116 protein-coding genes, 16 tRNA genes, 1 pseudogene and 1 riboswitch (2 of these 134 running past the window's edge) are annotated in these 115,343 nt (G+C 37.4%); of the genes and pseudogenes, 24 read left to right on the top strand and 109 right to left on the bottom strand.

Annotated elements, in window-relative coordinates; all coding sequences use genetic code 11:
- Nucleotides 1-295, top strand: the final stretch of a protein-coding gene (locus AA0017_RS04555; RefSeq protein ID WP_413379921.1) for a hypothetical protein. Its footprint begins 335 nt before the window's first position; 295 of the gene's 630 nt are visible here — the last part of the coding sequence; its start codon lies off the left edge, out of view; the stop codon is at nucleotides 293-295.
- Nucleotides 296-389: 94 nt separating this feature from the next.
- On the opposite strand, the gene AA0017_RS04550 is transcribed toward AA0017_RS04555, so the two are convergent.
- The 13 genes from AA0017_RS04550 to AA0017_RS04490 all read right to left on the bottom strand — a co-directional run bounded on the left by AA0017_RS04550 (nucleotide 390) and on the right by AA0017_RS04490 (nucleotide 17,912).
- Entirely contained in the window at nucleotides 390-1,427 is a 1,038-nt protein-coding gene (locus AA0017_RS04550; protein WP_413379920.1) for a lactonase family protein, read from the bottom strand.
- 20 nt (nucleotides 1,428-1,447) lie between these two features.
- The gene (locus AA0017_RS04545) at nucleotides 1,448-2,332 is read right to left on the bottom strand and encodes a carbohydrate ABC transporter permease (protein WP_413379919.1); all 885 of its coding nucleotides are present in this window, start codon (nucleotides 2,330-2,332) and stop codon (nucleotides 1,448-1,450) included.
- A gap of 19 nt (nucleotides 2,333-2,351) precedes the next feature.
- Nucleotides 2,352-3,215 carry a carbohydrate ABC transporter permease gene (locus AA0017_RS04540; RefSeq protein WP_413379918.1) on the bottom strand — a complete coding sequence of 288 codons (864 nt, stop codon included), beginning with the start codon at nucleotides 3,213-3,215 and terminating at the stop codon, nucleotides 2,352-2,354.
- 190 nt (nucleotides 3,216-3,405) lie between these two features.
- Nucleotides 3,406-4,545, bottom strand: coding sequence for an ABC transporter substrate-binding protein (locus AA0017_RS04535; RefSeq protein WP_413379917.1), 1,140 nt, complete (start codon nucleotides 4,543-4,545; stop codon nucleotides 3,406-3,408).
- Nucleotides 4,546-5,536: 991 nt separating this feature from the next.
- Nucleotides 5,537-6,667, bottom strand: coding sequence for an acyl-CoA dehydrogenase family protein (locus tag AA0017_RS04530; protein WP_413379916.1), 1,131 nt, complete (start codon nucleotides 6,665-6,667; stop codon nucleotides 5,537-5,539).
- A gap of 36 nt (nucleotides 6,668-6,703) precedes the next feature.
- A complete protein-coding gene (locus tag AA0017_RS04525) occupies nucleotides 6,704-8,065 on the bottom strand; it encodes a xanthine/uracil/vitamin C permease (protein WP_413379915.1) in 1,362 nt (453 codons plus the stop codon).
- Nucleotides 8,066-8,216: 151 nt separating this feature from the next.
- Complete coding sequence (locus tag AA0017_RS04520) at nucleotides 8,217-9,791, bottom strand: class I adenylate-forming enzyme family protein (protein WP_413379914.1); 1,575 nt, start codon at nucleotides 9,789-9,791, stop codon at nucleotides 8,217-8,219.
- A 22-nt stretch (nucleotides 9,792-9,813) separates the two neighbouring features.
- Complete coding sequence (locus AA0017_RS04515; protein ID WP_413379913.1) at nucleotides 9,814-10,989, bottom strand: acetyl-CoA C-acetyltransferase; 1,176 nt, start codon at nucleotides 10,987-10,989, stop codon at nucleotides 9,814-9,816.
- Nucleotides 10,990-11,004: 15 nt separating this feature from the next.
- Nucleotides 11,005-11,787 carry an enoyl-CoA hydratase-related protein gene (locus AA0017_RS04510; protein ID WP_413379912.1) on the bottom strand — a complete coding sequence of 261 codons (783 nt, stop codon included), beginning with the start codon at nucleotides 11,785-11,787 and terminating at the stop codon, nucleotides 11,005-11,007.
- A complete protein-coding gene (locus tag AA0017_RS04505) occupies nucleotides 11,784-12,662 on the bottom strand; it encodes a 3-hydroxyacyl-CoA dehydrogenase family protein (protein ID WP_413379911.1) in 879 nt (292 codons plus the stop codon). The genes AA0017_RS04510 and AA0017_RS04505 overlap by 4 nt, the downstream gene beginning before the upstream one ends.
- 90 nt (nucleotides 12,663-12,752) lie before the next feature.
- Nucleotides 12,753-14,957, bottom strand: a complete 2,205-nt coding sequence (locus AA0017_RS04500; protein WP_413379910.1) for a helix-turn-helix domain-containing protein — start codon at nucleotides 14,955-14,957, stop codon at nucleotides 12,753-12,755.
- Between the two features lie 307 nt (nucleotides 14,958-15,264).
- On the bottom strand, nucleotides 15,265-16,878 hold the full coding sequence (locus AA0017_RS04495) for a gamma-glutamyltransferase family protein (RefSeq protein ID WP_413379909.1): 1,614 nt from the start codon (nucleotides 16,876-16,878) through the stop codon (nucleotides 15,265-15,267).
- Between the two features lie 182 nt (nucleotides 16,879-17,060).
- Nucleotides 17,061-17,912 (bottom strand): GAF domain-containing protein, encoded by an 852-nt coding sequence (locus AA0017_RS04490; RefSeq protein WP_413379908.1) that lies wholly within the window; start codon nucleotides 17,910-17,912, stop codon nucleotides 17,061-17,063.
- A gap of 390 nt (nucleotides 17,913-18,302) precedes the next feature.
- Here AA0017_RS04490 and AA0017_RS04485 point away from each other — a divergent pair, with 390 nt between their 5' ends.
- On the top strand, nucleotides 18,303-18,575 hold the full coding sequence (locus AA0017_RS04485) for a hypothetical protein (RefSeq protein WP_413379907.1): 273 nt from the start codon (nucleotides 18,303-18,305) through the stop codon (nucleotides 18,573-18,575).
- Nucleotides 18,576-18,819: 244 nt separating this feature from the next.
- Here the strand turns inward: AA0017_RS04485 and AA0017_RS04480 are convergent, their stop codons facing one another.
- From AA0017_RS04480 to AA0017_RS04470, 3 genes are all read right to left on the bottom strand, one after another.
- Nucleotides 18,820-19,512 carry a hypothetical protein gene (locus tag AA0017_RS04480; protein WP_413379906.1) on the bottom strand — a complete coding sequence of 231 codons (693 nt, stop codon included), beginning with the start codon at nucleotides 19,510-19,512 and terminating at the stop codon, nucleotides 18,820-18,822.
- 153 nt (nucleotides 19,513-19,665) lie between these two features.
- Nucleotides 19,666-22,041, bottom strand: coding sequence for a penicillin acylase family protein (locus AA0017_RS04475; RefSeq protein ID WP_413379904.1), 2,376 nt, complete (start codon nucleotides 22,039-22,041; stop codon nucleotides 19,666-19,668).
- A gap of 528 nt (nucleotides 22,042-22,569) precedes the next feature.
- A complete protein-coding gene (locus AA0017_RS04470; RefSeq protein WP_413379902.1) occupies nucleotides 22,570-22,866 on the bottom strand; it encodes a TIGR04104 family putative zinc finger protein in 297 nt (98 codons plus the stop codon).
- Nucleotides 22,867-23,048: 182 nt separating this feature from the next.
- Between AA0017_RS04470 and spoIIP (AA0017_RS04465) the strand changes: the two genes are divergently transcribed.
- Together spoIIP (AA0017_RS04465) and AA0017_RS04460 are read left to right on the top strand one after the other, a co-directional pair.
- Nucleotides 23,049-24,179: a stage II sporulation protein P gene (gene spoIIP, locus AA0017_RS04465; protein ID WP_413379900.1), complete on the top strand. Its 1,131-nt coding sequence runs from the start codon at nucleotides 23,049-23,051 to the stop codon at nucleotides 24,177-24,179.
- 146 nt (nucleotides 24,180-24,325) lie between these two features.
- A tRNA-Val gene (locus tag AA0017_RS04460) sits at nucleotides 24,326-24,398 on the top strand.
- 102 nt (nucleotides 24,399-24,500) lie between these two features.
- Here AA0017_RS04460 and spoIIP (AA0017_RS04455) read toward each other — a convergent pair.
- The 4 genes from spoIIP (AA0017_RS04455) to AA0017_RS04440 form a co-directional block, all read right to left on the bottom strand.
- Nucleotides 24,501-25,385, bottom strand: a complete 885-nt coding sequence (spoIIP, locus tag AA0017_RS04455) for a stage II sporulation protein P (protein ID WP_413379898.1) — start codon at nucleotides 25,383-25,385, stop codon at nucleotides 24,501-24,503.
- Nucleotides 25,375-25,929 (bottom strand): RNA polymerase sigma factor, encoded by a 555-nt coding sequence (locus AA0017_RS04450; protein WP_413379896.1) that lies wholly within the window; start codon nucleotides 25,927-25,929, stop codon nucleotides 25,375-25,377. The genes spoIIP (AA0017_RS04455) and AA0017_RS04450 overlap by 11 nt, the downstream gene beginning before the upstream one ends.
- Before the next feature lie 306 nt (nucleotides 25,930-26,235).
- Nucleotides 26,236-26,805 (bottom strand): phosphotransferase-like protein, encoded by a 570-nt coding sequence (locus AA0017_RS04445; protein WP_413379894.1) that lies wholly within the window; start codon nucleotides 26,803-26,805, stop codon nucleotides 26,236-26,238.
- 158 nt (nucleotides 26,806-26,963) lie between these two features.
- Nucleotides 26,964-27,092, bottom strand: coding sequence for a hypothetical protein (locus AA0017_RS04440; protein WP_413379892.1), 129 nt, complete (start codon nucleotides 27,090-27,092; stop codon nucleotides 26,964-26,966).
- 165 nt (nucleotides 27,093-27,257) lie between these two features.
- On the opposite strand from AA0017_RS04440, the gene AA0017_RS04435 reads away from it, so the two are divergent.
- A complete protein-coding gene (locus AA0017_RS04435) occupies nucleotides 27,258-27,437 on the top strand; it encodes a hypothetical protein (RefSeq protein ID WP_413379890.1) in 180 nt (59 codons plus the stop codon).
- An 18-nt stretch (nucleotides 27,438-27,455) separates the two neighbouring features.
- Here the strand turns inward: AA0017_RS04435 and AA0017_RS04430 are convergent, their stop codons facing one another.
- From AA0017_RS04430 to AA0017_RS04375, 12 genes are all read right to left on the bottom strand, one after another.
- Complete coding sequence (locus tag AA0017_RS04430) at nucleotides 27,456-28,070, bottom strand: HAD family hydrolase (protein WP_413379889.1); 615 nt, start codon at nucleotides 28,068-28,070, stop codon at nucleotides 27,456-27,458.
- A gap of 57 nt (nucleotides 28,071-28,127) precedes the next feature.
- Nucleotides 28,128-28,877, bottom strand: a complete 750-nt coding sequence (locus AA0017_RS04425) for a class I SAM-dependent methyltransferase (RefSeq protein WP_413379887.1) — start codon at nucleotides 28,875-28,877, stop codon at nucleotides 28,128-28,130.
- Nucleotides 28,878-28,986: 109 nt separating this feature from the next.
- On the bottom strand, nucleotides 28,987-29,112 hold the full coding sequence (locus tag AA0017_RS04420; RefSeq protein WP_413379886.1) for a hypothetical protein: 126 nt from the start codon (nucleotides 29,110-29,112) through the stop codon (nucleotides 28,987-28,989).
- Between the two features lie 190 nt (nucleotides 29,113-29,302).
- A complete protein-coding gene (locus tag AA0017_RS04415) occupies nucleotides 29,303-29,662 on the bottom strand; it encodes a YybH family protein (RefSeq protein WP_413379884.1) in 360 nt (119 codons plus the stop codon).
- 25 nt (nucleotides 29,663-29,687) lie between these two features.
- Nucleotides 29,688-30,161, bottom strand: a complete 474-nt coding sequence (locus AA0017_RS04410; RefSeq protein WP_413379882.1) for an N-acetyltransferase family protein — start codon at nucleotides 30,159-30,161, stop codon at nucleotides 29,688-29,690.
- A gap of 19 nt (nucleotides 30,162-30,180) precedes the next feature.
- On the bottom strand, nucleotides 30,181-30,750 hold the full coding sequence (locus tag AA0017_RS04405; RefSeq protein ID WP_413379880.1) for a nucleotidyltransferase family protein: 570 nt from the start codon (nucleotides 30,748-30,750) through the stop codon (nucleotides 30,181-30,183).
- 116 nt (nucleotides 30,751-30,866) lie between these two features.
- Complete coding sequence (locus AA0017_RS04400; protein WP_413382384.1) at nucleotides 30,867-32,462, bottom strand: glycoside hydrolase family 13 protein; 1,596 nt, start codon at nucleotides 32,460-32,462, stop codon at nucleotides 30,867-30,869.
- 79 nt (nucleotides 32,463-32,541) lie between these two features.
- Nucleotides 32,542-34,026, bottom strand: a complete 1,485-nt coding sequence (locus AA0017_RS04395; RefSeq protein WP_413379878.1) for a glycoside hydrolase family 32 protein — start codon at nucleotides 34,024-34,026, stop codon at nucleotides 32,542-32,544.
- Nucleotides 34,027-34,047: 21 nt separating this feature from the next.
- The gene (locus tag AA0017_RS04390) at nucleotides 34,048-34,737 is read right to left on the bottom strand and encodes a YesL family protein (RefSeq protein WP_413379876.1); all 690 of its coding nucleotides are present in this window, start codon (nucleotides 34,735-34,737) and stop codon (nucleotides 34,048-34,050) included.
- Between the two features lie 122 nt (nucleotides 34,738-34,859).
- Entirely contained in the window at nucleotides 34,860-35,678 is an 819-nt protein-coding gene (locus AA0017_RS04385) for a carbohydrate ABC transporter permease (protein ID WP_413379874.1), read from the bottom strand.
- On the bottom strand, nucleotides 35,678-36,538 hold the full coding sequence (locus AA0017_RS04380) for a carbohydrate ABC transporter permease (RefSeq protein WP_413379872.1): 861 nt from the start codon (nucleotides 36,536-36,538) through the stop codon (nucleotides 35,678-35,680). The genes AA0017_RS04385 and AA0017_RS04380 overlap by 1 nt, the downstream gene beginning before the upstream one ends.
- A 95-nt stretch (nucleotides 36,539-36,633) precedes the next feature.
- Nucleotides 36,634-37,908 (bottom strand): ABC transporter substrate-binding protein, encoded by a 1,275-nt coding sequence (locus tag AA0017_RS04375; protein WP_413379871.1) that lies wholly within the window; start codon nucleotides 37,906-37,908, stop codon nucleotides 36,634-36,636.
- A gap of 283 nt (nucleotides 37,909-38,191) precedes the next feature.
- On the opposite strand from AA0017_RS04375, the gene AA0017_RS04370 reads away from it, so the two are divergent.
- Both AA0017_RS04370 and AA0017_RS04365 read left to right on the top strand, forming a co-directional pair.
- The gene (locus AA0017_RS04370) at nucleotides 38,192-39,178 is read left to right on the top strand and encodes a LacI family DNA-binding transcriptional regulator (protein ID WP_413379869.1); all 987 of its coding nucleotides are present in this window, start codon (nucleotides 38,192-38,194) and stop codon (nucleotides 39,176-39,178) included.
- A gap of 160 nt (nucleotides 39,179-39,338) precedes the next feature.
- Nucleotides 39,339-39,935 carry an MSMEG_1061 family FMN-dependent PPOX-type flavoprotein gene (locus AA0017_RS04365; protein WP_413379867.1) on the top strand — a complete coding sequence of 199 codons (597 nt, stop codon included), beginning with the start codon at nucleotides 39,339-39,341 and terminating at the stop codon, nucleotides 39,933-39,935.
- Nucleotides 39,936-40,036: 101 nt separating this feature from the next.
- Here the strand turns inward: AA0017_RS04365 and AA0017_RS04360 are convergent, their stop codons facing one another.
- The 3 genes from AA0017_RS04360 to AA0017_RS04350 form a co-directional block, all read right to left on the bottom strand.
- Nucleotides 40,037-40,678 (bottom strand): hypothetical protein, encoded by a 642-nt coding sequence (locus tag AA0017_RS04360; protein WP_413379865.1) that lies wholly within the window; start codon nucleotides 40,676-40,678, stop codon nucleotides 40,037-40,039.
- Between the two features lie 267 nt (nucleotides 40,679-40,945).
- Nucleotides 40,946-41,377 (bottom strand): DUF5391 domain-containing protein, encoded by a 432-nt coding sequence (locus AA0017_RS04355; protein WP_413379863.1) that lies wholly within the window; start codon nucleotides 41,375-41,377, stop codon nucleotides 40,946-40,948.
- A gap of 85 nt (nucleotides 41,378-41,462) precedes the next feature.
- Complete coding sequence (locus tag AA0017_RS04350) at nucleotides 41,463-41,624, bottom strand: hypothetical protein (protein ID WP_413379862.1); 162 nt, start codon at nucleotides 41,622-41,624, stop codon at nucleotides 41,463-41,465.
- 547 nt (nucleotides 41,625-42,171) lie between these two features.
- On the opposite strand from AA0017_RS04350, the gene AA0017_RS04345 reads away from it, so the two are divergent.
- The gene (locus tag AA0017_RS04345) at nucleotides 42,172-42,624 is read left to right on the top strand and encodes a GNAT family N-acetyltransferase (protein ID WP_413379860.1); all 453 of its coding nucleotides are present in this window, start codon (nucleotides 42,172-42,174) and stop codon (nucleotides 42,622-42,624) included.
- A 136-nt stretch (nucleotides 42,625-42,760) separates the two neighbouring features.
- Complete coding sequence (locus AA0017_RS04340; protein WP_413379858.1) at nucleotides 42,761-43,804, top strand: lactonase family protein; 1,044 nt, start codon at nucleotides 42,761-42,763, stop codon at nucleotides 43,802-43,804.
- A 67-nt stretch (nucleotides 43,805-43,871) separates the two neighbouring features.
- On the opposite strand, the gene AA0017_RS04335 is transcribed toward AA0017_RS04340, so the two are convergent.
- From AA0017_RS04335 to AA0017_RS04285, 11 genes are all read right to left on the bottom strand, one after another.
- The gene (locus AA0017_RS04335) at nucleotides 43,872-44,822 is read right to left on the bottom strand and encodes a hypothetical protein (RefSeq protein WP_413379856.1); all 951 of its coding nucleotides are present in this window, start codon (nucleotides 44,820-44,822) and stop codon (nucleotides 43,872-43,874) included.
- A gap of 227 nt (nucleotides 44,823-45,049) precedes the next feature.
- Nucleotides 45,050-45,124 (bottom strand) — tRNA-Arg (locus AA0017_RS04330).
- A gap of 117 nt (nucleotides 45,125-45,241) precedes the next feature.
- Nucleotides 45,242-45,595 (bottom strand): hypothetical protein, encoded by a 354-nt coding sequence (locus AA0017_RS04325; RefSeq protein ID WP_413379854.1) that lies wholly within the window; start codon nucleotides 45,593-45,595, stop codon nucleotides 45,242-45,244.
- A gap of 129 nt (nucleotides 45,596-45,724) precedes the next feature.
- On the bottom strand, nucleotides 45,725-46,150 hold the full coding sequence (locus AA0017_RS04320; RefSeq protein WP_413379852.1) for a BrxA/BrxB family bacilliredoxin: 426 nt from the start codon (nucleotides 46,148-46,150) through the stop codon (nucleotides 45,725-45,727).
- Nucleotides 46,151-46,274: 124 nt separating this feature from the next.
- Nucleotides 46,275-47,342: a metal ABC transporter solute-binding protein, Zn/Mn family gene (locus AA0017_RS04315; RefSeq protein ID WP_413379850.1), complete on the bottom strand. Its 1,068-nt coding sequence runs from the start codon at nucleotides 47,340-47,342 to the stop codon at nucleotides 46,275-46,277.
- 147 nt (nucleotides 47,343-47,489) lie between these two features.
- A complete protein-coding gene (locus AA0017_RS04310) occupies nucleotides 47,490-47,954 on the bottom strand; it encodes a hypothetical protein (protein ID WP_413379848.1) in 465 nt (154 codons plus the stop codon).
- Between the two features lie 221 nt (nucleotides 47,955-48,175).
- Complete coding sequence (locus AA0017_RS04305; protein ID WP_413379846.1) at nucleotides 48,176-49,459, bottom strand: dihydrolipoamide acetyltransferase family protein; 1,284 nt, start codon at nucleotides 49,457-49,459, stop codon at nucleotides 48,176-48,178.
- A 17-nt stretch (nucleotides 49,460-49,476) separates the two neighbouring features.
- Nucleotides 49,477-50,460, bottom strand: a complete 984-nt coding sequence (locus AA0017_RS04300; protein WP_413379844.1) for an alpha-ketoacid dehydrogenase subunit beta — start codon at nucleotides 50,458-50,460, stop codon at nucleotides 49,477-49,479.
- Between the two features lie 15 nt (nucleotides 50,461-50,475).
- Nucleotides 50,476-51,471 (bottom strand): thiamine pyrophosphate-dependent dehydrogenase E1 component subunit alpha, encoded by a 996-nt coding sequence (locus AA0017_RS04295; RefSeq protein WP_413379842.1) that lies wholly within the window; start codon nucleotides 51,469-51,471, stop codon nucleotides 50,476-50,478.
- 304 nt (nucleotides 51,472-51,775) lie between these two features.
- On the bottom strand, nucleotides 51,776-53,197 hold the full coding sequence (gene lpdA / locus AA0017_RS04290) for a dihydrolipoyl dehydrogenase (RefSeq protein WP_413379840.1): 1,422 nt from the start codon (nucleotides 53,195-53,197) through the stop codon (nucleotides 51,776-51,778).
- Nucleotides 53,198-53,224: 27 nt separating this feature from the next.
- A complete protein-coding gene (locus AA0017_RS04285; RefSeq protein WP_413379839.1) occupies nucleotides 53,225-54,322 on the bottom strand; it encodes a Leu/Phe/Val dehydrogenase in 1,098 nt (365 codons plus the stop codon).
- A gap of 377 nt (nucleotides 54,323-54,699) precedes the next feature.
- Between AA0017_RS04285 and AA0017_RS04280 the strand changes: the two genes are divergently transcribed.
- Nucleotides 54,700-54,966: a DUF2627 domain-containing protein gene (locus AA0017_RS04280; RefSeq protein ID WP_413379837.1), complete on the top strand. Its 267-nt coding sequence runs from the start codon at nucleotides 54,700-54,702 to the stop codon at nucleotides 54,964-54,966.
- A gap of 92 nt (nucleotides 54,967-55,058) precedes the next feature.
- On the opposite strand, the gene AA0017_RS04275 is transcribed toward AA0017_RS04280, so the two are convergent.
- From AA0017_RS04275 to AA0017_RS04125, 31 genes and pseudogenes are all read right to left on the bottom strand, one after another.
- A complete protein-coding gene (locus tag AA0017_RS04275; RefSeq protein WP_413379836.1) occupies nucleotides 55,059-55,859 on the bottom strand; it encodes a hypothetical protein in 801 nt (266 codons plus the stop codon).
- A gap of 1 nt (nucleotide 55,860) precedes the next feature.
- On the bottom strand, nucleotides 55,861-56,520 hold the full coding sequence (locus tag AA0017_RS04270) for a glycosyltransferase family 2 protein (protein WP_413379834.1): 660 nt from the start codon (nucleotides 56,518-56,520) through the stop codon (nucleotides 55,861-55,863).
- A gap of 1 nt (nucleotide 56,521) precedes the next feature.
- Nucleotides 56,522-57,676: a putative cytokinetic ring protein SteA gene (gene steA / locus AA0017_RS04265; RefSeq protein ID WP_413379832.1), complete on the bottom strand. Its 1,155-nt coding sequence runs from the start codon at nucleotides 57,674-57,676 to the stop codon at nucleotides 56,522-56,524.
- A 259-nt stretch (nucleotides 57,677-57,935) separates the two neighbouring features.
- Nucleotides 57,936-58,754, bottom strand: a complete 819-nt coding sequence (gene spo0A / locus AA0017_RS04260) for a sporulation transcription factor Spo0A (RefSeq protein WP_413379830.1) — start codon at nucleotides 58,752-58,754, stop codon at nucleotides 57,936-57,938.
- A gap of 306 nt (nucleotides 58,755-59,060) precedes the next feature.
- A complete protein-coding gene (gene spoIVB, locus AA0017_RS04255; RefSeq protein WP_413379828.1) occupies nucleotides 59,061-60,368 on the bottom strand; it encodes a SpoIVB peptidase in 1,308 nt (435 codons plus the stop codon).
- 115 nt (nucleotides 60,369-60,483) lie between these two features.
- Nucleotides 60,484-62,184: a DNA repair protein RecN gene (gene recN / locus AA0017_RS04250; protein ID WP_413379826.1), complete on the bottom strand. Its 1,701-nt coding sequence runs from the start codon at nucleotides 62,182-62,184 to the stop codon at nucleotides 60,484-60,486.
- A gap of 13 nt (nucleotides 62,185-62,197) precedes the next feature.
- Nucleotides 62,198-62,647, bottom strand: coding sequence for a transcriptional regulator AhrC/ArgR (gene ahrC / locus AA0017_RS04245; protein ID WP_413379824.1), 450 nt, complete (start codon nucleotides 62,645-62,647; stop codon nucleotides 62,198-62,200).
- A gap of 277 nt (nucleotides 62,648-62,924) precedes the next feature.
- Nucleotides 62,925-63,743, bottom strand: a complete 819-nt coding sequence (locus AA0017_RS04240) for a TlyA family RNA methyltransferase (protein ID WP_413379822.1) — start codon at nucleotides 63,741-63,743, stop codon at nucleotides 62,925-62,927.
- Nucleotides 63,744-63,748: 5 nt separating this feature from the next.
- Complete coding sequence (gene dxs, locus AA0017_RS04235) at nucleotides 63,749-65,638, bottom strand: 1-deoxy-D-xylulose-5-phosphate synthase (protein ID WP_413379820.1); 1,890 nt, start codon at nucleotides 65,636-65,638, stop codon at nucleotides 63,749-63,751.
- A 1,168-nt stretch (nucleotides 65,639-66,806) separates the two neighbouring features.
- A complete protein-coding gene (locus AA0017_RS04230) occupies nucleotides 66,807-67,688 on the bottom strand; it encodes a polyprenyl synthetase family protein (RefSeq protein ID WP_413379818.1) in 882 nt (293 codons plus the stop codon).
- A complete protein-coding gene (gene xseB, locus AA0017_RS04225; RefSeq protein WP_413379816.1) occupies nucleotides 67,685-67,927 on the bottom strand; it encodes an exodeoxyribonuclease VII small subunit in 243 nt (80 codons plus the stop codon). Before xseB ends, AA0017_RS04230 begins: the two co-directional genes overlap by 4 nt.
- On the bottom strand, nucleotides 67,927-69,303 hold the full coding sequence (xseA, locus tag AA0017_RS04220) for an exodeoxyribonuclease VII large subunit (protein WP_413379815.1): 1,377 nt from the start codon (nucleotides 69,301-69,303) through the stop codon (nucleotides 67,927-67,929). Before xseA ends, xseB begins: the two co-directional genes overlap by 1 nt.
- Nucleotides 69,297-70,154, bottom strand: a complete 858-nt coding sequence (gene folD, locus AA0017_RS04215; RefSeq protein WP_413379813.1) for a bifunctional methylenetetrahydrofolate dehydrogenase/methenyltetrahydrofolate cyclohydrolase FolD — start codon at nucleotides 70,152-70,154, stop codon at nucleotides 69,297-69,299. The genes xseA and folD overlap by 7 nt, the downstream gene beginning before the upstream one ends.
- Nucleotides 70,155-70,175: 21 nt before the next feature.
- A complete protein-coding gene (nusB, locus tag AA0017_RS04210) occupies nucleotides 70,176-70,571 on the bottom strand; it encodes a transcription antitermination factor NusB (RefSeq protein WP_413379811.1) in 396 nt (131 codons plus the stop codon).
- A 181-nt stretch (nucleotides 70,572-70,752) separates the two neighbouring features.
- Nucleotides 70,753-71,151 (bottom strand): Asp23/Gls24 family envelope stress response protein, encoded by a 399-nt coding sequence (locus tag AA0017_RS04205; protein ID WP_413379809.1) that lies wholly within the window; start codon nucleotides 71,149-71,151, stop codon nucleotides 70,753-70,755.
- Nucleotides 71,152-71,175: 24 nt separating this feature from the next.
- Nucleotides 71,176-72,534 carry an acetyl-CoA carboxylase biotin carboxylase subunit gene (gene accC, locus AA0017_RS04200; protein ID WP_413379807.1) on the bottom strand — a complete coding sequence of 453 codons (1,359 nt, stop codon included), beginning with the start codon at nucleotides 72,532-72,534 and terminating at the stop codon, nucleotides 71,176-71,178.
- 18 nt (nucleotides 72,535-72,552) lie between these two features.
- On the bottom strand, nucleotides 72,553-73,038 hold the full coding sequence (accB, locus tag AA0017_RS04195; RefSeq protein ID WP_413379805.1) for an acetyl-CoA carboxylase biotin carboxyl carrier protein: 486 nt from the start codon (nucleotides 73,036-73,038) through the stop codon (nucleotides 72,553-72,555).
- Nucleotides 73,039-73,267: 229 nt separating this feature from the next.
- Nucleotides 73,268-73,642: a hypothetical protein gene (locus AA0017_RS04190; protein ID WP_413379803.1), complete on the bottom strand. Its 375-nt coding sequence runs from the start codon at nucleotides 73,640-73,642 to the stop codon at nucleotides 73,268-73,270.
- A gap of 796 nt (nucleotides 73,643-74,438) precedes the next feature.
- Complete coding sequence (locus AA0017_RS04185; protein WP_413379801.1) at nucleotides 74,439-75,125, bottom strand: SpoIIIAH-like family protein; 687 nt, start codon at nucleotides 75,123-75,125, stop codon at nucleotides 74,439-74,441.
- Nucleotides 75,125-75,808 carry a stage III sporulation protein AG gene (spoIIIAG, locus tag AA0017_RS04180; protein ID WP_413379799.1) on the bottom strand — a complete coding sequence of 228 codons (684 nt, stop codon included), beginning with the start codon at nucleotides 75,806-75,808 and terminating at the stop codon, nucleotides 75,125-75,127. Before spoIIIAG ends, AA0017_RS04185 begins: the two co-directional genes overlap by 1 nt.
- Nucleotides 75,801-76,463, bottom strand: coding sequence for a stage III sporulation protein AF (spoIIIAF, locus tag AA0017_RS04175; protein ID WP_413379797.1), 663 nt, complete (start codon nucleotides 76,461-76,463; stop codon nucleotides 75,801-75,803). Before spoIIIAF ends, spoIIIAG begins: the two co-directional genes overlap by 8 nt.
- 17 nt (nucleotides 76,464-76,480) lie before the next feature.
- Entirely contained in the window at nucleotides 76,481-77,683 is a 1,203-nt protein-coding gene (gene spoIIIAE / locus AA0017_RS04170; RefSeq protein WP_413379796.1) for a stage III sporulation protein AE, read from the bottom strand.
- Nucleotides 77,684-77,720: 37 nt separating this feature from the next.
- A complete protein-coding gene (spoIIIAD, locus tag AA0017_RS04165; RefSeq protein WP_413379794.1) occupies nucleotides 77,721-78,119 on the bottom strand; it encodes a stage III sporulation protein AD in 399 nt (132 codons plus the stop codon).
- A 6-nt stretch (nucleotides 78,120-78,125) separates the two neighbouring features.
- Entirely contained in the window at nucleotides 78,126-78,329 is a 204-nt protein-coding gene (spoIIIAC, locus tag AA0017_RS04160; RefSeq protein WP_003321384.1) for a stage III sporulation protein AC, read from the bottom strand.
- A gap of 63 nt (nucleotides 78,330-78,392) precedes the next feature.
- Nucleotides 78,393-78,906, bottom strand: a pseudogene (gene spoIIIAB, locus AA0017_RS04155) (stage III sporulation protein SpoIIIAB).
- Complete coding sequence (gene spoIIIAA / locus AA0017_RS04150) at nucleotides 78,903-79,835, bottom strand: stage III sporulation protein AA (RefSeq protein WP_413379792.1); 933 nt, start codon at nucleotides 79,833-79,835, stop codon at nucleotides 78,903-78,905. The pseudogene spoIIIAB and the gene spoIIIAA overlap by 4 nt, the downstream one beginning before the upstream one ends.
- 11 nt (nucleotides 79,836-79,846) lie before the next feature.
- Complete coding sequence (locus tag AA0017_RS04145; RefSeq protein ID WP_413379790.1) at nucleotides 79,847-80,128, bottom strand: YqhV family protein; 282 nt, start codon at nucleotides 80,126-80,128, stop codon at nucleotides 79,847-79,849.
- A gap of 813 nt (nucleotides 80,129-80,941) precedes the next feature.
- Complete coding sequence (gene efp / locus AA0017_RS04140) at nucleotides 80,942-81,499, bottom strand: elongation factor P (protein ID WP_413379788.1); 558 nt, start codon at nucleotides 81,497-81,499, stop codon at nucleotides 80,942-80,944.
- Between the two features lie 190 nt (nucleotides 81,500-81,689).
- Nucleotides 81,690-82,757, bottom strand: a complete 1,068-nt coding sequence (locus tag AA0017_RS04135; RefSeq protein ID WP_413379786.1) for a M24 family metallopeptidase — start codon at nucleotides 82,755-82,757, stop codon at nucleotides 81,690-81,692.
- Nucleotides 82,754-83,194 carry a type II 3-dehydroquinate dehydratase gene (gene aroQ / locus AA0017_RS04130; RefSeq protein ID WP_413379785.1) on the bottom strand — a complete coding sequence of 147 codons (441 nt, stop codon included), beginning with the start codon at nucleotides 83,192-83,194 and terminating at the stop codon, nucleotides 82,754-82,756. The genes AA0017_RS04135 and aroQ overlap by 4 nt, the downstream gene beginning before the upstream one ends.
- Nucleotides 83,195-83,332: 138 nt before the next feature.
- The gene (locus tag AA0017_RS04125; RefSeq protein WP_413379783.1) at nucleotides 83,333-83,815 is read right to left on the bottom strand and encodes a YqhR family membrane protein; all 483 of its coding nucleotides are present in this window, start codon (nucleotides 83,813-83,815) and stop codon (nucleotides 83,333-83,335) included.
- A gap of 367 nt (nucleotides 83,816-84,182) precedes the next feature.
- On the opposite strand from AA0017_RS04125, the gene AA0017_RS04120 reads away from it, so the two are divergent.
- Nucleotides 84,183-84,824, top strand: a complete 642-nt coding sequence (locus AA0017_RS04120) for an SA1362 family protein (RefSeq protein WP_413379781.1) — start codon at nucleotides 84,183-84,185, stop codon at nucleotides 84,822-84,824.
- A gap of 59 nt (nucleotides 84,825-84,883) precedes the next feature.
- Here the strand turns inward: AA0017_RS04120 and AA0017_RS04115 are convergent, their stop codons facing one another.
- The 3 genes from AA0017_RS04115 to splB all read right to left on the bottom strand — a co-directional run bounded on the left by AA0017_RS04115 (nucleotide 84,884) and on the right by splB (nucleotide 87,596).
- Nucleotides 84,884-85,780 (bottom strand): patatin-like phospholipase family protein, encoded by an 897-nt coding sequence (locus tag AA0017_RS04115; RefSeq protein WP_413379779.1) that lies wholly within the window; start codon nucleotides 85,778-85,780, stop codon nucleotides 84,884-84,886.
- A gap of 137 nt (nucleotides 85,781-85,917) precedes the next feature.
- Nucleotides 85,918-86,343 (bottom strand): transcriptional regulator MntR, encoded by a 426-nt coding sequence (gene mntR, locus AA0017_RS04110; protein ID WP_413379777.1) that lies wholly within the window; start codon nucleotides 86,341-86,343, stop codon nucleotides 85,918-85,920.
- A gap of 224 nt (nucleotides 86,344-86,567) precedes the next feature.
- The gene (splB, locus tag AA0017_RS04105) at nucleotides 86,568-87,596 is read right to left on the bottom strand and encodes a spore photoproduct lyase (protein ID WP_413379775.1); all 1,029 of its coding nucleotides are present in this window, start codon (nucleotides 87,594-87,596) and stop codon (nucleotides 86,568-86,570) included.
- 185 nt (nucleotides 87,597-87,781) lie between these two features.
- On the opposite strand from splB, the gene dat reads away from it, so the two are divergent.
- Entirely contained in the window at nucleotides 87,782-88,612 is an 831-nt protein-coding gene (gene dat, locus AA0017_RS04100; protein WP_413379773.1) for a D-amino-acid transaminase, read from the top strand.
- 496 nt (nucleotides 88,613-89,108) lie between these two features.
- On the opposite strand, the gene AA0017_RS04095 is transcribed toward dat, so the two are convergent.
- Nucleotides 89,109-89,945 carry a biotin/lipoate A/B protein ligase family protein gene (locus AA0017_RS04095; protein WP_413382381.1) on the bottom strand — a complete coding sequence of 279 codons (837 nt, stop codon included), beginning with the start codon at nucleotides 89,943-89,945 and terminating at the stop codon, nucleotides 89,109-89,111.
- 177 nt (nucleotides 89,946-90,122) lie between these two features.
- Between AA0017_RS04095 and AA0017_RS04090 the strand changes: the two genes are divergently transcribed.
- Nucleotides 90,123-90,503, top strand: a complete 381-nt coding sequence (locus AA0017_RS04090; RefSeq protein WP_413379772.1) for a rhodanese-like domain-containing protein — start codon at nucleotides 90,123-90,125, stop codon at nucleotides 90,501-90,503.
- A gap of 326 nt (nucleotides 90,504-90,829) precedes the next feature.
- On the opposite strand, the gene gcvPB is transcribed toward AA0017_RS04090, so the two are convergent.
- Genes gcvPB through gcvT form a run of 3 tightly spaced genes read right to left on the bottom strand, consistent with a single transcriptional unit; the run spans nucleotide 90,830 to nucleotide 94,747 of the window.
- The gene (gcvPB, locus tag AA0017_RS04085) at nucleotides 90,830-92,293 is read right to left on the bottom strand and encodes an aminomethyl-transferring glycine dehydrogenase subunit GcvPB (RefSeq protein WP_413379770.1); all 1,464 of its coding nucleotides are present in this window, start codon (nucleotides 92,291-92,293) and stop codon (nucleotides 90,830-90,832) included.
- Complete coding sequence (gene gcvPA / locus AA0017_RS04080; protein WP_413379768.1) at nucleotides 92,290-93,633, bottom strand: aminomethyl-transferring glycine dehydrogenase subunit GcvPA; 1,344 nt, start codon at nucleotides 93,631-93,633, stop codon at nucleotides 92,290-92,292. Before gcvPA ends, gcvPB begins: the two co-directional genes overlap by 4 nt.
- Nucleotides 93,634-93,646: 13 nt before the next feature.
- Nucleotides 93,647-94,747: a glycine cleavage system aminomethyltransferase GcvT gene (gcvT, locus tag AA0017_RS04075; protein ID WP_413379766.1), complete on the bottom strand. Its 1,101-nt coding sequence runs from the start codon at nucleotides 94,745-94,747 to the stop codon at nucleotides 93,647-93,649.
- A gap of 311 nt (nucleotides 94,748-95,058) precedes the next feature.
- Nucleotides 95,059-95,148, bottom strand: a riboswitch (glycine riboswitch).
- A gap of 266 nt (nucleotides 95,149-95,414) precedes the next feature.
- On the opposite strand from gcvT, the gene AA0017_RS04070 reads away from it, so the two are divergent.
- Nucleotides 95,415-97,091 carry a DEAD/DEAH box helicase gene (locus tag AA0017_RS04070; protein ID WP_413379764.1) on the top strand — a complete coding sequence of 559 codons (1,677 nt, stop codon included), beginning with the start codon at nucleotides 95,415-95,417 and terminating at the stop codon, nucleotides 97,089-97,091.
- Nucleotides 97,069-97,866, top strand: a complete 798-nt coding sequence (locus tag AA0017_RS04065; protein WP_413379762.1) for a YqhG family protein — start codon at nucleotides 97,069-97,071, stop codon at nucleotides 97,864-97,866. Before AA0017_RS04070 ends, AA0017_RS04065 begins: the two co-directional genes overlap by 23 nt.
- Nucleotides 97,867-98,022: 156 nt before the next feature.
- On the opposite strand, the gene AA0017_RS04060 is transcribed toward AA0017_RS04065, so the two are convergent.
- On the bottom strand, nucleotides 98,023-98,208 hold the full coding sequence (locus AA0017_RS04060; protein WP_413379760.1) for a DUF2759 domain-containing protein: 186 nt from the start codon (nucleotides 98,206-98,208) through the stop codon (nucleotides 98,023-98,025).
- A 334-nt stretch (nucleotides 98,209-98,542) separates the two neighbouring features.
- Between AA0017_RS04060 and AA0017_RS04055 the strand changes: the two genes are divergently transcribed.
- Nucleotides 98,543-99,175 (top strand): MBL fold metallo-hydrolase, encoded by a 633-nt coding sequence (locus tag AA0017_RS04055; RefSeq protein ID WP_413379758.1) that lies wholly within the window; start codon nucleotides 98,543-98,545, stop codon nucleotides 99,173-99,175.
- Between the two features lie 92 nt (nucleotides 99,176-99,267).
- On the opposite strand, the gene AA0017_RS04050 is transcribed toward AA0017_RS04055, so the two are convergent.
- The 8 genes from AA0017_RS04050 to comGC all read right to left on the bottom strand — a co-directional run bounded on the left by AA0017_RS04050 (nucleotide 99,268) and on the right by comGC (nucleotide 102,297).
- Nucleotides 99,268-99,513, bottom strand: a complete 246-nt coding sequence (locus AA0017_RS04050; protein ID WP_413379756.1) for a DUF2626 domain-containing protein — start codon at nucleotides 99,511-99,513, stop codon at nucleotides 99,268-99,270.
- 160 nt (nucleotides 99,514-99,673) lie between these two features.
- A complete protein-coding gene (locus AA0017_RS04045; RefSeq protein WP_413379754.1) occupies nucleotides 99,674-99,865 on the bottom strand; it encodes a YqzE family protein in 192 nt (63 codons plus the stop codon).
- Nucleotides 99,866-99,902: 37 nt separating this feature from the next.
- A complete protein-coding gene (locus AA0017_RS04040) occupies nucleotides 99,903-100,409 on the bottom strand; it encodes a shikimate kinase (protein ID WP_413379752.1) in 507 nt (168 codons plus the stop codon).
- Nucleotides 100,410-100,781, bottom strand: coding sequence for a competence type IV pilus minor pilin ComGG (comGG, locus tag AA0017_RS04035; RefSeq protein ID WP_413379750.1), 372 nt, complete (start codon nucleotides 100,779-100,781; stop codon nucleotides 100,410-100,412). It abuts the gene before it with no gap.
- Nucleotides 100,774-101,220 carry a prepilin-type N-terminal cleavage/methylation domain-containing protein gene (locus AA0017_RS04030; RefSeq protein WP_413379749.1) on the bottom strand — a complete coding sequence of 149 codons (447 nt, stop codon included), beginning with the start codon at nucleotides 101,218-101,220 and terminating at the stop codon, nucleotides 100,774-100,776. The genes comGG and AA0017_RS04030 overlap by 8 nt, the downstream gene beginning before the upstream one ends.
- Nucleotides 101,207-101,527, bottom strand: coding sequence for a prepilin-type N-terminal cleavage/methylation domain-containing protein (locus AA0017_RS04025; protein WP_413379747.1), 321 nt, complete (start codon nucleotides 101,525-101,527; stop codon nucleotides 101,207-101,209). Before AA0017_RS04025 ends, AA0017_RS04030 begins: the two co-directional genes overlap by 14 nt.
- A complete protein-coding gene (gene comGD / locus AA0017_RS04020) occupies nucleotides 101,508-101,969 on the bottom strand; it encodes a competence type IV pilus minor pilin ComGD (protein WP_413379745.1) in 462 nt (153 codons plus the stop codon). The genes AA0017_RS04025 and comGD overlap by 20 nt, the downstream gene beginning before the upstream one ends.
- On the bottom strand, nucleotides 101,956-102,297 hold the full coding sequence (gene comGC, locus AA0017_RS04015) for a competence type IV pilus major pilin ComGC (protein WP_413382378.1): 342 nt from the start codon (nucleotides 102,295-102,297) through the stop codon (nucleotides 101,956-101,958). The genes comGD and comGC overlap by 14 nt, the downstream gene beginning before the upstream one ends.
- A gap of 210 nt (nucleotides 102,298-102,507) precedes the next feature.
- Here comGC and yidD point away from each other — a divergent pair, with 210 nt between their 5' ends.
- Complete coding sequence (gene yidD / locus AA0017_RS04010) at nucleotides 102,508-102,750, top strand: membrane protein insertion efficiency factor YidD (RefSeq protein WP_413379743.1); 243 nt, start codon at nucleotides 102,508-102,510, stop codon at nucleotides 102,748-102,750.
- 962 nt (nucleotides 102,751-103,712) lie between these two features.
- Here yidD and AA0017_RS04005 read toward each other — a convergent pair.
- The 15 genes from AA0017_RS04005 to comGA all read right to left on the bottom strand — a co-directional run bounded on the left by AA0017_RS04005 (nucleotide 103,713) and on the right by comGA (nucleotide 107,701).
- Nucleotides 103,713-103,794, bottom strand: a tRNA-Leu gene (locus AA0017_RS04005).
- Between the two features lie 12 nt (nucleotides 103,795-103,806).
- Nucleotides 103,807-103,879 (bottom strand) — tRNA-Lys (locus AA0017_RS04000).
- 62 nt (nucleotides 103,880-103,941) lie between these two features.
- Nucleotides 103,942-104,012: transfer RNA gene (locus tag AA0017_RS03995), tRNA-Gly, on the bottom strand.
- Nucleotides 104,013-104,191: 179 nt separating this feature from the next.
- A tRNA-Arg gene (locus tag AA0017_RS03990) sits at nucleotides 104,192-104,268 on the bottom strand.
- Between the two features lie 17 nt (nucleotides 104,269-104,285).
- Nucleotides 104,286-104,374, bottom strand: a tRNA-Leu gene (locus AA0017_RS03985).
- A 20-nt stretch (nucleotides 104,375-104,394) separates the two neighbouring features.
- Nucleotides 104,395-104,466: transfer RNA gene (locus AA0017_RS03980), tRNA-Gly, on the bottom strand.
- A gap of 4 nt (nucleotides 104,467-104,470) precedes the next feature.
- Nucleotides 104,471-104,545: transfer RNA gene (locus AA0017_RS03975), tRNA-Gln, on the bottom strand.
- Nucleotides 104,546-104,574: 29 nt separating this feature from the next.
- Nucleotides 104,575-104,650 (bottom strand) — tRNA-His (locus AA0017_RS03970).
- 8 nt (nucleotides 104,651-104,658) lie between these two features.
- Nucleotides 104,659-104,743: transfer RNA gene (locus AA0017_RS03965), tRNA-Tyr, on the bottom strand.
- Nucleotides 104,744-104,761: 18 nt separating this feature from the next.
- Nucleotides 104,762-104,838 (bottom strand) — tRNA-Asp (locus AA0017_RS03960).
- A 218-nt stretch (nucleotides 104,839-105,056) separates the two neighbouring features.
- Nucleotides 105,057-105,133, bottom strand: a tRNA-Met gene (locus AA0017_RS03955).
- A 166-nt stretch (nucleotides 105,134-105,299) separates the two neighbouring features.
- Nucleotides 105,300-105,392: transfer RNA gene (locus tag AA0017_RS03950), tRNA-Ser, on the bottom strand.
- Nucleotides 105,393-105,422: 30 nt separating this feature from the next.
- Nucleotides 105,423-105,498: transfer RNA gene (locus AA0017_RS03945), tRNA-Ala, on the bottom strand.
- Nucleotides 105,499-105,617: 119 nt separating this feature from the next.
- Complete coding sequence (gene comGB / locus AA0017_RS03940; protein ID WP_413379742.1) at nucleotides 105,618-106,661, bottom strand: competence type IV pilus assembly protein ComGB; 1,044 nt, start codon at nucleotides 106,659-106,661, stop codon at nucleotides 105,618-105,620.
- Nucleotides 106,658-107,701: a competence type IV pilus ATPase ComGA gene (gene comGA / locus AA0017_RS03935; RefSeq protein ID WP_413379740.1), complete on the bottom strand. Its 1,044-nt coding sequence runs from the start codon at nucleotides 107,699-107,701 to the stop codon at nucleotides 106,658-106,660. The genes comGB and comGA overlap by 4 nt, the downstream gene beginning before the upstream one ends.
- Before the next feature lie 110 nt (nucleotides 107,702-107,811).
- On the opposite strand from comGA, the gene AA0017_RS03930 reads away from it, so the two are divergent.
- The 3 genes from AA0017_RS03930 (at nucleotide 107,812) to AA0017_RS03920 (ending at nucleotide 111,049) form a co-directional block, all read left to right on the top strand.
- A tRNA-Gln gene (locus tag AA0017_RS03930) sits at nucleotides 107,812-107,883 on the top strand.
- Between the two features lie 170 nt (nucleotides 107,884-108,053).
- Nucleotides 108,054-110,384, top strand: coding sequence for an ATP-dependent helicase (locus tag AA0017_RS03925; RefSeq protein WP_413379738.1), 2,331 nt, complete (start codon nucleotides 108,054-108,056; stop codon nucleotides 110,382-110,384).
- Between the two features lie 20 nt (nucleotides 110,385-110,404).
- Complete coding sequence (locus tag AA0017_RS03920) at nucleotides 110,405-111,049, top strand: HD domain-containing protein (RefSeq protein ID WP_413379736.1); 645 nt, start codon at nucleotides 110,405-110,407, stop codon at nucleotides 111,047-111,049.
- A gap of 136 nt (nucleotides 111,050-111,185) precedes the next feature.
- Here the strand turns inward: AA0017_RS03920 and AA0017_RS03915 are convergent, their stop codons facing one another.
- Nucleotides 111,186-112,436: a nucleotide sugar dehydrogenase gene (locus AA0017_RS03915; RefSeq protein ID WP_413379734.1), complete on the bottom strand. Its 1,251-nt coding sequence runs from the start codon at nucleotides 112,434-112,436 to the stop codon at nucleotides 111,186-111,188.
- 204 nt (nucleotides 112,437-112,640) lie between these two features.
- Here AA0017_RS03915 and AA0017_RS03910 point away from each other — a divergent pair, with 204 nt between their 5' ends.
- The 4 genes in view from AA0017_RS03910 to AA0017_RS03895 are tightly spaced (at most 27 nt apart) and all read left to right on the top strand, a layout consistent with a single transcriptional unit that may run on beyond the window.
- On the top strand, nucleotides 112,641-113,717 hold the full coding sequence (locus tag AA0017_RS03910; protein WP_413379732.1) for a glycosyltransferase: 1,077 nt from the start codon (nucleotides 112,641-112,643) through the stop codon (nucleotides 113,715-113,717).
- A gap of 27 nt (nucleotides 113,718-113,744) precedes the next feature.
- On the top strand, nucleotides 113,745-114,704 hold the full coding sequence (locus tag AA0017_RS03905) for an NAD-dependent epimerase/dehydratase family protein (protein ID WP_413379730.1): 960 nt from the start codon (nucleotides 113,745-113,747) through the stop codon (nucleotides 114,702-114,704).
- A 12-nt stretch (nucleotides 114,705-114,716) separates the two neighbouring features.
- Nucleotides 114,717-115,259: an acyltransferase gene (locus tag AA0017_RS03900; RefSeq protein WP_413379728.1), complete on the top strand. Its 543-nt coding sequence runs from the start codon at nucleotides 114,717-114,719 to the stop codon at nucleotides 115,257-115,259.
- Nucleotides 115,252-115,343, top strand: partial view of a DegT/DnrJ/EryC1/StrS family aminotransferase gene (locus AA0017_RS03895; protein WP_413379726.1) — the 5' portion only. Its footprint extends 985 nt past the window's final position; 92 of the gene's 1,077 nt are visible here — the first part of the coding sequence; its start codon is at nucleotides 115,252-115,254; the stop codon falls past the right edge of the window. The genes AA0017_RS03900 and AA0017_RS03895 overlap by 8 nt, the downstream gene beginning before the upstream one ends.

The following is a 115,343-nucleotide window of genomic DNA, read 5'->3' as shown; positions in this document are numbered from 1 at the left end:
GATTCAAGAAACCGAACCTGATATATATATATTCGACGAACATTATTATCAACAATTTGTCGAAAATGGTCCTTTTTTAGATACTCGTTTTTTACAAATGAATATTCCACTCGAAAAACAATTGCCCATAACAGGGACAGAAAGTGAGCAACTATTTTATTACGGGATTGACGTAAATAACTTTTCACCTTTTCAATTATTAGGGGATCAAGATAAGTTTTTACTGATTCATAAGTCAACAAGCCGGATAGATTCTGTTGAACAATTTCTACAAAAATTATTGTATGGGGGATAAACCGCGGTAACTCCACTTGATACTTTCCTAAGTATGTTAAAAAAGAGCTGTCCCATAAAGTCGATTTGTTGACCTTTGGGGCAGCTCCATCTTTTTAACGAATATGCAAACAAACGGGCTTATGTATTCGATTTAAGGAACATGTTTCTTCCAGAATTCCATTACCTGCCACTCTTAATAAATGAATCGAATCTGTCCGTTCATTCGCTACTAAAATTGAATCACCACTTGGATCTATTTGAAAGTTTCTTGGCCATTCCCCTGTCAGCATTGTATGATCGATCAACATTAATTCCCCTTCCTCATTTATTTGAAAAGTGGACAAACTATGATGCCCGCGATTAGATGTAAAAATGAGACGTTCTGTTGGATGTAAATGGATATCGGCCCCATAATTATCCCCTTTAAAACTCTCTGGAATTGTTCTTATTTCTTGAAAGAGAGATAATTGAACCTTACTTTCATCCAAACGAAAGGCGGATACAGTCGACTGATGCTCATTGACAACATATACCGTTTTCGTTAATTCATCAAACGTAAAATGTCTTGGACCCGTACCTTCAGCCATTGCCACTTCATGTGTATACAGAAGTCGTTGCTCTTCTTGTTCCCAACGATATAAAAACAAACGATTTAATCCTAGATCAGGGATTAAATAAAGGTTAGAAGTTAGCCGTTTGATTTGATGAGGATGAGACACGCCCCCTAAATCATTAAATTCTTCCAAGGCTACTAGCGTCTGCAGTGATCCATCGTCATCAAGAGAAAAGGCGGATACGTTCCCTCCTCCATAATTAGCTGCAAATAAAGTTTTCTCCTCTTTAGATAAGGTTAAATAACAAGGTGACGAACCTTTTGTTTTTTTTCGATTCATTTCTATTAACTCTATTTGCCCGCCATGATACTTTAATTGATAACTGACTACCTCTCCATCCTCTACTTCACTAACAGCATATAACCGATCTCCCTTTTGATTAACCGTCAGATAGGATGGGTTCTTAATCCCAGACACTCCACCGACTTTAAGAAAGGCATTTATTTTCTCTTCATAGCGAAAAATGACAATCGCCTCTTCTGTTGCTTCATTATAAGTACCAATAAAAAGATAGCTCTCCTTATTCCTTACTGTCATCATTCCACCTCCTATTCTTCTTATCCTTTTACCGCTCCAGATGTCGCTCCTTTTTCGAATGTTTTCTGGGCAAGTAAATAGAAAACAATAACAGGTATAACTGTTAAAATAATCGCTGCTGTCATTAATCCGTAATCTGTTCCATATTGTGAGCTAATATTAGCTAAAAGCACGACAATTGGGGCTACCTTTTCTTGTGGAACTAGTACTAATGAGGTAAATAAATCATTATAGGACCATAAAAAGACAAACGTTCCGACTGTCGCAAAAGCTGGTAATGAAATCGGGAGAAAAATTCTTGTGAACATTTTCCAGCGATTACAACCATCCATTACAGCTGCTTCTTCTAATTCTTTCGGAATCGTTGCCATATAACCACTAATCACTAATATCGCAAAAGGGATATTTGCTGCCGTAATCGGAATAATAAATCCTAAATGGGTATTTACAAACCCCATGCTAATCATCATTCGATAAACAGGCACAATCGTCGCAAAAGCCGGAATTAAAAGACTAGCTATTAAAGCGGTTTGAATAAAACCTCTGAACCGAAATTTCATTCGTGACATCGCAAAAGCAGCTAATCCACCAAACATAAGGGCTAACAATACAACAGAGCCACTCATAATAAAACTATTTAAATAGCTTCTACCAATATCGACTGTATTAAAGGCATTTAAATAGTTTTGTAAAGTAGGATCAGAAGGTAGAGCAAAGGTATCCGTTATAATCTCTCTTGAACTTTTAAAAGAGTTCAAAAACACCCAAACTAAAGGAAAAATGGTGGTCACTGCCCAAGCGGACAAGCAAATATAAACAAACAAACGACCATATTTAGATTTATGAATATATCTATCTTGAATTTTCTCCCAAAAAGTCAGTTTATTTCTTTCTATTTCGGTCATACTGAAACACCACTTTCCATTAATATGTTACTTCTTCACGTTTTAATAACTTATTGGTCACAAACGCTAAAGTTAACCCGATCACAACCATTAATATGGATAAAGTCGCCCCATACCCCATCGCATTATCAACGATCGCTTTTTGATACATATATGTCCCTAACACTTCTGATTGCCTTGCCGGACCGCCACGCGTAATAATATAAACAAGCTCAAAGATTTTTAAAGCTCCTGTAATCGCCAAAATTAAACATGTTTTCATATCCGATACGATTAAAGGTAACGTTATTTTGGTCATTCTTTTCCAACCCGTAATTCCCTCTAATTTTGCTGCCTCATAAAAATCATCAGGAATTTTAGCAATCGCTGTTAAAATAATGATGAAATAGAAACCAACATAATGCCAGATCGTTGGAATCGCCACCATATATAAAGCCGATGATTCCGTTAACCAAACTTGCCTCTCTAAACCAAAACTAACTAAAATTTCATTTAATAACCCATTACGATAATTATAAATTAAGGAAAAGAGTAAACCGATTGCTGCCCCAGAAATGACAATTGGAAAAAAGAATGTGGTTCTAAAAAAACCGGCTCCTCGTTTAATCGAATCCACCATGACAGCTAATACTAAGGCAATCCCAACTTGGAAGATCGCCACATATAACATCAGTTCTAACGTATTAAGAGCGGCATTTCGAGCAATTTGGTCATTAAATAGACGAATGTAGTTATCAAAACCAATAAAAGTCGAATTAAAAAAACCGTCCGTGCGATAAAAGCTCAACTTAATATTTTCAAAAAACGGATAATATAAAAAGATACCGGCCATTAATAATGCTGGTGTCATAAATAAAATGATATAAAGTCTATCGCCCTTCATAGGAAGCTCCTTTATTTCAAAATCGTTTACCTTGCCAAGTTAAACAATGACAAGGTAAACATCTGTTTTGTTTTTTAACCTGCTTTTATTCCATTGCCGCTGCTTCTTCGACTACTTGCGTCCCTGTTTTTGAACCATTCACTACTTCAGGAACACTTTGACGCATATGGGTAAAAGCCTCCGCATAAATTCAATCATTAATAGGTAGCTCAACAGCTGGTGCATCGGCCACTAATTTATGTCCGTCCGCTAAATGGTCTTCTAAATCAGTTAATTCACCTTTTGCAGGCGGTTGACCTGTTGGCTCAACTAAACGAAGTAAAATCTCTTCTGATGTAACATAATTAAAGAAGTCAACAACCGCATCACGTTTATTATCATCTTCATAAGATTCAGTACTAATAAACCAACCCGAAGAAGATCCTCCAACGAGCTCACCATGTTGGAATCCATCCGCATAACCTGGCATTGGTAATACTTTCACTTGGTCTGCAATACCCGCTTCATTTAACTGACCCCAGAACCATGAACCTTCAAAAATCATCGCCGCTTGCTCTTGTTTAAATAACTCTGCAGCTAATCCTAAATCAAGTGTAGCCGCATCAGCTGGAAATGCTCCTTTTTCCGCATGTTCAGCAATTTTATCTAAACCAGAAGCCCATGCTGGATTTTGATCGGATAATTCAGCACGATAAGCGTCCATCCCACCCGCAGCTAACACATAATGCTCTACAACATAATAAGAAGCTTCTGTTGAGGCCGCGATCGGAATAATATTGGTTTTCGCAAACTCTTCAATCGCTTTTTCATACAACTCCCAAGTCGTTGGCAATTCAATTCCATGCTCTTCAAATAGTTTTTCATTCACAAAAATCGCTTCATAAAAACCTGATTGAGGAGCTGCATAAATGCCACCATCCTCATGTCTTTGTTGTTCTAACATGGAATTATAGCCTGATAAATCAATCCCATCAGCCCCATCTAAATTGATCACTTTTCCTTCATTAATAATTCCCTCGGCATCAACGGTATTAAAGAAAAACATCACGTCTGGTTCATTACCAGACGAATATTCTGTTTGAACCTTCGTACGAATCGTTTCAGCATCTGCTGATTGTGAATCATTGACAATCGTAATATTTGGATTCTCATCTTGGAACTCGGCAATCACTTCTTCAAATACTTTCCCCGATGGATCGGTTCCAGCCATCATGGTGACGACCCTTAACTCTACTTCCTCTGATGAAGCACTGTTGCTCCCACAAGCAGCTAAGAACATAACACATAAAACCATTAAAAATGATAGAAGGCCAAACTTTTTCTTTTGCATAAGAACTCCCCTTTATTAAATGATTTTATAAAAACAACTAAACGATTATAATGTTCAGTTGTCTATACCAAATAAACCTATCTTTAATCGAATTTCATTTATACCTAACTAAACCTAAAAGTAATAATGACAATAAATTCAGGAATATTCCAATAGTAAATTTGTCTTGTTTCAAAAATAAAAGGCTTACATTTAGTTTTATGACTTAAAAACCATCATTTAGCTTAAGTTAATTGAAAATATATTTTCAAAACCTTCTAAGTATTAACAACATTATAATGTTAATTGTAACACATGTTTTAAAATTTGGTATAACAATTTAAGATATTTTTTTCGACACCTTTTTATTAAATACTACATATTAAAAAATTCAGCTAATTGATATCTCTTTTAATATAGTTGTCTAGTCTAATTAAAACGTTTATTGCCATAAAAAGGAGAAATTAAGCAAAATTTATATTCTTAAGTTAGCATTTATATTCACACTTATAAATCTTGAAGTCTCTTGTATAGCCATATCGGCCCGTGCGTTTTATGAAGATAGAATGGGTTCCTGTTATAATCTTGGAAAGTAGTCTTTTGGTTACACATAAAAAAATCGCTCCTCTTTGGTTTGAAGTGTAATAACTCCATTCTAAAAGGAAAGAACGATTTTTTTATGCTTTTAAATAGAAATTGAAACTTAGCTAACGGGAGTGGGGCCGACTCCTGCGGGAATAGGGAAGGACGGGAGACCCCGCAGCATGAAGCGAGGAGGCTCCCGACTCACCCGCCTATTGTTGTGGGCATACAGCGAAGTGGAGTAAGACAAATTAAGCTCATATCCGATGTTTTCAGTGGCCTCAGGAAAGGGCAGGTAGAAATCCCCCCGGTGTTCCACGCTCGCCGGAAGGGGCTGAACCCTTCATTTTCATACCCTTTTGAGACAGCTCCATTTTTGACAAGATCTATGGCTCCTTCTATCAAAATAGAGCCATTAACATTCTCTCTCTTATTTTAGTATTTCCTTTGCAATCACGACTCTTTGAATTTGGTTAGTTCCTTCATAAATTTGCATGATTTTTGCATCACGGTAATATTTCTCGACTGGATATTCACGAATATAACCGTAGCCTCCAAAAATTTGAACGGCATCTGCTGCGACTTTAACTGCGGTATCCGCTGCAAAACATTTGGCATAAGAAGCACTTGTCATTGACGGTTTGCCCTTATCTAGTAAATATGCTGATTTATGAACCAAAAGCCTGGCTGCTTCGATATTCATGGCCATATCAGCAAGCATAAATTGGATCGCTTGATAAGAGGCAATTGGTTGGTTAAATTGTTTTCTTTCTTTTGCATAATTAATTGCTTCTTCATAAGCCCCTTGAGCAATGCCAAGAGACTGTGCCCCAACCATTGGTCTAGCATAAGAAAGGGCTTTCATAAAAATTTTAAACCCTTCCCCTTCTGCTCCAATACGATTTGTAATCGGTACTTTAACATCATGAAATTGAACGGAAGCTGTGTCTGATGCTCGTAATCCCATCTTTTTTTCTTTTGGACCAACTGTTAACCCTTCACTTTCCCGTTCGACAACTAGAGCTACAAACTCATTTTCACTTCCTTTAAGCTTTGTTAAGACGACATAAAAATTGGCTAAGCTCGCATTCGTAATAAAACACTTTTCACCATTTAACACATAGTTATCACCCATTTTTTCAACCGTCGTCCGTAATCCCATCACATCACTACCAGCTTGTGGCTCTGTTAATGCAAAAGCAGCATTTTCCTTTCGCTCCGTTAATCGAGTCAAAAATAGTTTCTTTAATTCTTCACTTCCGCCAACCATAATTGGGTATGAGGCAAGAGAATTAGCATCAACTGAAGTTGCAACACCTGCACAGCCACGGGCTAGCTCTTCAACAATTAAGGCATGGGATATTTTATCAATTCCAGGTCCACCATATTTTTCAGGAATAGCTAGATTAAATAAGCCAGTTTCACGAAGCTTATCCATAATCTCATTCGGATAGGCTTCTTCTTCATCATAATATCTAGCCATTGGATAAATTTCATGATTAACAAAATCCCTTGCCATTTCTTTTACTGCCAATTGTTCTACGGTTAACATAAAATCCATTTCTTTCACCTCTAGTTTCATTTCAAATCAACTAATCTAACTTGCTCTCTTCTCTTCCCTATTATCTTTCGTACGTTCCACCCAGTTACGTTCAATTAGAAAATACAATAATATACCGACAATTAACGCATGAGCTGCTCCATAAATCGCTAAGACAACTGCCATGATTAAAGCAACTCCTCTGGCAATTGGTGTTTTTACTTGCTCTAGCCCAACCGTAATACAAATATACCCTGTCAGGATTAACGTAATCGATAAGGCAATAGGCAAAAACGGTTGGAAAAACGTTACAAGCGGTAAAATAAATAGAGCAACTAAAAAGGTTAAAAGTAAAGTTCCTGCACCCGAATGAATCGATTCCATCGCCTTTTTCCCATACGTGTATCGTTCAGCAACGGAAGCCATCCCCGCTGTAAATATAGGCCCAGCTAATCCAGGGTGCGGGGCGAAAAAAGCATGAATCAGATTACGGATAAAAACAATGACATGAAGTTGGGAAACATTTGTATCCACTTTTTCATCTGGCCTTTTTTCGTTCGCCTTTTCTATTAACGTTTTCCCGACGATAATATCCCCGTAACCAATAACATAACCTAAAATGGCAAGAGGAAGAGCAAGCAAAAAAATCTCGAAGCTTGGAAAACCAACAACAAATGGTGTATAGTTCCATAGCTCAACGAAATTCGGAACCGTTATCCCCCATTCAAGTGTCGGACTCGGATATTCTCGCACAATCCAGCCGATGATAATCGCGATTAAAATCGATGGCATGATCCCATAGTTAGCTATAAACCCAGCAACATTATTACGTTGAATCAAACTTTTAAAAGTGGGAGAAAACATAACGAACAAACAAATAACCCCACCAATAATAAGAGAAATTGGTGTTTCAGCCACTGTCCCCCCTGCTTGAAATTCACCAAATAAAGCAGCTAACCCAGCCCCTATTAAAATACCTGATTTCAACGAGGTTGACAGGTTATTGACAATCCAGCGACCCATTCCCGTTATACCAAATAAGAGAAAGATAATAGCTACTAACAATTGTACGGCTACAAGGGCTTGTATCGCTTCTGGACCTGGTGTAAAGTCAGATAAAAAGATAACGAGTAAAGGGATAAGAGGTGTAATTAATCCTGACACGAAAGGAGAGCCCAACAATACTTGTAATAACATCGTCATTTGAAAAATAATCACAACGGCTAAAGCAGCATCAAAAGTCATTCCTACATAGTTCTGTAAGATTGGAATCATACTTAAACCAATTGAAAATAAAACAAACCCTTGAATAATTTCAGGTCCTTCTAGTCGGTAATGAATAAAAGGAAATCGTAACTTAAATGGACCAAATTGCCAATAAGGCTGCTCACTACCTTCTTTTCGTTTATATAATGACATATTTTTCTCCCCTTTTATCATGGTTTCACCTCACTTAACTCTTATCACCTTATGAAAACGCTAACATTTAAGGGCAATGTTAAAAGATCGGATAAATCAAATAACACCTCGGTTCCGAAAAAAAAATCGACTCCCAACCATTATTCTGCCATTAACGAATCTTCGTATTATCTATTTTCCCTTTAATGATTTCTTGTAAAGCCATCTTTTTAATTTTTCCGCTCGCCGTCATTGGCAATTCATCTAAATGAATAAATTGATCCGGAATTTTATAAGGAGCAATCAAATCTTTTAAGTACAACTTCATTGTATGGCTGCTTTCTCTATGACCTTCTTTATATTTAATAACTGCGACAGAAACCTCTCCCATAACCGGGTCCGCAACACCAACGATCGCCACTTCAAGTACACTTGGATGTTTGTAAATGAGTTCTTCAATTTCGCGTGGATAAATATTATAGCCTCCGCGTATGATCATTTCTTTTTTTCGTCCAACAATTCTGACATATCCTTGGTTATCAATCGTTGCCAAATCGCCCGTATAAAACCAACCTTGATGATCAATCGCCTTGGCTGTTTCTTCCTCCATTTTAAAATATCCTTTCATTACACCGATTCCTCTTAATGCGAGTTCACCAATTTCACCGTTAGCCAACTGTTCACGTTCTGCTCCAACAACTTTAACATCTCCACCCGGAAGTACTTTCCCAACTGTTTCTGTCCGGTGTCTTACATCATCTTCAAAACTCGTCATGGTAAAACTCGCAGCAGACTCTGTTAAACCGTATGAGATCACAACATTACAACCCATGATGCTTCGAATTTTTTTTACAATTTCTTCTGGACATGGCGCAGCAGCAATAATCCCTGTTCTCAAAGATGATAAATCGTAGTTTAGCAGCTCATTGGAACTGAGTTCTAAAATAAACATCGTTGGTACTCCGTGATAAACGGACACTTTTTCTTGTTCAATTAATTTTAATGCTTCATCTGCCTTAAATCGTTCCATAAAGACCATTTTTGCTTTAGCCGTGACGGTTGACAAAATACTTGGAACCATACCGAATACATGGAACACGGGGACCGCGACAAGAAAGACATCTTCATGAGTACATTCCATCTGCTCTACAGTGACTCTCGCTGCGGCAATCACATTAGAATGCGTTAACATCGCTCCCTTAGGTTTACCCGTTGTACCAGACGTGTAAAGAATGGAAAAGACATCTTCATCTGGGTCTATCTTGATAATGGGAGCATGTAGTTTTTGACCAACCACAAGTAAATCTTGATAGGATTTCAATGATTCACGCTCTGTTCGTACCGTAAAGATAGATTCCAATCTAGAATTTGAATCCTTATTTTGAAGCTTTTCCTCTAACAAATCTACATGATAGTCAGCCGATAAGATAGCTGCCTTCGCTTCTGAGTTTTCAACGATGTAACTCATTTCTTCAGAGTTATAGCGTGTATTACAAGGAACTAAAATCGCTCCAATATGAGCAATACTAAAATACAGGACAACAAACTCATGCCAGTTCGGAAGGCTGACAATGACACGATCGCCTTTGTTTATTCCTTGTTTACTAAGAGCTGCACTGATTAATTGAACATCATTATAAAGTTCACGATAAGTCATTCGTTTATATTGGTCGAAAATCACTTCATGATCGGGGTATTCTCTAAATGCAGCCTTCAATACATCTGTTAAAGAATCATTTTTGCTCATAAAGTTCAGCCTCCCTTATCTATTATAATCGTTCCCAAATCGCAGCAATTCCTTGGCCACCACCAATACATGCAGCTGATACACCATATTTTTTTCCACGTCTTCCTAATTCATAAATGAGAGATAAAGAGATTCTTGCCCCACTCGCCCCTAGCGGATGTCCAAGTGCGACCGCTCCACCGTTCACATTGCCAATCGTCGGATCAAAACCTAGTTCTTTTTGACAAGCTAAATATTGGGCAGCGAAAGCTTCATTGATCTCGATTAAATCAAGAGCCTGCAAAGTAAGTCCTGCCTCCTTTAAAGCTGCACGAATCGCTGGTGCGGGACCAATCCCCATAATCGTAGGATCAACTCCGACAATACTATAAGAAACTAATCTTGCAATTGGTTTTAAATCATTTTCGGCAGCGTAATCAGACGAAGTTAAAACCATCATCGCAGCTCCATCATTAATTCCACTTGCATTTCCAGGTGTCACAACTCCATCTTTAATAAAACGTGCCGGCAACTTCGCTAGTTTCTCTAAGCTCGTTTCTCTTGGATGTTCATCGCGAGCAATCGTAATCTCACCTTTTTTCGATTTCATCGTAATCGGCGTAATTTCTTTAGCAAATACCCCGTTCTCAATCGATGCTAGTGCTTTTGTTTGGCTTCTTAAAGCGAATTGGTCAATTTCTTCTCGGGAAATCTCATATTTTTTTGCTAGGTTCTCAGCAGTTACGGCCATCGAACAGCCACTATACGAATCATTAAGAGCTTCCCATAAATAATCTTCCATTTTCGCTTGCCCAAGCGGGAGCCCCCATCTAGCTCCACGAATAACATGTGGGATTTGACTCATATTTTCTGTACCACCAGCTAATGCAACTTTTGAACGATTTAATTTAATCGACTCTGCCGCTGTTAATAAAGCCTGTAAACCAGAACCACATAAGCGGTTAACTGTCAATCCAGGTGTTTCTGTACGCACCCCCGCCTTTAAACCAATATGTCGGCTTAAAAATATCGCATCTGTACTTGACTGAATCACATTTCCAACGACAACATTATCTATTTCTCCTGCATCGATTTTAGCTCGATTCATCGCTGCTTTGGCCACTTCAGCCCCCATATCGATCGCTGATAAATCTCTTAAAGACCCTCCAAATTCAGTAAAAGCGGAACGAGCTCCTTCAATAACGACAACATCACTCATCTTATAAACCTCCCTTTATTTTCCCATATAAATCGGTTTTCTTTTTTCAACAAAAGCCGTCATTCCTTCTTTACGATCTTCTGTTGCAAAAGCGGTTTGAAAACACATTCCTTCAATTGTTAGTCCTGCTTCTAAGTCCACATCTGCTCCACTATTGACAGCTGTTTTTAGCATCCGCATTGCTACAGCAGGCTTTTGAGCTAATTTACCGGCCCACTTTTGTGCTTCTTTTAATACCTCATAAGGCTCGACTACTTTATTAATCAGTTGAATTTGTTCCGCTTTTTTTGCATCGAACATATCACCAAAATATAATAATTCCTTTGCGGTACCTTGACCGACGATTCGTTGTAGACGCTGTGTCCCTCCCCCGCCCGGAATAATGCCTAAACCAACTTCAGGAAAAGCAAATTTTGCTTTTGATGAGGCAATTCTTAAATCACAAGCAAGAATGAGTTCCAATCCACCGCCAAGGGCAAGTCCATTAATCGCAGCAATGACTGGTTTGCTTGATTTTTCAACTTGCGAATAGGCTGCTCGAGACACCGCACTCATTTCGAGCATACCAACTCCATCAAGGGATAACATTTGATGAATATCAGCCCCAGCCACAAATGCTTTATCCCCACTTCCTGTTAATACTATCGCCTTAACTTCTTCCTTTTGCTCTAACTCGACAAACATAGTCGTCAATTCTAGAAACACTTGACTATTAAGGGGATTTAAAGGGGGACGATTGATGAAAACGGTTGCAACACTCTGTTCAATTTCACAAATTAAATATTCATAAAGGCTCATCGTCTACCTCCGTTTGAATTATTTTTATAATCGTAAAATCCTGCTCCAGTTTTTCTGCCAAATAGACCAGCTCTTATCATTTGTTTTAATAATAAAGGCGGGGCAAAGCGGTCATCATTAAATTCCTCTTTAAAATATTCCATAACATGATAGCCAATATCAATACCTGCATAATCTTGTAACGTAAAAGGTCCCATCGGATAATTTAAACCGAGCTGAACGGCTTTATCAATATCTTCTGGTGAGGCTACACCTTCTTCAACTAACTTTATCGCTTCAATAAATTGCGGAATCATAATCCTGTTCACAATAAATCCAGGTGTGTCTTTTTTCACTTCAACATATTCCTTATTAATATCGTGCGAAAAACCCTTTAACATCTCCATTGTTTCGTCATTCGTTTTTAACCCTCTCACAATTTCAACAAGCTTCATAATTTGAGCTGGGTTAAAAAAATGCATACCTGCCACTTGTTCGGGACGCTCTGTCGCAGCAGCCAAAGCCGTAATGGACATAGAAGAAGTATTGGACGTTAAAAAGGTATGCTCAGGTACAATTTTATCTAGTTTTGAAAACACCTCTTTTTTTATATCTAAATCTTCAACCACAGCCTCGATCACTAAATCAACTTGATGTAAATCATGTAAATCCGTTGTTGTCTTTATGCTTTCTAAAACATCCATTTTTTGTTCTACCGTCAATTTCCCTTTTGAAATGCTTTTATCCATAAATTTGTTAATTCTTGCCATTCCTCTTTCTAAAAACTGATCTTTTACGTCATGTAAAATTACTTGAAAACCAGAGAGTGCGACTTGGTTAGCAATACCACTTCCCATTGCTCCAGCACCTATGACTGCTACCGTTGTTATACCCATACCCTCAACTCCTTGTTTGCATTTGAATATGTTTTTATTATAGTAGGGAGAAGCTACGAACAGACATCGTCATAATATAGGAAACTAATTTTATCTTTCCAACATCTTGTAGGATGGATTCACAGAATTTAAGTCATATAACTTTAGAGCGAGCATTAAATTAAAACGAACGTCTGAATCATTCAGACTGAGCGACAACAGACTTTCCATTTTCTCTAAACGATACAATAATGAACTGCGGTGAATATAAAGAGCATCTGCTGTTTGTTGGATATGTCCGTTATTATTCAAATACATTCGTAACGTAAAAAATAAATCGACCTTCCTTTCCTCAGAATAAATCAAAATAGGGTCTAAATACTTTTGGATAAACAAAGTTGACACTTCTTGACCTTTTACTTCATGCAATAAAACATAGGAATCGAGCTCTTCATAATAAGCCAATCCTTTTTTCGACATATGATTCATCGCGATACTTAAAGCTTGTTTTGCTTGTTGATAACACAAAAAATAATCACGCAAATATGTTGTCACCCCACCAACTCCAATAAAAAGACAGTAAGGCCACTTCTCCAGCACTAACCATGATCTCATTTTTTGATAGAATTCTTGATAAAATTTTTGATAGTCTTTGCCTTCTTTTTTATGAGGAATGATAATCACATATTCCTCAGCTATATTTGATAACAGCATATCTTTATCATAAATAGCTAACCTTTCTTTTAATAAATCACTTAGCTTGGTTCGCATCTCTTGTCGTTTAAGGACATTGTCATCATCCGTCTGTTTGAATTGAATGGATAACGAAACAATCCGATGTTTTGCGAATAAATCCCAATTAAACAAATGAGCATACTGAATGATTCGGTCTTGTTGTTCAATCTTCTCCACTAGCAACTCTTGTACAAGACTTTGTTTCATTTGTTCTTTTGCATCAACCATTCTTTTCTGTTTAATAAATTGCACCGAATATATATTTCGTGCAAGTTCAATGCTTAATCGAACTAAATGATCAATTTCCTCTTTTTCGATTGAAAGGAATAAATAACCTAATAACTGACCCCCACCATGAATCGGCCATACTGAAAATGCGATATTATCAACAACTAAGTCTTTATCCGTTTCGAGTAAATTTTTTTCCTTCATCTGAGTTAATAAATTGAAAAACCTCTCCTTTTCAATCGGTCCACATTCATGAGAAATCGGTCTCATAAATCGATCTGTTAAAATAACAGCAGACTGAAATAATTGAGTAATTTGTTTTGTAATTCCTTCAAAATTATCCGCGTTAATGGTCTCTTTCATTAACGATTGCTGATATTGTAAAATCTCATTTAACCTTACCTTATGAGCTCTTTCATTCTGATAAAGCCGCCCATTTTCAATCATGACAGAGACGTGATTCGAGAGGAGATCAACAAATTGACGATCATCATCAGTAAAATAAGCATCGTTATGTTCAATATGAATAACACCAATTGTATTTAAATCCACTATTAACGGAATCGATAACTGACATTCACCGACAAGCCCTAAATAAGGAAAGGAATTTTTCAATTGATTACTAGAATCAACATAGACAAATTCTGGCCCTCTTCCCTTTCCATAAGTAGAAGCTTGTTTTTCAAAACAATTTTTATGCTCATTATATAAATACATATAGGCATAATTGGCATTTGTCCCTTTGGCAGCTCGCTCCAATATATTATGTATAACCTCATCCAAAGAAGAATCGATCAGCAAATTATGACTCAGCCAATCCATTTCGAGCCACTTTTGTTTTTGATTTATCTTTTGCCTCACTAACGAAATGGATAAAGCAATATCCTTACCAAACTCCTCAAACACTTTTTCCATTTCCATAAAAAGGGGAATGTTTTGGCGATAACCAATCACACAAATTCCATAAGAGTTCATTTCATCCTTGATCGGCACCGTAAACCAAGTCGATAAGTCTTGCTGCTTCAAAAGCTTAGCAAAAGGATAACGAATTAAGTCACTATTTTGCTGAAACGTTAAACATTCATTCATTATATGTGTCGGGCAATCTTCCATTGAAAAATTAAGTTCCTGCAGTGCTCCTGTTGCCCCTGTGACAACTTTACAAAATAAAACTTGCTCGTCTTTTAAAAAGATCCCAACAAATTCTGTTGATAACTCAGCCTGAAAGGAATCGATCAAATATTGTAATGTCTCCTCTTCCGAATCAAATTGAACGAGATGCCTTGCCGTTTTTCGTAAATGCTGCTCAATTCTTTTAATAAGCTTTCCTTTTTTGTTCTCCCGTTTCTCCATTTGAACTCACCCTCTTGTCCCAGATTGATATTCATTATGTTTTTTTGATTAAGATTCCGAATTCGTAATATCCCTCTTCGATAAGGAGTAAAAAAATCCTCTATTAGACTGCCCTTAATAGCGAGATTCGTACCGTAATTTTGTCAACTCAGCTTTTTCATTACCTATCTGCCCTTATCCACACCATAATCCCACCACCTCTGCAATACTAAGTGAACATCTTCCCCTATAAAAGAGGCTACTCAAAAGATCACTTGACCTCTTGAGTAGCCTCTTTATAACTTTTACCTTTATTCTGTCTCATTTATTACCAAGCAGCAATGGCCCCGTCCGTTCTGAATTCGGTACCACCTTGTAATACTCCTGTTTTTGGATCTCGCCAAATAATTTGACCCCTTCCAAATGAACTTGTATCTAAAGCGATGGAAACTTGATGACCTTTTCTTTCTAGTTCTTGGGCAAGATGAAGAGGAAAATGTGGCTCTACCATCACTTTTTTTCCTTCTAACCATTGCCACCTTGGTGCATCCAGAGTTGCTTGTGGATTTAATTCGGCATCAATCGTATTCATAATCACTTGGACATGACCTTGAGGTTGCATAAAACCACCCATCACCCCAAATGGTCCAATCGCTTCATGATCTTTTGTTAAAAATCCTGGGATAATTGTATGGAATGTTCGTTTTCCACCTTCTAGTCTATTATCGTGATTTGGGTCAAGTGAAAAATTATGTCCTCGATTTTGCAGGGCAATACCTGTTCCAGGAACAACGATTCCAGAGCCGAAACCCATATAATTACTTTGGATGAAGGAAACCATATTCCCTTCTTCATCAGCGGTCGCTAAATAAACCGTTCCACCTTTTGGAGGGGTTCCCGCTTCTGGTACCTCCGCCGTATCTGTCATTTTCGCTCTTCTCATCATCGCATATTTTTCTGACAATAAGCTACTTACAGAAACAGACATTTTTTCAGCATCGGTTATGTATTTTAATCCATCCGCAAACGCTAATTTCACTGCTTCGATTTGTTTATGATAACGGTCAATAGACTCATAGCTTCCAAACTGATAACCTTTTAACGTACTTAAAGCTAATAGGGCGACTAGACCTTGCCCATTAGGCGGGATTTCCCACACGTCATAGCCACGATAGTTCACATGAATTGGTTTGACCCATTCTGGCCTATATTTAACTAAATCCTCTTTTGTTAAAAATCCATTATATTGGTTCGAAAAAGCAGCGATTTTATCTGCTAATTCGCCCCGATAAAAACTCTCTCCATTTGATTCTCCAATCGAACGCAATGATTTCGCATGGCCAGGCGAGGACCATATTTCGCCAATTTCAGGTGCTCCCCCGTTCGGAGCAAAAGTATCAAACCAATTTTGAAACTCCTCACCCTCCCATGAATTCTTGTAATGACGATAGGCTCTTGCCCACATTTTTCCGAGCACAGGTGAAATCGGAAAACCTTCTTCTGCATATTCAATCGCTGGTTTTAAAACTTCAATTAATGGCAACTTACCAAAACGCTTTGACAGTTCCGCCCAAGCGGCTGGTGCTCCTGGAACAGTAACTGGAATCCAGCCATGTTTTGGCATTTCAGAATAACCTCGTTCTTTAACAGCCTCAATTGAGATATTTTTTGGTGAAAACCCACTTGAATTTAAACCATGCAGCTCTCCTTTTGTCCAAACTAAAGCAAAAGCATCACCACCGATGCCATTTGATGTCGGTTCCACTACAGTTAAACAAGCCGCTGTCGCAATCGCCGCATCAATCGCATTTCCCCCTTGTTTTAAAATTTGTAAACCAGCCTCAGCAGCAAGCGGTTGAGAAGTCGCTACCATCCCTTTTTTCGCAAAAGTCGTCATTCTTTGTGATTGGAATGGATAGTTCAGTTGGTCAATGTTCTGCATTTTTTCACTCCTCTTATAAATACTAAATTCTTTACATTGTTCCTAGTGAACCAATTAAAGCTATTTTTTTCATTCTCATACACCTCCTTATTTTACAATAATAATCCAATTAATTCATTTAATATTCAGAACAAAAAAAGAAAGGAAGTGATTTAATCAAAATCAGCTCCTTCCGCTTTTGCTTATTTTTCTATTCTATTCAAACTATATCCAATAGAATTTAAGGCCTCTTCAACTGTTTTTACATATACTGCATTTAATCCTTCAAGTTGTGCCCTTACTTCCCCTCTTGAAACGAGCCATTTGGGTACGCCTGCAATAAAAACCTCGCTCCCCATTATATTGAGGGCCATAACGAGCTTTTTTAAAACATCAGGAAATTGATTTTCAGACAAAAATAGTTGTGATAAGTCAATAATGAAATGGTGTATTCTAAATTCAGCTGCATAAGAAAGAGTATCTTCAAGAATCTTTTGGCTACGAACTTCATTAATGTTTCCTTGTAAAGATAGGATTGCTAACCCTTGCTTTATTGGAATAATTGGGCAACTAATCATCTCAAGATCACGCGATGTTTCATCAAGATGAATTAAAAAGGATAAGATATCTGCCATGTTTTTAAGAAAATGTATTTCCTCATTTGAAAAACTTCGCTCTGCTTTATCCATCACACATAATGTTCCAAATACATTGCCATAAATGTCTCTTAAAGTGACACCAAGAAACCCCTTCACTTTTAATTGCTCTGTAACTTCTAACTCCCTCGTTAAATTGAAAGTCGCTAAATTATTCGTTGTCATCACATCATCTTTATTTTGAATAATCAATCGACAATATGTATCTCCATACTGCACTTGATAACCTTCTGGAATAATTAACTCTTCTTTATTGAAGGAGCTTAAGACCATCATCGCATGCTCGTCTTTTCTCGTAACATAAGTTGTATTGACATTTAATCTATCACTAATTAATTGAAAAAGTTTTTTTGATACTGTAACCAACGCATTGTGACTCTGGCTGTTTTCTTCTAGCACGAGGTCCCTCCTTTTTTTTGTATTCATTATGACATTAATATAAATACAAAAGTGTTCATAACGCTTTTCGTTTTCATAACAAATAGTACTTCTAGAGACTTACGTTATTGCTGTTTACCTTTAGCATAAGTTGGGTAAAGCAATTAATCATATAGGACGGTTAGATCATCTTGTCCTAAACAGCCTTTTATTCTTTTAAGCTATAAGAAGTTAGGATTCTACTGAACCTTCTTTCTGGATACATATAAGTATAGAGCTTTTCTTTATTATAATGGAAATGTAGATAATTAAAACTAATTTTCTCCATTTATCATTTTACAGCTTTTGAAACAGTTAAAAAACTGACTAAAGTACGTTATTAAAGTTAGAAGATGGAGGGGGGTTACAAAAATGCTTGTTATGATGGCGATTGGAGTGGGGTTACTCATTGGTTTTATGATTTTATTCTTAACTAGAAAGCTAATAATCTTTCAAAAACCAAAAGTCATTATTTATTTTCCTAGTTTACTGATGGCCAGCTTATCGCTAGTTTTTATTCTCATTAATTTGCTCTTTTTCCAAGGGTTTGCTGAGACTATCTATTTATTTTTTTTCACCACCATTTTCTTTGTCACGATTATTACATGGATGTATGCCAAAATGATGGTTGAGCAATATCGCTGAAATAAGCATAAATCGAAAATGATTAATCCTTAAAAAATTCCTGAATAAAAGTGGACGGAAGGAAAATCCTTCACATCCACTTTTCAGAGGTGTTTTCGAACATTTGTTTTTAGATACCTCCAATTTGGCCTACTCCGCCAGCTGCATACCCTACGCATTCCGCGGGTGAACCTGGAGCCTCCTTCCGTAGGGGTCTCCTAGTATTTCTTTGGCTCCGTTTGGTCATTAAGAACCTGTATACAAATTACAACCTTCCCTCTCTAATAATGGCGAATAAATACCATTGCTCCTCTTCCTTCTCAAACATAAACCGTAATTTTTGTTTCCCACTTTCAGACTCTGTTGCGGCGTAATCAATAAAAACAGCTCTTGGGTGAGCTTTGATCAACTGCTCAATACGACCTTCTTCTTTTTCAATTTGGTGCAAGAGAACTTCTCGATAATCAATATCATATTCATTTTGATCTTTAAATAAATACTGTGAAACATAGTCATTTAGATTTAAATTTATTTCTTGCCCTTCTTGATCATAACCCCAGATATACTTGTCTTTTTTCTTATATTTTGTAAATTGTTCTCCTGTAAAGACGGTTTCATATACACTTGATGTCTCAGCATCCATAAAGGAAACAAAGGTGAGGTTTTTACTTGGATGAGTGACATCCGCTAATGATTCATATTGGTGATTTTTAAGCTTTTGGAATGTATCTTCTGCCAACCCTAACAACCACTGAGAATCTTCTACCGTTAACGGTTCCCCCTCCTCTACTTGTTCATGCTCTCCCACTAAGATTGATGCTTCGTCCTCATCTGATTGTTTCGTTTCTTCGTCTAGTTCGGTTGTTGTTTCTCCTTTAACATTGTCACTTGATTGACATGCACTTAAACTAAAAACTAGGATAATTAGAACGATAATATTCAGAGTCGTCTTTTTCACATCAATTCCCCTTTACCGATAGATTGTCTAACGATATTCATATGTCCATATATATAAAATTAGACATCAACTAAACAATTCCTGTTAGTTGTATAAAGATGGGAAATTAGATGCGGTCCTTTCATTCGTATTTCTAAATTAGCACGCTAAAAATTATTCGACCTCAATTGGCTTTAATAGAAGCGTTTCCCCACTCGGCTCCGTCATGACGGTTTTATGGTAGTTTCCATTAATCCAGTCTTCAAATTGATCATCGTACCATTTGCTTTTGACATGTTCTGATTGTCCTGGACCGACTATGTGATAAGCTTCCGTTGAATGTTCCATATCAATGACAAATCGCCATGATGCCCCGTGATTGACGACCCCATTATCACGGAAGGCTGCCGCTTGAACCGTTACTTGACTACCAGCAACAGGAAGGCCACCTTTTGAATTGAATAAATAATTTAAAGGAGATACATTTGATAATGGATGAGTAAAGTGTACTTGATGGAAGTCCCCCCATTTCCATTGATTCATATTAGAACCTTCTGCCGCTTCGATTTGATCAAGTGTCATCTTAAGTGCTTCTGTTAAAACATCCTCCAAACCACCTGCTTCTTCCACCCATGGTCCAGGATTACCTGCCAATGCCCGCCGCAGGAGCTGATCAACAGCAGCACGTTCACCATTAAAGAGATCACGCATTTCTTCTGGAACTTGTTCATTAAATAAAACATCAGCGATTTTCCTCATCCAAATATTAAATATATAAGGAGCTGCTTGATCGCTCTCGTCAAAATAATCCCATTCGGCTAAGATTTTTAATGCTTCCTTTTCCCTTTCTCCCTCCACTTGATTTAAAACCTCCATAAAAGCAGGAATAAATTCTTCCGCATGTAAGTTTTTAATATCCATTTGTAAATCGATCATGTCTTCTGCCGTGAAATTCTTTTCGGAATTTAATACTTCTACAATCCGTAACTGTCGGTAAGGTTGGGCCCAATGATGACTAATATGATATGGGTATTCATCACTGATGACTTTATTGTTTGCCGTCGCGATAAATCCTTCTTTTGGATTAACTAAGCTCGGCAACTCATCAAATGGTACATAACCATCCCATCCATACTCATCTGTCCAGCCAGGAACAGGTAATAACCCATCGCCCTTTTTACGAATCGGAATTTTTCCATTTGCTTTAAAGGCAATATTTCCATCTGTATCAGCTACAACAAAGTTTTGCACAGGTGTATGAAAATCTAATAATCCCTCTTCAAACTCTTCCCAGTTTTTAGCTTTATTCATATTTAATAACGCTTCTAATTCAGTCGATGGTTCAAGTGCGGTCCATTGCATAGAAAGAACCGTTTCACTTTCCGTCACATCTGCAAACTCAGAAATAACAGGACCATGACGAGTAACTGTCACTTCATAATCAACGGTTTCTTGCCCTTTCACTTTGATCGGCTCTGGAATCACTTCGGCCTCTTCCCATTCTCCATTGTATAAATATTGATTCGGATTTTCTGGATTTCTTTTTTCAATATATAAGTCTTGCACGTCTGGTCCTGTATTCGTGACACCCCATGCGACATTTTCGTTATGCCCTAATATAATTCCAGGAACGCCCGCAAAAATCACGCCACTCACATTGACTGTCGGAGCCTCAAGATGCATCTGATACCAAATGGATGGCGTTGCTAAACCTAAATGGGGATCATCTGCTAGTAACGGCATCCCACTCTCTGTTTTCTCTCCGCTTAGGACCCAGTTATTACTACCATTATGTTCGTGGGGAATGACTGCATTTGCAAAAGCTTTCGGAAAATCTAGCTCTTCAACACTGATAATATAAGGAGCATCCTCTGGATATTCAGGAAATAAATCATAGGCTTTTTCCTCTTCAAAACTTTGGATTAAATATTGCCTAAACGCTTGATTTTCCCAATGGCCCCCTAGATCATAAGCCATAAATTTTCCAATCGTTAAAGAATCAACAATCGTCCATTCTTTCGGTTCATAGCCAAGAATCGTAAACTCAACAGGCCACTTTCCATTTTGACGTAATTCTTCAATGTATAAGTTCACACCTTGTGAGAACGCTTCCAAAACATTGATTCCTTCACTAGAATAAACTTCAACAGAATCCTCTGCGGCTCGTCGTAATCCTAACGTCCGAAAATATTTATCATTCTCAATCGAAGCCTCACCAATAACTTCACTTAATGTACCTGAAGCTTGCCTGCGACCTAGATCCATTTGAAAAAGGCGATCTTGTGCTTGTATATAACCTTGAGCAATATATAGATCCTGTTCATTAGTCGCATTAATATGTGGGACACCATTTTCATCACGAATGACTGTGACCGGTTCGCTCAAATGCTGTAAGGAGATTTCTCCCGTAATTTGCGGTAAAGAACGATTCAAAAATAGATTGGCTGCAACTAAGACTACGATGACTAAAAAGACAAGTCCTGCACCAGTCCATAACAGACCTTTTTTCCACCTTTTCGTTGCTTTTTTCTTCACAATAACCGTTTCCAACTAACCCTTCCCCCTTTTCTAAATTACTACCTCTTACAGGATTCTTTATTTAATGCCCATTCCCCTGTTTATCTATGAAAATTTCTATAGATAAAAAGTGATCTATAGTATCATGGAGTCATTTTCTATTTGCGGGCGACCGGATAGTAATAAATACCACTGAAAAAGTCTCTTTCCCACCTTTAACTAAGAAGAATCACAAACCATTAGATGAACCACTATGTTTTCAGCTTTCTTTCTTTAACCAAAACGAAGCCAGCGCAATACCCGGAGACTCCTGCGGGAGAAGTGAGACACGGGAGACCCCGCAAGCGAAGCGAGGAGGCTCCCGGTTCACCCGCGGAACACGTAGGGTATGGAGCTGGCGGAGTATTACTAACTCATGTAACCTTATTTTAACGAGTAGACCCAATAGTAAGGCTCACTAGTTTGCCATGGAAAGAAAGATCCATTTTCACGATTTCTCTCCATACATCAGAAAAGGCCAACCAAAGTGATGACTTTATGGTAGCCCTACTTTCTAACCTATTAAAATAATGCTTGCCTTTCATTTGAAAACTCGAAGAAAAATGGCAGGACAAGTAAAGTGATGATAAGAAAGGAAATCGCAAAACAAGTATAAATCCCAAAAGAGTCAACTAGATTAAACACAATAAAACCTGGAAACAAAATAAACACGACTGTTGGAATACCTGTTCTGACATTGCTTTTGGTCGTTAAATATTGTTTCGTCTCACAAGCTGGGCATTTCCTTTTCCAATAATATTGAAGCGACTCTTTATAACTAAATAAATGCTGGCACGTTGCACAAGTAGGTAACTTCATACCAATCCCCCCTTCCCACTATTAGACAGCTATTATGAAAATTTTAACATATCAATCATCTAGCACTCAATTATCGATAAAATCTCCTAATCATAGAAAAATGAAAATCTAGTAAATTTTTTATACTAAATCACAACTGTTCAGAATAAACTCTCTTAACGACCTATTTAGGGAGGGATTTTTTGCGACACTTCAGAACGAATCAAAAAGTGATAAGACAAGCAACGATTTTTTTTACGGTCATAATGGTCAGCATCTTTATTATTCTCACGAGTATTGTGACCTTAACCGATTTTCACTCCAAAAACATTCACCGTGGGATTGAAGGTGTAAAGAGCACCTTTTTATTAGATTTTATGAGTATGGAAAACCAATATTTTGGACAAGCTCTTCCCGCCGATTACAAATCACCATCTGTTGGTGGAATCGCATTTGAATTAGCGACCAATATCGAATTAGGTGATTTTCGTTCCTTGTTAGGAAGGGAAGTACCAGGACTTAATAGTCGGGATGTCCGTATCATTGTTGCCGGAGAAGGAACTGATATTACAAATCTTCCATATGAATCACCAGCACCATTAGAGGTCATTCTCGAAGAACGAGAAACGGTCAAAGATTGGGTCGATGAGGAAGAAGAACAAGCAGAAACCCCAACAGTAGAACCCGATGATGAGCCCGTTGTTCTCATTTATCATAGCCATAGTTGGGAGTCGTTCCTACCACATTTACCAGGAGAAAATGATTTTAATCGTGCCACAAGTAACGATGTCAATATTGTAAACGTCGGCGAACATTTACAAAAAGAACTAGAAAAATATGGGATAAAAACGATAATTGATACAACAAATATGACCGAGCTTTTAAATAACTTAGGAGAAGGAACCGGTTATTCTTATCACGCCTCACGAGAGATCGTTAAAGATTATCTAAATGAATATGAAAATATTGACTATATAATCGACCTACATCGTGATTCAGCACGATATGATATTACGCACGCCGAGATTGATGGGGAAGATTACGCTAAATTATTTTTTGTTGTCGGTGAAGCTCATCCGAATTATGAAGTCAATGAAGCTTTAGCAAAAGATTTAAATAGTCGACTACAAGAGTGGGACAAAAACATTACACGAGGGATTTTTGGAAAAGATAAATCTCAGGGAAATGGAATTTATAATCAAGATTTAAGTGCGGGAGCGATTTTACTTGAATTTGGTGGCGTCGATAATCATATGAACGAATTACATCGGTCCGCTGAGGTCTTTGCTGAGATCTTTAGTGAATATTACTTTGAACAATTGGAGGAAGAATAAGTTCTACTCTAAAAGGCTCTTTCAAATGGTACTAGCATCATTTGAAAGAGCCTGATTACTTTCTTTCAATCTTTTTATAAAAACCTTATTGACAATTCAGCTAAAAGCTTGTATATTTATAAATGTCATTAATACATATCCCACAGGATCCGTTAGCTCAGCTGGGAGAGCGCTACCTTGACAGGGTAGAGGTCACTGGTTCGAGCCCAGTACGGGTCATCACTAAATCCGCTTATGTACATAAGCGGATTTTTAATATTTAAGCAAAGATTCAATTATTTAGATAGTTCCCTCCGCTTTCCTCCAGTCCATTTTACTCAATTACGATTCCCTTTTTAACATTTCAATAATGATTTCTGCTAAGTATTCAGCCGTGCGATTAACTTCCTGCAATGTGTTATCTACCCCTCCAATATTAATAAGGACAGATGTGTCAAGTAAATCTTGATTATAACTTTTGTTATCATTCCATCCAAAATTGTCTTTGGAAAAGACCCCCCTAGTTAATCCAGGATACCTCTCTTCAAGAAGATCATTCATTTCTTTGGCAAACTTCAAGTTCTCTTGGTAGTTAGGATGATCTTGACTGAGTGAAAAAAGGAGCGTAGCCACTTCCTCATCATTTATCGATGTAGTCGTGACTTCACGTCTTGCACTGTCACGATGAATATCAAAAACCATTTTTATACTCTCAAAATTATTTAAAGCATTTTTTACATTCTCTCTTGACACACTATAGGAATCCATAAATTCAAGATTTTGTTGTTGTATTATTTTTAGAAAATCTGTTTTATCATGAAGAACTGGTACCTCGTTATTTTCCAATATGCTACTTAAATGTTGACCTACTAATGAAATATTAACGTCTTTATCATGAGCTGAACCGGGATTTTCTTCATCTTTTTTATCTAACTCTGGAAAAAAGGACTCTTGTGTGTGTGTATGATAAATATATACTAAAGGTTGTTCCGTCCTATTTGAAGATTGAAAACCCTCGAATAGATTTTGATTAAATACAATGAACAAAAAGAAAAGAAAAGTAGCCGTCGTTGCTAAACCGGGCATTAGTAATCTGTTTTTATTTTTTCCTTTAAAACGCTGAACGAGCTTTTCTTCCAATTCTATTTCAAAACCGTTTCTAATAAAAACCGTTTCATTATTTCTTCTCAAAGTCTCTACAACATCTTGTTCTTCTTTATTTCTCATTGTTTAACCACCCTTCCGCTTCTAAGTATCCTTCCGAAACTATCTTTTTCCTTAGTAACTTTAGGGCTCTATGATACGAAACTTTAACATTTGTTTCTGAACACTTTAAAATATCGGCCGTCTCTTTAATCGAAAACTCGTTGATTCCTCTTAAAATCACAATCATACGATAATTAGGTCTTAAATCATCTAATAAACTATAAACCTTTGACATAGACTCTTTTTGTTCGACAATTTCTTCTGTCGTCCTAAATGTAGAAGGGACAAACTTTAAAAATAGTTCTCCTAAAATCACTTTCCTTTTCATTTTTCTGTAATGGTCGACTGCCACATGCCGTGCAATAGAAAAGATAAATGTTTTAAATTCTGATTCTCCTTTGAATTTGGAAATGGACTTGAATAATCGAATGAAAACTTCTTGAGTTAAGTCCTCTGCTTCATCATGATTGTTCGTAAAAGAAACAATAAAGTGATAAACTTCTTTAAAATATTGGTGATAAATAGAACGAATTTCTTCTTCAGAGTGTGTATGATTGTTTTTCAAACATTACCCTCCTTTTATAAAAAGCGAAGTCCGTTTGGTCAGAAGCGAGGAAAAATACAGGGCGGCTGTTGAAGTCGCTTTTTAGCTTCATAAAGACGACCGATTTTTCTCGAGCTTCTAACGGACGTAGCTGGATTAACCAATTTCTAATTAGTCGTCTTAAATTGAAAAAAGGTTACAAGTATTTTAAATTTGATTGGTTATAGGAAGCTGAAGTTATTTAATCTTAGCTATATTATTCGTTATTAAGACGAAAAAAGGAACCAAAATCGGACTTCGGTTCCTTCGACTATTAATTACCCTTAATCAATTATAAACAATCGCCAAAATCTCCTCAGCAACTTCCCTTGAAGTTAATTTCGACGTATCAAATCTCTTCTCATATTCAGGGTTTTCATAAACAGCCTTTTGCCACCTAAGGACTGGTTCCGGAATTCGTCCGTTTTCTAATTGATTCCCCCATGTAACCATCCTTCTTTGCATAATATCCTCAACCGGACAATAAATACTAAAAAGAAAACAAGAGTAATCACAGAGAATCTTTTGCATCTCTTTCATTGGATTCCATTTTGATACGTAGTGGTGATGAAAGCCAACATCTACTACAACTGAAAAACCTTGGTCACTATAAGCTTTAATACTATCAAACAATGCTAAATAGAGCTTCTTTACCGTTTCTTCGAGCTCTGGAAACTCTCCACCTGGCCTTAAGCCCATCGCTGGTGAAAATTTAGCATCTAAGATTGAGGCTGTATTGTCCACACCAATGTGAACCCAAATTTTATCTGAAATGATCTGAAGCTCTGTCGCAACAGACGATTTACCAGAGCGAGGAACTCCATTTAAAAAGACGATTTTCCCTTTATTTATCTTCAACACCTTCTCACAAGCTCATCTCCATATGTGTTAACACAATTTTTGCTCCTTCATAACAAAAAGGTTCTTGTTTTAACAACATTCGGGCTGTACTAACAGGCATTCATAATGACCATAAGCAATAGGAGTCTTTAATTTTTCAGCTAATAGTGACAGCCTTATACATGACGCTTATATCTTAATGACTTCAATCCTATTTCACTTGGATAACCATGAGCAGCTTCCTCACTTTGATATACAAATCCAACAGCTTTATAAAAAGGAATTCCCATCTCTTTATTCTTCAACACTGACACCCATTGTTCCTTCGCTCCCCATTCAATTTGCTCAGCCGTTATAGCTTCTAGAAACTTAGTTCCAATACCTTCTCTTTTTCTAGTAGGTTCTAAGTACAGCAAATCTAATTATAGATGATAAAGTAGCCTTACCATCATTTTAATGAGGTGATTTTGATGAAAGAACTTAAAACAAACCTATATTGGACATTAATGCCACCTTTTTTACTTGTTGCTTTAGTGCTACTCTTTTTTCTCCCAGATAATAATCCTTATATATTTGGGGTTGTTATCCTATTTTGGGTTACTTATTATTGTATTAGATATGTGCAAAAGAAAAAAAGCTCAAAAGACTGAGCTTTTTTTGTCGTTCGGTTAAAAAATTTCCCCTAATTCTTTAAAGGAGCGGATTCGATAATCGTAATCTTCTACTTCCCCAAACCCATATTCAGCAAACACAAACGGAACACCCGCTTCCTTTGCAGCGTTACAGTCACCTTTTGTATCGCCAACATATACAGATGTGGTTAATTGATTTCTTTCCACAATAAGTTGAATGTTTTTCCCTTTTGGTAACCCTGTGCGACCAGGATTCTCAAAGTCTTTAAAATATTTTTCAAGCTGATGGTATTCATAAAAGGACTCAATATACCCATCTTGGCAATTACTTACGATAAAGAGCTGATATTTTTTGGAAAGATACTCTAAAACGGACTCCACATCATCATAAAGTAAACCGCCTTTTTGTGCCAAAGAGCTATTTTCCTGCTCATTACATTCATTTAAAACTTCATTTCTTTCATTTTCACTTAATTGAGGCAATAAGATTCTCGCAATCTCCTCCATTTGTAGACCCATCGTTTTACTAAAGTCATCAACCGTTAATTTGTTATCAATGCCTCTATTTTGTAAAACTTGATTCCAAACCGCAAGCACGGCTTCTCTTGAATCCCAAAGTGTTCCATCTAAATCAAAAATAATACTGTCCATCGTTTCACCTCTCTAGTAACTCCTATTATTACTCTGATCTTACTCTTTCATTCTCCGTTATTCAACCATAGCTTTAATAAAAAAGCGATGCTGTTTCACATCAAAATAACCTTGCTGATTGATTAATTGATGGATTTGATAAAGCTCTTTTTCATATTCCTCAACCTCAAAATCAGGAATTTGCCACGGGATCGCCTTTAAATAATATACCAATGCCCCAATATCATAGATACGCTGTATCGGAAATTCCTCTTTTTTATTGAGAATTTTAAATCGATATTCTTCCAATTCTTTTACAGCATTTTGTAAGTTCCATTCTTTATATTCATTTAATGGGACACCTAAAGTTTCATTGATTTGCTTGTTATCAAGTCCACCCACTTGCTGGGTCATAAATATTGCCCCTTGTTTTAAGATGCGTTTCACTTCACTTGGAGAATAAGACTCATGTTTATTGATAATGAGATCAAATTGCTCATTTTCAAACGGCAAATCATGATCATCTTCTACAAAATGAACACGAACACCTAATGGTTCTAGCCTATCTTGTGCAATCGGGAAATTCGGTGCATACCCTTCTGTCGCAGCTATTTGTGTTGGGAAAGGTCTGAGCTTTGCCAGTAATTCACCACCACCTGTTCCCATATCTAACGCCGCTTCTGACTTTGAAAGGAGAAACCTCGCTTCGCTTCCATAAGACCATGATAGCAATCCACTTCTCATCCGTTCCGTTTCAGAAATAAAAGAAAAATCCCAGCCAGAAAATTTTTGTTCTGCATCCTTTAATAAACGATTAAATTCATTCATTGACAACCTCCTGTTTTGCCCTGTAACACCATTAGAATCTTACCTTCATCATTTATACATATAGCTGATGAACCACACCATTTTTCTATATTGAATCTCCTTTTAATCACTACCTATAAACAAACTGATTCCCATCTCGAATATCCTGCCAACAATCTTCATGCTGCTTATTTACAAGCTTTGGCATTTCGCCTTTTTTAAAAAACTTTAATTGGAGCGTTTCTTTTTCATCCATTTCTAAATCCCCACCTATAATGGAACAGTCAAAGAAAAAAAGGATCGACTGTGCCTTGTCGCCCTTGCCCATTTTCAATACAGGCTCCGGCAAAATTTAAAAATACTCGCTAGTCCCTACCTTATTTCTTAACCATTTGATATAATCCATTCTTCAATCCCCTACCTCCATTCATATCACCCTACATAACTTACTGACTCAAATGTTCATGAATGAGCTTCCATTCTCCATCCTCTTTTTTAAAAACATTTGTAGCTCTCCCTTGACCAGAGACAAACTTACCATTTAATAACCCTTCATAATGATATGTATAAATACAAGTTGCCACCTCATCAGAAGTAGCGAGCCATTGCACATCGTTTGCTGAATAAACCTCTTCTTTAATGACTGACCAGCTATGTTCAAAATAGCTTTGAATTTGCTCCTTTGTTGTACATGATTTATTAGAAAACCAATAAATAACCTCAGGATGAAGAAGCTTTTCCACCTCCGCAAAGTCATGTGTATTGGTCGCTGCTATGTATTGTTCTAATACTTGTTTAAAATCCATTTCTGTCCCTCCTTATACGATTTCTTTATTTACTTAAGTTCCTTATAAACACCACTCGATCATTTCCATTCCCATCATAATCGGAAAAGGCCGGTACACCGTCCACTTCCTTATCGCCTGTTACCATTTGAAAGCCCATTCGAGTATGGAAGGCAATCGACGTTTTATTAACTGGTGATATTGCTGTCACTATTTCAATTCCTCTCTTTTGAACATTATCAAAAAAAGAAGAATAAAGTCGTGTACCCACACCATCTTGACGATATTCTGGATGTACACCAACAAAATGAATATAGGCTTCATTCGGCTTAGATTGTGACAAAAAACCAATAAGAAAGCCAACTATTTTTTGATCTTTTTCAATGACAAAACTTGTATCGTTAAAATGATCAAAAAATAATTTAGGTAGTAAATAAGCCATCTCTCTCCCACCCCACCATCCATTCATAACAGAGCTTATTTTATTATAATCTTCTGACTTTGAATGACGTATTTTCATAACGAATCCCCCTTTAGCTTTATGATAATGGATCAACCGTAATTAACGGCCACTTTGACTTCCAACATTTTTCGTTCATCCTTTTTTGATAAATCTTATGCAACGACTTATTTTCGAGAAAATACGGGGTAGGCTTTATCGCTAAATTCAACAAATCATCTAGCCCACATGGCGAAGTTAACTGTAATTCTCCTTCTTCATTTAGCTTCACTCCAAGTGCGGTTGCTGTTTCTGGAAATTTGGAAATGGCGTCCTCTGATGACTGATACGGCGGAAGTCCATTAATGACATGCATCCTTGCTTGATTTTTGACCGACCAAGGTGTATTAGGTTGTATCTCTATTAATTTTTGTTCCCATTCTTTTTCAACATGTTCACTCGTTTTGTCCGAATCAAAATAGATGACATCAATATCAGACATGGGAGTTTTCTCCGTAAATTGGTGCAAAGTATCCCATACCTTTGTTCGAACAAACCCCGCACAAATCCACCAATCTGGTAATTGTAAGGAAGCTACAACTCTTATCATTTCCATCATTTCTTTATCTTTCCTAATTAAGTTTAACACGTCCGACTCTGAATTTAACATTTTATAGCAACCCCTATTATAGAATGTACGTTCGTTATTATACCATATTTTTCCGTCAATTAGTGATGAACCCATAGAAAAAGAACGGAACTAAATATCAATTCCGTTCTTTTGCGTCACACTTCTTGAATATATACTCTTGCTTCATAGGGGCGTAAAGTTTGTCCATCATTGTTATCATTGTAATTTCGTAAAACGACTGAACTCTCTTCTAGATTCAAACCAACCATTACCTCATCAACCGTTAAGTTAGCTAAAATAAGGGCCTGTTTTCCATCTAACGTTCTTGTATAAGCAAAAACTTGCTCGTCCTCTTCTAATAATAATTCATACTTCCCATAAGTAAAAAGCTCATTTCCCTTTTTTAATTGAATCAATTTTTTATAAAAATGAAGAATCGAATGTTCATCTTCTTGTTGGGCTTGAACATTAATCTTTTTATAATTTGGATTGACCTTTAACCAAGGCATCCCACTCGTAAAACCAGCATTCGGATCATCATTCCATTGCATTGGTGTTCTTGAATTATCTCGGCTTGAACTCCAAATGACTTTCATAATGTCTTCATGTGTTTGACCTTCACTTCTTTTTATTCTGTACATATTCCGATCGGCGACATCATTATAATCTTCTATCGAAGGAAATTGTACATTCGTCATTCCTATTTCCTGGCCTTGATAAATAAAAGGCGTTCCTTGCATCAAGAAATAAACAGCTGCTAGTGCCGTTGCACTTTCGTACCAGTATTCTGTATCATCACCCCAAATCGAAACTTTACGGGGCTGGTCATGATTTTCAATAAATAACGCATTCCAACCAATTCCATCGAGTGAGTTTTGCCATTTGGATAAAGCCTTTTTAAAACGAAAAATATCTAATTCCTCTTTATCTGACTTGCTCCATAAGCTTGTATGTTCAAATTGAAAGACCATATTAAACTTCCCATTTTCTTCACCGATCCACTCTTTTAAATCATTCGAATCTTCCACTTTCACTCCATTGGCTTCTCCAACTGTCATAATGTCATATTTAGAAAACGTTTCTTTTTTTAATTCTTTTAAGTACTTATGGATTCCGGACTTATTAAGGTGTTTATCAAAGGAAGGAACAAAATTTAAGCCTTTAGGATTTGGTAAATCTTCAAAGTCCTCTTTTTTAATATGACTAATCGCATCAATTCGGAATCCATCAATCCCTTTATCTAACCACCAATTCACCATGTCATATAGATGCTGACGTACCTCTTCATTTTCCCAATTTAAATCAGGTTGTTTTTTGGAGAAGATGTGCAAGTAATATTGTCCTGTTTCTTTATCTTTTTGCCATGCTGACCCACTAAAAATACTTTCCCAGTTATTCGGCTCTTTCCCTTCCTTGCCATCTCGCCAAATATACCAATCTCTTTTTGGGTTATCAAGAGAGGAACGCGATTCAATAAACCAAGGATGCTCATCGCTAGTATGATTAATGACTAAGTCCATAATTAGTTTCATGCCTCTTTGATGAACTTGATCTAGTAGTTCGTTAAAATCTTCCATCGTTCCGAACTCTTGCATGATTGCTTGATAGTCGCTAATATCATAACCATTATCATCATTAGGTGATTCATATACTGGACAGACCCAAATGACATCAATTCCTAAACCTTTTATATAATCCAGTTTAGAGATGATTCCTCTAATATCGCCAACTCCATCCCCATTTGAATCCATAAAACTACGTGGATAAATTTGATAGGCAACGGCTTCCTTCCACCAGACACGTTTCATTTAAAGCACCCCTTTTTTACATTTAGTTAATACTTTCTCTTAAACTCCATTTATTCAATTCCACAAGCTCGATTACCTCATCGGAAAAGAATTCAATCGCTTTGGAATTTTTATTCGGATAGATTCGTGCTGTCATGACCTTCTCTCCATTTTGTAAAAAGACCTCCACAGAAGATTTATCCAGAAATAGCTGGAGCTCTAATTTCCCGTCTCGTAAAGCTAACGGAACTTTTCGAATTCCACCTGGACCAGAACCTGATTTTTCGCGATTTAAACAAAAGGCTTGCTCGTCAACTAAATAGGTAAAAACAGTCTCTTCCCCAAGTTCCTTATCAAGATGAACCTTCAACCCAAAAGTCGTTGCTTCTTTTGCATCAAAGACAACCTTTAACTCAAGACAATTCCCACTAACTCCTTTAAAACTCGTATTGTTTTGGAGCGGTTCATTTGCATATTGAACATGGTCATAGCGTAAAGACTCCAGTTCTGGTAATGGTTGCTGAATGAGTTGACCGTTTTGTAAATTTAAGACACGGGGTAAGGACATCGCTCCAGCCCAATTAAATTCTTGTTCAGGCATTTCACTTTCCCACATCGTCATCCATGCAACAAGTACTCTTCTCCCTTGTTTATCAACGGTTGTTTGCGGGGCATAAAAATCAAATCCGTAGTCTAATAATTCCATTTCTTGATAAGCCAATGTTCCTTTTTCTAAATCTAAATCACCTAATAAAAAGGCTGCTTGATGGAGGTTTAAATACTTTTCTCCTTCAGGTACTACTCCTTGCGGGGACATCACCATACAATTTTTATCACCCAACGTAAATACATCCGGACATTCCCACATATAACCCATGTTACCTTCGCCCTTAGCCATAATGTTCACAAATTCCCAGGAGATTAGGTCAACTGAACGATATAATAAAACTTGACCGACACGTTCCCTTGTTTGCGACCCAAGTACACAATAGTAATGCTCGGCTTCCTTCCACACTTTCGGATCTCTAAAATGAAAAGGATGGATATCTCCAGCTGGTGCTTCAGAAATAACAGGATTTTGTTCTAATTTGGTAAAATGAAGACCATCCTCACTAACGGCCAAACACTGTACCTGTTTTAAATCAACCTCTTGATTTTCACCTGTCCACCGGTTGCCAGTATACATTAAATACAGTTTGCCATCGACTTCTATTGCACTACCAGAGAAACAACCATCCACATCATAATCTTCGCTTGGTGCTAAAGCGATTGGCTGATGTTCCCAATAAACGAGATCTTTACTTTTTACATGGCCCCAATACATCGGTCCCCATTCAGGAGTGAACGGATGGTGTTGATAAAATAAGTGATATTCCCCATTGAAAAGACAAAAGCCATTCGGATCATTCATCCAATTGGCTTGAGGCATAACATGATAATGTAACCTCCACTGATGCTGCAATACCTCTGCTCTTTTGTTCATTATTTCTTGCTGAGCTTCCTCTATTTTCTGTTCATGTGTGATCATTGATTAAACCCCTTAAGTAAGTTATTCCGCCATAAAAGTCGCTTTTCGATAAATACGATAAAATGAAGAAAAGGATAACAGTGCTAAAATTGAAGCATTGAAAAAAATGATTAAAACTATATAACCCTTTAAGCTTAAGTACATTAAAGCGAGACTGCTCATAAAAATAACAACGCTTAATATCGGACTACCGAAAGTGATATAAAAAGCTTTTTTATAGACATCTTTTAGCGGGATCTCATAATGACTAAAGGCGGAGAAGAAATTAATTGTATAAATAAAAAGAACAATTCCTAATCCAATAAAAAAGAGAAAAAAGATTACGTTTGATTGATAAAAATAATAAATATCAGCAAGACATATTCCCCATAAAACGGAAAGAACTCCTCCGGCCTTTACGCTACGTTTATACGATTCTTTATAATAAGAAAAATAGGCTTTTATTATCGAATTTTCCTCTTCCCCTATGAGCCATTCTCGTACTAATGAAAAAAGAGCGGTTGTAGCTGGAAAGAAGAGAAAAGGGAAAAATAGAAAAGTCAGAAGAACATAACCTAAGACGGTCGTTTGACTTTCCGCGTAAAACATTTGGACAATTATCCAAATAAGTGGTAACTGACAAATAAGCCACAATAAATTTGACACCGTCAATTTCATAAACCAGCTCGACAACAAAAAGATACCACTCGCTAAATTGCTCGTCCCGTTCATCTAATCACCCTTTTTATCCTACTAATCTCATTTCCCTTAACCAACTACGCTTTAAAATCATTTATTTGCTTCGGCAATCATACCGAGAATACACTCCATATGTGCGGACATGATTGCTCTTTCTATTTAACTGCCCCCTCTGAAACACCTTTGATAATGTGTTTTTGAGCAATAAAGTAGAAGATAATGACTGGAATAATCGCTAGCGTTAACCCCGCTAAAGCTAGATGCCATTGCTTTGTATACTGTCCAAAAAAGAAGAACATTTTTAAAGGAATCGTGGAATCAGATTCACTTAATACAAGTGAAGGTAATAGATAATCATTCCAAATCCAAATGACATTCAAAATCGCTACCGTAACCGAAATAGGTTTTAATAATGGAAAAATAATCTTCCAAAATATTTGGAACTTGTTCGCACCATCGACTAATGCCGCTTCATCTAATGATGGAGAAACCCCTGTCATTGCACCGTGGTATAAGAAAATGGATAAGCTACAACCAAAGCCTAAATACATAAAAATGAGTCCCGCTTTATTTAACATATCGACACTACCAAAATTGGAGACTAACGGAATCATCACAGATTGAAAGGGAATCAGCATCGCCGCTACAAAAACTAACAATAAAACACTACTTAACTTACTCTTATTTCGCGCTAATGCATAACCGGCCATTGAAGAAAAAACAACGATAATTAAAATGCTGACAAATGTGATAACTGTTGAATTCCATAATGAATTAAAAAAGTTTAAGTCGTTAAAAGCTCTGACAAAGTTTTCCGTCATCAAACCTTCCGGAAACCCTAATACGTCTGTAAAAATTTCTCGTTTCGATTTAAAGGCATTTACAATCATTAAATAAAACGGTGATAGCCATAAAAGACCGAGCAATATGCCGATAATCTCTAGTAAATATAACTTACGTTTATTGCTCTTCATTATAGATCTACCTCCCTTTTCTTATTGTAATAAACTTGTGTTAAAGCAATGGCCGCTACAATAATAAAGAAAATAACCGCTTTTGCTTGACCTAACGCCATCTCATTATAGTTGTATGCCGTTTTCACAATATCCATTGCCACCATTTGAGTGGAATTATATGGTCCACCATCTGTTAGTGATAAGTTTTGGTCATAAATTTTAAATGAATTTGATAAGGTTAGAAACATACTAATGGTAAAGGCCGGAGCCACCAAAGGGAAAATAACATTTTTAAAGCGCTGAAAACTATTGGCTCCATCGATTTTTGCCGCTTCAATCACATCATGAGGAACACTTTCTAAATAAGCTATGTAAATAATCATGATGTATCCAGCCATTTGCCAACAAGTTAAAATCACAAGGCCCCAAAAGCCAGTTCCTGTTGTTGAAAGCCATCCTTGTAAGCTCTCTACTCCTAGTAACTTTCCAATATCATCAAACACACTAACAAAAATGAATTGCCAAACAAAACCTAAAATTAAACCACCAATTAAGTTAGGCATAAAGAAGACCGTACGTAATGTGTTACTTGCTTTAAGGCCACGAGTGACTAATAGAGCAAGTCCTAGTCCTAAGACATTTAATAAAATAACCGTCACAACAGCAAATTTTACGGTAAACCATATCGAATTCATAAATCTTTCATCTTGAAAAACTCTCACGTAATTATCAAAACCAACAAACTGAGAAACACTTAGTCCATTCCAGTTAGTAAATGAATAATAGAGACCAAATAATAATGGAATCACGACTACAATCGATAATGCTAATAATGTCGGGGTTAAAAACAACCAAAATGATAGACTACGATTTCGCATAATATTCCCTCCATTTCTACCTTCAAAAAGCAATTGGATATTAAGGGCTGCCCGGTAAAGTCATAAAAGACAGCCCCATTTAAGCTTTAATGCCTTTATCTTCTTTCTTCCCATGTATTAATCGCACTTCCTACCACATCAACCCATTCCATCTCACCACTAATATACTTCTGAATATTAGAGCCAAGATGATCATCACTCCACGCTGTAGGGTATCCTAAAAATACCCATCCGATAGTTTTACCTTGAGAGGCATATTCATAAATCTCTCTTGATAATGGGTCAACAATCGCCTCTGTATCATATCCTTCGTAAGCTGGGATAAAGTTAAAATCATTTAACACAGCATCTTTACCTGTTTCAGATGTATATAACCAATCTAAAAAATCTTTAGCAGCTTGAACAACTTCTTCCTCATTATTATTATTTACTGCCCAATAATTTGGAATTCCTACAGGCAAATGCCCCTCATAACCTTCTAATGGGATAGGAAGAATTCCAATATGATTTTCTGCAAAATCAGGGTCCATTTCATAAACAGACGGATAAATCCAGTTTCCTTGCTGAATTATGGCCACTCTTTCAAGTGAAAAATATTGCTCGACTTGTTGGGAATAGTCCAAGCTAAGAGTTGGTTGAATCGAATACTCATTTTGTAAATCAATCATTCTTTTAAATTCTTCATTTCTCTCAAATTCTACCGATTCAGCACTGTAAGTATCTAGTACATTATGTTCAAATTCAGGTGCGAGATACACATTTGATAAATGGCTACCTGGTACCCATCTCTCTCTAGCTGGAAAGGCAAATACGGCCTCAAGATCAAGTGCTTCCTTTTGGGCATCCAACTGAACAACTGCTTCTTCTAGGTCCTCATATGTTTGAATGGCACCCGGGTCAATACCCGCATTTTCAAAAATCATTTTATTATAAATGAGTCCATAACCTTCTTGATTAAATGGTAAACCTAATACTTTTTCTCCTTCAGTAACCGCTAACAAGGTACCCTCAAGAGCAAGCTCGGCTGCTTTTGTATCTGAAAGATCTGCTAAATAATCGATAAATTCTTCTGACTCAGTTGGAGCAGCCACACTAAAAATATCGGGTTCATTCCCTGATGAGAATTGAGTTTTTAAAGAGCTAATATAATCCGTTCCCCCACCGACACTCGTAATATTAATTTTCACATTTGGATTTTCCGCTTCGTATGTTCTGGCAAGATCATTAAATTGCTGATTAAACTCGACCTTTCCTTGGAATATATCAAGTGTAATTTGCTCTTCGTTGGAACTACTATCTCCCGAAGAACAACCTGCTAATAAAATTCCTGAAACGGCTACTGCGGAGATAATTTTTTTATACATCTTCATAGTGCTTCACTCCTAATTTTTAATAGATTGTATGACAAAGATTCAAACAGTTAAAAAATCTTTGAATGTAACTGCTTTCAATTTCGAATTATATACAGACTTTTTTTATATGTCAATCGTTTTCATAAATACGATTATTAAATTCATATAAACATAAAAATATACTTGTATTATAAATGTGGAAACGTTACCCTATTTATAGCTGTTTATTTATCCTTTTATTTAAATTAAAAGGACTATTAGGTATAATCATTACGAGCATAGCTTCATAATGGAGGAAAAAATGACAAGTATAAAAGATGTAGCAAAACTTGCAGGAGTGTCGGTGACAACCGTCTCAAGAGTTCTTAATAATAAAGGCTATATAAGTTCAGAAACAAAACTAAAAGTAAAAAAAGCAATGCAAGAGTTAGATTATGAACCAAACCAAATTGCTAGATCCTTATTGAGCAATCAATCATTTATCATTGGGGTCGTTGTCCCAGATTTAAGCCATCCACTTTTTGCTGAATTAGTAGAAAAAATCGAGGATTATGCCAATGAAAGAAATTACAAAATTCTTGTTTGTAATTCATTGCAAGAATCGGAAAAAGAAAAGAAATACTTAACCATGCTTAAGCAAAATCGAGTCGATGGAATTATTATGTGTAGTCACTCATTAGAGGTTGCCCACTACCGCCAAGAAAAGTTACCGATTGTTTCATTTGATCGAATCATTTCTTCATCAATTCCGTATATCTCCTCTGATAATTATCGAGGCGGAGAAATCGCTACGGAGCACTTAATTAAAAGCGGTTGCAAAAATCTACTACACATTTCCGGCCCATTAAATTATGACTTATTATCAAACCGTCGTGCCGATGCGTTTCAGCTTACTAGTATGCGATATGAAGTTCAATCAAAAGTAATAGAAGGGGCTTATATTAAAGCCACAACCGAGGATAACCTCCGCTTTATCGAGGCGCAGCTAGGAGAAAAACTAAGAGAGTTTGATGGTGTTTTTTGTAGCAATGATTTTATGGCCTATTCTTTATATCTTTACGCCCAAAAACTAGGAATTAAAGTACCTAGTGAACTTAAAATAATTGGTTACGATTACCATCATTTTACCAAAATGCTACAAACACCACGGTTAACTACGATTAAGCAGCCGATTGACCAAATTGGCAAAAAGCTATGCTCCGAACTCATTGCTCAAATCGAATCCGATACAAAGGAGGGGCATAATACCGTTGTGGATGTTGAATTAATTATCGGGGAGACTACTTAACACAAAAAAGATAACGCTTACTTACATCTTTTTAACATATCCCCTTTAAAATCTCTTCTATTTTATCCATAAAATATTGTAAAAATGGCTTTTTATCGTTTACAATAGGTTTATGATTGATAATGATTTTCATTTAATACATATAGAAAAGAGCTGTTTTATGGACTTAATTAATTTTTCTCAAAACGCTATTACTACAGAAGAAGAACTAAGAGACATTATCCAAGCCCCTCATGAGCTAGTCGTAAAAAAGAGCATTTCAATCATCGATGAACATTGCGAAAGATTTATTGCTAAGTCGCCTCTCTTTCTGCTGTCGACCTGTAATGCAGAGGGCAAATGCGATGCGTCACCACGAGGAGAATCGCCCAGCTCGATCAAAATTTTAAACAAACATCAATTAGTGATTCCTGATCGTCCAGGCAACAGACGACTAGATTCCATCCAAAACATTATGTCGAACCCAAATGTTGGTCTTCTATTTTTAATTCCAGGGTTAGAAGAAGTTCTACGCATAAATGGCCGTGCCACAGTCATTAAAGATAAACAACTTTTAGAAACAATGAGTTTAAAAGGTAAACCTCCATTACTAGGGATCGGGGTAGATGTCGAGGAATGTTTTATCCATTGTCCGAGAGCTTTAAAGGAGTCAAAAGTTTGGGACTCCAGTACTTGGGTAAATAAAGCCGAACTCCCATCGAGTAAAGACATTTTTCATGACCATTTAAAAATAAATGGAGTAGAATTAAAGAATTAACGTTCTTCTGAGCTTAATTGAATGCATAGCTTAAACCCGTATTTCTGATTACCAACATCATCAGAAATACGGGTCAAAGTTATAACCTTTTTTAGACCTAGCTATTTTAGAAGGTCGACCTGAACAAAATCTGCTTTTCCATCATGAATCCGAATGATGGCTTCCTTGCCTTTCAACTCCGCTTTAAACACTCCATTTGTGAATTCAGACGCCACGGCTTGAAAATAAATCCCTTTGATTAAATAATCTTCACATTTATCGAGCAATAGCTCATACTCTTCATTCTCTTTCACAATGTAGGCGGTGACCCCGCGCTGGTACATTTCTTCTTCCGTTTGAATGTGTTCTTTTTTCATGGAGACGATGTGTAAATCGACATCAATTAAATGATGGAGCAATTCATGAATCAGCGAGCCTTTTGTAAGGACTTCCCATTTAGAAATAGGTGGCTGCCCCATGACAAGCTGTGTTATATTGAACTCCTTTGTCGTTGCGGTAATAATATCCGCAATTCGCTTTTGGCCCTTTGTTTTCCAAATAAATTGACATTCATATTGAGTAGCTAGTTGTTCAAAAAACTTCTTATGCTCTGCTACTGTAAAATCTTTAGAGTCATATTCTCTGTTTTCAATTGAAAGGACATAACATGGAACATCATATAAACTAGCTAGTTTTTTTCCCTTTTTGATAAGTTTTTCCGCATTTTTCCCATAGCTTACACAAACTAAGATAGAGCCTTGCATCTCGAACACTCCTTCTGCATTCACATCAAATTAAGTGCAACAGATAAGTTATCATTAAGATATGATCTTCATGATGATTTAAGAATGGTGAATGTATTATATCGAATTTTTTGAAATTTCATGTATATTTTAACATATTCAATTAAAAATTGTTATGACATATCTTAAATCCAAAATAAAAAACGTCACCTAGAAGTTGATGACGTTTCATTTCTGTATAGAAGCTTCTGCAACGATTCCCTGATGTATTTTTAAAGTCTTGGCCTTTCACATATAATACTCATTATTTCTTCGCTTCATTTGACTATGAAAGGCCATCTTTAACCAGATACTATTTGTGATAATTGTCGCGATACATAGGGCCAACACGGTATAAATAAGTCCATGTTCAACATTGATTAAAAAAAGGGAAGAAAAAACACCAAGCAATAATGCCCCAGACAATACAAGACCAACTCCGCAACTAAAAGCCATCACATACCTTATGGCATCGATACCAATTGCATAAACAATTAGCTGAACAAAATAAAAAAAGATGATCGTGCCAATGGCGATCCACATCTCAAAACTACCAAACTGATTATGTGGCCAAGTATGAGACAAAGGAGACAAGGACGCAACAATTAAAGTAGAACTTAAAAAAATGGCCGAGAGCAAACTCACAATAATTAAGCTGATTTTAGGTTTTTCAATTTCCATACATTCTCCTCATTTCTTTTTATATAAGAGTCCTTTTAAGCTTCTTTTTCATATTAAGAATTTATACCTTAATCTAACGTTTATCTTAAGGGACTAAAGGAAAAACAAAATAGAAAAAAACAATAACCATCATTCCACCAAGGCCAAAACAAAAGGTCAGTGCTCTAATGCCCTTTTGACGAATAAAAAACGAGACAAGTAGAAGGATAATCGAAACAATCGGAAACAGCATCACCAGTATCCCCATCAAATACCCTCCCCCTAATTGAAATTGTGGCTAAGGAAAACGGTCTGCTCGTTAAAAAAGGTTACATTAGTTAGTCTACTCCGTTCGCTGCATGCCCTACGCGTTCCGCGGGTGAGTCGTTTTGGTCAAAGAAAAACCAACTGAAGCATAATCGAGCATCTTATGAAAAAACGAACGGTTTGAGATTCTTCCTAGTTAAAGGTGAGAATAAGACTTTTCATTGACCTCATTGAAATAACCACTTATCCCTATCATATGTTTTGGATTTGATTTTACTGATGTTAATTCTTTTCATCATGATAAGAGCAAAAGCCTTACAGAACAACTCACCATCGTTCTCGCATCACTCTTAAATTATAAATCAACTAAATAATGGAAACAATGACATTCTAAAAATTTCGTCTTATTTACAAAGATCGTTTTGAAATAACATCTAGAACAGTTCATCGACAACTTCCATTTGTGCTATCATGATTGAAACACTTCTATACGTTGTAGTTACCCGCTTTATTTAAGTTGAAACGAAAAAAAGAAAAGGAGAATCATTATGGATATTCGTTTAATACATATTGAAGAAGAACCACCTTATGATTTGCTTTTATTGGCCGATCCATCATTGAAGCTCGTCCAAAATTATGTGGATAGAGGTTTTTGTTATCTCGCCTTTTTGGAGAATAAATTAATTGGAACTTATGTGCTTTTACCGACAAGACCAGAGACCGTTGAACTTGTAAATATCGCTATTAAAGAAGAAGAGCAAGGGAAGGGTTTTGGCAAACAACTTATTAAGCATTCACTAGAAATGGCACGCGCTCTAAGCTTTAAAACTGTAGAAATCGGTACGGCTAATTCTAGTGTTTCTCAACTAGCCCTTTATCAAAAGTGTGGCTTCCGACTTACAGGAATTGATAAAGACTTTTTTATTCGCCATTATGATGAAGAAATTTTCGAAAATGGCATTCAAGCTGTTGATATGATTCGTTTATCCGTTGATTTTTAAGGGAATTTATTAATGACTCCTTTTTTATCCCATTCATATGATAGTCTAGTATCTTCCAACTGAAAAAAAGCAATTCGTTTTATTCATTTTTTGAATGTGATATAGTGAAACTGAATAAAAAGTGAAGGATGATTTGATGAGTAAATTAACAGCGTTTGTAGGCACGTATACAAATGGAGACAGTAAAGGCATTTACCGATTTTCCTTTGACCCAACAAGTGGTGTCATTGATGAACCTGAGTTAGTTGCAGAAATAGAAGGCCCGACATACCTGACCGTAAGTAAAGACAATCAATTTCTATACGCGGTCGCAAAAAATGCAGAAGGTGGTGGAATTGCTGCTTATAAGATTGTTGAAGAAGAACAACTTCAGCTTTTAAATCAATCCGTTTCTGATGGGGCTAGTCCATGCCATGTGAGCCTTAATGAAAAAGGCGATTTACTTTTTAGCGCTAATTATCACCGTGGACAAGCCGATGTATATACTTTAGACGCTAATGGTGAAATTTCAGAAAATACAGCCACAGTTACCCATACCGGTTCTGGTCCAAACGAAGAAAGGCAAGAAAAAGCTCATGCTCATTATGCTGGCTTAACTCCTGATGGAAAATATGTTGCTGTTGCTGACCTCGGAACCGATAAAATCGCTGTCTACCAACTAGAACATAATGAGCTTTTACCATACCAAGAGGTTGATGTAAAACCAGGCAGTGGTCCTAGACATATCGCCTTCCACCCAAATGGAAAATTCGCTTATGTCAATGCTGAATTAAGTTCCGAATTAATTGTCTTTGCTTACGAAGAGGGACAATTTAAAGAAATTCAAACCGTCGGAACATTACCAGATGACTTCCTAGGCGAAAATACGAGTGGTGCCCTGCATTTATCCAAAGATGGTCGTTTCGTATATGTTTCTAACCGTGGACACGACAGCATCTATGTGTTTGAAATCGATCAAGATTCTGGTGAAGTTGAATACCGCTCTTCCGTTACAAGCGGCGGAGAACACCCACGAGACTTTATTATAGACCCAAGTGAAAAATATTTATTTGCCACGAACAAAGATACAAGTAATATTGTCATGTACGTACGCGATGACAACACCGGTGCTTTAACAAAAACCGAAAAGGAATTCGCGATTCCTAATCCAGTATGTATTAAATTTTTGCATTATAAATAAAATGGACAGACGAACTAATAAAAAGTGGATGAGTTAACCTTCTCATCCACTTTTTCTATTCAACTATTTAATTCATTAAATCCGTTACATTACCTGTTTCAGGATCGACGCTATACCAACCCCAAGTTGAAGTGTGACCTTCACTCGTATCAGGGTTATCAATAACGACCTCATATACTTGGAATACCCATTCACGAGCATCATTTTCATGATCAAATTGAACTTGATAGTTAGGACTGTTTTCTATTCCAGCAAAAGTTGCTACTAGTTCAGCCGCATCATCTCTTGACATCATCCCTTCTGGAGATTCATAATCATCATTTCCACTCACTGTATCTTGTCCAGAGTTGGATGAATTAGAGTCACTATCACTTGCTCCATTTGATTCATTCGTATTCTCTTCTTCATTTTTTTCTTCGGTTGCTTCTTCTATGTTTTCTTCAGCTTCTTGCTCTTCCACTTCTTCATCAATTTCTGTTTCTAGTGCTTCCTCAAGACGAGCTTTCCAATCACCCAACTCTGCTAAAAGTTGTTCTAAGACCGCGTGTGGCTCCTCAGGTACTTCATAACCTTCCACACGGTCAAATGCTTCTTGATAAGCTTCTTCCTCATACAGAGTCGAAATATCAGCTAATAAGTCCGATAGTTCATTCATTTGTGTTTCCACTAATAAGAGCAGATCCTTTTGAACGTCAGCTTGCTCTTGTAGCAATCCGGTTTCTTCAGAATCAGATTCACTTCCTTCAATATCTAAGATGTGGCTATGTGCTTTTTCAAAGTCACCTTCATTAAATGAAAGTTGAAGCTCAATCATACTTTCCACATCTTCTAAAATTATTAGATCATCTGTTTCTTCTTTTTCTTCAATCGCTGACTCTAACGCGATTTTGGCATCTTCATATCGCTCTTCCTTAATCGCTTCAAGTGCTTCCTCTTTATGTTCCTTATACACCTGTGATGTACAAGCCGTAACAAATAAAAGAGCCACAAGAAAACTTAATATGTACACTTTTTTCACTAGTTAAGACCCCCTTATTCCTATTATAAAAGTTATATTAAAAAACTGACAACCCTAAAAAAGAAATGTTTTTAGATTCATTAGTATGACTCATTTCCTATTTGTTTTCTGAATGGTATAAAGTGAGAGGTAAGACACCGCTCTCGAGATAGGCGGCGCACAGAGGAGGGTTTTGTCCCAACCTCATAAAAAAACCTAGTCTAGGACTAGGTTTGTATGTATATGTTTGGCGCGCCTAGTAGGACTCGAACCTACAACGCAAGAACCGGAATCTTGAATGATATCCCTTTCACCATAGGCGCATGTTTTGAAACGACATCATTAAATTTAATATAAATCCTGTATAAAGTCAAGAACTTTCGTAGAACCCTAAACTAAATCTCCTCCCATCTACAAAAAAATAGGAGGAGTCAAGGCCATTATTTAGCTGGACCTTCTTCTAACATTTCATTAAAGCGTTCATTAATATCATCTTCTGTATAACCAGCTTCTGCTAAACGAGCCGATAAATTTTTCGCCCATAACTCTAAACGTTGAGCCATTTTAGAGTATTTTTTCGATTCGCTTCCTTTTTTCTCATTTGCACGCCCATTTGCATTGGACATTACGTTCTCGACAATAAATAAAGCTTTCCAAACAGATTCCTGCTCTAAAGATTCATGAGTAGTTCCTAACTCATCGACGACTTTTTTATAAAAATCATTGAATTCTTTAAATGAAATTTCCTCTTCCATATTTAAATAAACTTGAATTTGCTCGTATAGTGTTTGCATCTAATCTTGACACTCCTTTAATAATCTCAGCTTATTATAACACTTTTTTAGATTAAGTAAAATTGCTCTCTAAACAAAAAACACGCTTGCAGCCATTTGTCAGCTACTAAGCGTGTTCATTCTATTCCATCACTTAATAAGTTCATCTAACGCTTTTTCAAGTTTTTGCACGACTTGAATCGGTTCATGGCCCTCGATTTCATGTCTTTCAACCATCATTTGAATCTCTCCATCCTTTAACAAAGCAAATGAAGGAGAGGAAGGAGCATATCCTTTAAAATAATCGCGTGCTTTTGCTGTCGCCTCTTTATCCTGTCCCGCAAATACGGTTACAAAACGATCAGGTTTCACTTCGTAGTTTCTCATATAAGCGGCTGCTGGACGTGCAATACCCCCTGCACAACCACAAACTGAATTGACCATTACGAGTGTCGTACCTTTATCTTGTAAAGCTGTATCTACATCCTCAGTCGTTTTTAGTTCTTGATAACCAGCTGTAACCATTTCTTGTCGTGCTACTTGAACAACATCATTCATAAAGAAATTAAATTCCATCTAATAAACCTCCTAATCGCTTAACTTAATGTACATTACTGCCATTGTACATTGAATTCGCGATAAAACCAACTAATTAACTCATGATTTTTGACAATTGTCTAAGACACTCAAAAATAAAAGATTAATTAAGTGCTTTTTCAAGTGCTTTAATATTTTTTCTCATAAGCGAGAAATAATCTTCATTATTTTCAATATCAGCTGGCATGAGAACTTCTAGATTGTGTAAATACAACGCCTCTGTGTTCGTTTCACCTTGAACAACTTCAGCCATTTTAGAAGGAATATTTTGTTCCATCATAATATAATTTAAGTCATTCTCTTCTGCTAAATTAATAATATCCTGAATTTGTTTATGTGATGGTTCATTTGTACCAGACAATCCAGTAATTCCAATCTGATGCAGTCCATAACGATGTTCCCAATAACCGTACCCGGCATGTGAAACGATAAAAGTATCTTTTTGTGCTGCGTTAGCCATTTGTTGAAAGTCAGCATCTAACTGCTCTAATTGTCCTATAAGTTGCTGAAATTTTTCTTCAAAATAGTCTTCATGTTCCGGTTTCAGTTCCACTAATGCCTTTTTCACATTCTCTGCCATTGAAATCGAAAGCAGTGGGTCTAACCAAAGATGCGGATCTTGGTCTCCATGATGATGGTCGTAGCCATCCTCACTATGGTCATGGTCGTCATGCTCTTCTTCATGTCCTTCACTATGGTCATGGCCTTCATGCTCTTCTTCATGGCCTTCACTATGGTCATGGCCTTCATGTTCTTCTTCATGTCCATGGTCGTGATCATGAGAACTTTCTATTAGAGAAATGCCTTTAGAAGCTTCAACAACACTTACATTTTCATTTTTTACGGTTTCAATTAATGCCTCAACAAAGCCTTCTAAACCAGAACCGTTATAAAGAAAAACGTCTCCGTCGGCTATCTCAATCATATCTCTTGCAGTAGGCTCATATGTATGGGCATCAGCACCAGGCGGAATCATATTTTCAACGTTCACATACTCGCCACCAATCTTTTCTGCAAAATCTTGAAGTGGATAGATCGTTGTAAAAATCGTTAAAGTCTCCCCATCTACACTGTTATCAGCATTGTTATTCTCTTCACTTGTCCCTTCATTGCAGGAACTTATAATCAATAAAATAAATAATAAGAACAAAACTTTTATACCTTTCTTCATCAATAAAACCTCCCCTTATTCGTAACGATTACGTTTTATCACTTTTTGAATTATATCGGAATCTTTACGATTTGTAAATATCTAAATTAAAAAAACGTCCCACAAGGCAATAACTCCTAAATGGGACAGCTAATTTACTATATTTGTTTATTCTTGTTTTAGCTTTTCTTCTAGTATTTGATTCATTTTATCGTAATGCTCAAATAGTTGCGGGAGAATTTTTTTGATTTTGGTTTCATCACGTAGTTCAACAGCTTCATTAAACTTTTGCTGCAATTTCATATGAGCTTCTTTCCACTCATCTTTTTCGGTATGTTCATTTAAATCATCGTCTTTATGTTTTTTATGCTCACGCCATTGCTTCATTAACACTTTTCGTTGTTGCCTAATCTCATTCCATTTTTCAACCTGCTCGGGAGCGAATTTTTGAGCGAGCAATTCATAATAGTAATCAAGATGAACAACAAAATCTTTATGGTGTTGATGATGTCCAGATTTCTCCCTTTGCTCAGTAGGTGGTTCTCCCTCTGCAAAAGCGACCGACTGAACCATTAGAAAAATGGCTGCTATTGTTATCATATAAACAAAAGGTCTCTTTGTTAAAAACTCCATAATCAAACACTCCTTTATTTCCTGATATGGTTAGAATGACCAAAAAGACAAATTTCATTCACCTTTTCCGTTATTCAAACATTCAACCCTTACTTGACGACAATTCCATTACTTATCACTGATTATCAAACCACACATATATTCCATTAGCCCTCTTGGTACTCTCAAAACAGAAAAAAACTCTCAACCAAGAGAACTTCCCCTGATTAAGAGTTTTTTGTTTAATAAATCGATGTATTTTTTTCGTTCATACTTTCAAGGTTTTCTTTCACCTTAGCTAAGAACCTGCCACAAACTAAGCCGTCCAAGACACGGTGATCTAACGATAAACATAGATTAACGATACTGCGAACAGCAATCACGTCTCCTTGCTCCGTTTCTAATACAACTGGTCTTTTAACTATGGACTCAATCGATAAAATCGCAGCTTGTGGATGATTAATAATCGGCGTTGACATAATTGAACCGAATGCTCCCGTATTATTTATCGTAAATGTACCATCCTTCATTTCATTTGCTTGTAGTTTACCTGAACGAACTTTGCCGGAAAGCTCAGTAATTTCGCGTGCTAAACCTTTGACCGTCTTTTCATCGGCATTTTTTATAACTGGAACAAACAAAGCATCCTCAGTTGCGACAGCTAAAGAAATATTGATATCTTTTTTCTGGATAATCTTATCTCCAGCCCACATTGAATTGAGTTGTGGATATTCTTTTAAAGCCTCAACAGCGGCTTTAATAAAGAAAGGTAAGAAAGTTAGGTTATAGCCTTCTTTCTCTTTAAAAGACTGCTTAACGCTATTCCGATATTGCACAAGGTTTGTGACATCTACTTCAATCGTTAACCAAGCATGCGGGGCTTCATGTTTACTTTTCAACATATTAGCTGCGATCGCTTTTCGGACTCCTGTGACAGGAATTTCAATATCTCCAGTAGCTGACTTCACTTCTGAATAAGTTGGTTTTTCGTTCGATTGAACTGGCTCTTTGGCTGAATCACTCTTTTTACTCGAGCTTATCACAGCTGGTTCAAGTTTTTGACCACCTGATTCAATAATCGCTTGTAAATCTTTTCGCGTAATTCGTCCGCCTTTTCCAGAACCATTTACCCGCTCTAAATCAATGTTATGTTCTCCTGCCAATCGTAAAACGGCTGGAGAGTAACGTTTCTTTTGACTCGCATCTTTCTCTTCTATTACAGCACTTGAATCCGGCTTTTCTTCCTTCGCTTCACTTGCCACTTCAACGGTTTCTGTTTGCTCCGCTCCTTCTGGTTCAATCGTACAAATGACGGTTCCAACCGAAACGGTATCATCAACATTTACAAGGATCTCTTGAATCGTTCCAGTAAATGTTGATGGGATTTCTGCATTTACTTTATCGGTAATAACCTCAGCAACTGGTTCATATTTATTTACTTTATCACCAGGTGCGACAAGCCAATTGCTAATCGTTCCTTCTGTTACACTCTCACCCAATTGGGGCATTTTAATTTCTGTTGCCATATTAATCTCCTTTCTCGTTAGAATTCCGCTAGTTCTCGCATTGCTTTTTCAACTTTATCGGGATTAATCATAAAATGTTTTTCCATTGTTGGGGCATATGGCATCGCCGGAACATCTGGGCCCGCAAGCCTTTGAATCGGTGCATCCAAGTCAAATAAACAATGTTCAGCTATAATAGCAGCCACTTCGCTCATCACACTACCTTCTTTATTATCTTCTGTAACTAGAAGCACCTTACCTGTTTTACTCGCTGCTGTAATAATTGCTTCTTTATCAAGAGGGTAGACCGTTCTTAAATCAACAACTTCCACACTAATTCCATCATTCGCTAACTTTTCCGCAGCTTGCAGGGCAAAGTGGACAGCCAATCCATATGTAATTACGGTAAGGTCTTCCCCTTCACGCTTCACATCCGCCTTCCCAATCGGTAGCGTATAATCATCGTCTGGGACTTCGCCTTTAATTAAGCGGTAAGCTCGCTTATGTTCTAAGAAAATAACAGGATCATCATCACGAATCGCCGCTTTTAAAAGTCCCTTCACATCATATGGAGTAGAAGGCATCACAATTTTTAAACCAGGCACATTGGCAAAAATCGCTTCAACGGATTGTGAATGATAGAGAGCTCCGTGAATACCACCGCCATAAGGTGCTCGGATCGTGATTGGACACGACCAATCATTGTTCGAACGGTAACGAATTTTTGCTGCCTCTGAAACAATCTGATTAATAGCAGGCATAATAAAATCAGCAAATTGCATTTCAGCAACAGGTCTCATTCCGTACATCGCAGCCCCAATTCCCACTCCTGCTATTGCTGATTCAGCTAGCGGTGTATCAATAACACGTTCTTCTCCAAATTGATCATAAAGCCCCATCGTGGCACGGAAAACGCCACCTCTAGCTCCCACATCTTCTCCTAAGACAAAAACATCCTCATTTCTTTCCATCTCTTCTTTTAAAGCAAGTGTTACGGCTTCTATATATGAACGAATCGCCATATTATTCCCTCCTCTCTAATTGTTCGCATACACAAAATCAAGACCAGACTCTGGATCAGCATATGGAGCTTTTTCAGCATACTCTGTTGCCTCATTTACTAATTGGTCTAACTCTGTATGAATGTCCTGTAAGTTTTGATCATTTAAGACCTCTATACTTTTTAAATACGTGGCAAAAGTGATTAAAGAATCTTTTTCTTTTGCTCCTTGAACTTCATCGGCTGAACGATACGTACGGTCATCATCATCACTGGAGTGTGGCATCAAACGATAACAAATGGCCTCTATTAATGTTGGACCTTCTCCGTTCAACGCACGTTCTCTCGCTTCCTTCACAGCTTGATAAATAGCTAAAGGATCATTTCCATCTACTGTTACTCCAGGCATCCCATATCCTTGAGCTCGGTCAGCCACATTTTCACAAGCAAGCTGCTTTTCAATCGGAACAGAAATCGCATATTTGTTATTTTCACACATAAAAATAACCGGCAATTTATGTACCCCTGCAAAATTTAAACCTTCATGAAAGTCACCTTGGTTTGATGAGCCTTCCCCAAAAGTTGTAAACGAAACAAATTCTTCTTTTCTAAGACGACCTGCTAAGGCGATTCCTACTGCATGTGGAACTTGAGTCGTCACAGGAGAAGAACCTGTGACAATGCGTTTTGCCCTTGAACCGAAGTGTCCTGGCATTTGTCTCCCCCCAGAACTCGGATCTTCTGATTTTGCAAAAGCCGATAAAAGCAAGTCTTGGGTTGTCATCCCAAAAGCTAATACCATACCGACATCGCGATAATACGGTAGAAGATAATCTTTTGTATTGTCTAAAGCAAAAGCAGCTCCTACTTGGGCTCCTTCTTGTCCTTGACACGAAACGACAAATGGAATTTTTCCTGCCCGATTTAAAAGCCACATACGTTCATCTATTTTTCTTGCTAAGAGCATGGTTTTATACATATCTAACACATTTTGGTCCGTTAATCCCAATGCTTGGTGACGATTAATAGTCATAAAAACCCTCCTTAAATATAAAGCAAAGTCCGTTTGGGTAGAAGCGAGAAAAGAGCAGTTGGTTTACTCCGCCAGCTGCATGCCCTACGCGTTCCGCGGGTGAGCCGGGAGCCTCCTCGTTAATCTGCGGGGTCTCCCGTTCCTCACTAATCCCGCAGGAGTCTCCGGGCATTCCGCTGACTCCGTTTTGGTTAATCAAAAGCTATACGGTTCTACTTTCAGCAATCAACATTTTGATTGATTTTTCTCGAGCTTCTAACGGACATAGCTGGATTCATGATAACCGTTTTATTATTTCTTTTCTTTACATATGAATGGCACGACCGTCCACTGCTAAGGCAGCTTCACCAATGATTTCCGATAAAGTCGGATGGGGGTGAATCATTTCAGCAATTTCAAAATCAGCCGCATCTAACACTTTTGCTAAGGCTGCCTCTGAAATTAAATCAGTGACATGAGGTCCAATCATATGAACCCCTAGTAAATCATGATTGTCCGCATTCGCGATTACTTTTACAAACCCTTCAGCCTCTCCATAAACGAGCGCTTTTCCATTTGCTTTAAATGGAAACTTTCCTATTTTCACACGAAAGCCTAATTCTCTAGCTTTTTGTTCGGTTAAACCGACGCTAGCCATTTCAGGTCGACTGTACACACATGTGGCAATAGTTTGCTCCTCTAATTTTTGTGGGTTATTTTGCGAAAGATGTTCTACCGCAATCAAACCCTCGTGTGAAGCAACATGAGCAAGCTGTAACCCACCAATGACATCACCAATAGCGTAAATATGCGATTCTTTCGTTTGATAAAACTCATTAACTTTTATGTAGCCTTTTTCAATTTCAATATCAGTATTCACTAGCCCCATATCCTCTACATTAGCCGTTCTCCCGACCGAAATGAGCATTTTATTAGCTGTGAAATCGGTTTTTTCTCCTAAAACATCAACAGATATTGTGACATTTTTGTCTTTCTTCAACGAGTCTGCATCAATCTTTGCATTCGTGATAATCTGAATGCCTCTTTGCTTTAGAAGTTTAGTCGCTTCCTTGGCGATGTCTTTATCAGCCTGTGGCAAGATCGTATCTCCATACTCTAAAACGGTTACGTCTACTCCAAAATCGGCTAACATTGAGGCCCACTCAATTCCAATCACACCACCCCCAACAATTAAAATCGATGATGGTAATTGTTCCAATTCTAACGCATCGTCTGAATCTAAGATTAATTGCCCATCCACATCTAAGCCAAGTAATGACCTTGGTGATGAACCCGTGGCGATAATTATATTTTCTGGAACGAGCATCATATTTTCCGTTCCATCATTCATCTCCACTGAAATCGTACCTGGACGTGGCGAAAAGATCGATGGACCAAGTATTCTCCCTTTTCCTTCATAAACGTCGATTTTCCCTTTTTTCATCAACGCTTGAACCCCCTGGTGCAGCTGGTTCACAATCGTTTCTTTTCGGCTTTGGACAGCTTGGAAATCTAATTTGAGATCTTGAATGAGCACACCATATTTATTAGCATCTTTTGCTGTTGCAAAAACCTCTGCACTACGCAAGAGGGCTTTGCTTGGGATACAACCTTTATGTAAACATGTACCTCCAAGCTTTCCTTTTTCAACGATTGCTACTTTACGGCCATTTTGAGCAGCTCGCACCGCCGCTACATATCCACCGGTTCCACCACCGAGTATTACTAGATCATATTCTTCAGCCATATAGTCGCCTCCTTCCGCTTGTCACAATTAGTGTCTTCTTGACAAAATATGATGTCCATCTTGTAAAAACTGACTGCGTGACTGTTTCATTCTTGCAATTCGTTCTTCTGCCATTCGATTGGCTGCTTTAAACGTAGGAATTTTTTCACGGGCTGAAATTTCAAAAACCGTCTCAAGGTTTTGGTAAATCGTCTCTACCTTTTTTAAAGCGCGATCCCGATTATAGCCACTTAACTCATCAGCCACATTAATAACACCACCTGCATTTATCACATAATCTGGAGCGTAATAAATGCCTAAATCATGAAGAGTATGACCATGTGATTCATCTTTTAATTGATTATTAGCAGCACCTGCGATTACCTTTGCTTTTAATAATGGTATCGTCACATCATTAATGATCGCACCTAATGCACATGGAGCAAAAATATCACAATCAACATTGTAAATATCATTAACTTCAACTGCTTTAGCTCCAAAATCAGCTTGTGCTCTTTTTACCGCCTCTTTATTTATATCGGTCACAATTAATTCGACACCTTCTTCATGAAGGTATTTGCATAAATGATAAGATACATTACCAACACCTTGCACAGCTACTTTTTTTCCAGATAAATCATCCGAACCAAAAGCCGCTTTTGCTGTGGCTTTCATCCCAACATACACGCCATATGCCGTAACGGGAGAAGGGTTTCCTGAAGAACCGTACGCTTGTGAAATACCTGTTACATAATTTGTTTCTTGATAAATCGTATCCATATCTTCAACTGTTGTACCGACATCCTCTGCCGTTATATATCTGCCGTTAAGTCCTTGAATGTAACGGCCAAATGCTCGAAACATTTCCTCATTTTTATCTTTTTTTGGATCTCCAATAATGACGGTCTTTCCACCACCAAGATTAAGTCCTGCCGCTGCATTTTTATAAGTCATCCCTCTTGCTAATCGTAAGGCATCATTAAAGGCAGCTTCTTCGTTCTCGTACATCCACATTCGTGTACCACCTAAGGCAGGTCCTAAAGTTGTGTCATGAATCGCAATAATTGCTTTTAAACCTGAACTTTTATCCTGGCATACAACCACTTGTTCATAATCGTAATGCTCCATTTCCGAAAATAATTGCATGATGAACCTCCTTGAGCTTAAGAGCTGTTATGAATTTTTAAAAAAGCAAGCTGTTAAATTAAAGACTATGTAATACAAATGCTTTATTACTATCATAATTGATCCGAAAGAAGGAAGCACGTCTATCCTGTAACAGGGTAAATAGGCAAAGGTAAGTAAAAGACATCAAGTCAAATGGTCTAGGATTTGACTATATTTCAATACTATTTTATGCTTTTACGGAAAAATTAAGACTAAGTCCTAATTGCAGCTCTCATTTCCCTCCTTTTACTATTACTCAAATAAAACAATCTTGCAACCTTTATGGTGTCAAAAACGATTATTTTTTGTTAAAATTAAAAGGAAGTAATGAAAAAAGAATGAAAGAGGCACATACAATGGGACGTTTTATCGCTTTAACCATTATGCTTATCCCCGTTTTTATCGCTGGGTATGGGATTAAGTTAATGAGGGATACCTTTTTTCAAATTAGTAATATTTCGTTTTTACCGTTGTCGTTAGAATTTGTCCTCGGTCTGATTTTATTTTTAGCCGGATTAAGTTTTATCGCAGGTTTTATTTTTTATAGAGACAAGAAAAACGGAAAAATATCACCAAAATTCAAAAAAAACTCGTCCGTTGACGAGGCGAAGGCAGAGAAGTAGTGCCCTTTTAGAAGGAGCTTCATCCGCTCATGAGCAAATATTCATGAGCAGATGAACGAATTTAGAACGACAAGCACTGCCTTTTCTTTAGCTTAAGTTTTTTTCATTGAGACACCAAGCCTGTCAAACCATTGTAATAATGGTTTTTTTTCGATCACAGCCGATATCGAAATACGCTCGATCAGCCCACTAATTATCATTAAAATCGCCAATATGCTCCATTGAACGATTGGTGATGCGACTGTAATGGTCCAAAGAGCTAAAATACTTCCGATAACCGTTGCTCCATTATCACCTAACATCGCAATCCGGTGCCCTTCTAGAACTAAGAGGAGATAAAAAACCGTTACGATGTAAATAACAATAAGAAAGGAAGGAATAAAGCCAGCAAGAAGCAGAATAACCCAAAAGAAAAGACTCACCTTCCACACTCTTAATGGACGTGTATCTAAAGCATTCATGACATGCGGAAAAAGAAGTAGAAGTAAAAAATAACGAATCATAATAAAGATCGTTTCCGGTTCAAAAAAAATAGTCATATAAAGCGAGGCCGCTATCGTTCCTACTATTTTTAATATCCCTGTCGTAGGCTTTTTATGTTTAATCAAATAATGTAAGTGACCTTTAATTCCTTTAGGTGAATTTTGCCCGTATAAATCATCAATAAAACCAATGCTCCAAATGATCAAAACATACATTAACGCCCAAGTGCTAAGAGCCATTAAGTCGAGATTGAAATAATCAATCACAAGAGCATAGGCAAAAACCACGAGAACACCTAAGCTATAAGGGACTTGTTTCCCTTCATAATTGCGGACCGTCCAACCGGCTGACAAAAACGCATACATACTTAAAAGAGCGATGATAGGCAAAATAAAAATATAGAGATACATCTCAAACCTCTTTTCGATAACGTTCAATATCTAATAATTGTTTGCACCTATGCCATAAACCTTTTATGCTCTTCCCCATTTCACGATGCTGCATTTTTGTTTCTACTTCTAAAATTTTTGCCCCTGCCTCTAAAAAACGAATCGACATTTCCGTCTCTACGCCAAATCTGGCCGAATGTATCGATTGAATACACGGGAGCCAGCGGCGATGAAAAATACGCTGTCCCGATAATGGTGCTTCTAATTTAATCCCTGTTTTTTCAAAAATTAAAGCTTGAGCTCGTTTTTTCACAAGTCCAAAGCCTGCTTTTTTTCCCGGAGCGACTTTTGAAACAATTACATCAGCCGCAGCTAACAGGGCTGGCTGTATGAGGGCTTCGGCTTCTTCGGCTGATGAACCTAAGTCTGCATCAAGACAAAGGATGTACTCCCCCTTCCCCTTTTGAAAGCCTGCTTCTAATGCTCTTCCTTTACCTTGGTTTTCTTTTAATCGAATCACTTCATCCGCATAACGATTAGCAATTGTAAAGGTTTCATCAACACTACCATCATCGACAACAATTAACTCAAGCGAAAAAGGAAGAGAGCGAATTGCTTTTAATGTGTTGGCTATTCTTTCTTCTTCATTAAATGCTGGCACGATCACACTAATTTGCACCACTCTATAAGCTCTCCTTCTTCCGTCTAAATTGGAACCACCCTTGTGTTAATTTAGCCCGAACATTGTATTTAGCCCACCAATTCAAAATATTGTTTGACAGTTGAGTAAACCAATCAAAAGAAAAGATAGGTGCTTGATGAATCCCTCCAAGTATGTGAATTCCTTTTAAATCCGTAATCATTTCACCAGCCTGAATCCGACTTAAAATACTTGAACCCATGCCTGGCCTACCTTTTTCTAAAAATTCCTTCATTCCACTTCGACATCCAACTAAAAATAAATGAGCTGCTTTCGACCAGTATGCACCGTAGATGGCTAAATCTTCACTTGTACCGACAAATTGAAGTTCCTCCCAGTTCATGATGTTTAATGACTGAACCCGTTCTGCTCCAGGTGAATGCCCTGACATGTAACGATGACAAATAAGATGCGCTCCACATAATAAAGCCTTCTCAGATACAGAATCCATATCCCCAATAATAAAATCCGGCTTCACCCCAATATTTAATAATCCATCCGCTGCCCCGTCAACTGCCATGACGTTGATGTTCTCCCTTTTTATTTTTCGTTTAATGGCTAACAAATCTTTTTCATAAGAACAATTTCTTGCGACGATTAATACTTGTTTTCCTTCTAGCATTTGAAAACAAGTCGGGAGCTCGTATTGAGTCAAAAATAAAGGAGCTTCCTTTTGGGCATATTCAAGAGAATTACTCATGAAGTCTAAAAATAACTGTTGATAATTTTCTTTTGCTGTTTGTAACCGTTCTGTTATTTTTTCTTCTGTATAAGGGATTAACCGACAAAGGTGACGAGATTGTTTGCCTGCTTTTTCATATAAGCCATCTCCCTTAATGAAATGGACATTTTTTGTAAAAGAATCACTCTGTAAGGACACATCTATTTCTTCAAGATCATAAACAGGAATCCCTTCGGCAAGTAACCTTCGCACTTGTTTATGTTCATATTTTCCACTCATTGATGATTTAAAATTAATGATCGCTTTTACTTTTTTTTCAATTAATCCATCCACAGCTACTCCATCTAAATCTTCATGCGATAATACCGCGATCATTGATTCGCCATTTGGTATCATTTCAATTAATTTTTTTGTTGTTTTATGGGCGATAATTTTACCCTCTAATAGATTGGACATACTAAAACACTCCTAACAATATTGGTTTTAGTATGATCCATTCTTGGCATTCATAGTCTTAAAAAATGATTCTTTCATGTGATTTAATTCTTTTGAAACAAATTATCGCTCTACAACATATCTTTCGCTTTTTGGCAGGCGGTCAGAAAATCTCTTTTCACACAATAAAAAACACCAAAAACAGCTTTTCCCTAAAGCCTGTTTTGGTGTTCAATTCAAATCTTTATCATTATTTCCACTCGCTAAGAACGAATAGTTATCAGCTTACTTTATGTTCAATTCTCAATTTATCGGCGACCATCGCAATAAATTCTGAGTTCGTTGGTTTCGCTTTCGTATGACTAACCGTATAACCAAAAAGATTGGAAATCGAATCAATATTCCCTCGACTCCAAGCGACTTCAATCGCATGACGTATCGCTCTTTCCACGCGGCTAGCCGTCGTATTAAATTTTTTCGCAATGTCTGGATACAGTACTTTCGTTATCGATCCTAAAAGTTCAATATCGTTATAAACCATTGTAATCGCCTCTCGTAAATACATATAACCTTTTATATGAGCTGGCACTCCAATTTCATGAATAATGCTAGTAATACTTGCATCTAAATTGAAACCTTGTTTTTCGTTTCTAGAAGATGAAGAAGAATTTGCGTTTAAAATAGATGTCGCAGAACCACCTGATTTCTGGAGAAAGGTTTTTTTGCCACCACCAATCTCTCGAATATTCGTCACTAATACTTCGATGTCAAATGGTTTAAGGACATAATAAGACGCACCTAAATCAACTGCCTTTTTTGTGACATCTTCCTGACCAAAAGCGGTTAACATAATGATGTTTGGTTTTCGTGGCAAATTCATTTGTGTTAGGCGCTCAAGCACGGCCAAACCATCTAAGTGAGGCATAATGATATCTAAAATAAGAACGTCTGGCTGTTTGTTCTCAATCATATTCAAACAATCCTGACCGTTATAAGCAACCCCTATCACTTCCATATCATCCTGTGCTGAAATGTATTCGTTTAGCAAGTGAACTAACTCTCGATTGTCATCTGAAATACCCACTTTAATCTTTTCCACGGAATGTCCTCCTCATAAACAGGTTAATTTTGTCTTTAACGATTTCGACAAGCAATCATTAAATCCTTTATATTATTTAAAAATTCTCGATTTTAATAGAAATTCTTCTATTTACTCACTATTCCTTTTGTTTTCGAGCCTTTTCGCTAATCTTCATTCAATATATACACCATATGTCGAATGATCTTTGTCTATCCTTACTTTAACATAAAATAGGAAAAGTGATGAGTTTATTTCAAAAGTAAATTATAGGAAAAGTAAGATTCTGTCTATTTTTCCTAAAGTCATTAAAAAAAGCCAAACGAGTTAACTCGCTTTGGCTCCTGATAATTGTGCTAACACTCCTGCTTCTTCAAGCATCCAACTTATGTGACAACCATAACCACTTTTTGGATCGTTCACAAAAACGTGAGTGACAGCACCGACTAATTTTCCATTTTGAATAATTGGACTACCGCTCATTCCTTGCACAATTCCACCGGTTGCTTCTAACAGCTTTGGATCCGTCACTCGTATGACCATCCCTTTCGTTGCGGCTTGTTTTTGTGGAATCGAACTCACAATTTCAATATCAAACTCTTCAATTTCTTCGCCATTAACAACCGTTAATATTTTGGCAGGCCCTTCTTTAACTTCATGAGCCATCGTTATCGGCATTTTTTGATCATAATGATTATTTTTTATATCATCTTTTTTTAAGGTCCCAAAAATTCCATAAGGACTATTCTTTTCAATTGTACCAAGAACATCTCGAGCATTTTTAAAGCTGGCTAATTTTTCACCAGGGTCACCGTTACTTCCTTTTTCAATTGAATTGACCGAAGAGCGAATAATTTGACCATCATGTACAATAATTGGTTTCTGAGTATCCACATCTGAGATTACATGGCCTAATGCACCATATTTTTTTGATTCTGGGTCAAAAAAAGTTAAGGTTCCTACCCCAGCGGCTGAATCTCTAATATACAAACCTAACCGATAAGAATGCTCATTTTTAGCTTTTATCGGTGTTAATGTCTTGTTAACAAGTTGATTATTTCTTTTAATTTCAATACTTAATGGTTGATTGCCTTCTCCTGCTTTTTGGACAATGTTCGCTACCTCGGTAATATGCTGGATAGGTTCGTCGTTAATTTTGACAATCATATCGCCTACTTCAATCCCTGCTTCTTCCCCAGGTGACTCATCACCAATTGTAGTCGGGATTAAATGATGTCCAACTACGAGAACGCCTTCCGTATTTAGCTTTACCCCGATTGACTGTCCACCAGGAATAACTTCAATTTTTGGTAGAACATTAACATTAACTTGCTTGACAGGAAAACCGCCAACTTCAAATGTCATTTCCTGTTCACCTACTTCGTGTCCGGTAATATGTGAACGATTTGTATCTCCTTCACTTGTACTTGAGTAGGATATCGTATTATTTTTTTGATTAATAAAACTTGTAATATCATGACTTGAGGTCTCAACAAGCTCTGTCTCAACCCCTTCGAATACCGTTATTTCTTGCGGAATGGCTAACCAATCCGAAACGATATTTGAAGTTCCTAGGCTAAGAAGGCCGAGCATCAGGACCACTCCTACCAACTTTCTTATATGTTCGCCTCTCACTCACTTCACTCTCCTAGCTCCTAGCCCACACCTCCATGATGGCTGTATTACTAATGTTGCCTTGGAAGCGAACATTTATAACCTAATCCAATAGAAAAAAGCTAACCTATTTTGGTTAGCTTTTCATATTAGCTACTTTGTGCTTTCCTGCAAGTTCCAATAATTCCTCGGCATGTTTTTTCGTTAAATCGGTTACTTCGACTCCTGAAATCATTCGAGCGATTTCATTTGTTTTTTCATTTGCTGAAAGACTCTCGACTTTTGTATGCACCCGATTTTTGGCTTCGTGTTTTGAAATATACAAATGAGTATCAGCCATTGCCGCCACTTGAGGCAAATGAGTAATACACAAAACTTGAGAACCAACCGAAATCCCGTAAATTTTTTCGGCAATAGCTTGAGCAACCCTGCCACTAACTCCCGTGTCCACTTCATCAAAAATAACAGATGTTAACCCTTGATGAGAAGAAAAGATCGTTTTAATCGCAAGCATAATTCGCGAAATTTCCCCACCAGATGCTACTTTTGCTAATGGTTTCATTGGTTCGCCTTGGTTAGTCGAAATAAAAAACTCAACTTGGTCCATTCCATCTTTTTGAAATTTTTGTGAGAAATTCTGACTCTGCCTTTCTTCAATACGAACTTCAAATTGCGTTTTTTGCATATAAAGCTGTTGCAATTGCTCGTGAATAGCCTTTACTAAGTCGGTAGAAGCCTGTTTTCGTAGTTCCGATATCGCCTCTGCTTCTACTTTAACATCCAACCAGAGCGTATCTAATTTACATTTGATATCATCGATCTGATCATCTTTATGTAAAATCGAATCAAGCTCTTCTTCAATCCGAGCCGAATATTCTAAAATTTCCTCAACCGTTTGCCCATACTTCCTTTTTAATTGCTGAATTTCATTTAGCCTTGTCTCAATAAAGGTAAGTCGTTCTGGATCAAAATCAACCCCTTCAACATGGTCACGCAAACTAAAAGTCGCCTCTTCTAAAAGATAAAAGCTATTAGAAATTTGTTCAAAGATGCTTTGTAGATCTTTATCAATCGTAGCGGCCATCTCTAAATTAGACAAAGTATTCGAAACAAAATCTAACCCTTTTCCTTCTCCATATAAACTTTGATAGCTGTCCTGTAAGAGGCTAAACAATTTTTCACTATTGGCTAATTTATGTCGCTCGGCAAATAATTGATTGTCTTCATCAGGCATTAGTTTCGCACTTTCAATTTCTTTTAATTGATACTGATATAAATCAATTTTTTGGGCCATTTCCTGCTCATTATGAGTAAATTCATTTAGCTTTTTCTGTAGAGTCATCGCTTCCCGATAGACGCTCTGATATTCTGCTGTATCGGTTTTAGCAAAATAATCAACCATAGCAAGATGATGTTCTGCTTGCATTAACGCTTGATGCTCATGTTGACCATGAATATCAACAAGCGTTTGACCAATCTCCCGTAATATTCCTAAAGTCACAAGTTTTCCATTGATTCGACAAATACTCTTGCCATGATGGGTTAAATCCCGCCTTAGAATGAACATTTGTTCTTCGACTTCAATTCCGAGCTCATTTGCTTTTTTAATAACTGGGTGTTTTTTTTCGACAATAAACAGCCCTTCAATTTCCGCTCTTTTTTCACCGTATCGAACAAATTCAACAGAGCCTCTTCCACCTAATAATAATCCTATTGCATCAATAATAATTGATTTTCCAGCCCCTGTTTCACCTGTTAAAACCGTTAAGCCTTTTTCAAACGGAATCGTTATCTCGTCAATTATCGCAAAGTTTTTAATCGTTAATTCTTCAAGCATCACATTCCCCACCTTAAAGCATATCTAAAAATTTCTCCATAATACGCGGTCCATCTTCTTTATTTTTACAAATAATCAAGATCGTGTCATCACCACAAATCGTCCCCATCACTTCTGGCCAATCTAAATTATCGATTAAGATGGCAATCGAATTTGCATTACCAGGTAATGTCTTCATCACAATTAAATTTTCTGTTCGATCAATGTTAACAAAACTGTCCATTAACGCACGTTTAAGCTTTTGTAAAGGGTTAAAGCGCTGATCCGCCGGTAAACTATATTTATAACGACCATCGATCATCGGCACTTTGACCAGATGTAATTCTTTAATGTCTCTTGAAACAGTCGCTTGTGTGACATTATACCCTTCAGACTTTAATCTCTCGACTAATTCGTCCTGTGTTTCAATCTCATTATTTGTAATTAAATCCCTAATTTTGATATGACGTTGTCCTTTATTCAAACCTGAATCACCTATTTCTCAGATATAGTTTCTGCTTTCATTATCCACATTTCGAATGATATTGACAACCTTTTCACAAATTTCCTGCATAAATATACTAAAAGTCAATTAGTTTTTTCCTAATTTCGGGAGAGTTTTTAGTGATTTTTAGTTCCTATAAAAGGCTAAAATGGCTAATTAGTTATAGAAAATCCACGTTGTCCTAATTTCAATACGAATCAAACTTCCTCATTAAAAAAGAGAAAGGTCAAGCATACGCTCTCCCTTCCTCAGACGTTTATTTTTTTAAATCGGTATGAGCAGCTGTCACTACTTCAACAATCGTGCTGTGATAATCCAACTCATCCAATGCTTCATTTGGATACGTTAAATATAAAAGAAATTCAATATTCCCTTCTCCACCCGTTATCGGAGAATAGCTAATCCCTTTAATCCCATATCCTTCTGCTAAAACAAACTGGCACATACTTGTTAAAACTTCGCTGTGTACAGTAGCATCTTTTATAATCCCTTTTTTGCCTACTTGTTCTCGTCCTGCTTCAAATTGTGGTTTCACTAACGCAATCACTTCTCCACCAGGCTTAATAAGTGTCTTTAAAACAGGTAGAATAAGTTTTAAGGAAATAAACGAGACATCGATCGACGCAAAATCCGGTAAGCCTTCATGAAGATCTTCAGCTGTTACATAACGAAAATTAGTTCTTTCCATTACAACGACTCTATCATCTTGTCTTAACTTCCAAGCTAGCTGATTGTAGCCAACATCGAGGGCGTAAACAATCTTTGCTCCATTTTGTAAGGAACAATCGGTAAATCCTCCTGTTGACGCACCGATATCGAGAACGGTTTTATTTGATAAATCAAGATTGTATAACGTAATCGCTTTTTCTAACTTTAGTCCACCTCGACTTACATACGGTAAAACATTCCCTTTCACCGTAAAGTGGACATCGTTGTCCATTTTTACTCCTGGCTTATCAATACGCTCGGTTTCTAAATAGACTAAGCCTGCCATAATCGCTCTTTTTGCTTTTTCTCTCGTGTCAAAAAGACCTTGTTCAACAAGCAATACATCTACTCGTTCTTTTTTTGCCATTCTTGTTACGCCCTTTGTCTTTGTCTCGGAACCATTGCGATGATCTGCTCAGATACTTGATTTGCTGTTAAGCCAATTTCTTCAAGTAACTGAGAAACACTACCATGCTCAATAAAGTAATCCGGAATTCCCATTCGTTTAATGGTTAAATCGCGATAGCCTGCTTCATTATAAAATTCTAATACCGCACTACCGAATCCACCTTGAAGGGCCGCTTCTTCTAAAGTTAAAATAGGAATGTTTTGCTCAGCTATCTGAGATAACAACTTCTCGTCTAAAGGCTTAGCTGAGTTTGCATTTACTAAGGTAACATGAATACCTTGTGATTCAAGGTATTGGCTCGCCTCTTCCGCCACTGGAAGCATTGTGCCAAAGCTTAAAATACAGGCATCCTTGCCCTCTTTTAAAACTTCCCATTTTCCAATTTCAACTGTTTTTAATTGTTGATCCATCTTAATTCCATAACCATTTCCACGCGGATAACGAACCGCAATTGGACCATCATTATATTGGACCGCTGTATAAATCATATGTTGTAGTTCATTTTCATCTTTTGGCATTAAAATCGTCATATTTGGTAAATGACGCAAATAAGCAATATCAAAAACGCCCTGATGTGTTTCTCCATCAGCCCCAACTAATCCGGCACGGTCTATCGCAAATAAGACATTTAAATTTTGTCGACAAATATCATGAACAATTTGGTCGTAGCCTCGTTGTAAGAAAGTAGAGTACACAGCAAAAACAGGCTTTAACCCTTGTGTGGCGAGACCACCAGCCATCGTTGTTGCATGTTGCTCAGCAATCCCTACATCAAACATTCTTTCAGGGAATTCCTTTGCAAAAACATCTAATTTTGTTCCACCCGGCATTGCGGCTGTAATGGCAACCACTCGCTCATCTTCACGAGCAATCTTTTTTAGTGTTTCTGCAAATACACCGCTATAACTAGGTGGCCCAGGGTTTTTCACAACTTCACCGGATTCAATTTTGTATGGTCCTAATCCATGCCAAGTTCCAAGGGCATCATTTTCTGCTGGTTCATACCCTTTCCCTTTTTTGGTGAGCACGTGAATTAGAACTGGACCTTTAGTTTTCTTCGCATATTTCATGTTTTCCATTAAATCATCTAGGTCATGACCATCAACTGGTCCTAAATACGTAAAGCCCATTTCTTCAAAAAAGACACCTGAAACAAGTAAATATTTCAAACTATCTTTCACACGTTCAGCCGTTGCAGCAAGCTTACCACCAAATGCTGGGATTTTCTTGATCAGCATTTCAAGTTCTTCTTTAGCTTTATGATATTTACCAGCGGTTCTCAATTTCCCTAATACATTGTGAAGGGCACCGACATTAGGAGCAATCGACATTTCATTGTCATTTAAGACAACGATTAAATCCTTTTGTTCATGTCCAATATGGTTTAACGCTTCTAAAGCCATGCCACCTGTTAGAGCTCCATCTCCAATAATCGCCACAACACTATTGTCTTCTCCCTTTAAATCTCTTGCAGTGGCCATCCCCATAGCTGCAGATAAAGAAGTAGAGCTATGACCGGTCTCCCAAACATCGTGTTCACTTTCATTTCGTTTTGGAAATCCACATAAACCTTGATATTGTCTGAGCTTATCAAATTGGTCTGCTCGTCCTGTTAAAATTTTGTGGACATATGCTTGATGTCCTACATCCCAAATAAACTTATCCTTAGGGCTTTCAAACAAATGATGAAGAACTAATGTCAGTTCAACAACCCCAAGGTTCGGTCCTAAATGTCCGCCTGTAACGGATAGTTTTTCAATTAGAAAATGACGAATGTCTTGAGCTAATTCCTCTAATTGTGCTTTGCTGTAGCCTTTTATCAAACTAGGATCTTTAATATTTTCTAGCTTCATTTTCAAAACACTCACTTTCGAGTCAGTTTATCTTACTTTTATATGGGCCAATTGCTGATTTCATGCTGGCCATTTAGTCGTCTTATGTCTGTTTAGAAAAAGTTAAAATACATACCGTAATTCATTCTTTCCCCTCATTGTATCAGAAAAAACAGAGATGAAAACCTTTTACCTAAATTAGAGAAGATTTTCAAAAGTCAATATAAGGATCATTATGTAAAACGGTTCACTATAATATGAAACAGTTTCGTACAGTCCATTCTTCTTCAATACTATGCTCAGAGCACCAAGATTTTTATGTATCTCTAGCATCTATCCACTGTTTTCAATGAATGACTCATTCGCTTATAAAAGCTGTTTAATATTATACCATGTGGTCTTTTTTTGCTCAAACGTTAACATAAATAAGGCAAAGGTGTATATAATTTCGCTTCCTCCACCAGATTCATAGCCTACGCGTTCCGCGGGTGAATCGGAGGTCTCCTCGCTAAGCGCTGCGGGGTCTCCCATCCTTCACTAGTCCCGCAGGAGTCTCCGGGCATTTCGCTCGCTCCGTTTTGGTCTAAGAAAAAACAGCTAAAGCTATAATGGAGTATCTAGTGAATAATCTAATGGTTTGAGATTCTTCCTAAGTTTAAAGTTAAAATGAGACCTTTTTCAGTGACCTGTGAGACCCCGCAGGACACGGAGAGATCATTTCTGCAACGATGGCCGAAATACCCTTTTGATACAACAACCGCAAATCACAAGTCGCTATGGTTTTCCTCTTCTCTAGCGGAAGAAATGATGCGGAGACTCCCGCGGGATCTAGGAGCCGGGCTGAGACCCCGCAGGCCTAGCCGAGGAGGCTCAGCGCTCCCCCGCAGGACGCGGAGCAATCATTTCTGCAGCGGCAGCCGAAGAACCCTTTTGATACAACAACCGCAAATCACAAGTTGCCATGGCCTTCCTATTTCTCTAGCGGAAGAAATGATGCGGAGACTCCCACGGGATCTAGGAGCCGGGCTGAGACCCCACAGGCCTAGCCGAGGAGGCTCAGTGCTCCCCCGCAGGACGCGGAGCAATCATTTCTGCAGCGGCAGCCGAAGCACCTTATTTGATAAAATTAACATAAAAAAAGTCCTAAAAAGGAAATTAACCTCTTTAAGACTGAGCGTAATGTAGAAGCTTAATGATTACGATTCTTTATGTAATCAGCTAATGATTCTAATAGATTCGTATTCATTGAAACTTTATGTAAGGATTCAAGTGCAACATCATAATGGGCGTTTAGTATTTCTTTCGTTTCATTCAACCCAAGCAAGCTCGGATAGGTGCTTTTATTATTCCCAACATCGCTCCCTAATGGCTTCCCAATAAGCTCTTCCTCACCTTCAACGTCAAGCAAATCATCCTTAATTTGAAATAATAACCCTAACTCGCGAGCAAAGTGACGTAAATGTTCAATATCTTCTTCACTGGCATCAGCTATAATCGCACCTGCTACAACAGAATAAGTTAATAAATCGCCCGTTTTATGGTCATGAATATAAGTAAGCTCAGCTAATGTTAACGCACGTTCTTCCCCTTCCATGTCAGCTACTTGCCCGCCAATCATCCCAACCGGACCAGCAGCAATCGCTAGCTCTCTAATTAAACGGACAAGCTTTTCCGGTTCAAGTTGTGAAGAAGCAATTCGTTCAAAGCTATGAGTTAACAAAGCATCTCCAGCTAAAATCGCCGTTGCTTCACCAAACACTTTATGATTGGTTGGTTTTCCTCTTCTTAAATCATCATCATCCATTGCTGGTAAGTCATCATGGATTAAGGAATACGTATGAATCATTTCAATCGCACAAGCTAATTCATAACCTGCCTCAAGTGACTTATCAAAGCCTTTTAATGTCGCTAATAATAACAAAGGTCTGATTCGTTTCCCACCAGCTTCTAATGAATATATCATCGCATCCTTTAAGGAGGAGGGAGCATTTAAAGCACGAATCGACTGCGGCAATTTTTCATCGATCACAAATTTCGTTTCCTCTATAAATGCTTGAAGATGTTCGTTCACCCTTCATCCTCCACTAACTGAACCTCTTCTATTTCACCATCTGGGTGTAAAATACGGTCCATTTTCTTTTCGACTTCCTCCAATTTATCATGACACTGTTTGGATAACTCCATTCCTTTTTGAAACATGGAGATCGCTTCATCCAGAGGGACATCTCCTTGCTCAAGCTGTTCCACTACATTTTCAAGCTCGTTCATCGCTTCTTCAAAACTAATTTCTTCTTTTTTTATATCACTCATCATTTATCCCCCTCTACATCATTCAATTGGTCGCTTGTTCGGATCGTATCGACAACATGACAATGAACTAAACCATCTGTTACCTGAATGCTTAAGTGCTCACCTTTTGTTACTTGCGTCGTCTTCTTGATCATTTGGTTATCTTTATTATAAACAAGACTATAGCCACGTTCCATAATCTGTAGCGGACTCACAAGTTTTAATTGCGTGATTAATGATTGAAATCCTTGTTGTTTGCTGCGAATCGTTTCATGCGTTTTTGCCTTTAGTCGATCATCTAAACTTTTTAATTGATTTGTCGTTTGCTCAATTCGGGCTTTTGGATGACTTCTCGTTACTTCTTTATGAAGCTGATTGAGCGTATTTTTTTTACCCGACACTAATTGCACCATCGCTCGTTTTTGCCGTTCCATTAATCCATCTAATTCTTGTTCCTTTTGTCGAATCAGCTGGGCAGGATATCGAAACGCATAGGAGCGATTATGCCTATCAAGTTGCCTTCGTTCCAATTGCACTCTTTCATTCATTTGTCTCATTAGCCTTTGTTTATACTGATGAATATGAATAAAAAGGTCCTTCAAATCGGGAACAGCCATTTCCGCTGCTCCAGTTGGGGTCGGAGCACGTAAATCGGCGACAAAATCACTAATCGTAAAATCAGTCTCATGACCAACCGCAGAAATAATCGGGATACTAGAATCAGCTATTGCTCTAGCAACATACTCATCATTAAAAGCCCATAATTCCTCAATCGAACCACCACCACGCCCTAATAAAAGGACATCAAATTGACCAATCAAATTCGCCTGTTCAATCGCATTAATAATCGAGGCTGGGGCCTGTTCGCCTTGAACAAGGACTGGAAATAAAGCTAAATGGGCAATTGGATATCTCCGTTTTAATGTAGAAGCCATATCCTTAATAGCAGCACCAGTAGGAGACGTAATGATCGCTATATTCTTTGGAAATTGTGGTAAAGCTTTTTTCCGTTCCTGAGAGAATAATCCTTCTTTTTCAAGATCCGCTTTAAGCTGTTCATAGGCTAAATATAAACTACCAATACCATCTGGCTGCATTTCCCTTACATACATTTGGTAAGCACCATATGGCTCATACACATTGATTTCTCCCTGAACAATAACTTTCATACCATTTTCGGGATTAAAATCTAAAAAGCGATTATTTCCTGCAAACATAACTGCTTGCATCCTTGTATTTTCATCCTTAATTGTAAAATACATATGGCCACGACTATGTCTTTTAAAGTTTGAAATTTCCCCTCGTAACCAACAATTTTGCAATTGAAAATCTTCTTCCATTAACGACTTAATATATCGTGTGACTTCTGTGACGGTTAAAACATTTTGCTTCAACATGATGAAAACCCTCTCCTCATTGCTGATTCGATCGTGTTTTCTAATAACATCGTAATCGTCATGGGGCCGACACCACCAGGAACGGGGGTAATATAAGAAACGACATCCTTTACATTTTCAAAATCAACATCGCCATAAAGCTTACCATCGACTCGATTAATGCCGACGTCGATCACAATTGCACCATTTTTGACATCCTCAGCTTTAATGATCCGGTCACGCCCAACCGCAACGATCAAGATATCCGCTTTGGTCGTTAACTCTCTAAGGTTACGAGTTTTTGAATGACAATAAGTGACGGTCGCATTTTCGTTCAATAGTAATTGCCCAACAGGTTTACCGACAATATTACTTCGTCCAATGACAACAACATGTTTGCCTTCTAAATTAATTTTTGTTTCCTTTAGCATTTCTAAAATACCAAATGGTGTACATGGTAGGAATGTTTCTTCACCAATCATCATTTTCCCAATATTAATTGGATGAAATCCATCGACGTCCTTTTGGGGAGAGATCCGCTCAATCACTGCACGTTCTCTTATTTGTTTAGGTAGTGGGAGTTGTACTAATATTCCATCAATGTCGTCATCACCGTTTAAACGATCAATTTCGACTAATAAAGTTTGTTCAGATACACTTTCTGGAAGCTCTAATAATTGTGAATAAATCCCTACTTCTTTACAAGCCTTTTGTTTTGAGCGGACATAGGTTTGTGATGCCGGGTCATTTCCTACTAAGATGACAGCTAAACCTGGTACGATTCCTTTATTTGCTAATGCTTCTACTTTTTCTTTTATCCTCTTTCTTTTAACCATTGCTATTGCTTTTCCGTCTAGAATCGTGGCTGTCACCTGCTTCACTCCTTTTCTTCTCTATTTATTTAATTCGTCCATTGATTTGGAAAGCACTCCATTAATAAACTTCCCGGATTCTTCCCCTCCAAATGCCTTAGCTAGCTCAATGGCTTCGTTAAACGTGACGTTTTTTGGAATGTCTTCAATATATTGCATTTCATATAAAGCCATTCTCGTAATAGCGCGGTCAACATGGCCCATTCGTTCAATCGTCCAACCTACTAAATTAGCCGATATCATCGTATCTAATTGCGCTTTATGTTCAACCGTTCCAAAAATCAAGTCTTTTAAAAATACACTTGCTTCTTCCCCTGTATCAAGTACGCTTTCTAGTGCTTCATTCGGCTCTGATTGAGCCACATCCATTTGGTATAAAGCTTGTGCAGCTCTTAATCTTGCTACTCTACGATTCATATTTTGTCTTTGCTCCTTTAAGCTTGTTTAATACGTTGATAATACCATAGTGGAAAGTGCCTGTCACTTGTCGAAAGAAGGCGGGCGAATCGACAAATGCCTCCAAGTGGCAGACACCTAAAAAAACAGTCAAGCTTATACTCTTGACTGTTTCAAAACCTAGCTAAATTAAACTCTTTTTTTATTTTTCTTCAATAGCCGCTTCTGTTGTTTCAAATTGAACGCCAACAACATGAACATTAATGGCATTTAATTGAATAGCCGTCATCGTTTGAAGAGCTTGCTGAATATTCGTTTGAATAAGTTTAGCCACCTCTGGTACAGACACTCCATACATAATGACAACTGATACATCTACTAAAATACCATCATCATTTAAGTCAACACGAACCCCTTTACCGTGATTTTTTCTTCCTAGTTTTTCAGCGACACCTGAGGCAAAATTCCCTCTCATATTGGCGACACCTTCAACTTCAGAAGCCGCAATCCCTGCGATTACTTCAATCACTTCTGGTGAAATTTCTACTTTTCCTAATTCGCTTTTTTGCTCATCTAACTCTAAAATATGATTTTCGTTCATTTTTATTTCCTCCAATCTATTCGATTACTTACTATCTTCCATAATCGCATGTTCTTCAAGGAATTTTGTATTAAAATCCCCGGAAACAAATGTCTCATGATTTAACAGACGGATGTGGAATGGGATCGTTGTATCAATTCCCTCAACTTCAAATTCAGAAAGAGCCCGTTTCATTCTTGCAATCGCTTCTTCTCTTGTCGCCCCATGGGTAATGACTTTTGCGACCATAGAATCATAAAAAGGTGAAATCGTATAACCTGAGTATACCGCAGAATCAATTCGAACACCTAGTCCACCAGGTACTAAATAAGAAGTCACCGTCCCTGGTGAAGGCATAAAGTTCTTTTTCGCATTTTCAGCATTAATTCGACATTCAATCGACCAACCATTAAACGTAACATCTTCTTGTCTAAAAGATAATGGTTTTCCATTTGCAACATGAATCTGTTCTTTGATTAAATCAATACCGGTAACCATTTCTGTTACTGGATGCTCAACCTGAATTCGAGTATTCATTTCCATAAAATAAAAATCGCCTGTGCGGTGGTCATAAATAAACTCGATTGTTCCTGCACCCGTATATTCAACAGCTTCGGCAGCTTTTACAGCTGCATCACCCATCTCCTTACGCTTCTCTTCAGAAATTGCTGGTGATGGTGTTTCCTCAAGTAGCTTTTGTAGTCGACGTTGAATACTACAATCTCTTTCCCCTAAATGAACCGTATTGCCATGTTCATCAGCAATGACTTGAATTTCAACATGGCGAAAATCTTCAATATACTTTTCAATATAAACACCAGGATTTCCAAAATTAGCTTGAGCTTCTTTTTGCGTAATATTGATGCCCTTTTTTAGTTCTTCAATATTTTTCGCGACTCGAATCCCTTTTCCGCCACCACCTGCCGTTGCTTTGATAATAACAGGGTACCCGATTTCGTCTGCCACTTTTAATCCAGCATCAACGTTTTCTACAATGCCATCAGATCCCGGAACAATAGGAACACCCGCTTGGGCCATCGTTTCTCTTGCTACATCCTTTGTCCCCATGCGGCTAATTGCTTGCGGACTCGGTCCAACAAATTTAATATTACACGCTGCACAAATTTCAGCAAAATCAGGATTTTCAGCTAAAAATCCATAGCCCGGATGAATCGCGTCTGACTCTGTTAACGTCGCGACACTCATGATATTAGTGAAATTCAAATAACTTTGGCTAGCAGGGGTTGGTCCTATACAATAAGCTTCATCTGCAAGTTTAACATGGAGAGCTTCTTTATCTGCTTCTGAGTAGACAGCAACCGTTTCAATATCTAGTTCTTGACATGCTCGAATAATACGAACGGCAATTTCTCCTCGATTTGCGACTAGTAATTTTTTTATCATGATTACACTCTCCTACTATTATCTTGGTGCTACGACAAATAATGGTTGACCAAACTCTACAAGTTCACCATTTTCCGCTAAAACTTCAACGACTTTTCCTTTTACTTCTGCTTCAATTTCATTCATCAGTTTCATCGCTTCTACGATACAAACAACCGTATCCTCAGTCACTTGATCTCCAGCTTCTACATAAACCGGTGAGTCAGGTGAAGGGGCGGTATAAAAAGTTCCGACCATCGGAGAAGTGATTGTATGCAGATTCTCTTCTTTACTCACAGCACTCTTTACATGTTCTGATACTTCCACTGTATCCGTAACATTTGCTTCAACCGTCTCTTTTAGTTCATGCGAAACAGCGGGTACAAATGAGTTCATTTGAGCCACCTGTCCATTAGAAGGTTTTTTTAAGTGGAGCTTCGTGCCTTCTTCCTCATAATTAAATTCCTCTAAACCAGATTCATTGACTGCTTTAATCAATTCTTTAATTTCTTTTACAGATAACATATATGTACGCTCCTTTGAAAACGATGTAATTAGTACCTCATAATAGAAGTACATCGCATATTATACCACAAGTTATTTTTCCGATATATCGTTTCGTTAAAAACTATTTCCTTACTTTAATGTACTTATTCGCTCTCCTAGCAAAAAAACCTCCATTATGTAAATAATGGAGCGAATTTTTTATTTGATCATTTTCTACACGAGTTTATTTTTCGTAGAATGAACTAGGTTATTCTGTTTCTTCTTGAACTTCAACAGCGCTTTCAGCTTCCGCTTTTACTAAAGCCTCTTTTTTATACTGACGGAAAATAGGAAACTCAGATAAGTTATCAGGAATCTTCCCATCTTCTAAAAGGATAATCTTCACAATGTCTTTATTTCTTGCCATATGATATCGTTCATCATAACTATTTTCAAGCGTATATTTTTTTAAATTTTGATAATCTTCTTCTTGAATGGAAACGGTATAAGAGTCTCCATCATTTGCTTCAAAATGCTGTTCAAATCCAATTTCAAATTCAACAATTTGGATATTATCATTTTTTAAATTTCTCGTTTGCTCCAGAACAGCCTTTGCTCCCTCTGTTAAATCAGTCCATTCCATCATAATCGCTCCTCATAAACTTAAGATACATTGTCGTATTATACCATGTCCGAACAGGCAATGCACATTAATTGATGAAACGCTGAGAAAAGGCTTTCGTTAACAGGTTTGACGAAAGAATTGATTCTTGACGCTTTAAATGCTTCAACCCTCCAACTATAAGTTCCCATTCGCGGTCGGAATAATGCATCTAGCTTTGTTCTGACGCGACCTCCTCTCTTTTTTCTACATTCCACGTTGTATCTACTTGTTTACGGTACGGCTCTCTCTTTTTTTCCACATTCCACGTCGTATCTGCTTGCTTACGACGCAGCTCTCTCTCTTTTTTTCACATTCCACGTCGTATCCACTTATTTACGACTCGGCTCTCTCTCTTTTTTTCACATTCCACGTCGTATCCACTTGCTTACGACGCAGCTCTCTCTCTTTTTTTCACATTCCACGTCGTATCCACTTGCTTACGACGCAGCTCTCTCTCTTTTTTTCACATTCCACGTCGTATCCACTTGCTTACGACTCGGCTCTCTCTCTTTTTTTCACATTCCACGTCGTATCCGCTTGCTTACGACGCAGCTCTCTCTCTTTTTTTCACATTCCACGTCGTATCCGCTTGCTTACGACGCGGCTCTCTCTTTTTTTTCACATTCCACGTCGTATCCGTTCGTTCTGACTTTTTAGATCAGAAAATCCAAGCATCTCTCCAACTTGCCAACAAGCGAAAAAAAGGATAAAAGGTTTATTAACCTTCTCATCCTTTTTTCTTATCAGGTGCCCCGAGTGACAGTCTCACTCTTTATTATTTCGTATAATTAACGGCAACTTCTACATTTCTGCCAACCTTTTCACCAGCGATATCCATAATTTTTACCGAATCTTCTTTTGTTAATTCCTCTGCTTGAACATGAATTTCAACAGCTCCATCTGACATGAGGACTAAGACATTCTCATATCCTCCGTCAATTTGAATCGCTCTTTCTAGCTCTTCCTCTAGTTGAGCTAGTTGCTGGAGTTCTTTAGTTTTATCCATCGCAAGAGAAACTTCAGATGGACTTGATTCTGGTGCACTTACTACGTTATTATTCTCTTCTTCTGCACGATGACGTGATTCTATTAAAGACAATTTGTGCATTGCGAATACATCAGCAGTTTCTGGGTTAGCTACCGTGCCTTCCATTTCTGCTCCTTCTTCAGCTTCTTCAAACACTTCGTTAACATTTACGACACTATCTTGCTGGTCTGCGTCATTTGCTCCTTCTGCTGGTGCTTCTTCGTCACCATCTGCCTTGTCACCGTCTGCTTCATCACCTTCTTCTTTATCTGATTCCTCAGCCTGTTTATCATCGTTTTCCATGCTACCCATTTCCTCTGTGTCAACCGCTGCTAGATCACCACCATTTGCTCCTGGTAAAATATAATAGACGGATAAGACAACGATCAAACTTAACATTGTTAATAACCATACCGTTTGTTTTTTTAGTACCATTATTCATCCTCCTCTATTTTTTTCGGCATTACGGACACTCGGTGTGTCGGGACGTCTAACACTCGGCTCACAGCTTCCACTACATAGCTTTTCACTTGAGCATTTTCTACCCCCCTTGCGACAACGAGTACCCCACTAACGCTCGGTTTTTCTGTTTTTACTAATATAGGCTCTTCGGTATCTCCCGTTCGAACGATGACTACTTGTTCGTCCTCTGTGAAGTCTTCTACCTCTCTTGTTCCCCCTTCACGATCTACTTCTTTTGTATTTTGTTGTTTCTGATTTCGATTTCTTTCAAAAATGCTTTTCTCAGACTCAGCGAAAGTAATCATAACATCGGTATTACTTACACCGGCAATTTGGTTCAAAATTTCTTTTAATTGATTTTCATAACGGTTTTCATAATCTTGCATCGAGTTTGGATCTTCAGTCGTTTTTCCAAATGCTTCTTCTGTTTCTTCATCATTCTCTCTGGGTGGGTCACTATATACCGGCTCGCTTGGTCCAGAACTTAAGTCATTTTCATCATCAGAAATGACCATATTCGCTAATACCATTAACATCAATCCAACACAGCCTAGAAGTAGCACATAGTGTAAGGGAATTTTTTTCTTCTTATCCTGGGATGGTGGTTGAAAAAGCTTCTTCAACCATTGATTATCCTTTTTTTCCTTCTCACTCAAATTCGCTCGCCCCTCCTTTCCAAACGACTGAAAGAGTTTCTTTTGGAACTTCCCAGCTTTTAGCGAGATCCTCTTTAACATCTTCTAGTATTGGGTCCTCCGCTTCTTCCAAATCTTTCTCTAGGTCAAGCGGGGTGCTCGTATCAATTTTGACTAACGCGACCTCCTTTACTTCTGGGAGTTCACCAGACTCCGCGTCTACTATATGGTCAATATGTGCTCTTATAAAAGCAATATCGTCCACAGTAGGGAGCCGGTCCATGAGATGATTCTCTTTCAACTCAAACTCAATTTCTGAAATCTTTAATGAGTAGGACTGTTCCAAGTGTGCATCTACTTGTTCTGTTAAAAGGAAAGCCATCTGTTCTGAAATATATGCAGATTGTCCCAACTCTATTTCTTTTTTTTGCAAATTTATAGATTCTTCTATGGATTTTTCCTGAAATTCACTTTCAGAAGCAATTGTAAAAAGCCATTCGTCAAAATCTTGAGTAAAAATTGAAAATAAGGGCTGCAATAAAACAATTAAAAGTAATAAACCAACGACCATTTTCACATATTTTTGCAAGGCATTCTTTGGTAAAATTAACTCTAATATCGTCGCAAGTAAAATTAACAAAATAATATTTGTCAGCCACTCGATAATAAATGACACGAGATCCCCTCCTCCCATTACCGAATCATAAATGATAAATTACTAGCTGATATCATGATCGTAATGGCCAAAAAGAACATTAAACAGACGATAGCTAAAGCAGCAAAAACATAGATAATTGATTTGCCAATAATCGATAAACACTCAATAATCGGACCGCCTCCTAATGGTTGTAAAACCGCTGAAGAGAAATTGAAAATGAAGGCTAGTCCTAACACTTTTAAGGCAGGGAAAGCACAGAGAATTAACAAAATCGCTAATCCGGCAATACCAACTGTATTTTTTAATAACAGAGAAGCACTTAAAACCGTATCCGCTGCATCCGTAAACATTCGACCGACAACAGGAACAAAATTACCGGCAATAAATTTGGCCGTACGTACCGTTAACCCATCAGATACCGCGGTGGACGCCCCTTGTACGGAAATCACTCCTAAAAAGACGGTTAGAAAAACTCCTAATGCCCCGACCGCAATAGTTCTTAATAAACCGGCTAATTTTGTCACTTTGTAATGGTCTGTTAATGTACTTACAATATTTAAGACCGTTGATAAAAACAGCAAAGGAAAAACCACATACTGAATAAGTAAACCACTCGTATGAACTAAAAAGATGATTAATGGATGAAACATAGCAGCAGATGTAATGTTTCCAATTGAGGCCATTAAAGCAAGTAATAACGGCAGCATCGCGACCATAAAATTCGTCATATTGCTAACCGCATATTCCGCATAATCAATTGCTAAGCGAAAACTATTTAAAGCAATAATCATTAAGACTAGATACGTAATCGAATAGGCCACTTTACTAATCGTATGTTGCTCAAAAGCATTTTGTAGCGATTGCAAAATCATACAAAATATCGTTAATAATATTAAGCTACCAAGTAACTTCCCACTTACGATTAGTTCATGAAATAAAAATCGAACAAGTCCTAATCCCCATTCCTTAAAAGAAAATTGCTTTTCACCCGTTAAAAAATCAAATAAGGAGCCTTTTTGACTCTCTGGTAAATATCCACCGTATTCGTTCGATATTTGTTCCCAGTACTGAACAATCTCATCTAAGTTCAAACGTTGTAATTGCTGTTCCACAAAACCTTGCTCATCAAAAGGTACTTGTTCTTGCTTCTGATTTTGCTCGGCTTTGACATAGTCGGGTGAGAGCGAAAAAGCAGCAAGAGTCATCACCAAAATAAGAAAAAATAGCCGGGCTCTCATGTCATTCCCCCCTTCCTTCTTTAAAGTTTACTTCCCTTTAGGCAGTCGGCAAAAAGGAAATGACCATTTCAATAACCGCCGTTAAAATCGGGATCGCCATGACTAAAATTAGCACTTTACCCGCCAATTCAATCTTAGATGCTATGGCAGCTTGTCCGGCATCTTTTGCAATTTGCGCCCCGAATTCAGCAATATAAGCAATTCCAATAATTTTTAAGATTGTTTGTAAATAAATCATGTTCATACTTGCTTGCTCTGCAATGCTTTGTAGCATTTGAATCACTTTTGCAATTTCATCTATAAGAAACAGGAAGATAAATACCCCAACAAAGACTGTCAATAAAAAGGCAAATTGGGGCTTTTGTTCTTTTACAACGAGGGCTAGGAAGGTTGCAATAAGTCCTAGCCCAACAATTTGAATAATGTCAATTGTCATCTCCTCCTATCCTTGGAACAAGAAGACCCCTCTAATTTTTTGAAATAAATCATCGACAATCGTCGCTACCATATATAAAACTACAACAAAGCCAATTAGCGTAACCCAATGGGCCCAGTCTTCTTTTCCCATCTGTTTGAGAACTGTGTGAATCATGGCAACCACAATCCCTATCCCTGCGATTTGAAAAATGGTGTTTACATCATACACCTTTATCTCTCCTTTACTAAAACGACCTAATTGAGACCCATTTTAATGTTCCAATTCAAGTATTTAAATAAGAACGATGACAACTAAAACCCCACTTAAAAAACCTAAACTCTTAATCATCTTTTCATACTTTGCTTGTTTATCTCGTGCTTCTAACTCTTCTCGTTTTAAGTGGGTTAGCACTAATTGAATTTGTTTTTTTTGCTGTTCATGATTCTTGTTGCCCAAGTGTCGCTCCAAATTGTTTCATGATTTCCTTCTCCGTTTCTAATAAAGCAGTATTGGGCCAAATCTCATCCAAGCTCTGTTCCCAGGCTAAGTAGGCTGAGTCCTCCTTTGCCAAAAGTTTATTGGCAAAGGCTTCATAAAAAGAAGAGATTGGATTCGGAATTTGTTTGGCAATATTTGAACAAGCTTCAGAAAGGGGGGTTAACCCATAGAGCATTTCTGCTTCTAACGATTGCATCGCTGACATGAGCTGTCTAATCTGTCTTGGTCGCTCACTTAGCCGCCTCGCATATTCAAACCCAACAAAAGTAGTCGTTAACAAAATGAGAACAGCACCTAACAACTTCACCTTATGCCTCTCCCTTCTTGCCAATGAAAACGTTCGACTTTGCGGATGACCCCAGGTTTTGTTGATTTCGTTAATTCAATAAAGCGTTCAAATACCCCAAGTTCAATTAGACCTTTTAAAGCTGGTCTCCGCTTTAAATCATGAACCGAATGCCCATGTGCCGTCGTAATCACTTTAACTCCGGCATACATCGCTTCTTCAATAGCAATTCGGTCTTCTTCTCGCCCAATCTCATCGACGATAATGACATCCGGACTCATCGTACGGATGAGCATCATCATCCCTTCGACTTTTGGACAACCATCTAAAACATCCACACGGTCCCCTAAACGATGCTGAGGTACTCCTTTTACAGAGGCGGCAATTTCTGAACGCTCATCCACAATGCCTACTTTTAATGGCTGAATTCCTTTTTTCCGATCGCCTTCACTAATCAGCCTGGCTATATCACGTAAAAGCGTGGTTTTCCCCGTTTGCGGTGGTCCAATGATTAATGTATTCAACCACTCTTTTTCAAAAATTTGCGAAACGAGCTTATCGGCTACTCCAATCGTTTGCCTCGCCACTCGGATATTATAAGAGCTAATTTCCTTTAGTGTTTTGACTTGTCCGTTTTCGAGAATAACCTTGCCACTTAAACCAACACGGTGTCCTCCGCGGATGGTAATATAACCCCTCTTTAATTCTTCTTCAAAAGCATAGAAGGAATAATGGCTCAATTGATTCAAAATAAATTGCCCATCCTCTGGACGAATCCGATACATATGGTTGTCATTTTCCGGATAAAAAGGGCGTCCCTCTGCAATTACTTCTAATGGCCTTCCCACCCTGACTCGAATCTCTTCCACTTTATCGATTAAAGTAGATGGCATACTCTTAATTAACGTTCTAATCGATTCTGGCAAAACAGCCATAATTTCTGGTTTCATTGGGTATCCTCCTATTTGCGAATGCCAATTAGAATTAACATGACACCCGCCCCAATAAATAAAAATTTCGAAAAAGATAGTTTATCGGACATGCCAACTAATCCTACGACAACCGATAAAATAAAAATCGTCGGTCCAATAATAGCTAAAACCGCATTTACTCCTATCGCTTTTTCAATAGAATTAAGCTTAAGCATTAACATGGCTGCACCTATTTCTATCAAGCCAGATAAAACGCGAAAACCTACCATAATAATTAATGCTAGTTCAATCGAAACAAACCACGATTTCATTCTTTCACCTCAAGTACTAGAAGAAGAACAAGATCCTTTCAAAAGTCGATTGAACCGACAAGAACAACGGGGGTAATTAATTAGTGACGATCATGACTCCCTTGCTCCGTCCTTTTTCGACCTTGCGGAATGTCCAAACTTCTTTTCTATTAACAGCAATTGGCTTTATACAAAGTTATGTAAGAAAGGACGAGTTCAGAACATATTCGCTGAAAGAATTAGAGAAGGTCATATAAGATTGTTTTACTTAGAGGGTGGGTGTATATAAGTTAAAATTGGGAACGTAATGGGAGAGGATAATGGTGTAAAAATACTTATTGAATCAAAGAGCCGCAATGAATGCGGAAGCCTGCACTTTTTAAAGGGCAAAGGCAATCATTGAGCTCCTATGAACCCGATAGCCCCCATTTTTTAAGCGCAAAGGCAATTATTGAACTCCTATGAACCCGATAGCCCTCACTTTTTAGGGGCAAAGGCAATCATTGAACTCCTATGATTCCGATAGCCCCCATTTTTTAAGGGAAAGGCAATCATTGAGCTCCTATGATTCCAATAGCACTCACTTTTTAAGGGCAAAGGCAATCATTGAACTCCTATGATTCCGATAGCCCCCATTTTTTAAGGGAAAGGCAATCATTGAGCTCCTATGATTCCTTTTACCTGCCTCCTTCATAATCTCTATCTGGAGGATACGCTGTGGTTTGAGTTCGGGTTTGTACTTTTCTCGCTGTATTTATATGACCGTACAAAACAAAAAAAGGCTCCCAAAAGCTATAAATAACTTTTGGAAAAGCCTTATTTCAAAAATGGTTATTATGCACGAGATACGTAACTTGAGCTACGTGTGTCGATAAGAAGAACATCACCTTGGTTAATAAAAAATGGAACTTGAACAATTAAACCCGTTTCTAATGTTGCAGGTTTTGTTCCACCTGAAGCTGTATCCCCTTTAATTCCTGGCTCTGTTTCCGTTACTTCTAATTCAACCGTATTTGGGACTTCAACCCCAAGCGTTTCGCCTTGGTAGCTCATGATTTGAACTTCCATGTTTTCTTTTAAAAATTTCAGCTCGTGTTCAATTTGAGCTGTTTGAAGCTCTAATTGCTCATAAGATTGGTTATCCATAAATGTATGTGTATCTCCACTTGCATAAAGGTAAGCCATACGACGGTTTTCGATATGAGCTTTTGACACTTTTTCACCGGCACGGAATGTTTTCTCTTGAACAGAACCTGTACGAAGATTACGAAGCTTGGATCGAACAAATGCCGCACCTTTACCTGGTTTTACATGTTGGAATTCCATTACTTGCCAAATCCCATTGTCTACTTCAATTGTTAAACCTGTTTTAAAATCATTTACTGAAATCATTTAAATTCCTCCATCTTTCCCTCTGCCTATACGCAGAGCAAAGTCACAATCAATACTATACCATAGCTTTCGTGAAGAATCTTCTTTTTTATAATAAAGAAATCTCGTCACACTTTTCTTTAACACTAGTGTTTAATCCTTTTTATCTATAAAGAAAAGAACTTCTCCTTTACCTACTAATGCGGCCATTTTATCCAAGGGTGATTAGCTCTTTTGGTGAAGACGTAAAGGATTCATTTCCGTCCTTTGTAATCAAGATATCATCTTCAATTCTTGTCCCACCGACATTTGGAATGTAAATACCTGGTTCTACCGTTACGACCATACCTGGCTCAAGTACGATATCTGATTTAAACGAAAGTCCAGGCCCTTCATGTACTTCCATTCCTAAACCATGTCCAGTTGAATGTCCAAAGTACTCCCCGTAACCTTGTTCTTTAATATAATCGCGTGTTAGAGCGTCACCTTCAATCCCTGTAATCCCTGCTTTGATACCCTCCATCCCCAATTTCTGAGCTTGAAAAACAGTCTCATAAATTTGACGAAGCTCATCACTGATTTCACCGATAGCAAGTGTTCTCGTGATATCGGAACAGTAGCCTTTATAATAAGCACCGTAATCTAGGGTAACAAGTTCTCCAATTTCAATGACTTTTTCACTTGCAACTCCGTGCGGCAGAGCAGAACGGTGACCTGAGGCAACGATAATATCAAAGGAAGAGCTGATGGCTCCCTGTTTTCTCATAAAGAATTCTAATTCATTCGACACGTCGATTTCCTTCACACCTGGTTTAATATACGTCAAAATATGTTCAAAAGCCGCATCCGCAATTTGAGCCGCTTCCTTCATAATTTTGATTTCTTCTTCATCTTTAAACATACGTAATGATTCCACAATTCCGCCAACCGGAACTAACTTGGCTGATGAAATCGCTGCTTTATAAGCTTCAAATGAAGAATAAGTCACATGTGCTTTCTCAAAACCAACAGACTTAGCACCGATTCGTTCTATTTGTTTCGCTAATTCTTCTGTGATCGGTCCTGTATGTTGAACAATTTCAAAGCCTTTTGCTTGTTCCTTTGCTTGCTCAACATAACGAAAATCTGTAATAAAAACGGCTTGTTTTTCAGAAATTAAGGCAATTCCAGCTGAACCACTAAACCCCGTCATATAACGACGATTCACTCCACTTGCTATGACTAACGCATCAATTTGATTTTCAGCTAATTTGCCTCTTAAGGCTTCAATTCGTTTCATGATTCATTTTCCCCTTCCAATAGAGCGATTAAGGCTAAATGATACCCTTTAAAACCTAATCCAACAATTTGCCCTGTGGTAACGGGTGCTGTCACTGAGTGATGTCGGAACGCTTCTCTAGCATGCACATTCGAAATATGAACCTCAATCGTTGGGTAACTTACAGAGGCAATCGCATCTCGAATTGCATAGCTATAATGGGTAAAAGCACCAGGGTTAATAATTAACCCATTTACGACCTCTGCATATTCATGAATCCAATCGATGATTTGTCCTTCATGGTTGGATTGTTTAAAAATGAGCTGACAGCCTAGTTTTTGAGCCTTCGCTTCTAACTGCTGTTCCAAATCAATTAATGTCGCGTGTCCATATACACCAGGCTCTCTTAAACCAAGTCGATTTAAATTTGGGCCATTTAAGACTAGATAAGTTCTCAAAAGATTCACCGCCTTTTAACTATGTACAATCTTTATTATTGTATCATAATAAACGGCTCTATAACGCAATATCACGAAAAATTGACACTATTCATAATTAAAGAATTCACGCTGCCTAATTGTCCATTTCATCAGGAATTACCCTCTTTTTTGTTCAGCAAATTCATAAGAAATCGAATACCCGATAAAGAGTCCGTAAAGAGCAAATAGACAAAGAGAAGTGACGATCGTATTTGAATCTAAATTTTGAACAGTCTTTAACCCTGGGAATAATGGATTAAGAATATAAAAGAGCAGAACCCATAATAAAACTCCAAAACCAACTCCTGCCCATAATGATTTCATACGCTGTAACGTTACTTTATAAAAGAAGGCAATCCCAATGGAAAGAATCATAATAACGACAATTCCGACTAGCTGTCCGATGTATGTATCCTTCCAATCAGCTAAAGCCCAAGGCATTAATATCAAGGCTGGACCGACTCGAATAAAATTAAAAAAGAAGGAGAAATACCAAATGCTAGCCCAGATCAGTCCCCCAAATAAACCGATAACAACTACTTTAGTATTAAACGACATTTGTTTTTCTTGTTCATTTTGTTCTAACTGCTTTTTAGCCATTCTACTCACCTCAACTTTTAGTATATCCAGAAGTCTTTTTTTCTCATGCAATAATTTTCCTAAAGAAAATATTTCACAACTACGTAGATAAAAGGATAATCTTTTTATATGTCGAATATCTTTTATATAAAGCCTGAATGAACCAGTCTAAAATAAGACCGATTTGTTTAGAACGAATCTGTTTATTTGGAGAAATTAATGGGTAAGTTTATATTATATAGAATTATTACGTATGTCAGGTTATGCTTATGGTAAACTGATAACATATTTAATCTAGCTACGCCTGTTAGAAGCTCGAGAAAAATCGGTCGTCCTTATGAAGACAAAAAGCGTCCGCCCCTTGCCCACAGGACGTGGGTACAAGGCGTTGCGGCAGGATGGCGCGAACTTAGCGTTGATCCTTGATGTTCTCGCTTCTGCCCAAACAGGCTCCGCTTTATATTTAATCCAGCTACGTCCGTTAGAAGCTCGAGAAAAATCGGTCGTCTTTATGAAGACAAAAAGCGTCTTCAACAGCCGCCCTGTATTTTTTCTCGCTTCTGACCAACAGGCTCCGCTTTATAACATAAATGGAGGTGAACAAAAAATGCACCGTGCTTTACAAATTGCGGTCCCTATCATTATTGTTCTTGCAGTCATCGGCCTTAGTCATCAAATTGTGACAAATCCTCTTGGTTTATTAAGCACCTTGCTTTTTATCGCTCTTTTTATTGGCGGCATTTTCCTTGTTTATCGTTTGTTTATGATGCGACGTTACGGCACATCCTTTCTTCCTAAAAAACAAGGACCGACAAGGAAACAGCTTCAAAAAGCGAAAAGAACTAGTACGGTTCAAAAAAATGGTGCCCCAAAATCTTCCTTTAGAAATAGTGGACGCCCAACCACAAATTCAACGATTACTCCTATTAAGAAAAAAACAACGAAGTCAACAGCTAACCGAAAAAGGGAACATAATCTTACTGTCATTGAAGGAAAAAAAAATAAAAAGAAAAATCGAGCCTTATTTTAAATACAAAAACCGACTGAGACAGCTCAGTCGGTTTTTGTATTTAAGCTTGATGCATTTAACTAAGACCATTTTTGTAAAAATTTCGTTGTTTTTTGGCGCCCTAATTGAACAAGCTCTTCTTTTTCTTCCTCTGATATGGAAAAATTCGTCGCCTTGATATCTTGATTAATCGGAATAAAAATAATATCTTTCGCCTCTTCAGCTTCAATATATCTTGTGTCATGAGCATTAGTCATCGTTTCAAATAATGCTTTATACATTCCTAATGCATTTTTGATTTCATTAGGAGGTATTTGGTTGATGTTTGGGGTTAATTTAAACCCGATAACAGGCCTGCGCTTTTTTTTCGTTTTTTTATCAACAAAAAGCCAAAGAGGAAAATTGCTTAACAATCCTCCATCCACAATATAGGAAAAATGACCACGATTTCTCCGATCATATAATTTAACAGGTTCAAAAAAGAATGGAATGCTACAGCTCATGCGAACCGCTCTCGCTACTGAAAATTTTTCAGGTAATATTCCAAACTGTGGTAAATCATCCGGCAAAACTAAAATTCTCCCTCTCGTTAAATCAGAAGCGACAATTTTAATGGAGTCTTTTGGTAAATCAGCAAAAGTCGAAACTCCCTTTGCCTCTAAAGCCGTTCTGAGCCAAGCCTCCAATTCATCTCCTTTATAAAGTCCTAATTTAAAATACATGTGAAGCCATTTGGCAACCGTAAATGGAAGCCAAGACAGTCTCTCATCTTTAAAGACTTCTATATTTAAAGTATCTAAAATTTCAAACAATTCCTCACTTGTATAACCGGCTTTTATTAAAGCAGCTACAATTGCACCCGCACTCGTTCCTGCTACACGTTCAAATTCCATTGATTTTTCTTCCATCACTTGAAGAGCTCCAACAAAAGAAAAAGCTTTTACACCACCACCAGCAAAAACACCATCAATTTTCATCATCCGCCCTCCTCATTATTAGCCTATGAGCGATTTTAAAGAAGTTGATAATAAAAAATGAATCTCCCAGATAGTTATGTGTTCTACAAACAGTTTGTTTCTTCCTTTAAAACAAAATAAAAACCCCACCAAGGGGGTTAATTCTCATCTTCATTTTTCTTTTGAATTTCTTGAAGCTGGACGAGCCGTTCTTTATCTTCTTGGAAAAATTGGACAAGGTCGCCAATTCGATCAATCGCATCCCAGCTAAGATGATGTTCAATTCCTTCAACATCCTGATAAATGACTTTTTCATTAACACCAATCAATTTCAGAAAATCCTCTAAAAGTTCATGACGATAAACAAGCCTTTTGCCAATCTTTTTCCCTTTAGCGGTTAAAATTAGGCCACGATAACGTTCATATACTAAATAATCACTCTTATCTAATTTTTGTACCATTTTCGTTACAGATGAAGGATGAACCTCCAATGCCTCTGCGATATCAGATACTCGAGCATATCCTTTCTCCTCAATCAATAAATAAATTCTTTCTAAATAATCTTCCATACTAGGTGTTGGCATAGGGTCCCCTCCAATATTCAAAGCCCACGTAAATCTGAAATCAGTTCTTTTATTATATGGTCCATTTTAATGATTGTAACAGCTACAAATAACTGATTTCCCCGTCCATCTAAACAAACATCTTCTCTATTCTACTACAAACCATCCATTTACGACAACGGATATTCATAATCATTTATCGGTTTGATAGAAAATATCCTAAAATACAAATTCCCCCTCAAAACTCATGTAAAATATTCGATCTTGGATTCAGGGAAAAATTGATCGATATAGCTTTGAATTTTTTCCTTCAAATCATTCGCTGCCTCTGTTTGATAGACATATTTCCCTCTCCCATATTTCCCCCATTTATATTTTCTTTCCTCTTCATTCATTTCAAGCTTCGATTTTGGATATCTTTTCTGAATAATATTTTTCGCTGTTTTTGTAAACCGGTGCTGAATTAATTCAAACGTTAAATCCTTCCTCGCATAAAAAGGAAGCTCAGCGTCAAGCCTTTCAAAAAGCTCTAGATACCCCTTTTCCCAACCATCGTATATATAAAGAGGAGCAATAATAAACCCTAATGGATAATCGGCTTTAGCCACCTTCCCCGCTGCCTCGATTCTTTCTAAAAAAGACGAAGTACCTGGTTCAAATTTTTTGATCACATAATCAGAATTTACACTAAATCGAAAACGTGTATGTCCATTATGTTTGGCATCTAACAAATGATCCACATGATGAAATTTGGTTACAAACCGCAAACGTCCATATTCCTGCTCCCCCATATACTCAATCGTTTTTTTCAATGAATGAGTCAGATGGTCAATTCCAACAATATCAGATGTACAGGCAGCCTCAAATCTCGTTATTTCGGGTGCCCGCTCCTTAATATAAGCACCAGCTGCATCAAAAATATCTTCTAAATTTACATAAGTTCGAATGTAAGGTTTATTTCCTAAAGTCGTTTGTAAATAGCAATAATGACAATGACCCATACACCCAGTTGCCAAAGGAATGGCGTATTCAGCCGACGGTTTTGACGTATCGAATTTCAACGTCTTTCTTATTCCAATCACAAGAGTTGATTTCGCATTTCGATACTGTTGTAGTTCTGTTTCGCCAGGGATATTACGAACTTGATTGTGCGAGGTTGTCGTTCTAATTTCAATGCCCATTTTTTCGAATTTATCTTTTAAAGTTCGGGCAAGTGGATATTCTAATGCTTGTGGTTCAATATAAACAAGCTGCGGCGTAAATGGTTTCATCATCTGCCTCCTTTTTTTATTAGGATGCACATTTCCAACATGTTCACTATTCCTTAATTTAGTAAGTCTTGTTTCCTATGAACGATTTCATGATTTTTGGTTAATTACGACGATTCGAGGAAAATCATTTGACTTTTTTTTTCGGGAATGTTCTGATTATGAAGAGTAAATGGTTGGAGGTAATGAAAATGGAATATGTAATTGACAATGGACAACTAGTATTAGCAGAAGAAGCCAAAATTGATCGAAATGATCGTGGTTATCACTTTGGAGATGGGATTTATGAAGTGATCCGCATTTATGACAGAAAACCTTTTACAATGACGATGCACTTAGACAGATTTGCTGCAAGTGCCAAAAAACTCGACATGCCATTGCCAATGACAATGGCTCAATTAGAATCATTATTAGAGCAATTAATCGAAAAAAATCAATTAGAAGACGGCATCGTCTATGTGCAAATGACACGCGGCATAAGTCAACGCAACCATTTATATAACCGTTCTGAAACAGCGGTAATTACAGGCTACTCTCAAGAAATGCCGGCTAAAAAAGAACTGCTTAAAAATGGAATTGACGTGTGGGTAACCGATGATATTCGCTGGTTACGTTGTGACATTAAAACGATTAATCTTTTAGGAAATATAATGGCAAAACGAGAAGCCGCGGATCACGATTGCCATGAAGCCGTTATGCACCGTGATGGGATGATGACAGAAGGCTCCTCATCAAATTTATTTTTAATCAAAGACAATATCTTATATACGCACCCTGCAACAAACCTAATCTTAAATGGCATTACGAGACAAGTCGTGATTCAAAACGCAAAAGAGTTAGGTTATGAAGTCATTGAAGAAGCTTTCCCAAAAGACGTCATTGAACATGCTGATGAAGCTTTTATTACTAGTACAACATCAGAAGTTACACCCATTAAACAATTTAAAGGCCAAGTCGAAGCTTCATTAGAAGTAGGACCCATTACAAGACAACTTCAAGAAGCATTTGAACAAGGAAAATAATAAAACGTTAACATTAAAAAAACACAAGCGGCTAGAAGTGCCCTTGTGTTTTTTGTTATGCTCCACTTTTTTCTATTTGAACCAGTCACGAGGCCGCTGAAAAAGTTACACTCTCTACCTTTAACTAGGAAGAATCTCAAACCATTAGGTTATTCATTAAATAAACCATTATGGCTTTAGCTAGTTTTTTTACCAAAACGGAGCGAGCGGGATGCCCGGAGACTCCTGCGGGATAAGTGAAATACGGGAGACCCCGCAGCGGATCGCCGTGAGGAGGCTCCCGATTCACCCGCGGAACGCGTAGAGTATTCAGCTCGCGGAGTAAACTAACTAATGTAACCATATTTTAACGAGTAGACCGTTTTTAAGTAACCGCACCATTCACTCTCATTGGCTTCATCAGACATTCCTGTATTTCAATTAAGCTCCTAAAAAAACGAGCCTATTTACTATAAGCTCGTTACTTAACTTTTATTTATCTATTTGACATCCTTACTTATTTTCGAAAATTCCACTCATCTGCTTCATATCGCTCTTTCGCGATTCGGTTAACATACGCTTCTTCTTCTTCCGATAACGTATATTCTTCCAAATGGATATTTAAACCTTTTTCAAACCCTACCTTAAATGCATCCACTGCTTCTTCAATCGTAAGAGCTTCCTCACGTAAGGTATTAATCGCAACTGCTTTGTTTTTAAAATTACGTTGCATCCTCTCTCGTAATCGGTCACTAGAGTATTTAAACAAATCAAAGAGTTTATCTTCATCAATATCTAAAATAATTGAACCATGCTGCAAGATAACTCCCTTTTGACGAGTTTGAGCACTTCCAGCCACTTTACGACCTTCAACAACTAATTCATACCAAGAAGGGGCATCAAAACATACAGCCGATCGTGGATTTTTTAATGCCTCTTTTTCTTCGTCTGTTCGTGGTACCGCAAAATAAGCATCCAAGCCAACGGTTCTAAATCCTTCTAAAATCCCTTCCGATATCACTCGATAAGCTTCTGTTACAGTTGGAGGCATTTCCGGATGCCCCTCTGAAACAATTACACTGTATGTAAGTTCTTTATCATGTAAAACGCCACGTCCACCCGTTGGTCTTCGTACAAAACCATAACCATATTCTTTAACCGCATCCATATTAATCTCTTTTTCCACTTTTTGAAAATACCCTATTGATAGTGTCGCTGGATTCCAACCGTAAAACCGAATCGTCGGTGGAATCAAACCTTTACTATGCCATTCTAATAGTGCTTCATCTAAAGCCATATTATAAGCCGGTGAACATTTCCCTGAATTAATAAATCGCCAATTTTCCTTCATGATCATCGCTTCTTTCTCCACTTTTGTCTCTTCTAGTTTAACAAAGCAATTGAACGGAGCCAAGCTAAACGCAAGTATTGATTATTTTGTTAAACAATCAATAATACAATTGCTTATTTCGGTGACGAGCCTTATAATTTAATACAGACATATTGATTTACCTAAAGGAGTGTTCTTAATTTGTTTGATTACCTCTGGATTATTTTGCTTGTTGCATTAATCACGTATTTCCTTTTCCGCCGCTTTTACACACCCAAATATTTGAAAACGTTAACTCAAGAGGAATTTATTAAAGGATATCGTAAAGCCCAATTAATAGATGTTCGTGAGCCGCGTGAATTTGATGGGGGCCATATTTTAGGTTCAAGAAATATCCCATTATCTCAGCTACGTCAACGCATAAATGAAATTCGCCCTGATCAAGCCGTTTACCTATATTGCCAATCAGGGGCTAGAAGTAGACAAGCTGCTCAAATTCTTAGAAAAAAACGTAAAGCGGAAGACATTAACCACCTTAAAGGCGGTTTCAAAAAATGGACAGGCAAAATTAAAAAGAAATAATGTAAGTACAATCATTCTTAAAAATCAGTAAAAAGCTTTCCCAAAGTTATTTGGTTAACAGGGGAGAGCTTTTTTGCTTGGGTTTCATTTCCAAAAATCAGTTATTCGTACTCTAATTTTGTTCATTTGCAAACTTCATTACTTATCCTCGGTTTTTCGTACCTTAATCTAGCAAATCACAAGTTTCATTACCTATCACAACTTTTTCGTACCCTAATCTGACCAAATCACAAGTTTCATTACCTATCACCCATTCTCAAGTCATTTTTCCATTAAACTAAAAAAACCACCCAAATTCAAAATGAGTGGTTTTTGTTACATTATTTTTACGCTTTTTGATAACGTAAAATCGGTTTTCTTGCAGCCAATGTCTCATCTAACCGACTGATGACAGTATGGTGAGGAGCTTCTTGTACGACTTCTGGATTTTCCTCAGTTTCCTTGGCAATTTGAATCATTGCTTCGATAAACTCGTCTAACGTTTCTTTAGACTCTGTTTCTGTTGGTTCAATCATCATACACTCTTCTACATTTAATGGGAAGTAGATCGTTGGTGGATGATACCCGAAATCAAGTAGACGTTTAGCAATATCTAACGTACGAACGCCTAGTTTCTTTTGACGGCGACCAGATAAGACAAACTCATGTTTACAATGTTGCTCATATGGTAAGTCAAAATGTGGGGCAAGACGGCGCATCATATAATTCGCATTTAAGACTGCAAATTCAGATACTTGACGTAAGCCTTCAGGTCCCATTGTGCGAATATACGTATAAGCACGAACATTAATTCCGTAGTTTCCGTAGTAAGGTTTTACACGTCCGATTGAGTCTGGACGGTTGTAATCCAAATCATAACCGTGTTCGGTTTTAACAATAATGGGTTTTGGTAAGTATGGAATTAAATCCTCTTTCACCCCAACTGGACCAGAACCAGGACCACCACCACCGTGAGGGCCAGTGAATGTTTTGTGTAAGTTTAAATGAACGACATCGAATCCCATATCCCCTGGACGAGTGATTCCAAGAATCGCATTGGAGTTTGCTCCATCATAATAAAGTTTTCCACCCGCACTGTGAACGATTTCCGCCATCTCGACAATGTACGACTCAAATAAACCAAGTGTATTTGGGTTAGTCAACATTAAAGCTGCAGTGTCAGTTCCGACGACTGAACGTAAATGTTCTAAATCAACTAAGCCATTTTCATCTGTGTTTACTGTGACAGAATCAAACCCTGCAACCGTCGCAGAAGCTGGGTTTGTTCCATGAGCGGAGTCTGGAACAATTACTTTTGTACGATTGAAGTCACCATTCGCCTCATGATACGCACGAATCATCATTAATCCGGTCCATTCTCCGTGAGCACCTGCAGCTGGTTGTAAAGTTACTTCATCCATACCGGTAATATCCGCTAAAGCTGTTTGTAGCTCATAAAGCATTTCGAGTGAACCTTGAACTTGTTCAACTGGTTGATATGGGTGCACATTTGCTAACCCATCAATACGTGCAACATCTTCATTAATTTTTGGATTATACTTCATTGTACAAGAACCTAACGGGTAAAAACCACTGTCAACACCATGATTACGTTTCGATAATGCGGTATAATGACGCATAATTTGCAGTTCAGAAACCTCAGGTAATTCGGCTTCTTCTTGGCGTACAAAACCATCAGGTAAAAGGTCTGTCATATTAATTTCGTCAATATCTAAAATTGGTAAGCTATGTCCAACACGGTCTTCTTTACTTAGTTCAAAAATGAGCGCTTGATCTTTAGGTTGACTCATTGTAACGCCCCCACTTCTTTAGCAAATTGATTGATTTCTTCTTTTGTGCGAATTTCTGTAACCGTTACAAGCATACAATTTTCAAGCTCTGGGTAGTACTGGCTTAAATCATATCCACCAATAATGCCGCGTTCTAATAATTTTTGATTTACCTCAGCAACAGGAGCGTTTAATTGAATAATAAACTCATTAAATACAGGCTGGTCATGGACAATCGTTACGCCATTTTCTTTCAATTTCGCTTTAGCATAACCGGCCTTTTGTACATTTTGATAAGCCATTTCTTTAACACCTTTTTTACCAATCGCTGTCATCGCAACGGCAGCAGCTAACGCATTTAATGCTTGGTTGGAACAAATATTTGATGTCGCTTTTTCACGACGAATATGTTGCTCACGTGCTTGTAATGTCAACACAAAACCGCGTTGACCATTCTCATCTTTTGTTTGGCCAACTAAACGACCAGGCAATTTTCTCATGAGCTTTTTTGTTACAGCAAAATAACCACAATGAGGTCCGCCAAATTGAGTCGCAATCCCAAATGGTTGAGCATCCCCAACTACAATGTCAGCCCCAAAATGACCTGGTGGTTTTAATAATCCTAAAGAAAGTGGATTACTAGAAACAACCATCATCGCTTTTTTCTCATGAGCAATTTGCTCAATTTCTGCAAGTGGCTCAAGGTGACCAAAGAAGTTCGGATATTGTACAACTACACACGCTGTATCATCATTATAATGTTCTCTAATTTGATCTAAATCTGTTACCCCATCTTTTAAGTCAATTTCGATGACATTTAGGCGTTGGCCTTTTGCATTCGTTTGAATCACAGCACGAGCTTCAGGATGAACTGCCTTAGATACTAAAATCGTTTTGTTTTTCGTATGACCGGCACTCATCATCGCTGCTTCAGCAAGTGCAGTTGGACCATCGTACATAGAAGAGTTCGCGATATCCATTCCCGTTAATTCACAAATCATCGTTTGGAATTCAAAAATGGCTTGTAATTCCCCTTGTGAAATTTCCGGCTGATATGGTGTGTAAGCTGTATAAAATTCAGAACGAGAAATAACATGGTCGACAATCGAAGGAATATAATGCTCGTACACGCCTGCTCCAAGGAATGAAACTTTTTCCTTAATCGAGACGTTTTTATTTGCTAAACCATTAAAATACTTTAAAAGCTCTTGCTCACGTAAAGACTCAGGTACATTTAATTGCCCTTTAAAACGAATCGATTCTGGGATATCGGAAAATAATTCTTCAATAGAATCCACACCAATTGCTTCGAGCATGGCTTGTTTGTCTGTTTCAGTCATCGGTAAATAACGATTATTCATAGAAACGCTCCCCCTATTTCTTTCTTCTATAAAATGGCGTTTTAACCACTTTTGCTTTTAGACGCTTTTTACGAACTTGAACCTCAACTTCTGTATCTAATTGCGTGTAGTCAATGTCAAGTAGTGCTAATCCAACATTCTTTTTTAAGGTCGGTGATTGTGTTCCTGTTGTCACAAAACCAATTTCTTTCTCACCAGCAAAAACTTGATAATCTGTACGCGGAATTCCTTTATCTATCATTTCAATTCCTACTAATTTGCGGGTAAGACCTTCTTCTTTTTGCTTGGTCAAAGCTTCTTTCCCAATAAAATTCGCTTGTTTTTGCACTTTTACAGCGAAACCAACTCCTGCTTCAAGTGGGGAAATATCACGTGTTAATTCTTGACCATATAGAGCCAGTTTAGCCTCAAAACGAAGCGTATCACGTGCACCTAGACCACACGGAACAAGTCCTTCAGCTTCACCTTCTGTTAATAAAAGTTCCCAAATCGCGATGGCGTCTTCATTAGCACAATAAATTTCAAATCCATCTTCTCCTGTGTAACCAGTACGAGAGATTAAAGCTTTTCCTGCTGCAATTTGGACTTGATCATAAAAATGGAATGGCTTCAGTGTCTGAACGTCCTCATTAACGACTTTTTGTAAAATGACTTCCGCATTAGGTCCTTGTAAGGCAATTAAAGACAATTGTTCCGAAAGATTTTTTAATTCGACCCCTTCAATTAAATGCTCCTCCATCCAAGCAATATCCTTTTCGATATTGGAAGCATTAATGACGAGTAAAAACTCAACATCACTTTTACGGTAAACAAGTAAATCATCCACTGTTCCACCGTCTTCGTAACACATGGCTGTATATTGTGCTTGACCATCAACTATAACAGACACATCATTTGTTACGAGTGATTGAATATAAGCTAATGCTTGTGGACCTTTTACAAGTACTTCCCCCATATGAGAAACATCAAATAATCCTGCTTGAGTGCGAACCGCTTCATGTTCTTCCTTAATTGAAGAAAATTGAACCGGTAAATCCCATCCACCAAAATCAATCGTTTTGGCCCCGTATTTGCTATAAGCTTCAAACAAAGGCGTTTTGAATAATTCAGACATGATTTTCCTCCTAATGTTTTTTCCTAATTCTTCTTTCAACTCATCATTTTCCATCCAAATCATAAAGTAAAAAAGCGTATTAATACACATTTCAAACCTTTAATGAAAAGGAAGAATATTTCGTTCTTAAAACTTTCCATACCCAATAGAAAAGGGTTTTTTACGTAAAAAAGGACAGGGAAATACACCATCAAGATGTAAGTCCCTGTCCTTGAACCAGAAAGTTTCACTTTTCCTCTCCTAAAGGTTTAGGCAAAGAAAAATTGTCTTCGTGGGTGGCTTAATAAATCATTAAGCTCTCTCCAGAGTTGCGTCAAATAAGAGTCTTTTTGCCTGAGAGATTCACTCCTTAAAGCTTGCTCCTTCGGCGCTGCATCAGCAGTCTCTCCCCTTATTTTCATCCGCCTATATTAAATTATCTTTTAAAAATTTTCTTTCATTTTAGTCTTTAATGAACAATCTTTACAAGAGCATTAAATTCCAAAATTTGAACATACTAAATACATATGTTGATAGAACCAAAGAACTCACCGAAAAACATGTACATTCTATACCAAATATACATCTAATGTTCGTTTTTAATTTATTTTTGATTCTTTTTTATACATATATCCTACCAATACCATGTTATTTACGCAAGATTTATTTTTGAAAGGGGTCACAAAAGATGAAAATCGATATTCGTTTCGACAAAGAATGGCAACAAGGATTTATGACTCGTCTTGAGAGTGATGGAGTCTGGTCTAATCTTCAACAATTCCGTCTCGCCTATGAAGCTGAACAACATCAAGCTATACCAGATTTCACAGGGCTTTTAGCCCCAAAATACTTACCTGAATTACAACCATACCCCCACCAAATGGAGGTGGCCAATACGGTCATTGAGAAAATGAATGGAAAAGCCATATTAGCCGATGAAGTGGGTTTAGGAAAAACGATTGAAGCTGGTCTTATTTTAAAAGAATATATGATTCGTGGCCTTGTAAAAAAGGCTCTAATATTAGTGCCAGCCTCCCTTGTTTCACAATGGGCGATGGAATTAAATTCGAAATTTTTTATTCCAGCTGCTGCCCAACGTAAAGCGTATGTATGGGAACAATATGATGTCGTCGTCGCCTCGATCGATACGGCTAAAAGACAACCACATCGAGACATTGTCATGAATCAAAACTATGACCTCGTCATTATTGATGAAGCCCATAAATTAAAAAATCCGAACACTAAAAACTATGAATTCATTAAACACCTTAAAAAGAAGTTTTGTTTGTTATTGACAGCAACACCTGTCCAAAACAAACTAGAAGAGATTTTTAATCTTGTTTCTCTTCTAAAACCAGGTCATTTAGGTGACATCTCAAGCTTTGAAAAAGAATATCGTTCCAACCATCGTTCTCCTAAAAATGAAGAAAAATTACGAGAATTAGTGAATAAAGTAATGGTTCGAAATCGTCGAGAAGACACCGGAATTGAATGGACAAAACGAATCGTTAAAACGATACCAATTGAGTTCAGTCCATCAGAAAGAGCTTTTTATGAGGAGCTGTCTGCCTTAAAGGGAATCGCCAATCATTTTTCAATTTTAACCTTACAACGAGAGTTATGTTCTAGTCGTGAAGCAGCTTATATGACGTTAAGCAAGATGGCCAAGCCCACTGAGGAAAAGGAACCAGCCCCACATATTCTAGAACTTTTACAAAAGGTAGCAACGATTGATCATCACGCGAAAGCTGAAAAAGCTCTGGAATTAATTAAAAAGATTGATGATAAAGTGATTATTTTTACTGAATATCGGGCAACACAGCTTTATTTACAATGGTTTCTACAACAAAACGGCATTAGCTCTGTTCCTTTTAGAGGAGGATTTAAACGTGGAAAAAAAGATTGGATGCGTCACCTTTTCCAAAACAATGCCCAAGTATTAATTGCAACAGAAGCTGGTGGTGAGGGAATCAATCTACAATTTTGTAGTCATATCATCAATTATGACCTGCCGTGGAATCCAATGAGAATTGAGCAACGGATTGGCAGAATTCACCGCCTTGGTCAGCAAAAAGATGTACACATTTATAATTTTGCTGTTAACGATACAGTCGAGCAAAATATCTTATCTCTTCTTTATGAAAAAATTCATTTATTTGAAAGTGTCATCGGTGAACTTGATGACATTTTAACGAAAATTGAGCTACCGAAAATAGAAGATTATATTCAAGAAGTAATATCTGAATCCGATTCCCAAAGAGAAATGGAAATTAAATTTGAACATTTAGCGGAGATTATGAACCAAGCAATTGAGGAGCATACAATGGAAGGAGAGGATTTGGATGCAACAGCCTCATCTTCATAAGTTTATTGAAGATTATTTTGTAGCTAATGAATGTGACATTACAGAAAGATCGCCATATCATTTAACGATTCAATTAACACCTGAGTTGGACAAGCTTATTATGAATCGTCCTTTTTATTGGCATTACTTAGAAAAAACAGGTGGCGTGCCGAATCCGATGCAAGTAACCTTTATTACAAACGCCAATCAAAGCCCTGAAGACTTGCAAGGCGAGAAAATCCACTTTGGCTCCCCTCGCCTTCACCAACTCTTTAATACGACCAAAACATTAGGCGGCTATGTTCGTGTGTATGAAAACATTAACGTACAAGGCCAACAGTCGGTTCCATTACACCCATGGATTTGTCTTAATATTAAAATCTCCTTCTGTAGTGATCGTAAAAAGGAAATCTTATTATCGTTAGGGATTAACTTAATACATGGTCAGATTGTGCCACAATTTTTTGATAAAGTGAAAGATACCATGCTCACACCGAAAATGCCTGATTTATGCTTTACCCTCTCCCCTTTTATTCAAATTAATAGTGGCATTAACCGTTTAAAAAAAGTCGTTCAAACCTTTGCTGAGAATGAGGATGACACATGGGCACAAGAAGCCTATCACCGTTGGCAGGAGGAAACGAATTTATTGGAAAGCTTTTATGAAGATTTAGACGAAAAGCCTGAAAGTTATCATATGGAAAAGCAAGCTTTAGAAGAGCTGTATTCCCCTTATATCGATGTCTCGATTATTAATGGCGGAATGTTTTATTTGGAAAAACAAGTGTTTCAATGAGGAGCAGAAAACATTTGTTGAGGGGTTAGATTAGCTTTTCCCTTAGTCCAGCTAAAATGGGGACTAGAAGTTTATTATTAAATCAGACCGTGAAGTCTACTCTGCACCTAAAAAAAGAACCCTTCTAAGTTGAACTTGAAAGGGTTCTTTTTCCTATTAAATACCAGGAGCTCCTCTACCATCGAACAAAATCGCCCAAATCGTCATGATAGAGAACCAGCCGAAAACTGCACAGGAAATCATGGCAAATCCAACTGCAAAGAAGTTCTTTCGACGTAATTCACGGAATACAGCAATTAAACAAATAACTGCTACAATTAGAAGCGTAATAGATAAAAACACGTTAAGTTTCCTCCTTATGTACTACCGTATTCTTCATACATTTTACCATAAAATCAATAATTGATCTTTTAAAAGCCAGATAAAAAATTGATGGTTTTTTTGGTTTAATCCATTCTAAACATTTTAGAAAAATGACCTCTTTAAACCCATCACATCTCTTTTGCTCTTAGCATGTACAATACAAGCTTATTTTACTCTTTTTCATTCGATTTGTCGAGACTTACTAAACAGACTTATAAATATTGTCATAATATTTTTAGCACATGAAAACTTTGAACTTTTACACTAATATAGGTAAACTAAGATCATAAAACTTCATGAAGGAGGCAAATAAATGCCAGTTCAGCAAATGCCACTTGGCCCCTTGCAAACAAATGCATATATCTTACATAACGAAAAAAAGCAAGCGATTATTTTTGACCCAGGAAGTGAAGGCCAGAAAGTCATAAGGTGGTTAAAACAAGAAGCACTTACACCGCTTGCCATCATTTTAACACATGCTCATTTTGACCATATCGGAGCAGTCGACGAGCTACGAGATGAATTCCGAATTCCTGTATATTTACATAAAAAAGAAAAAGATTGGCTTAGTGACCCGAGTAAAAATGGTTCTGGTCGTTTTATCGGTGATTCGATCAAAATTAAACCCGCCGATATACTTATTACAAATGAAGCTGATTTACAAGTGGGGCCTTTTTTATTCCAAGTCTTTTATACACCAGGGCATTCACCTGGAAGTGTTTCTTTTTATTATCCAAAAGAAGCGATTGTCTTTTCTGGCGATGTCTTATTTAGCCAATCGATTGGTCGAACAGACTTACCTGGAGGCGATCATGAAACTTTGTTAAAAAGCATTCATGATAAACTACTCGAATTGCCTGAAGACACTGTAGTCGCTTGTGGACACGGTCAAGTGACAACCATTGGAATGGAAATGGATTCAAACCCCTTTTTATCAGGTTTTTAAGATGAAAATAATGACTCTTCTTGGCTGACGATTGAATCTTTTATCTAAAAAAACCGCTCTCAAATGAGACGCGGTTTTCTCGTATGTACAAATTAATGTCCACCGAAGCTTGGAACAAGTAAGAACGTTGAGTAATATGTAAACCCAACAAAGAAAATCGTACAATATGCTCCAAAAATATAAATATACACTCGTTCAGATAATTTTAAATAACTTAATGCTAACAATGCACCTGTTTGTGCAAAGAACAAGATGGCCATATTCGTCATATCACCAACGAAAAATAGTACCGCAAAGATCCCTGTCCAGAAAGCAAGGACGCGAAACATTCGATCCATAGCTGCCCCTCCTCTTCTTACTTATTATAACTTTTTTCATTTTATCAATTACTGAAATTGAGTACTGTTATATTATATACGACTCACTTCTTAATTGTAAATGCTTTAACTGCTGTAATTCGTAAAATCCAATTAAGTTTCGTAGGATTTGTGAAAATTATTAGGAATTATTTTTTTTACGATGAACAAACATGGAAATCCCTAATGGAATCACTCCAAATGCTTTATTTGATAACGGTTGTTTTACCAATTCATCGTTTGATTTAGTATTCAATTCTTTTTTTACACGTGGTTCGTCCATTTTTTTGACAAGTTGTTCTGTCACAAATTTTACGTAATCGTTAAAAGACAACGGGATCACCTCTTTCCTTTTTAGGTTTCCCGTTTTATTATTTTTTAAGCAATATTTCTTTTAATTCTTGAACAATTTGCATGACCGATTTTCCGGACGTATCAAAAACGATCGTCGCTGCCTCTAAATAATAGGTCTTCCTCTCATCAAAAATCTTTTTAATATCTGCTTTGCTTTTATTTTGGAGCAGAGGACGAGTGGAATCCCCTGCTACACGGTCAAAAATTTCATCGATTTTACAATCAAGGAAAACGACTATCCCCTTTTTTTTCATTAATTCCCTATTTTGCTCCTTTAAAACGATACCACCACCAGTTGTAACGATTAAAGGAGTTTGTTGAATTTTCGCTAAAGCTTCCGTTTCCTTTTCCCGAAAATACTGTTCACCTTTTGTTTGAAATAGCTCTTTAATCGTTTCCCCTTCTGTTTGTTCAATCCATTGATCGGTATCAATGACTTGGACACCTACTGCTTTTCCTAATCCTTCTCCTACCGTTGTTTTCCCAGACCCCATAAAACCAGTCAAATAAACAATTTGCTGCACCTATTTAACCTCCCAATATTCCTCCACTAACCTCGTATCATCATGATAAATCATTATACCAACCTTTGTATTCCCTTGTATTAATTCAGCTTGAAACTGAATTTCATAAACATATGGATTACTTTTTTGAGTTACAATAAGTGTAACCGTACCATGCTCATATGAAAAGACTTTACTTTCTGATAAAATGTCGGGATTTTTTTGGAAATCAACAATCGCCATTTGTAATAAAGATTGGAGCTGAATAACTCTCTCTTGCTCAGCAATAAAGCGTTTCTCTTGAATGAGCGAATTTGCTTGAAAAGCGATGGCCAAAATTAAAAGAGAAATAAAAATCAAGGTTAGTGGAAAAACAAACGCTTTTTCATTCATTTTCCACCTCCCAAGCGAACGGCACCGCAACCATCGTTCGTGTATACGTTTTTTCATTTTCCTTTATCAACGTACAAGTTATCAGCTCTTGAACATTAACACATTTAAAAGAATGGACTTCACTTTGCATAAGAACGTAACCCTCAAAGTTTTTTTGAAAAACAATCGTCCCACCTTGCTGTCTTTGCATAGAAATTAATACACCATCACTCCTATAAATACGAACACCATTTTCTGTTCCTTCTACGGAAACGGCCCCTCTTACCTCTTGAGCGAGTAAATTAAAAAAAACCATCGCTTCCCAATCAGTCGTTTTCTCTCCCCTAACCGACTCTGAAAAGACGAGCATAATAGTCGGAAGGATTAGAAATAATAAGCTACCTAAGCTGACGGCCAACAACAACTCAATTAACGTCATTCCACGGTTATCTTTTGGCATATAAACAACTCTGATATAACTTATGATTACTCGCTTGCCACTGTAAACAATATTCGATTTCCCCCATATCTTCATTAATCGATTGTTCAAATTGCTTATTTTTCAATTCAGGAATCGGCTGTTCTAACATAAAATGATGAATTCCTTCCTCTAAGATATATAATGCTTCTTCTTGTTCACGCAATGTTAGCCTTTCCTGTTGCAACTCGATAATGACTGGTACTAACATAAGCGAAATGAGATTTAATAACGAAAAAGAAAGAAGAACTTCAATTAAAGTAAATCCATCACATTTTTTTATACTCAACCCACCCCTTTCCTAAATGAATCGTAAAAACAAACTTTTCACTTCCTACTTCTAAACGAAAGCTTCCAGATATGCGGGGATGGCCATTTCGATTAAACGAAATATTATTGTTATTAATGGTACTGAAGAAATAAATGGACATATCATCCCTTGCATAAGGCTTTTCAACAATAGTCTCAAACGCCCCATAACGAATAACGTACTTTTTTGAAAGGTTATCAATTATGAAATTAATATGATTTCCTCTAGACATCGCGAGATGCTGTGTCAAAAGCAAATCTTCCTTTAAACTTTCAGCTACTTGCTCTGGAGATGGTTCGTACTGAAATGATTTTGCAAAAAGAAGAGGAATGAAAAGAAGAATGGAAATGATTGAAAGGACCAGAAGAAGTTCAATCAAGGTAAAACCACCGGAAGACCAGTTTTTATTAGTTATCTTCATTGTTTACAACAGATATGATACCTTTGTCACCTATTTCAAGATAATCTCCGTTCGGACATTGTAAATTCCCATCATCATCTAATTGGACTTCACTTGCTACATGGAGGTAAGGTAAAATATCATCCATATCATTTGGTAATGCTCCTTCGTCAATCTGATAAGCATACACTTGTGATTGGACGAGCCGAACAGTCGCTTCACAACTTTTATCATTTGCTGTTGATTGATTTTGAGTTAAATTGGGGACAAGGATTAGGAGCAAAACAGAAATCACCATTAAAACAACAAGCATTTCTATTAACGTAAAAGCTCGTTCATTTTTAATCATCTTTTTCAATTTTATCACCTCATAATAAAAGTAGATGATTGGGATAGTGAATAAGGAAAGGGTTAGCTTGTTTGGGGTCTTAATTTTAGATGCTAAATGGAGGAGAAGAAAAAGTCGTTTTTTGCACACCACCTTTCTTTTGGATATTTGTTATAATTACACATAGGCAACCTCATTTCCTGCCACTTTTTTTAGAAAGGGAAATAATTAATGAAAAAATTATTTTTATTATTCATTCGTGGTTATCAAAAGTTTATATCCCCACTTACCCCTCCAACTTGTCGTTTCTACCCAACTTGTTCTCATTATGGGGTTGAAGCAATCCAACGATTTGGAGCACTAAAAGGAGGATGGTTAACGATAAAGCGCATAAGTAAGTGCCATCCTTTTCATAAAGGCGGTATTGACCTCGTACCAGAAAAATCGGAAATGAAGACAAACAAAAAAGGCTAACCAAAAGTTTCATTACGATGAGCTTTTAGGAGCCTTTTTTGTTTGTTTATCTTATTTTGTGTCTTATGTCACACAACACGAGAGTTCATGAACCCGAAGCCAACTTGTTTGGCAGACTTAAGCATTCATTTGGGTTCTATGATTCCCTGTTAGGCTCTGATTCATGTGCTTTTGGCTTCATGGGGGGCCTTTGATTCCCTTTGTGGCTCTGATTCATATGCTTTTGGTTTCATTGAGGGGCTTTGATTCCCTTTGTGGCTCTGATTCATATGCTTTTGGCTTCATTGGGGGGGCCTTTGATTCCCTTTGTGGCTCTGATTCATATGCTTTTGGCTTCATGGGGGGCCTTTGATTCCCTTTGTGGCTCTGATTCGCTCGCTTTTGGCTTCATTGAGGGCCTTTGATTCCCTTTGTGGCTCTGATTCGCTCGCTTTCGGCTTCATTGAGGGCCTTTGATTCCCTTTGTGGCTCTGATTCATGTGCTTTTGGCTTCATTGAGGGCCTTTGATTCCCTTTGTGGCTCTGATTCGCTCGCTTTCGGCTTCATTGAGGGCCTTTGATTCCCTTTGTGGCTCTGATTCGCTCGCTTTTGGCTTCATTGGCCTCCTTTGATTCCCTTGGTGCCCATGAACTAAAGTCACTCTGGCAATTATAGAACTCAGGGGAAAATAAACGAAGAATCGTCTTCTGAATAGAATTTAATAATAGGAACGAGCGTTAATGGATTTTTAGACATTAGTAAGTATCTCCTTTTTTTAAAAACAGCTATCATACTAGGAAATGATGATGGAATACATGCCTAATTTGTGTAAGGGCGTACCCCTATTTCCTCAACACACACATTTTCATTACTAATAACATTCCCCTTTAATTAAACGCAAAAAAAGATGAAAAGGTAAAAAATACACCTTCTCATCCACTTAACTATTTTGAGGCTCTTAAAACTGCCTCTCCTTTATTTATGCGGGTGAAGGGAGTCGAACCCCCACGTCAAAAGACACTAGATCCTAAGTCTAGCACGTCTGCCAATTCCGCCACACCCGCTTAAGTTGATGATGAGCCATGAAGGACTTGAACCTTCGACCCTCTGATTAAAAGTCAGATGCTCTACCGACTGAGCTAATGGCTCATATAAAATAGCTTACCCTTAATGAAAATAAATCATGTAAATAAAAAAAGACAAAATAAAAAAGCGGGTGATGAGAATCGAACTCACGACATCAGCTTGGAAGGCTGAGGTTTTACCACTAAACTACACCCGCATATTATAAATGGTATTTAATTGATGTTGCTCACCTGTTGCATGTCTTTTCCTCTTCTAGCTTACACTTCGTAGCCTGCTGCGTCAAGACAACTCGTTGATTTTTCATAGAAGCTTCGCTCGTGGCTGAGGTTTTACCACTAAACTACACCCGCATGTAAAAATTTATTTAATTTAAAATGGCGCGCCCTGAGAGATTCGAACTCCCGACCTTTTGATTCGTAGTCAAACACTCTATCCAGCTGAGCTAAGGGCGCATCATCTTATATTTTAATGGTGCCGAGGGCCGGACTTGAACCGGCACGGTAGTCACCTACCGCAGGATTTTAAGTCCTGTGTGTCTGCCAATTCCACCACCCCGGCTATTGATTGACAACCTTATAAGCGGAAGACGGGATTCGAACCCGCGACCCCCACCTTGGCAAGGTGGTGTTCTACCACTGAACTACTTCCGCATATTGGCTGGGCTAGCTGGATTCGAACCAACGCATGACGGAATCAAAATCCGTTGCCTTACCACTTGGCCATAGCCCAATATTTATAAGGATTTTTTATTAAATTAATGGGGCGACTGATGGGAATCGAACCCACGAATGTCGGAATCACAATCCGATGTGTTAACCACTTCACCACAATCGCCACATAACTGGTGGAGGGGGACGGATTCGAACCGCCGAACCCTTAGGGAGCGGATTTACAGTCCGCCGCGTTTAGCCACTTCGCTACCCCTCCAGCATAAAAATAATATAATGGCGGTCCGGACGGGACTCGAACCCGCGACCTCCTGCGTGACAGGCAGGCATTCTAACCAACTGAACTACCGGACCAATATGTATAAAACTTGTACATTTTTCAATCTACGCTCGCATGAAGCTTATTCAACGTAGTATCGCTATATTATTTGGTTGCACTTTTCAAGTACTACTTATATCATTCGCTAGTAGAAAACCCAACGTAGCTATCATGAATTTATTTGGTTGCACTTTCCAAGCACTACTATCTACGCTCGCATGGAGAATATCCTACGTAGTATCGCTATATTAATTGGTTGCGGGGGACGGATTTGAACCATCGACCTTCGGGTTATGAGCCCGACGAGCTACCAGACTGCTCCACCCCGCGTCGTTTTAAAGTTAATGGATGATGTTTTCTCATGGATGAAGACATCTTCCTCTTCTAGCTATGCTTTGAAGTTGCTGCGTCGATATTACTCGGAGATTACTCATTGATGTAATGCTCGTTGCTCCACCCCGCATTATTATATAGCTATTAAGTGCTGAAGTAAATATGGCGGAGGAAGAGGGATTCGAACCCCCGCGCGGTTTAACCCGCCTGTCGGTTTTCAAGACCGATCCCTTCAGCCGGACTTGGGTATTCCTCCGAATTAGAATATATGATATGTAATATTCCATGGTGGAGCCTAGCGGGATCGAACCGCTGACCTCCTGCGTGCAAAGCAGGCGCTCTCCCAGCTGAGCTAAGGCCCCGTATCGCTTAATTTGTTGATGTCTCAGCGACGTTTATTACTATACCACGAAACATTTATAACCTGCAATACCTTTTTTGAAATTTCTCGAAAAAATTTTTCCACTTCCGATTTTCCCCATTAATTTAACGTTCCAATTAACGTAAACATAGGTAGCATTACCGCTAAGAATAGAAATAATACAAAACCACCCATCAAAATAAAAAACGCCGGTTGAATCATCGCAAACAACTTTTGAATTTTATCTTCCAATTCAAAAAATAGCAACTCACTATAGGATTGTAAGTCTTTCCCTAAGTACCCTGTTCTCTCTCCATTTTCGATTACTAATGCAAGCTCACCCATAAAAAAAGTCCGTGTACTCATGATCTCAAATAAAGAATGACCTTGAATGAGCTCCACTTTTATCAAGCTAACCTCCTCACGAAAAAAAGATAAGTAATGTTGATTCTCAAAAATACTTAACGCATGACGAACAGACATACCAGATTCCAATAAATGTCCTAATTGCAAGGCAAAGAAATACGTTAATATTTGTTTAATAAATGATTTAATAAGGGGGATTTTTAAGAGAAGGTTCATTTTTCTAGAGGCATTCGTTTTTTTGATCACATACAGATAGTATATTCCGATAACTAATACGGTCATAGTAAGGAAGACGCTAAGAAGTGGCATGAAGTCAATCACTGAAAAAAAGAAGGAAGTAATAAATGGTGGAGAGCCTTGGAAACTCAAGAACATTTGCGTAAGATGCGGGGCGATGAATTGCTGGAGCATTAAACTCATCAGTACCGTAATCCAAATTAAAACAAGTGGATAACGTAAAATTTTTGATAGCTCCTTTTTCGTCTTCTCTTTCTTTCGATAAAGCTCGCTTGCTTGATTAAATCCTTTTGCCAAATCTCCTTGTTGTTCATAAAAATAAATAAAGGACAATACATCGTTTGGTAAGGAAAAGACTTCAAACGCTTCCGAAACACTTACACCCGCTTTTAAATCTAATTCTACTTTTGTATACAACTGTTGATGTTCAATAGAAGCATGTAACTTTATAAATGAAAGAGCGATTGTAAGTGGATAACCTTGTTCAAGCAATTGAGCGATACGAGCAAGCTGGTTCACTAACGCCTGGTGGTCTTTTCTTAATCTTATTCTTTTTTTCACCATAGCCCCTGCCTTTCTATTTCATCATCCTCTAAATAGCCTAATGCCCAGGCTAACCTCACTTCATTTCGTAATTTTCGGTATGAAACCTTTTGATTCAAGATCGCTTCCCTTAAGCGTTCTGCAGAAAGAGTTTCGTATACCGCCTTTCTTTCCCTATAAAGAAAATGACCACATTCTTTCGTCGACTCCCCTTCACAATAAGGACATATCGGTAAAAAGAGTCGTTGTGTCATAATCATTCGTGTCGCTTCCGCTAACTCAACTCGAGTTAATCCGAAATCCAATAAACGAATAATCGCCGAGTAACAATCATGAGTATGCAAAGTGCCAAGCACATAATGACCGGTTAAAGCTGAACGTAATGCCAACTCTGCCGTTTGTTTGTCACGAATTTCTCCAATAACAATAACGTCTGGATCATGCCTTAATATCGAATGTAAACCACTTTCAAATGTAATTCCCGCTTTTTCATTTATTTGGATTTGTACCGCCTGTTCAATTGATTGTTCAATCGGATCTTCAATTGAAATAACCCTTCTATTCTTTTGCGAAATAAACTCATTTAATAGAGAATAAAGAGTCGTTGTTTTGCCAGAACCTGTTGGCCCTGTAATGAGTAAAAGTCCGTATGTGTATTGAAGTGCTTGGAATAAGGAAGGAAGCTGTTTTGGTAAAAGGGGAAGGTTTTGAATCGTTGTGGAACTGTTTTGTTTCGATATACGAATCGCTAAACTTTCGGTAGGGGTAGCAGGTAAAGTGGAAAGACGTAAAGTATACGCGTTGTTTTGGTCAACAAAAGGGATCATCGAGCTTTGGGATTTTCTCCTTTCTCCAATATCCATGCCCGATTGATACTTTAAATGACTAATTAATCTTTCGGCTTGTTTAATACGTAATCGTCTAACTGATTTGATTTGTCCGTGAATACGCATTTGCACTAAGTAACCTTGACCAATCGGAATGACATGCAAATCAGATGCTTGATTAACAATCGCTTCTTTTATTAGATTTTGACTCAATTGTTCGACTTCGTACAATAATGACTCCTCCATTCTATTCTTTGATACGGTTAAATTCGACATTTAGTAAAATAATCCTCTTCATCTTGCATGAAAAGAGAATGTTAGGTTATAATACATTTTACTAGTGGGCTATAGCCAAGCGGTAAGGCAACGGATTTTGATTCCGTCATGCGTTGGTTCGAATCCAGCTAGCCCAGTTATTAATAAGACTGCAACAAAAGGTCGATAAGACCATTGGGCAGTCTTTTTTTATGTCCAAAATCAATTGATGCTACCCTATTGAAAAAATAAAAACTCCACCTTTTATATAAAATTTGCTACGATAAAGATGGAAAATAAAGAAGCTAGTTTGTAGGAGATGATGTTCATGCAAACTGCCTATTATCATAAACGAGTGATTCATTTGCCTACTATTGATCGTTCAGAATGGCAACAACTATATAAGGCAGGTATTAGAGGGGCGTTAACTTGTATTCATTGTGGCGAAAAAATGCGTCTACAATTAAGTATAGAAGAGCCCGCCCAATTCCTTCACCCTCCCACAACCCTAAGTTGTGTCGATGAAGTGAATGCGTTCGAAAAAAAATATTCCACCCAAAAAGAAGAACCGAAAAAACAAGAGCAAGCGTTAAATGGGTTTTCGATCCCACAAAATCGTTCTATTTCTCAAACACGTGAATCCCATGATTCAAGTTGGAAAAAACCTGAGCCGTTAACGATGATTCCTGATTTTCAACCTACTAAGTCAACAACCATGACTTATCAATCAGAGTATAGAAGCCTATTACAGACTAACGGTATATATTTAGATGATAATCAATGGTCGGCTGTCGAAACAACGGAGGGGCCTCTTCTCATTTTGGCAGGTGCAGGTAGTGGAAAAACGAGAGTGCTTACGACTAGGGCTGCTTATATGTTAACCGTTAAGCAAATTTCTCCAAAAGAAATGATTCTCGTCACATTTACAGCCAAAGCAGCAAAAGAAATGAAGGCTAGAATGGAAATTTATCCAAACCTTTCGAAACAGACACTTAAACAGTTAATGGTCGGGACGTTTCATAGTATTTTTTATAAAATTTTGTTACACCATCACCCCGATCGTTGGCATTCTAGTAAATTGTTAAAAATGGATTGGCAAAGGGACAAACTAATAAAAGAAGCAGGTCGTGAAATCGATATTGATGAAAAAGACTTTGCTTATGACCAAGCGTTAACGCAAATAAGCTGGTGGAAAAACCATTTAATTTCTCCTGACCAAGTAAAAGCAGCGGATCAATGGGAAGAAAAAGTTCAATATTTATATAAAAGATACGAAGAAAAAAGAATACAAGAGCAAATGTTTGACTTTGATGATATGTTAATCGGTTGTTACGAGCTCCTAAAGTCAGATGAGCATTTAAGGGCTCGTTATCAACAAAGATTTAATTATGTTTCAATCGATGAATTCCAAGATATTAACAAAGTCCAAGCGGAAATCATGACAATGCTTACAGGAAAGTCAAATAACCTTTGTGTTGTTGGTGATGATGACCAATCGATTTATGGCTTTAGAGGTAGTGATCCAGACTATATTCTTTCTTTTCAACAAAACTATCAATCAGCTAAAAAAATCATTTTAAATGAGAATTATCGTTCCAATCATTCGATCGTCTCAGTCGCTAACAAAGTCATTGCCACAAACCGGAAACGATTCAAAAAGACCTTAAAAGCCCAGCACCATATAGAAAACTATCCGACCCTTTTTTATCCTTATGATGAGGAAGAAGAAGCAACGATAATTGTGAACAATATAAAAAAACGAATCGAAGCTGGAGCCAGGCCAGCAGATTTTGCGATCTTATATCGAACAAATACCCATGCAAGAGCTTTATTTGAACGGTTAATTGACTCCAGTCTTCCCTTTGTCATTGAAAGTGACGGTGAATCCTTTTATAACCGTAAAACCATTCGTAAAATTTTGGCTTACTTAAGATTGGCTCAAAACGAAGATGATATGAAGGCCGTCCCTGATATGACAAGTGCCTTATTTTTGAAACAAAATGTCGTTCAAGATGTAAAAGCATATAGCATCACACATGACTGCACATTAGTAGAAGCTTTTTCTTATGTAGAAAATCTACTCCCTTTTCAATTAAAAAAATTAAAGGCATTACCTAAACAGTTTCAAACACTTAAAAAGATGACACCTGAAAAAGCGATTCAGTATATAGAGTCTGAGATGGGTTTAAAAGACTATATCAAAAAACAAGGCAACGAAGGCAATAAGATGGACCGCGGTTCAGATGATGTTAGGGACTTAAAAGTAGCGGCCAGGCAGCATGAAACGATTTCCTCTTTTTTGGAACATGTTGACCATATGATAGCCAAATACAAAGAAATCAAGTCACTTCCCCCGTCCAAAGAAGCGATACAATTAATGACCATCCACAGGGCAAAGGGATTAGAATATGACCATGTTTATTTATTGGGAACCGTTGAAGGAAACTTGCCTCATGATTATGCCCTTGAAGCATGGCGAGAAGGCAATGACAACCCTTTGGAAGAGGAAAGAAGACTAATGTATGTCGCGATTACAAGAGCGGTTCAATCCTTATCCATTTCCGTTCCAATGATGCGGCGCGGTAAACAAGCACAACGTTCTCGATTTGTAAGAGAAGCACAAAAAATGGTATCAAAAGCAAGTAGCTTGACCACTTAAAGAGAGGTAGAAAAGAGATAATGAACCACACAGAAATGATCAATAAAACAGAAGCATGGGTAAAAGAGCAATTATTCGATGAGAAAAGTGGACATGATTGGTATCACATTAAACGTGTGACAAATCAAGCCATTGCACTTGCCAATAAAGAACAAGCTGATCTTTTTATCGTCACGATGGCTGCATTGCTCCACGATATCGCTGATGACAAGTTAATAGAAAATGAAGAAAAAGCCTTAAATTCGATAAAAGAATGGCTCGACTCCATCCAAGTAACTCCCGAGGAGCAAGCACTTATCTTTGATATCATTCAGTCGATTTCTTTTAAAGCTGGAAACGGACAATTACTTCGGACGATCGAAGCAAAGGTTGTTCAAGACGCTGACCGATTAGATGCGATCGGAGCGATTGGAATTGCTAGAGCCTTTACTTATTCTGGACATAAAGGCCAAGCCATGTATGATCCGACAATTGCTGTACGCGATAACATGACATTAGAAGAATACCGAAACGGCAAATCCTCAGCCGTCCATCACTTTTATGAGAAACTATTCAAATTAAAAGACTTAATGAATACCAATAGTGCTAAGGAAGAAGCCGAAAAAAGACATTTGTTTATGGAAGAATTTTTGGAGCAGTTTTATCGGGAGTGGAATGGGGAATAATAAGAAACCTTCACCTGCTAAAAAGGAGATGAGCAAATGAAAATGGCTCACCTCCTTTTTATTATATAAAATCAACCACTCAAACAAGCCTGATACTTCTTTTATATGAATGAACCTCAAGTCCACTCCTACATGATTACAATTTTTTAATATGCTTTTCATGACTGTCATAAATATTTTTCGTATCGAAAATAGTCTGAGCTGATTGTTTAATTAAATCATAATCAACATTTGTATGGTCTGTTAAAATAACGACACAATCATATTCAGCTATCCGCTTAGCTGACAATGGTTGGTGTTGATAAAGATGACTCTTTACTTCTATTTGTTCTAAAAACGGGTCATGATAATCCACTTTGATCCCCTTTTCAATCAACCCTTGAAACACACTAACGGCTGCTGATTCTCTCATATCATTAATATCTTTTTTATAAGTCAATCCAATAACCAATACTTTCCCAGTATCAGGTCCGATAAGGTTAAGAACTCTTTTAACGATATAGGTAGGTTGGTTATCATTAATTTTTTTTGCAAGATTAATAAATTCTGTATTAATCTTTAGTTCATTTGCTTTCCACTTAAGATATAACGGATCAACTGGAATACAATGTCCACCAATGCCTGGCCCAGGATAATAAGGGGTAAACCCATATGGTTTTGTACTTGCGGCTTCTATTACTTCCCAAATATCAACATTTAATTTTTCACTTATTTGACTTAATTCATTTATAAATGAAATATTAATAAAGCGTTGAGTATTTTCTACTATTTTTGTCATTTCTGCAACCTTTGTATTTTTTACAGGAACTAGTTCACTAAATATTTTGTCATAAACATTATTAATCCTATCTAGACAATTTTCAGTTGTACCACTTATTATCTTAGGAATATTTTCAAGTGAAAACAATTGATTACCTGGATCAATTCTTTCTGGTGAATACCCTAAAAATAGATCCTCCCCTACTTTCCATCCTTTTTCTTCTAACATCGGTTTTAGTATTTCTTCCGTTGTTCCTGGGTAAGTAGAACTCTCAACAACGATTAAATGATCTTTTTTTAGATAAGGAATAATCCCATTAAAAGCGTTTTTTAAGTAAGTCAAATTCGGTTCCGAGTGATTCGTTAAAGGAGTAGGGACACAAATTACAATCGTGTCAACCGTTTCCACTCTTGTAAAATCAGCTGAATATTGAAATGTAGAAGAACTGACTACTTTTTTTATCTCATCATCTTGTAAATCCGCTAGATAAGAACGCCCTTTGTTTAATAACTCTATTTTCGATTGGTCAATATCGATTCCTAAAACACCAAACCCTTTTTGATGGCAAAGGATAGCTAAAGGCAACCCGACATAACCTAAACCAATAATGGCGACCTTACTCTCCATGTATTAAACCCCTTTCTAGACACATAAACACCATATGATTATATGTATGAAAAAAGGTGTTATTTCGACATGCAGATAAGCTGAAATGGGCCTTAATTATGTAACAAATGGATGTTTAACTTTAATCATTTTGACTTAACAATAAACATTCTTTCCTTGCTGACATATAATGTCTTGGAGAATAACGTTGAAAGTGGGTATGTCATGAAAAACAACATAAAAATGGAATGTCAGAAAAATGTGAGCCAGTCGGTTAATGCTCCCTTGCTCCTTTTACAAGGAACAATTGAAATAGCCAATCAAATGTACACCTTATCCAAAGGACTATCCCATACAGAAGTCATCCCATCTACATTAAACTACTATCCTTCATACCTAAACTATTCATCTGAATTTGAAATTGAGGGAGGAACATGGAAAGACTTCAATAAAATCGATCTCTTAAAAGAACATATACAAAATACGATTATTCCTTCATTTGATATATTCCACTTTCACTTTTCAACAAGTTTGATGCCAGATTATTCCGATTTAAATATAATCAATCACCATAAGAAACCCATTCTGATGAATCATTGGGGTAGTGATGTACGGGATCTTAATAAAGCATTAGAAATAAACCCTTATGCAAAAGCCAAAGTGAAAAACTCAACTTACATCGAACGTACTTTAAAAAAGCTATCTCAACATATTCGTTACTGTATTGTAGCTGATCATGAGTTGTTAAGGTATGTAGAAGATTACTACGAACACACTTTCATGCTTCCTACTAGTGTCGATCTATCAAATTATCAAGTATTAGATCAGAAAAACAAAAAACCATTAATTGTTCATGCCCCTACTAATTATGAAGTTAAAGGCTCTCCATACATTATCAACGCCATAACAAAGTTACAGTCCGAATTCGAGTTTGATTTCCAACTTATAACTGGTACGTCTCATGAAGAAGCCAAAAGAATATACCAGCAAGCTGATCTCATTATCGATCAGTTACACATTGGAAGCTATGGCCTCTTTGCCGTAGAATGTATGGCTCTAGGAAAACCTGTTATTTGTCATATAAGTGACTATATGAAAGAGCATTACCCTCAAGAATTACCTATTATTTCAGCAAATCCTGACACCATATATGAAACAATAAGAGAATTATTAAAAAATCAAGATCAACTGAAAGAACTCGCTAAATGTTCAAGACAATACGCAAACCTGTATCATGACCATTTAAAAAACAGTTGTAAACTACTGGACATTTATAAAAAAATCCTCATTCAAAACGATTAAATCTCAAAATAACAGGAGGTGTCTAAAATGAATATATCAGAAACTCTGAACAATGAGACTATATTTATTACCGGTGGAGCTGGATTTATCGGTTCGAAGCTAATAGGTAGATTAATCAATGAAAATAACGTTATCGTCTTCGATAATTTTTTTAGAAATTCATTAAAATATAAGGATTACAATAATAATTCAAATCTCACCATTATAAACGGAGACATTCTTAATCTTTCTGAATTAAAAAAAGCAATTAAAGGAGCCACATATATTGTTCATGCAGCTGGAATTGCGGGGATTGATACCGTCACACATAATCCTATAAAAACTATGCAAGTTAATATGATTGGTACAGCAAATATCCTTGAGGCCGCTAGCGAATTAGATAACTGCAAAAAAGTAATCTGCTTTAGTACTAGCGAGGTTTACGGGCAACGCGCATTTCGTTCAACTGAAGAAAGCGATGCTGTACTTGGTGCCGTAGGTGAAGCTAGGTGGACATACGCCGTTAGCAAACTCGCAAGTGAGCATCTTGCCTATTCCTATTATAAACAACTACGTTTACCAACTGTTATCTTAAGACCGTTTAATATATATGGGCCAGGGCAGGTAGGAGAAGGTGCTATCAAACTAATGATTGAAAATGCCCTTAATAATGAAACGCTTTATATTCATGGAAATGGCACACAAATTAGAGCTTGGTGTTATGTGGATGATATGGTCGAGGCTATTTATTGTAGCTTATTAAATGATTCAGCGATTGGTGAATCATTTAATATTGGTAACGTAAAGTCCATAACAACCATTAATGAACTTGCAAATACAATTATTCGAGTTTTAAAATCAAAATCCAACATTCAGTATATAACTCAAACAACAGCAGATATTCAATTAAGAATACCAGATATAAAAAAAGCAAAAGAACTTCTTTGTTTTGAAGCAAAAGTAGATTTAGAGAAAGGAATTAACTTAACGGCAAAATATTTAACATAAAGGAGGCTATTTATGAAGAAATGGAGAAGTGATGGTCTTGGACATGTCGACAAAAGTAAATTAGGTTCCTGTGGGGATCATGTAATCATCGAAGACGGAGTTCGAATTTTTCACCCAGAAAATATCTTTATCGGGGACAATGTTTATATTGGCCATGACACCATAATAAAAGGATATTATAAACACAAATTAACGATAGAATCCAATTGTTGGATTGGCCAAAGATGTTTTATCCACGGTGCTGGTGGTGTTACTATTAAAGAATTTGCTGGGATTGGTCCTTCTGTTCATATACTAGCTTCCTCCCATATTGAACCAGATGACCCAAATGAGCCGATTTTATTTTCTCCTCTACATTTCCCTTCTATTACAATTGAAAAGAATTGTAATATCGGCATGGCCACTTCCATCATCGGTGAAGTGACGATTGGGGCTCACTCTAAAATTGGGGCAAACGCATTAGTAAATCGTTCCATCCCTCCGTATAGTGTAGCGGTTGGAGTTCCTGCAAAAGTAATAAAAGCACGAGCAAGTAAGGAAGGTTCCAATGATTAAATTAATCAAACCTTATATCGATTATAATGAAGTTGAAGAAGATCTTAAACAAGTTTTTGCTACGAAACAATTTACAAAAGGACC

This window comes from Alkalihalobacillus phoenicis, assembly GCF_047302405.1.
Taxonomy (GTDB): Bacteria; Bacillota; Bacilli; order Bacillales; family Bacillaceae_D; genus Alkalihalobacillus.
Note: the sequence above shows the minus strand (reverse complement) of the source record. Positions and strands in the feature narration are given on the sequence as shown.

What these genes read in the sequence shown, in the direction of transcription:
- AA0017_RS04550 (WP_413379920.1), bottom strand. Translation starts at nt 1,427, where the DNA reads ATGACAGTAAGGAATAAGGAGAGCTATCTTTTTATTGGTACTTATAAT.
- AA0017_RS04545 (WP_413379919.1), bottom strand. Translation starts at nt 2,332, where the DNA reads ATGACCGAAATAGAAAGAAATAAACTGACTTTTTGGGAGAAAATTCAA.
- AA0017_RS04540 (WP_413379918.1), bottom strand. Translation starts at nt 3,215, where the DNA reads ATGAAGGGCGATAGACTTTATATCATTTTATTTATGACACCAGCATTA.
- AA0017_RS04535 (WP_413379917.1), bottom strand. Translation starts at nt 4,545, where the DNA reads ATGCAAAAGAAAAAGTTTGGCCTTCTATCATTTTTAATGGTTTTATGT.
- AA0017_RS04530 (WP_413379916.1), bottom strand. Translation starts at nt 6,667, where the DNA reads ATGGATTTTATGTTAACCGTAGAACAATTGGCAGTAAAAGAAATGGCA.
- AA0017_RS04525 (WP_413379915.1), bottom strand. Translation starts at nt 8,065, where the DNA reads ATGTCATTATATAAACGAAAAGAAGGTAGTGAGCAGCCTTATTGGCAA.
- AA0017_RS04520 (WP_413379914.1), bottom strand. Translation starts at nt 9,791, where the DNA reads ATGAGCAAAAATGATTCTTTAACAGATGTATTGAAGGCTGCATTTAGA.
- AA0017_RS04515 (WP_413379913.1), bottom strand. Translation starts at nt 10,989, where the DNA reads ATGAGTGATGTTGTCGTTATTGAAGGAGCTCGTTCCGCTTTTACTGAA.
- AA0017_RS04510 (WP_413379912.1), bottom strand. Translation starts at nt 11,787, where the DNA reads ATGAGCCTTTATGAATATTTAATTTGTGAAATTGAACAGAGTGTTGCA.
- AA0017_RS04505 (WP_413379911.1), bottom strand. Translation starts at nt 12,662, where the DNA reads ATGGGTATAACAACGGTAGCAGTCATAGGTGCTGGAGCAATGGGAAGT.
- AA0017_RS04500 (WP_413379910.1), bottom strand. Translation starts at nt 14,957, where the DNA reads ATGGAGAAACGGGAGAACAAAAAAGGAAAGCTTATTAAAAGAATTGAG.
- AA0017_RS04495 (WP_413379909.1), bottom strand. Translation starts at nt 16,878, where the DNA reads ATGCAGAACATTGACCAACTGAACTATCCATTCCAATCACAAAGAATG.
- AA0017_RS04485 (WP_413379907.1), top strand. Translation starts at nt 18,303, where the DNA reads ATGCTTGTTATGATGGCGATTGGAGTGGGGTTACTCATTGGTTTTATG.
- AA0017_RS04470 (WP_413379902.1), bottom strand. Translation starts at nt 22,866, where the DNA reads ATGAAGTTACCTACTTGTGCAACGTGCCAGCATTTATTTAGTTATAAA.
- spoIIP (WP_413379898.1), bottom strand. Translation starts at nt 25,385, where the DNA reads ATGAGAAATAAAGAAGAACAAGATGTTGTAGAGACTTTGAGAAGAAAT.
- AA0017_RS04435 (WP_413379890.1), top strand. Translation starts at nt 27,258, where the DNA reads ATGAAAGAACTTAAAACAAACCTATATTGGACATTAATGCCACCTTTT.
- AA0017_RS04430 (WP_413379889.1), bottom strand. Translation starts at nt 28,070, where the DNA reads ATGGACAGTATTATTTTTGATTTAGATGGAACACTTTGGGATTCAAGA.
- AA0017_RS04425 (WP_413379887.1), bottom strand. Translation starts at nt 28,877, where the DNA reads ATGAATGAATTTAATCGTTTATTAAAGGATGCAGAACAAAAATTTTCT.
- AA0017_RS04420 (WP_413379886.1), bottom strand. Translation starts at nt 29,112, where the DNA reads ATGGATGAAAAAGAAACGCTCCAATTAAAGTTTTTTAAAAAAGGCGAA.
- AA0017_RS04415 (WP_413379884.1), bottom strand. Translation starts at nt 29,662, where the DNA reads ATGGATTTTAAACAAGTATTAGAACAATACATAGCAGCGACCAATACA.
- AA0017_RS04410 (WP_413379882.1), bottom strand. Translation starts at nt 30,161, where the DNA reads ATGAAAATACGTCATTCAAAGTCAGAAGATTATAATAAAATAAGCTCT.
- AA0017_RS04405 (WP_413379880.1), bottom strand. Translation starts at nt 30,750, where the DNA reads ATGTTAAATTCAGAGTCGGACGTGTTAAACTTAATTAGGAAAGATAAA.
- AA0017_RS04400 (WP_413382384.1), bottom strand. Translation starts at nt 32,462, where the DNA reads ATGGATTCAAATGGGGATGGAGTTGGCGATATTAGAGGAATCATCTCT.
- AA0017_RS04395 (WP_413379878.1), bottom strand. Translation starts at nt 34,026, where the DNA reads ATGATCACACATGAACAGAAAATAGAGGAAGCTCAGCAAGAAATAATG.
- AA0017_RS04390 (WP_413379876.1), bottom strand. Translation starts at nt 34,737, where the DNA reads ATGAACGGGACGAGCAATTTAGCGAGTGGTATCTTTTTGTTGTCGAGC.
- AA0017_RS04385 (WP_413379874.1), bottom strand. Translation starts at nt 35,678, where the DNA reads ATGAAGAGCAATAAACGTAAGTTATATTTACTAGAGATTATCGGCATA.
- AA0017_RS04380 (WP_413379872.1), bottom strand. Translation starts at nt 36,538, where the DNA reads ATGCGAAATCGTAGTCTATCATTTTGGTTGTTTTTAACCCCGACATTA.
- AA0017_RS04375 (WP_413379871.1), bottom strand. Translation starts at nt 37,908, where the DNA reads ATGAAGATGTATAAAAAAATTATCTCCGCAGTAGCCGTTTCAGGAATT.
- AA0017_RS04370 (WP_413379869.1), top strand. Translation starts at nt 38,192, where the DNA reads ATGACAAGTATAAAAGATGTAGCAAAACTTGCAGGAGTGTCGGTGACA.
- AA0017_RS04365 (WP_413379867.1), top strand. Translation starts at nt 39,339, where the DNA reads ATGGACTTAATTAATTTTTCTCAAAACGCTATTACTACAGAAGAAGAA.
- AA0017_RS04360 (WP_413379865.1), bottom strand. Translation starts at nt 40,678, where the DNA reads ATGCAAGGCTCTATCTTAGTTTGTGTAAGCTATGGGAAAAATGCGGAA.
- AA0017_RS04355 (WP_413379863.1), bottom strand. Translation starts at nt 41,377, where the DNA reads ATGGAAATTGAAAAACCTAAAATCAGCTTAATTATTGTGAGTTTGCTC.
- AA0017_RS04350 (WP_413379862.1), bottom strand. Translation starts at nt 41,624, where the DNA reads ATGGGGATACTGGTGATGCTGTTTCCGATTGTTTCGATTATCCTTCTA.
- AA0017_RS04345 (WP_413379860.1), top strand. Translation starts at nt 42,172, where the DNA reads ATGGATATTCGTTTAATACATATTGAAGAAGAACCACCTTATGATTTG.
- AA0017_RS04340 (WP_413379858.1), top strand. Translation starts at nt 42,761, where the DNA reads ATGAGTAAATTAACAGCGTTTGTAGGCACGTATACAAATGGAGACAGT.
- AA0017_RS04325 (WP_413379854.1), bottom strand. Translation starts at nt 45,595, where the DNA reads ATGCAAACACTATACGAGCAAATTCAAGTTTATTTAAATATGGAAGAG.
- AA0017_RS04320 (WP_413379852.1), bottom strand. Translation starts at nt 46,150, where the DNA reads ATGGAATTTAATTTCTTTATGAATGATGTTGTTCAAGTAGCACGACAA.
- AA0017_RS04315 (WP_413379850.1), bottom strand. Translation starts at nt 47,342, where the DNA reads ATGAAGAAAGGTATAAAAGTTTTGTTCTTATTATTTATTTTATTGATT.
- AA0017_RS04310 (WP_413379848.1), bottom strand. Translation starts at nt 47,954, where the DNA reads ATGGAGTTTTTAACAAAGAGACCTTTTGTTTATATGATAACAATAGCA.
- AA0017_RS04305 (WP_413379846.1), bottom strand. Translation starts at nt 49,459, where the DNA reads ATGGCAACAGAAATTAAAATGCCCCAATTGGGTGAGAGTGTAACAGAA.
- AA0017_RS04300 (WP_413379844.1), bottom strand. Translation starts at nt 50,460, where the DNA reads ATGGCGATTCGTTCATATATAGAAGCCGTAACACTTGCTTTAAAAGAA.
- AA0017_RS04295 (WP_413379842.1), bottom strand. Translation starts at nt 51,471, where the DNA reads ATGACTATTAATCGTCACCAAGCATTGGGATTAACGGACCAAAATGTG.
- lpdA (WP_413379840.1), bottom strand. Translation starts at nt 53,197, where the DNA reads ATGGCTGAAGAATATGATCTAGTAATACTCGGTGGTGGAACCGGTGGA.
- AA0017_RS04285 (WP_413379839.1), bottom strand. Translation starts at nt 54,322, where the DNA reads ATGCAATTATTTTCGGAAATGGAGCATTACGATTATGAACAAGTGGTT.
- AA0017_RS04280 (WP_413379837.1), top strand. Translation starts at nt 54,700, where the DNA reads ATGGGACGTTTTATCGCTTTAACCATTATGCTTATCCCCGTTTTTATC.
- AA0017_RS04275 (WP_413379836.1), bottom strand. Translation starts at nt 55,859, where the DNA reads ATGTATCTCTATATTTTTATTTTGCCTATCATCGCTCTTTTAAGTATG.
- steA (WP_413379832.1), bottom strand. Translation starts at nt 57,676, where the DNA reads ATGTCCAATCTATTAGAGGGTAAAATTATCGCCCATAAAACAACAAAA.
- recN (WP_413379826.1), bottom strand. Translation starts at nt 62,184, where the DNA reads ATGCTTGAAGAATTAACGATTAAAAACTTTGCGATAATTGACGAGATA.
- AA0017_RS04240 (WP_413379822.1), bottom strand. Translation starts at nt 63,743, where the DNA reads ATGGCAAAAAAAGAACGAGTAGATGTATTGCTTGTTGAACAAGGTCTT.
- dxs (WP_413379820.1), bottom strand. Translation starts at nt 65,638, where the DNA reads ATGAAGCTAGAAAATATTAAAGATCCTAGTTTGATAAAAGGCTACAGC.
- xseB (WP_413379816.1), bottom strand. Translation starts at nt 67,927, where the DNA reads ATGAGTGATATAAAAAAAGAAGAAATTAGTTTTGAAGAAGCGATGAAC.
- xseA (WP_413379815.1), bottom strand. Translation starts at nt 69,303, where the DNA reads ATGTTGAAGCAAAATGTTTTAACCGTCACAGAAGTCACACGATATATT.
- nusB (WP_413379811.1), bottom strand. Translation starts at nt 70,571, where the DNA reads ATGAATCGTAGAGTAGCAAGATTAAGAGCTGCACAAGCTTTATACCAA.
- AA0017_RS04205 (WP_413379809.1), bottom strand. Translation starts at nt 71,151, where the DNA reads ATGAACGAAAATCATATTTTAGAGTTAGATGAGCAAAAAAGCGAATTA.
- accC (WP_413379807.1), bottom strand. Translation starts at nt 72,534, where the DNA reads ATGATAAAAAAATTACTAGTCGCAAATCGAGGAGAAATTGCCGTTCGT.
- accB (WP_413379805.1), bottom strand. Translation starts at nt 73,038, where the DNA reads ATGTTATCTGTAAAAGAAATTAAAGAATTGATTAAAGCAGTCAATGAA.
- AA0017_RS04190 (WP_413379803.1), bottom strand. Translation starts at nt 73,642, where the DNA reads ATGGAATGGACTGATTTAACAGAGGGAGCAAAGGCTGTTCTGGAGCAA.
- AA0017_RS04185 (WP_413379801.1), bottom strand. Translation starts at nt 75,125, where the DNA reads ATGGTACTAAAAAAACAAACGGTATGGTTATTAACAATGTTAAGTTTG.
- spoIIIAE (WP_413379796.1), bottom strand. Translation starts at nt 77,683, where the DNA reads ATGAGAGCCCGGCTATTTTTTCTTATTTTGGTGATGACTCTTGCTGCT.
- spoIIIAD (WP_413379794.1), bottom strand. Translation starts at nt 78,119, where the DNA reads ATGACAATTGACATTATTCAAATTGTTGGGCTAGGACTTATTGCAACC.
- spoIIIAA (WP_413379792.1), bottom strand. Translation starts at nt 79,835, where the DNA reads ATGAAACCAGAAATTATGGCTGTTTTGCCAGAATCGATTAGAACGTTA.
- AA0017_RS04145 (WP_413379790.1), bottom strand. Translation starts at nt 80,128, where the DNA reads ATGAAATCGTGGTTTGTTTCGATTGAACTAGCATTAATTATTATGGTA.
- efp (WP_413379788.1), bottom strand. Translation starts at nt 81,499, where the DNA reads ATGATTTCAGTAAATGATTTTAAAACAGGTTTAACAATTGAAGTAGAC.
- AA0017_RS04135 (WP_413379786.1), bottom strand. Translation starts at nt 82,757, where the DNA reads ATGAAACGAATTGAAGCCTTAAGAGGCAAATTAGCTGAAAATCAAATT.
- AA0017_RS04125 (WP_413379783.1), bottom strand. Translation starts at nt 83,815, where the DNA reads ATGGCTAAAAAGCAGTTAGAACAAAATGAACAAGAAAAACAAATGTCG.
- AA0017_RS04115 (WP_413379779.1), bottom strand. Translation starts at nt 85,780, where the DNA reads ATGAAAATTGATGGTGTTTTTGCTGGTGGTGGTGTAAAAGCTTTTTCT.
- mntR (WP_413379777.1), bottom strand. Translation starts at nt 86,343, where the DNA reads ATGCCAACACCTAGTATGGAAGATTATTTAGAAAGAATTTATTTATTG.
- splB (WP_413379775.1), bottom strand. Translation starts at nt 87,596, where the DNA reads ATGATGAAACCATTTACGCCGCAGCTTGTTTATATTGAACCACAAGCA.
- dat (WP_413379773.1), top strand. Translation starts at nt 87,782, where the DNA reads ATGGAATATGTAATTGACAATGGACAACTAGTATTAGCAGAAGAAGCC.
- gcvPB (WP_413379770.1), bottom strand. Translation starts at nt 92,293, where the DNA reads ATGAGTCAACCTAAAGATCAAGCGCTCATTTTTGAACTAAGTAAAGAA.
- gcvPA (WP_413379768.1), bottom strand. Translation starts at nt 93,633, where the DNA reads ATGAATAATCGTTATTTACCGATGACTGAAACAGACAAACAAGCCATG.
- gcvT (WP_413379766.1), bottom strand. Translation starts at nt 94,747, where the DNA reads ATGTCTGAATTATTCAAAACGCCTTTGTTTGAAGCTTATAGCAAATAC.
- AA0017_RS04070 (WP_413379764.1), top strand. Translation starts at nt 95,415, where the DNA reads ATGAAAATCGATATTCGTTTCGACAAAGAATGGCAACAAGGATTTATG.
- AA0017_RS04065 (WP_413379762.1), top strand. Translation starts at nt 97,069, where the DNA reads ATGCAACAGCCTCATCTTCATAAGTTTATTGAAGATTATTTTGTAGCT.
- AA0017_RS04055 (WP_413379758.1), top strand. Translation starts at nt 98,543, where the DNA reads ATGCCAGTTCAGCAAATGCCACTTGGCCCCTTGCAAACAAATGCATAT.
- AA0017_RS04050 (WP_413379756.1), bottom strand. Translation starts at nt 99,513, where the DNA reads ATGGATCGAATGTTTCGCGTCCTTGCTTTCTGGACAGGGATCTTTGCG.
- comGG (WP_413379750.1), bottom strand. Translation starts at nt 100,781, where the DNA reads ATGAATGAAAAAGCGTTTGTTTTTCCACTAACCTTGATTTTTATTTCT.
- AA0017_RS04030 (WP_413379749.1), bottom strand. Translation starts at nt 101,220, where the DNA reads ATGCCAAAAGATAACCGTGGAATGACGTTAATTGAGTTGTTGTTGGCC.
- comGD (WP_413379745.1), bottom strand. Translation starts at nt 101,969, where the DNA reads ATGAAGATAACTAATAAAAACTGGTCTTCCGGTGGTTTTACCTTGATT.
- comGC (WP_413382378.1), bottom strand. Translation starts at nt 102,297, where the DNA reads ATGATTAAAAATGAACGAGCTTTTACGTTAATAGAAATGCTTGTTGTT.
- yidD (WP_413379743.1), top strand. Translation starts at nt 102,508, where the DNA reads ATGAAAAAATTATTTTTATTATTCATTCGTGGTTATCAAAAGTTTATA.
- AA0017_RS03925 (WP_413379738.1), top strand. Translation starts at nt 108,054, where the DNA reads ATGCAAACTGCCTATTATCATAAACGAGTGATTCATTTGCCTACTATT.
- AA0017_RS03920 (WP_413379736.1), top strand. Translation starts at nt 110,405, where the DNA reads ATGAACCACACAGAAATGATCAATAAAACAGAAGCATGGGTAAAAGAG.
- AA0017_RS03915 (WP_413379734.1), bottom strand. Translation starts at nt 112,436, where the DNA reads ATGGAGAGTAAGGTCGCCATTATTGGTTTAGGTTATGTCGGGTTGCCT.
- AA0017_RS03910 (WP_413379732.1), top strand. Translation starts at nt 112,641, where the DNA reads ATGAAAAACAACATAAAAATGGAATGTCAGAAAAATGTGAGCCAGTCG.
- AA0017_RS03905 (WP_413379730.1), top strand. Translation starts at nt 113,745, where the DNA reads ATGAATATATCAGAAACTCTGAACAATGAGACTATATTTATTACCGGT.
- AA0017_RS03900 (WP_413379728.1), top strand. Translation starts at nt 114,717, where the DNA reads ATGAAGAAATGGAGAAGTGATGGTCTTGGACATGTCGACAAAAGTAAA.